Annotated in this window: 104 protein-coding genes, 1 tRNA gene and 2 pseudogenes (1 of these 107 only partly in view); 46 read left to right on the top strand and 61 right to left on the bottom strand. The window is 70.1% G+C overall.

Annotated elements, in window-relative coordinates; all coding sequences use genetic code 11:
• A protein-coding gene (locus R3F55_19435; protein ID MEZ5669567.1) for a GFA family protein crosses the window boundary here: on the top strand, positions 1–198 show its end. Its footprint begins 297 nt before the window's first position; only the last 198 of its 495 coding nucleotides appear in the window; its start codon lies off the left edge, out of view; it ends in the stop codon at positions 196–198.
• 54 nt (positions 199–252) lie between these two features.
• On the opposite strand, the gene R3F55_19430 is transcribed toward R3F55_19435, so the two are convergent.
• From R3F55_19430 to R3F55_19415, 4 genes are all read right to left on the bottom strand, one after another.
• The gene (locus R3F55_19430) at positions 253–561 is read right to left on the bottom strand and encodes a hypothetical protein (protein ID MEZ5669566.1); all 309 of its coding nucleotides are present in this window, start codon (positions 559–561) and stop codon (positions 253–255) included.
• Positions 562–742: 181 nt separating this feature from the next.
• Positions 743–1,459 (bottom strand): HAD family hydrolase, encoded by a 717-nt coding sequence (locus R3F55_19425; protein ID MEZ5669565.1) that lies wholly within the window; start codon positions 1,457–1,459, stop codon positions 743–745.
• A gap of 19 nt (positions 1,460–1,478) precedes the next feature.
• The gene (locus R3F55_19420; GenBank protein MEZ5669564.1) at positions 1,479–2,237 is read right to left on the bottom strand and encodes a hypothetical protein; all 759 of its coding nucleotides are present in this window, start codon (positions 2,235–2,237) and stop codon (positions 1,479–1,481) included.
• Entirely contained in the window at positions 2,234–4,207 is a 1,974-nt protein-coding gene (locus tag R3F55_19415; protein MEZ5669563.1) for an adenylate/guanylate cyclase domain-containing protein, read from the bottom strand. Before R3F55_19415 ends, R3F55_19420 begins: the two co-directional genes overlap by 4 nt.
• Positions 4,208–4,520: 313 nt before the next feature.
• On the opposite strand from R3F55_19415, the gene R3F55_19410 reads away from it, so the two are divergent.
• The 8 genes from R3F55_19410 to R3F55_19375 all read left to right on the top strand — a co-directional run bounded on the left by R3F55_19410 (position 4,521) and on the right by R3F55_19375 (position 11,081).
• Complete coding sequence (locus R3F55_19410; protein MEZ5669562.1) at positions 4,521–4,712, top strand: Flp family type IVb pilin; 192 nt, start codon at positions 4,521–4,523, stop codon at positions 4,710–4,712.
• 328 nt (positions 4,713–5,040) lie between these two features.
• Entirely contained in the window at positions 5,041–5,235 is a 195-nt protein-coding gene (locus tag R3F55_19405; protein ID MEZ5669561.1) for a Flp family type IVb pilin, read from the top strand.
• 334 nt (positions 5,236–5,569) lie between these two features.
• Positions 5,570–5,764: a Flp family type IVb pilin gene (locus R3F55_19400; GenBank protein MEZ5669560.1), complete on the top strand. Its 195-nt coding sequence runs from the start codon at positions 5,570–5,572 to the stop codon at positions 5,762–5,764.
• A 351-nt stretch (positions 5,765–6,115) separates the two neighbouring features.
• Positions 6,116–6,979: a sugar ABC transporter substrate-binding protein gene (locus tag R3F55_19395; GenBank protein MEZ5669559.1), complete on the top strand. Its 864-nt coding sequence runs from the start codon at positions 6,116–6,118 to the stop codon at positions 6,977–6,979.
• A gap of 21 nt (positions 6,980–7,000) precedes the next feature.
• Positions 7,001–8,572: a sugar ABC transporter ATP-binding protein gene (locus R3F55_19390; GenBank protein MEZ5669558.1), complete on the top strand. Its 1,572-nt coding sequence runs from the start codon at positions 7,001–7,003 to the stop codon at positions 8,570–8,572.
• The gene (locus R3F55_19385) at positions 8,569–9,582 is read left to right on the top strand and encodes an ABC transporter permease (GenBank protein ID MEZ5669557.1); all 1,014 of its coding nucleotides are present in this window, start codon (positions 8,569–8,571) and stop codon (positions 9,580–9,582) included. The genes R3F55_19390 and R3F55_19385 overlap by 4 nt, the downstream gene beginning before the upstream one ends.
• Positions 9,583–9,623: 41 nt before the next feature.
• Positions 9,624–10,457: an N-acyl homoserine lactonase family protein gene (locus tag R3F55_19380; GenBank protein ID MEZ5669556.1), complete on the top strand. Its 834-nt coding sequence runs from the start codon at positions 9,624–9,626 to the stop codon at positions 10,455–10,457.
• Positions 10,458–10,901: 444 nt separating this feature from the next.
• A complete protein-coding gene (locus tag R3F55_19375; protein MEZ5669555.1) occupies positions 10,902–11,081 on the top strand; it encodes a hypothetical protein in 180 nt (59 codons plus the stop codon).
• Between the two features lie 12 nt (positions 11,082–11,093).
• Here R3F55_19375 and parC read toward each other — a convergent pair whose 3' ends face one another.
• From parC to rpoZ, 11 genes are all read right to left on the bottom strand, one after another.
• A complete protein-coding gene (parC, locus tag R3F55_19370) occupies positions 11,094–13,316 on the bottom strand; it encodes a DNA topoisomerase IV subunit A (GenBank protein MEZ5669554.1) in 2,223 nt (740 codons plus the stop codon).
• Positions 13,317–13,373: 57 nt separating this feature from the next.
• Positions 13,374–14,615, bottom strand: a complete 1,242-nt coding sequence (locus R3F55_19365) for an FAD-dependent oxidoreductase (GenBank protein ID MEZ5669553.1) — start codon at positions 14,613–14,615, stop codon at positions 13,374–13,376.
• Positions 14,612–15,358 (bottom strand): DNA repair protein RecO, encoded by a 747-nt coding sequence (gene recO / locus R3F55_19360; GenBank protein ID MEZ5669552.1) that lies wholly within the window; start codon positions 15,356–15,358, stop codon positions 14,612–14,614. The genes R3F55_19365 and recO overlap by 4 nt, the downstream gene beginning before the upstream one ends.
• Before the next feature lie 45 nt (positions 15,359–15,403).
• Entirely contained in the window at positions 15,404–16,063 is a 660-nt protein-coding gene (locus tag R3F55_19355; GenBank protein ID MEZ5669551.1) for an ATP-binding cassette domain-containing protein, read from the bottom strand.
• Positions 16,060–16,998 carry an ABC transporter permease subunit gene (locus R3F55_19350; protein ID MEZ5669550.1) on the bottom strand — a complete coding sequence of 313 codons (939 nt, stop codon included), beginning with the start codon at positions 16,996–16,998 and terminating at the stop codon, positions 16,060–16,062. Before R3F55_19350 ends, R3F55_19355 begins: the two co-directional genes overlap by 4 nt.
• Positions 16,953–19,001: an ABC transporter substrate-binding protein gene (locus tag R3F55_19345; GenBank protein ID MEZ5669549.1), complete on the bottom strand. Its 2,049-nt coding sequence runs from the start codon at positions 18,999–19,001 to the stop codon at positions 16,953–16,955. The genes R3F55_19350 and R3F55_19345 overlap by 46 nt, the downstream gene beginning before the upstream one ends.
• A 114-nt stretch (positions 19,002–19,115) precedes the next feature.
• Entirely contained in the window at positions 19,116–20,786 is a 1,671-nt protein-coding gene (era, locus tag R3F55_19340) for a GTPase Era (protein MEZ5669548.1), read from the bottom strand.
• Positions 20,783–21,514 carry a signal peptidase I gene (gene lepB / locus R3F55_19335; protein MEZ5669547.1) on the bottom strand — a complete coding sequence of 244 codons (732 nt, stop codon included), beginning with the start codon at positions 21,512–21,514 and terminating at the stop codon, positions 20,783–20,785. The genes era and lepB overlap by 4 nt, the downstream gene beginning before the upstream one ends.
• Before the next feature lie 113 nt (positions 21,515–21,627).
• A complete protein-coding gene (gene acpS, locus R3F55_19330) occupies positions 21,628–22,056 on the bottom strand; it encodes a holo-ACP synthase (GenBank protein ID MEZ5669546.1) in 429 nt (142 codons plus the stop codon).
• A 22-nt stretch (positions 22,057–22,078) separates the two neighbouring features.
• Positions 22,079–24,229 carry a bifunctional (p)ppGpp synthetase/guanosine-3',5'-bis(diphosphate) 3'-pyrophosphohydrolase gene (locus R3F55_19325; GenBank protein ID MEZ5669545.1) on the bottom strand — a complete coding sequence of 717 codons (2,151 nt, stop codon included), beginning with the start codon at positions 24,227–24,229 and terminating at the stop codon, positions 22,079–22,081.
• 155 nt (positions 24,230–24,384) lie between these two features.
• Positions 24,385–24,774 carry a DNA-directed RNA polymerase subunit omega gene (gene rpoZ, locus R3F55_19320; GenBank protein ID MEZ5669544.1) on the bottom strand — a complete coding sequence of 130 codons (390 nt, stop codon included), beginning with the start codon at positions 24,772–24,774 and terminating at the stop codon, positions 24,385–24,387.
• Positions 24,775–25,025: 251 nt separating this feature from the next.
• On the opposite strand from rpoZ, the gene R3F55_19315 reads away from it, so the two are divergent.
• Together R3F55_19315 and R3F55_19310 are read left to right on the top strand one after the other, a co-directional pair.
• Entirely contained in the window at positions 25,026–25,721 is a 696-nt protein-coding gene (locus tag R3F55_19315) for an NYN domain-containing protein (GenBank protein ID MEZ5669543.1), read from the top strand.
• Positions 25,722–25,832: 111 nt separating this feature from the next.
• Positions 25,833–26,363, top strand: a complete 531-nt coding sequence (locus tag R3F55_19310; GenBank protein MEZ5669542.1) for a uracil-DNA glycosylase — start codon at positions 25,833–25,835, stop codon at positions 26,361–26,363.
• Positions 26,364–26,370: 7 nt separating this feature from the next.
• Here R3F55_19310 and R3F55_19305 read toward each other — a convergent pair whose 3' ends face one another.
• The gene (locus tag R3F55_19305) at positions 26,371–27,102 is read right to left on the bottom strand and encodes a hypothetical protein (GenBank protein MEZ5669541.1); all 732 of its coding nucleotides are present in this window, start codon (positions 27,100–27,102) and stop codon (positions 26,371–26,373) included.
• Between the two features lie 191 nt (positions 27,103–27,293).
• Between R3F55_19305 and R3F55_19300 the strand changes: the two genes are divergently transcribed.
• Entirely contained in the window at positions 27,294–27,662 is a 369-nt protein-coding gene (locus R3F55_19300) for a hypothetical protein (protein MEZ5669540.1), read from the top strand.
• A 13-nt stretch (positions 27,663–27,675) separates the two neighbouring features.
• Here R3F55_19300 and smpB read toward each other — a convergent pair whose 3' ends face one another.
• A complete protein-coding gene (smpB, locus tag R3F55_19295) occupies positions 27,676–28,149 on the bottom strand; it encodes an SsrA-binding protein SmpB (GenBank protein MEZ5669539.1) in 474 nt (157 codons plus the stop codon).
• A gap of 38 nt (positions 28,150–28,187) precedes the next feature.
• Positions 28,188–29,066 carry a 4-hydroxy-tetrahydrodipicolinate synthase gene (dapA, locus tag R3F55_19290; protein ID MEZ5669538.1) on the bottom strand — a complete coding sequence of 293 codons (879 nt, stop codon included), beginning with the start codon at positions 29,064–29,066 and terminating at the stop codon, positions 28,188–28,190.
• A 203-nt stretch (positions 29,067–29,269) separates the two neighbouring features.
• Between dapA and R3F55_19285 the strand changes: the two genes are divergently transcribed.
• From R3F55_19285 to R3F55_19275, 3 genes are read left to right on the top strand one after another with little or no spacing between them, the layout of a single operon-like run.
• On the top strand, positions 29,270–31,243 hold the full coding sequence (locus R3F55_19285) for a transglycosylase SLT domain-containing protein (GenBank protein ID MEZ5669537.1): 1,974 nt from the start codon (positions 29,270–29,272) through the stop codon (positions 31,241–31,243).
• 46 nt (positions 31,244–31,289) lie between these two features.
• Complete coding sequence (locus R3F55_19280) at positions 31,290–32,573, top strand: cysteine desulfurase-like protein (GenBank protein ID MEZ5669536.1); 1,284 nt, start codon at positions 31,290–31,292, stop codon at positions 32,571–32,573.
• Complete coding sequence (locus R3F55_19275; GenBank protein ID MEZ5669535.1) at positions 32,570–33,550, top strand: threonine/serine dehydratase; 981 nt, start codon at positions 32,570–32,572, stop codon at positions 33,548–33,550. Before R3F55_19280 ends, R3F55_19275 begins: the two co-directional genes overlap by 4 nt.
• 6 nt (positions 33,551–33,556) lie before the next feature.
• Here R3F55_19275 and R3F55_19270 read toward each other — a convergent pair whose 3' ends face one another.
• Genes R3F55_19270 through R3F55_19260 form a run of 3 tightly spaced genes read right to left on the bottom strand, consistent with a single transcriptional unit; the run spans position 33,557 to position 36,182 of the window.
• Positions 33,557–34,327, bottom strand: a complete 771-nt coding sequence (locus R3F55_19270) for a L,D-transpeptidase family protein (protein ID MEZ5669534.1) — start codon at positions 34,325–34,327, stop codon at positions 33,557–33,559.
• A gap of 33 nt (positions 34,328–34,360) precedes the next feature.
• Entirely contained in the window at positions 34,361–35,155 is a 795-nt protein-coding gene (locus R3F55_19265; GenBank protein ID MEZ5669533.1) for a fumarylacetoacetate hydrolase family protein, read from the bottom strand.
• A 16-nt stretch (positions 35,156–35,171) separates the two neighbouring features.
• Complete coding sequence (locus R3F55_19260; GenBank protein ID MEZ5669532.1) at positions 35,172–36,182, bottom strand: peptidoglycan DD-metalloendopeptidase family protein; 1,011 nt, start codon at positions 36,180–36,182, stop codon at positions 35,172–35,174.
• 175 nt (positions 36,183–36,357) lie between these two features.
• On the opposite strand from R3F55_19260, the gene R3F55_19255 reads away from it, so the two are divergent.
• Positions 36,358–37,164: a hypothetical protein gene (locus R3F55_19255; GenBank protein MEZ5669531.1), complete on the top strand. Its 807-nt coding sequence runs from the start codon at positions 36,358–36,360 to the stop codon at positions 37,162–37,164.
• 18 nt (positions 37,165–37,182) lie between these two features.
• On the opposite strand, the gene R3F55_19250 is transcribed toward R3F55_19255, so the two are convergent.
• Genes R3F55_19250 through R3F55_19240 form a run of 3 tightly spaced genes read right to left on the bottom strand, consistent with a single transcriptional unit; the run spans position 37,183 to position 40,357 of the window.
• Positions 37,183–37,977, bottom strand: coding sequence for an SDR family NAD(P)-dependent oxidoreductase (locus R3F55_19250; GenBank protein ID MEZ5669530.1), 795 nt, complete (start codon positions 37,975–37,977; stop codon positions 37,183–37,185).
• Positions 37,974–39,170 carry a hypothetical protein gene (locus R3F55_19245; GenBank protein MEZ5669529.1) on the bottom strand — a complete coding sequence of 399 codons (1,197 nt, stop codon included), beginning with the start codon at positions 39,168–39,170 and terminating at the stop codon, positions 37,974–37,976. The genes R3F55_19250 and R3F55_19245 overlap by 4 nt, the downstream gene beginning before the upstream one ends.
• A complete protein-coding gene (locus tag R3F55_19240; GenBank protein ID MEZ5669528.1) occupies positions 39,167–40,357 on the bottom strand; it encodes an amidohydrolase/deacetylase family metallohydrolase in 1,191 nt (396 codons plus the stop codon). Before R3F55_19240 ends, R3F55_19245 begins: the two co-directional genes overlap by 4 nt.
• Positions 40,358–40,444: 87 nt before the next feature.
• Between R3F55_19240 and R3F55_19235 the strand changes: the two genes are divergently transcribed.
• On the top strand, positions 40,445–41,686 hold the full coding sequence (locus tag R3F55_19235) for an extracellular solute-binding protein (GenBank protein MEZ5669527.1): 1,242 nt from the start codon (positions 40,445–40,447) through the stop codon (positions 41,684–41,686).
• A gap of 21 nt (positions 41,687–41,707) precedes the next feature.
• On the opposite strand, the gene R3F55_19230 is transcribed toward R3F55_19235, so the two are convergent.
• Both R3F55_19230 and R3F55_19225 read right to left on the bottom strand, forming a co-directional pair.
• On the bottom strand, positions 41,708–41,950 hold the full coding sequence (locus tag R3F55_19230; protein MEZ5669526.1) for a sulfurtransferase TusA family protein: 243 nt from the start codon (positions 41,948–41,950) through the stop codon (positions 41,708–41,710).
• A 3-nt stretch (positions 41,951–41,953) separates the two neighbouring features.
• On the bottom strand, positions 41,954–42,340 hold the full coding sequence (locus R3F55_19225; GenBank protein ID MEZ5669525.1) for a DUF423 domain-containing protein: 387 nt from the start codon (positions 42,338–42,340) through the stop codon (positions 41,954–41,956).
• A 94-nt stretch (positions 42,341–42,434) separates the two neighbouring features.
• Here R3F55_19225 and R3F55_19220 point away from each other — a divergent pair, with 94 nt between their 5' ends.
• Complete coding sequence (locus tag R3F55_19220; protein ID MEZ5669524.1) at positions 42,435–43,049, top strand: CDP-alcohol phosphatidyltransferase family protein; 615 nt, start codon at positions 42,435–42,437, stop codon at positions 43,047–43,049.
• 14 nt (positions 43,050–43,063) lie between these two features.
• Here R3F55_19220 and R3F55_19215 read toward each other — a convergent pair whose 3' ends face one another.
• Together R3F55_19215 and R3F55_19210 are read right to left on the bottom strand one after the other, a co-directional pair.
• Positions 43,064–44,452 carry a LysM peptidoglycan-binding domain-containing protein gene (locus R3F55_19215; protein MEZ5669523.1) on the bottom strand — a complete coding sequence of 463 codons (1,389 nt, stop codon included), beginning with the start codon at positions 44,450–44,452 and terminating at the stop codon, positions 43,064–43,066.
• Complete coding sequence (locus R3F55_19210) at positions 44,394–46,133, bottom strand: hypothetical protein (protein MEZ5669522.1); 1,740 nt, start codon at positions 46,131–46,133, stop codon at positions 44,394–44,396. The genes R3F55_19215 and R3F55_19210 overlap by 59 nt, the downstream gene beginning before the upstream one ends.
• 238 nt (positions 46,134–46,371) lie before the next feature.
• On the opposite strand from R3F55_19210, the gene R3F55_19205 reads away from it, so the two are divergent.
• A complete protein-coding gene (locus tag R3F55_19205; protein ID MEZ5669521.1) occupies positions 46,372–46,968 on the top strand; it encodes a TIGR00730 family Rossman fold protein in 597 nt (198 codons plus the stop codon).
• Between the two features lie 78 nt (positions 46,969–47,046).
• Positions 47,047–48,261, top strand: coding sequence for an NADP-dependent isocitrate dehydrogenase (locus tag R3F55_19200; GenBank protein MEZ5669520.1), 1,215 nt, complete (start codon positions 47,047–47,049; stop codon positions 48,259–48,261).
• A gap of 6 nt (positions 48,262–48,267) precedes the next feature.
• Here the strand turns inward: R3F55_19200 and R3F55_19195 are convergent, their stop codons facing one another.
• From R3F55_19195 to R3F55_19150, 10 genes are all read right to left on the bottom strand, one after another.
• On the bottom strand, positions 48,268–49,440 hold the full coding sequence (locus tag R3F55_19195) for a glycosyltransferase (GenBank protein MEZ5669519.1): 1,173 nt from the start codon (positions 49,438–49,440) through the stop codon (positions 48,268–48,270).
• Between the two features lie 2 nt (positions 49,441–49,442).
• Positions 49,443–50,990, bottom strand: coding sequence for a TRAP transporter large permease subunit (locus R3F55_19190; GenBank protein MEZ5669518.1), 1,548 nt, complete (start codon positions 50,988–50,990; stop codon positions 49,443–49,445).
• A gap of 35 nt (positions 50,991–51,025) precedes the next feature.
• Positions 51,026–51,589, bottom strand: a complete 564-nt coding sequence (locus R3F55_19185) for a TRAP transporter small permease subunit (GenBank protein ID MEZ5669517.1) — start codon at positions 51,587–51,589, stop codon at positions 51,026–51,028.
• Between the two features lie 93 nt (positions 51,590–51,682).
• On the bottom strand, positions 51,683–52,777 hold the full coding sequence (locus R3F55_19180) for a TRAP transporter substrate-binding protein (GenBank protein ID MEZ5669516.1): 1,095 nt from the start codon (positions 52,775–52,777) through the stop codon (positions 51,683–51,685).
• Positions 52,778–52,951: 174 nt separating this feature from the next.
• On the bottom strand, positions 52,952–53,641 hold the full coding sequence (locus R3F55_19175) for an arginyltransferase (GenBank protein ID MEZ5669515.1): 690 nt from the start codon (positions 53,639–53,641) through the stop codon (positions 52,952–52,954).
• Between the two features lie 119 nt (positions 53,642–53,760).
• Positions 53,761–55,062: an OmpA family protein gene (locus tag R3F55_19170; GenBank protein MEZ5669514.1), complete on the bottom strand. Its 1,302-nt coding sequence runs from the start codon at positions 55,060–55,062 to the stop codon at positions 53,761–53,763.
• 37 nt (positions 55,063–55,099) lie between these two features.
• The gene (motA, locus tag R3F55_19165) at positions 55,100–55,966 is read right to left on the bottom strand and encodes a flagellar motor stator protein MotA (GenBank protein MEZ5669513.1); all 867 of its coding nucleotides are present in this window, start codon (positions 55,964–55,966) and stop codon (positions 55,100–55,102) included.
• Positions 55,967–56,055: 89 nt separating this feature from the next.
• Positions 56,056–57,276: a threonine ammonia-lyase gene (locus tag R3F55_19160; GenBank protein MEZ5669512.1), complete on the bottom strand. Its 1,221-nt coding sequence runs from the start codon at positions 57,274–57,276 to the stop codon at positions 56,056–56,058.
• Entirely contained in the window at positions 57,273–59,714 is a 2,442-nt protein-coding gene (locus R3F55_19155) for a penicillin acylase family protein (GenBank protein ID MEZ5669511.1), read from the bottom strand. The genes R3F55_19160 and R3F55_19155 overlap by 4 nt, the downstream gene beginning before the upstream one ends.
• Positions 59,714–60,916: a CoA transferase gene (locus tag R3F55_19150; GenBank protein MEZ5669510.1), complete on the bottom strand. Its 1,203-nt coding sequence runs from the start codon at positions 60,914–60,916 to the stop codon at positions 59,714–59,716. Before R3F55_19150 ends, R3F55_19155 begins: the two co-directional genes overlap by 1 nt.
• A gap of 69 nt (positions 60,917–60,985) precedes the next feature.
• On the opposite strand from R3F55_19150, the gene R3F55_19145 reads away from it, so the two are divergent.
• The 3 genes from R3F55_19145 to R3F55_19135 all read left to right on the top strand — a co-directional run bounded on the left by R3F55_19145 (position 60,986) and on the right by R3F55_19135 (position 62,905).
• Positions 60,986–61,861 (top strand): alpha/beta hydrolase, encoded by an 876-nt coding sequence (locus tag R3F55_19145; protein ID MEZ5669509.1) that lies wholly within the window; start codon positions 60,986–60,988, stop codon positions 61,859–61,861.
• A 122-nt stretch (positions 61,862–61,983) separates the two neighbouring features.
• Positions 61,984–62,412 carry a hypothetical protein gene (locus tag R3F55_19140; GenBank protein ID MEZ5669508.1) on the top strand — a complete coding sequence of 143 codons (429 nt, stop codon included), beginning with the start codon at positions 61,984–61,986 and terminating at the stop codon, positions 62,410–62,412.
• 13 nt (positions 62,413–62,425) lie between these two features.
• Positions 62,426–62,905 (top strand): response regulator, encoded by a 480-nt coding sequence (locus R3F55_19135; GenBank protein MEZ5669507.1) that lies wholly within the window; start codon positions 62,426–62,428, stop codon positions 62,903–62,905.
• Positions 62,906–62,910: 5 nt separating this feature from the next.
• Here R3F55_19135 and R3F55_19130 read toward each other — a convergent pair whose 3' ends face one another.
• The 4 genes and pseudogenes from R3F55_19130 to hemB all read right to left on the bottom strand — a co-directional run bounded on the left by R3F55_19130 (position 62,911) and on the right by hemB (position 67,083).
• Positions 62,911–63,771: a hypothetical protein gene (locus R3F55_19130; GenBank protein MEZ5669506.1), complete on the bottom strand. Its 861-nt coding sequence runs from the start codon at positions 63,769–63,771 to the stop codon at positions 62,911–62,913.
• Positions 63,768–65,090, bottom strand: coding sequence for a hypothetical protein (locus R3F55_19125; protein MEZ5669505.1), 1,323 nt, complete (start codon positions 65,088–65,090; stop codon positions 63,768–63,770). Before R3F55_19125 ends, R3F55_19130 begins: the two co-directional genes overlap by 4 nt.
• Before the next feature lie 82 nt (positions 65,091–65,172).
• Positions 65,173–66,039 carry a polyphosphate kinase 2 gene (ppk2, locus tag R3F55_19120; GenBank protein ID MEZ5669504.1) on the bottom strand — a complete coding sequence of 289 codons (867 nt, stop codon included), beginning with the start codon at positions 66,037–66,039 and terminating at the stop codon, positions 65,173–65,175.
• A 22-nt stretch (positions 66,040–66,061) separates the two neighbouring features.
• Positions 66,062–67,083 (bottom strand): annotated as a pseudogene (gene hemB / locus R3F55_19115) (porphobilinogen synthase).
• A gap of 134 nt (positions 67,084–67,217) precedes the next feature.
• Here hemB and R3F55_19110 point away from each other — a divergent pair.
• Positions 67,218–68,450, top strand: coding sequence for an MFS transporter (locus tag R3F55_19110; protein ID MEZ5669503.1), 1,233 nt, complete (start codon positions 67,218–67,220; stop codon positions 68,448–68,450).
• Positions 68,451–68,693: 243 nt separating this feature from the next.
• Positions 68,694–69,785: a 3-deoxy-7-phosphoheptulonate synthase gene (locus R3F55_19105; GenBank protein MEZ5669502.1), complete on the top strand. Its 1,092-nt coding sequence runs from the start codon at positions 68,694–68,696 to the stop codon at positions 69,783–69,785.
• Here the strand turns inward: R3F55_19105 and argC are convergent.
• Both argC and R3F55_19095 read right to left on the bottom strand, forming a co-directional pair.
• Positions 69,763–70,749 (bottom strand): N-acetyl-gamma-glutamyl-phosphate reductase, encoded by a 987-nt coding sequence (gene argC, locus R3F55_19100; protein ID MEZ5669501.1) that lies wholly within the window; start codon positions 70,747–70,749, stop codon positions 69,763–69,765. The two genes, R3F55_19105 and argC, sit on opposite strands and share 23 nt — an antisense overlap.
• 240 nt (positions 70,750–70,989) lie before the next feature.
• Positions 70,990–71,778: a peptidoglycan-binding domain-containing protein gene (locus R3F55_19095; protein MEZ5669500.1), complete on the bottom strand. Its 789-nt coding sequence runs from the start codon at positions 71,776–71,778 to the stop codon at positions 70,990–70,992.
• Between the two features lie 303 nt (positions 71,779–72,081).
• On the opposite strand from R3F55_19095, the gene R3F55_19090 reads away from it, so the two are divergent.
• Together R3F55_19090 and R3F55_19085 are read left to right on the top strand one after the other, a co-directional pair.
• Positions 72,082–72,798 (top strand): YARHG domain-containing protein, encoded by a 717-nt coding sequence (locus R3F55_19090; protein ID MEZ5669499.1) that lies wholly within the window; start codon positions 72,082–72,084, stop codon positions 72,796–72,798.
• Between the two features lie 99 nt (positions 72,799–72,897).
• Positions 72,898–73,329, top strand: a complete 432-nt coding sequence (locus tag R3F55_19085) for an EamA family transporter (GenBank protein MEZ5669498.1) — start codon at positions 72,898–72,900, stop codon at positions 73,327–73,329.
• Between the two features lie 21 nt (positions 73,330–73,350).
• Here R3F55_19085 and R3F55_19080 read toward each other — a convergent pair whose 3' ends face one another.
• The 6 genes from R3F55_19080 to R3F55_19055 all read right to left on the bottom strand — a co-directional run bounded on the left by R3F55_19080 (position 73,351) and on the right by R3F55_19055 (position 81,084).
• Entirely contained in the window at positions 73,351–74,154 is an 804-nt protein-coding gene (locus R3F55_19080; GenBank protein ID MEZ5669497.1) for a ferritin-like domain-containing protein, read from the bottom strand.
• 13 nt (positions 74,155–74,167) lie between these two features.
• Positions 74,168–74,923 carry an SDR family oxidoreductase gene (locus R3F55_19075; protein MEZ5669496.1) on the bottom strand — a complete coding sequence of 252 codons (756 nt, stop codon included), beginning with the start codon at positions 74,921–74,923 and terminating at the stop codon, positions 74,168–74,170.
• A 125-nt stretch (positions 74,924–75,048) separates the two neighbouring features.
• On the bottom strand, positions 75,049–75,495 hold the full coding sequence (locus R3F55_19070; GenBank protein MEZ5669495.1) for a response regulator: 447 nt from the start codon (positions 75,493–75,495) through the stop codon (positions 75,049–75,051).
• A complete protein-coding gene (locus R3F55_19065; protein MEZ5669494.1) occupies positions 75,492–77,330 on the bottom strand; it encodes a CHASE domain-containing protein in 1,839 nt (612 codons plus the stop codon). Before R3F55_19065 ends, R3F55_19070 begins: the two co-directional genes overlap by 4 nt.
• A gap of 308 nt (positions 77,331–77,638) precedes the next feature.
• Positions 77,639–78,103 (bottom strand): thioredoxin-dependent thiol peroxidase, encoded by a 465-nt coding sequence (bcp, locus tag R3F55_19060; protein ID MEZ5669493.1) that lies wholly within the window; start codon positions 78,101–78,103, stop codon positions 77,639–77,641.
• Between the two features lie 2 nt (positions 78,104–78,105).
• A complete protein-coding gene (locus tag R3F55_19055; protein MEZ5669492.1) occupies positions 78,106–81,084 on the bottom strand; it encodes a bifunctional [glutamine synthetase] adenylyltransferase/[glutamine synthetase]-adenylyl-L-tyrosine phosphorylase in 2,979 nt (992 codons plus the stop codon).
• A gap of 24 nt (positions 81,085–81,108) precedes the next feature.
• Between R3F55_19055 and R3F55_19050 the strand changes: the two genes are divergently transcribed.
• The gene (locus R3F55_19050; protein ID MEZ5669491.1) at positions 81,109–84,480 is read left to right on the top strand and encodes an AsmA-like C-terminal region-containing protein; all 3,372 of its coding nucleotides are present in this window, start codon (positions 81,109–81,111) and stop codon (positions 84,478–84,480) included.
• A gap of 20 nt (positions 84,481–84,500) precedes the next feature.
• Here the strand turns inward: R3F55_19050 and tyrS are convergent, their stop codons facing one another.
• Positions 84,501–85,772 carry a tyrosine--tRNA ligase gene (gene tyrS / locus R3F55_19045; protein MEZ5669490.1) on the bottom strand — a complete coding sequence of 424 codons (1,272 nt, stop codon included), beginning with the start codon at positions 85,770–85,772 and terminating at the stop codon, positions 84,501–84,503.
• Positions 85,773–85,852: 80 nt separating this feature from the next.
• On the opposite strand from tyrS, the gene R3F55_19040 reads away from it, so the two are divergent.
• Positions 85,853–86,974 (top strand): anhydro-N-acetylmuramic acid kinase, encoded by a 1,122-nt coding sequence (locus R3F55_19040; GenBank protein ID MEZ5669489.1) that lies wholly within the window; start codon positions 85,853–85,855, stop codon positions 86,972–86,974.
• Here the strand turns inward: R3F55_19040 and R3F55_19035 are convergent.
• Positions 86,941–87,588 (bottom strand): alpha/beta hydrolase, encoded by a 648-nt coding sequence (locus R3F55_19035; GenBank protein MEZ5669488.1) that lies wholly within the window; start codon positions 87,586–87,588, stop codon positions 86,941–86,943. The two genes, R3F55_19040 and R3F55_19035, sit on opposite strands and share 34 nt — an antisense overlap.
• A gap of 207 nt (positions 87,589–87,795) precedes the next feature.
• On the opposite strand from R3F55_19035, the gene epsC reads away from it, so the two are divergent.
• The 7 genes from epsC (at position 87,796) to mnmA (ending at position 93,454) form a co-directional block, all read left to right on the top strand.
• Positions 87,796–88,539 (top strand): serine O-acetyltransferase EpsC, encoded by a 744-nt coding sequence (epsC, locus tag R3F55_19030; protein ID MEZ5669487.1) that lies wholly within the window; start codon positions 87,796–87,798, stop codon positions 88,537–88,539.
• A 35-nt stretch (positions 88,540–88,574) separates the two neighbouring features.
• Positions 88,575–89,693, top strand: a complete 1,119-nt coding sequence (locus tag R3F55_19025; GenBank protein ID MEZ5669486.1) for a cysteine desulfurase family protein — start codon at positions 88,575–88,577, stop codon at positions 89,691–89,693.
• A gap of 97 nt (positions 89,694–89,790) precedes the next feature.
• Complete coding sequence (locus R3F55_19020) at positions 89,791–90,120, top strand: ferredoxin family 2Fe-2S iron-sulfur cluster binding protein (protein ID MEZ5669485.1); 330 nt, start codon at positions 89,791–89,793, stop codon at positions 90,118–90,120.
• 11 nt (positions 90,121–90,131) lie between these two features.
• Positions 90,132–90,629, top strand: coding sequence for a TenA family protein (locus tag R3F55_19015; protein MEZ5669484.1), 498 nt, complete (start codon positions 90,132–90,134; stop codon positions 90,627–90,629).
• Positions 90,630–90,824, top strand: coding sequence for a hypothetical protein (locus R3F55_19010; protein MEZ5669483.1), 195 nt, complete (start codon positions 90,630–90,632; stop codon positions 90,822–90,824).
• Positions 90,821–92,224: a hypothetical protein gene (locus tag R3F55_19005; GenBank protein ID MEZ5669482.1), complete on the top strand. Its 1,404-nt coding sequence runs from the start codon at positions 90,821–90,823 to the stop codon at positions 92,222–92,224. The genes R3F55_19010 and R3F55_19005 overlap by 4 nt, the downstream gene beginning before the upstream one ends.
• Before the next feature lie 45 nt (positions 92,225–92,269).
• Positions 92,270–93,454: a tRNA 2-thiouridine(34) synthase MnmA gene (mnmA, locus tag R3F55_19000; GenBank protein MEZ5669481.1), complete on the top strand. Its 1,185-nt coding sequence runs from the start codon at positions 92,270–92,272 to the stop codon at positions 93,452–93,454.
• 158 nt (positions 93,455–93,612) lie between these two features.
• Here mnmA and R3F55_18995 read toward each other — a convergent pair whose 3' ends face one another.
• A complete protein-coding gene (locus R3F55_18995; GenBank protein MEZ5669480.1) occupies positions 93,613–94,302 on the bottom strand; it encodes a PRC-barrel domain-containing protein in 690 nt (229 codons plus the stop codon).
• Positions 94,303–94,583: 281 nt separating this feature from the next.
• Between R3F55_18995 and R3F55_18990 the strand changes: the two genes are divergently transcribed.
• The gene (locus tag R3F55_18990; protein MEZ5669479.1) at positions 94,584–96,101 is read left to right on the top strand and encodes a hypothetical protein; all 1,518 of its coding nucleotides are present in this window, start codon (positions 94,584–94,586) and stop codon (positions 96,099–96,101) included.
• A 14-nt stretch (positions 96,102–96,115) separates the two neighbouring features.
• Here the strand turns inward: R3F55_18990 and R3F55_18985 are convergent, their stop codons facing one another.
• The 3 genes and pseudogenes from R3F55_18985 to R3F55_18975 form a co-directional block, all read right to left on the bottom strand.
• Positions 96,116–96,574 (bottom strand): hypothetical protein, encoded by a 459-nt coding sequence (locus tag R3F55_18985; protein MEZ5669478.1) that lies wholly within the window; start codon positions 96,572–96,574, stop codon positions 96,116–96,118.
• Between the two features lie 108 nt (positions 96,575–96,682).
• Positions 96,683–97,012, bottom strand: coding sequence for a hypothetical protein (locus tag R3F55_18980; GenBank protein ID MEZ5669477.1), 330 nt, complete (start codon positions 97,010–97,012; stop codon positions 96,683–96,685).
• A gap of 173 nt (positions 97,013–97,185) precedes the next feature.
• Positions 97,186–97,875, bottom strand: a pseudogene (locus R3F55_18975) (alkaline phosphatase D family protein).
• A gap of 276 nt (positions 97,876–98,151) precedes the next feature.
• On the opposite strand from R3F55_18975, the gene R3F55_18970 reads away from it, so the two are divergent.
• Positions 98,152–98,228 (top strand) — tRNA-Met (locus R3F55_18970).
• Positions 98,229–98,260: 32 nt separating this feature from the next.
• Here R3F55_18970 and R3F55_18965 read toward each other — a convergent pair.
• A complete protein-coding gene (locus R3F55_18965) occupies positions 98,261–99,685 on the bottom strand; it encodes an FAD-binding oxidoreductase (GenBank protein MEZ5669476.1) in 1,425 nt (474 codons plus the stop codon).
• Between the two features lie 348 nt (positions 99,686–100,033).
• Here R3F55_18965 and R3F55_18960 point away from each other — a divergent pair, with 348 nt between their 5' ends.
• The 5 genes from R3F55_18960 (at position 100,034) to R3F55_18940 (ending at position 106,491) form a co-directional block, all read left to right on the top strand.
• Positions 100,034–100,903: a PAS domain S-box protein gene (locus tag R3F55_18960; protein MEZ5669475.1), complete on the top strand. Its 870-nt coding sequence runs from the start codon at positions 100,034–100,036 to the stop codon at positions 100,901–100,903.
• Entirely contained in the window at positions 100,900–102,450 is a 1,551-nt protein-coding gene (locus R3F55_18955; GenBank protein ID MEZ5669474.1) for an ATP-binding protein, read from the top strand. Before R3F55_18960 ends, R3F55_18955 begins: the two co-directional genes overlap by 4 nt.
• 143 nt (positions 102,451–102,593) lie before the next feature.
• Positions 102,594–103,313, top strand: coding sequence for a PAS domain-containing protein (locus R3F55_18950; protein MEZ5669473.1), 720 nt, complete (start codon positions 102,594–102,596; stop codon positions 103,311–103,313).
• A gap of 8 nt (positions 103,314–103,321) precedes the next feature.
• On the top strand, positions 103,322–105,847 hold the full coding sequence (locus R3F55_18945; GenBank protein ID MEZ5669472.1) for a PAS domain S-box protein: 2,526 nt from the start codon (positions 103,322–103,324) through the stop codon (positions 105,845–105,847).
• Positions 105,848–106,104: 257 nt separating this feature from the next.
• Positions 106,105–106,491, top strand: coding sequence for a response regulator (locus R3F55_18940; protein ID MEZ5669471.1), 387 nt, complete (start codon positions 106,105–106,107; stop codon positions 106,489–106,491).
• A 59-nt stretch (positions 106,492–106,550) separates the two neighbouring features.
• On the opposite strand, the gene R3F55_18935 is transcribed toward R3F55_18940, so the two are convergent.
• The gene (locus R3F55_18935) at positions 106,551–107,315 is read right to left on the bottom strand and encodes an SDR family NAD(P)-dependent oxidoreductase (GenBank protein MEZ5669470.1); all 765 of its coding nucleotides are present in this window, start codon (positions 107,313–107,315) and stop codon (positions 106,551–106,553) included.
• 140 nt (positions 107,316–107,455) lie between these two features.
• On the opposite strand from R3F55_18935, the gene R3F55_18930 reads away from it, so the two are divergent.
• Positions 107,456–108,022 carry a hypothetical protein gene (locus tag R3F55_18930; protein ID MEZ5669469.1) on the top strand — a complete coding sequence of 189 codons (567 nt, stop codon included), beginning with the start codon at positions 107,456–107,458 and terminating at the stop codon, positions 108,020–108,022.
• Here R3F55_18930 and R3F55_18925 read toward each other — a convergent pair.
• Together R3F55_18925 and R3F55_18920 are read right to left on the bottom strand one after the other, a co-directional pair.
• Positions 108,019–108,687 carry a DUF4166 domain-containing protein gene (locus R3F55_18925; GenBank protein ID MEZ5669468.1) on the bottom strand — a complete coding sequence of 223 codons (669 nt, stop codon included), beginning with the start codon at positions 108,685–108,687 and terminating at the stop codon, positions 108,019–108,021. The two genes, R3F55_18930 and R3F55_18925, sit on opposite strands and share 4 nt — an antisense overlap.
• Positions 108,688–108,757: 70 nt before the next feature.
• Positions 108,758–109,282 (bottom strand): MarR family transcriptional regulator, encoded by a 525-nt coding sequence (locus R3F55_18920; protein ID MEZ5669467.1) that lies wholly within the window; start codon positions 109,280–109,282, stop codon positions 108,758–108,760.
• Positions 109,283–109,311: 29 nt separating this feature from the next.
• Between R3F55_18920 and R3F55_18915 the strand changes: the two genes are divergently transcribed.
• Positions 109,312–110,664 carry a helix-turn-helix domain-containing protein gene (locus R3F55_18915; GenBank protein MEZ5669466.1) on the top strand — a complete coding sequence of 451 codons (1,353 nt, stop codon included), beginning with the start codon at positions 109,312–109,314 and terminating at the stop codon, positions 110,662–110,664.
• Between the two features lie 116 nt (positions 110,665–110,780).
• Here the strand turns inward: R3F55_18915 and R3F55_18910 are convergent, their stop codons facing one another.
• Positions 110,781–112,952, bottom strand: coding sequence for a malate synthase G (locus R3F55_18910; protein MEZ5669465.1), 2,172 nt, complete (start codon positions 112,950–112,952; stop codon positions 110,781–110,783).
• Positions 112,953–113,178: 226 nt separating this feature from the next.
• Between R3F55_18910 and R3F55_18905 the strand changes: the two genes are divergently transcribed.
• Positions 113,179–113,667, top strand: a 489-nt coding sequence (locus tag R3F55_18905; GenBank protein ID MEZ5669464.1) for a 3,4-dihydroxy-2-butanone-4-phosphate synthase, incomplete at its 3' end; no start/stop codon positions are given.

Here is a 113,667-nt window from a genome sequence, read left to right as displayed (position 1 = left end):
TGGCCGGAGCTGATCCACCCGTTCGCGTCGGCGGTGGAAACGCCGCTGCCGGTGCCGCCGGAAAGCGTGCACATCATGCTGGCGTTCAAGCCCGACTGGGTGGTGCCCCAGCTCGGGCCGAACGACCGGCAGTTCGACGGCTATCCGGAGGAATCGATCGCCGACTGGCACAAGGCTCGCGGCCTGTGGGTGCCGTAGGCGCGCGGGCGGGATGCGGCGCGCCGGTGACGGCGCGCCGGGCGGGCGGCGGCGTTACTGCTGCGCGCTGCTGCCGCTGACCGCCTCGTTGTCGGTGGCGGCGTCGGCGGACTTCGCCGCCGTCTCGTGCTGGCCCTGGCAGTCGGTCCAGGCGGTATCGCAGGTCACCGCGGCCGCGCCGCCGGCAGGGGCGGCCAGCAGGCTGCGGGTGGCGCTGTCCTCGGCCGTGCGCTGACGCGCGGCGGCCTCGGTGTGGGCGCCGTCCAGCGCGACCGACGGGGCGACGGCATCGTCGGCGAGCGCGATGCCGGCGGAGCCGATGGTGAGCGAAAGGGCGAGGCCGGCGAGGGCGAGGATCTTCATCGTTCAGGTCTCCGAGCGTGGATCGGTCGCTGCCCGCCGGGCGGCGTCCGGGTAAAACCGCTTGATCGTATCGTTCTGCCGCCGGGGTGCGGCAGCGTTGCGTTGACGTGCCTTAGACCATGCAACTGCGACGGAATTATGGTCGTGTCCCTGCCTCAGTCGTCGCGGCGGCGCCATCGGTTCACCCGACCAGGTCGGCGACCAGGCCCGGCAGCTCGCCCAGGTCGCCGGCCTGGCGGAAGCGGGGCGCGTCGGTCGGCGCCTCGGCGTGTTCCAGCGCCCAGGTCAGGTCGTGCGGCACATAGACCGCCCAGCTGCCGGCGTCGATCGCCGGCAGGATGTCGGATTTCAGCGAGTTGCCGACCATCATCGCCTGCGCCGCGCCGGTGCCCTGCTGGCCGAAGATGCGGCGGTAGGTGTCCGCGGTCTTGTCGCTGACGATCTCGACCGCATCGAACAGCTCGCCCAGACCCGACTGGGCCAGCTTGCGTTCCTGGTCGAACAGGTCGCCCTTGGTGATCAGCACGATGCGGTAGCGGCCGACCAGCGCCTCCAGCGCGCTGCGCGCGTGCGGCAGCACCTCGATCGGATGGGCCAGCAGCTCGCGTCCGGCCTCGAGCAGCCGGCCGATCACCGCGGCCGGCACCCGGCCGTCGGTGACCTCGATCGCGGTCTCGATCATCGACAGGGTGAAGCCCTTGATGCCGAAGCCGTAGTGGGCAAGGTTGCGCCGCTCGGCCGCCAGCAGCCGCTCCGACAGGTGGTCGGGGTCGGCGTGGTCGGCCAGCAGCGCGGTGAACCGGCTCTCGGTCAGCTTGTAGAACTGCTCGTTCTGCCAGAGCGTGTCGTCGGCGTCGAAGCCGATCGCGGTCAGCCGGGTGCGGGTGCGGACGCGCAATTGGATCCGGGCCTCCGCTTCAGCCGCCCAGCGCCAGCCGACGCGCCATCGCCTCGGCCTGGCCGGTGCAGCCGTTCCGCGCCAGCCAGACCGCGATGTGCGAATCGGACTGCAGGTCGGCCGGGGTCAGGTGCATGGTCACCTCCGGCGGGCGCGGCGCCGCACCGTAGTCCAGCACATAGGCCTGGCCGTCCACCGCCGGCAGCTCGCTCGGCCAGCGCAGCAGCGTATCGTCGGGGTGCCAGGCCACGTCGACCGCGGCGCTGCCGTCAACGACCGCGAAGCGCACCGCGGTCACGTCCGGCAGGTCCGACTCGGTGCGGGCGAACAAGAGCTGGCCCTCGGGCGACACGCACAGGTCGCCGGCCAGGCTGGCGTCGAAGGCGATCAGCCAGGGGCTGACCCCAAGCGCGGTGTCGGCGGTGCGGCCCATGCCGAGCGCAACGTCGGCGGTGTCGGCCTCCGCGATGATGTTGGCCAGGTCGATCAGGAACGACGGCTCGGCGTCGTCGTCGGCGTCGCTGCGCAGACGGCCGAGGAACGGCCCCTCGATCACCTTTATCTTGCCCACCGCGTCGATCAGCGTCAGCGCGCCGCCCTGCGGGATCTCCAGCCGCATGGCGTCGTCGATCAGCTCGCCGACCCGGAAGGCCGGCACGGTCGAGGCCAGCACCACATAGGATGCGCCCTCGTCGGCGGAGACGCCGCCGGCGGCGAACAGGACGATGGCGCCGGCCGCAGCCAGCCGCCGCAGCACTCGATGGGTCTGATGGGTCATGGCTGTTCCAGCGTCACACCTTTGATGCCCGCCTGCAGGCGCCGGGAATGCAGCCGCACCAACGGGTCGTCCGGATTGTCTGCGGCCAGCGCCGCGAAGGCAGGCGCTGCCGCTTCCGGGTCCGTTTCCAGCAGCCGGTAGGCCTCCATATAGGCGGCACTTTCCGCCTCGCCAGCGAATCCTGCCGGTGAAAATACCGTGATCGGCTCGGTCACGCCGCGCAGCACGATCCGGCCGATCGGCCGGAACGCCAGGTCGCGGCAGCGGTCGACCGTCTGCTGGCTGACCAGAACGGTGGTGCCGAGCTGCTTGTTGGCCGCCTCCAGCCGCGCGCACAGGTTGGTGACCCGGCCGATGGCGGTGTAGTCGAACCGGCTCTCGCCGCCGAAATTGCCGATGACGGCGGCGTCGGTATGCACGCCGATCCGCGTCTCGCCGAAGCCGATGCCGGCGGCGCGCTGCTCGGCGGCATAGCGCTTGGCGAAGGCGTCGATCTCCACCGCACAGCGCACCGCACGCGCGGCATGGTCGGGCTGGTCCAGCGGGGCGCCGAACAGCGCCATCACCGCGTCGCCGATGAATTTGTCGATGGTGCCGTCATGGGCCAGCACGATGCGCGACACGCCGTCGAGATAGCCGTTGAGCACGGCGACGAACCGTTCGGCCGGCATGCTTTCGCCCAGCGCGACCGAACCGGTCAGGTCGGTCAGCAGCACGGTGATCACCCGCTCCTCGCCGCCGAGGCCGAGCCGGCCGGGGTCGCGGCGCAACTGGGCGATGACGGCCGGGCTGACATAGCGGGCGAAGGCGCCGCCCAGCAGGCGGATTTCGCGGCGGTGATACGCTTCCATACCAAGCTCTGTGGCGATGAACGCGACCACATAGCCGATGCTTGGGGCAAGAATGTGGATCATCAGCTTGGCGCCGGCGAACAGGGCAAGGCCGGTGCCGGCGATGGCGACCGGGCCGAGCAGCAGCAGCAGTGCCTTCAGCCACATCTGCGAGGTCAGCCGGCCGGCGAGGGCACCGCCGACCGCGGCCACCGCCGCGACGACGAAGGGCAGCCAGTCCGGCTGGCCCGGCGCGCTGCGGGCGTCGATCAGCTGGGCCAGCGCATGGGCGTGCAACAGCACGCCGGCAGTGCCGTCGCGCTGTTCCGGCAGCAGCGAGAACGGCGTCGGGTGCCGGTCGAACCCGGCGATGTCCAGCCCGATCAGTGCGATGCGCCCCTCGATCAGCGGCCGCACGCGGTCCCACAGCACCGGCACCGCGGCGTTCACGCTTTCGGCCGGCACCTCCAGGAACACGGGCTGGGCGGCGCGGGGGCGGCCGTAATAGTCGAGCGCCACCGGGTCGAGCGCGTCGGGCTGCGCGAAGCCGGCGGCGGCGGCGAGGGCGACAGGGAAGCCGCGGTCGATGCCGCCGGCGGCACCGGCGCGGCCGCGGAACACCTCGCGCACCACCTGGTCGCGCGGGTCGCGCAGCAGCAGGCCGAGGCCGGTGCTGACCGCCGGGTTGTCGATCCGCGCGCGGAACTGCTGCCACAGCGCGTCCTGCCAGGGGGCGATCGCGCCGGGCGCGCTCTTGCTGTCGGCCCAGGCGATCACGGTGGGAACCCGGACCGCGTTGAGCGCGGCGAGCAGCCTGGCGTCGGCCTCGGGCGTGGTGGTCTCGCCGAAGAAGATGTCGATGCCGATGGCGCGGGCGCCGGCCGTCTCCAGCGCGCCGATCAGGTCGGCCAGGAACGCGCGGTCGACCGGGGTGCGCCGCTGCAGGTGGGCGAAGGTCGATTCGGAGATCGCGACGACGACGATGTCGTCGCGCGGCGGCGCCACCGGGTTCAACACCGCGATGCGCATGTCGGCGAGATCGTTCTCCACCGACGCGATCGGGCCGAGCCGCGGCGCGAACAGGCCGATGGCGAAGGCGACCAGGACCGTGAGTGCGATGGTGACGACGCGTCTCGACATGGGCGGCGCAGCCGAATCCCCTGGCGGTAGCGGATCGCGAGGACGGCCCACGACTCCGACACGGCAGGATGTCACCGGTGCCGGGCCATGGCCAGCCTCTCAGCCGCATCCGGCCGGGCCGCCCGACAGCGCCAAGAATTCATCTCAAATTAACCACGAATTCGAAATGGTTTATTTGCAAATTTGGCGGACAATCGTTGTGTTGTTGAGAGAAATTCGGCAGTCTTTCCGCAGCCGGACCGAAGCCGGCGCCAAGTCTTCACGGCCGTCGATCCCGGCGACGGCCGCCCCGATCCAGGTAGGAGGTCCTGCAATGATCCGCTTCGCCCGCTTGCGCGCGTTCCTCGTTCGCGACGATGGCGCGACCGCCATCGAATACGGCCTGATCGCCGCCCTGGTCTCGGTGGCGGCGATCACGGCGCTGACCGCCATGGGCGGCAGCCTGGAAAGCCTGTTCACCACCGTCTCGACCGCGGTCGACGGGGCCCTGCCCGGCGGCGAGTAGGCGCCGCCTTCCACGGCGGCACTGCGGCACGGTTCGTCAGACAACGCCCATGCCCGGCAATCCGGCGGCCCGCGGTTCCCACCGCGGGCCGTTTTCGTTGCGGTCTGTTGGGGGAAGGATTGGAATTGCGAAGAGTTTGATGGGAAGTCGGGACAAATGTTTGAAGTAATTGGCTCGATTTCGAACAATAACTGAGCGTTGTTTGCGCGGTTTCTCTTGCAAATGTCGGCGGGATTTGCGATGTCTTTGGGGCGGGTTCGAGGTACGGACCCTCACTCACCCGGACCGGCCGCAAAGGCCGGCGCAACACCAGGCAGGAGTTGAAACCATGACCGCCTTCGCCAGCTTCAAGCGTTTCCTTTCCAACGAGGACGGCGCCACCGCCATCGAGTATGGCCTGATCGCCGCCCTGGTCTCGGTCGCCGCCATCACCGCGCTGAGCGCGATGGGCGACAGCCTGGACAGCCTGTTCACCACCGTGTCGGACTCGGTCGACGGCGCCCTGCCTGCCGGCGGCGAGTAGACCCGACCGGATGGCGGGGGCGCCCGGCCAGGCGCCTCCGCCGCCTTCCATCGCGCGCTTCACTGCCCTGGAGGGGACGCCGATGCCGGCGTCCCCTTCGCCGTTATGGGGGCAGGCGGGTGCCGGCAGGCGTCGTAAAGAAACATAGTATTAACCACAAACAAATCTCGATATCGAATAGTATTCACAGCGGGTTCTCCGCTTTTGTCTTGCAAACTCCCGCCGCTTTTGCGAAGGTTTTGCCACGGGGACAACACAACCCCCGACGAACCCAAAACCGGGGCCGGACAGGCAGGAACAGGTCCGAAACCCCCTCCAGGCAGGAGATCCACCCATGACCCGCTTCGCCACCGCCTTCCGCCGCTTCATCGCCGACGACTGCGGCGCCACCGCCATCGAATACGGCCTGATCGGCGCCATGGTCTCCGTCGCCGCCATCACCGCACTCGGCGCCATGGGCGACAGCCTCGCCGCCGTCTTCGACACCGCCTCCTCCTCCATCGACGGCGTCCTCCCCGCCGCCGAATAGCGCAGACCGCAACCCGTCAGACAACGCGGCCTCCGCTCGGCAAAACGGCCCCGCAAAAACGGGGGCCGTTGCGATCCTGGCGCCGCGCCGGCGTCAGCGCGGCATGCGGTCCGGCGGGGGCGGCACGCGCCGCGCGGCCCGGGTTACCGGTTGCAGGGTATGAACGTTAATGCATACAGTGCGCCGCGCGACGGCTGCGGCCGTCACCAAGCCGGCCGCGCCGCCGCATCGGGGCGGGACAGGCGCGCAGCCACTCAACGGGAGGAGAGGAAATGCACAGGACTGTGGTCGGACTCATGGCTGCCGGCGTGATGGCGGCGGGAGCCGCGCCCGCCTTGGCCGAGGGGCGTGGTGGTCGGCATCGTCTCGATCGCCGCCACCGAGGCCAACAACGCGCGCTACATCGCCGGCGCCCAGGCGGCCGCCGACGAATTCGGCTGGGACATCTCGGTGATCGATGCGGCCGGCAGCGCCGACCAGGCCAATGCCGGCATGCAGAATTTCGTCGAGCGCGGCGTGACCGCGATCGTCGACATGGTGTTCCCGGTCTCGTCGATCGGCGCAGGCCTGGCCGCGGCCGACGAGGCCGGCATCCCGGTGGTGACCTGGGGCGGCGGCCTGGGCGGCAGCGTGGCCGCCACCAACGGCTCCGGCGGGCCGATGGCCGTTCCGGTGGTCGAACTGATGGTCGAGAAGATGGGCGGCACCGGCAGCGTGCTGGCGCTGACCTATCACACCGGCGAGGTGTGCCGGAACCGCGAGGTGGTGATGGACGAGATCCTCGCCGCCTATCCGGACATCGAGGTGACCAAGAACGAGGTGCGCATCCCCGGCTATTTCGAGGACGGCGCGCAATACGCCAACGCCTGGCTGGCGTCGCACCCGGAGGGCGAGGAGCCGCTGGCGATCTGGGGCTGCTGGGACGATCCGTCGATCGGCGCGGTCGGTGCGCTGCGCCAGCAGGGTCGCGAGGATGTCGAGGTCTACGGCATCAACGGCAACGCCCAGGCACTGGAGAACATCCAGAACGGCCACATGACCGCCACCGCATGGCAGGACAGCTATACCGAGGGCTACAACATGGTCCGCATGCTGGCCGACATCATCGTGGCCGACAGCTGGGAGCCGGTGGCGGCCGAGGTGCCGGCGGTGCTGGTCACGGCGGACACCATCGCCGACTTCCTGGCCGCGCATCCGGAGGCGATCGGCCAGTAGGCCGTCGCGACCGGCCACGACATGACCGATACGCCGGCCCGGACGGGGGCGCAGCACGCGCCCCCGTTCCTGGCCGTTTCCGGCATCCACAAGAGCTTCGGCGGCGTCCACGCGCTGAAGGGCGCCGCGCTGGAGATCGCCGCCGGCGAGGTGCACGGGCTGGTCGGCGCCAACGGTGCCGGCAAGTCGACGCTGATCCGCATCCTGGCCGGGCTTGAACGGCCCGACGCCGGCACCGTCGCGCTGGACGGCGTCCCGGTCGCCATCGAGACGCCGCATGCCGCCACCCGGCTCGGCCTCAGCTTCATCCACCAGGAGCTGGCGCTGGTGCCGACGATGACGGTGCTGGAGAACATCATGCTCGGCGCGCCGAAGAAGCAGCGCCTGGGCCTGGTCGACTGGCGCGCGATCGCCCGCGACGTCGAGCCGGTGGCGCGGCGAGTCGGCATCGCCGTGCCGCTGAGTACCAACGTGTCGGCGCTGTCGACCGCCGAGAACTGGCTGGTCTCGATCTGCCGGGCGCTGGTGCACAACAGCCGCCTGATCGTGATGGACGAGCCGACCGCCTCGCTGTCGGCCAACGAATGCACGCGGCTGTTCGCCATCGTGCGCGACCTGTCGGCCTCCGGCGTGGCGGTGCTCTATGTCTCGCACCGGCTGGACGAGATCCTCGACCTGTGCCATCGCACCACCGTGCTGCGCGACGGCCGGCCGGTCGGCACGCTGGCCGGGCCGGCGATGACCCGCCGCGCGCTGGTCGAGGCCATCGTCGGCGGCGCGGTGCCGGAGCATCTGGAGCATGCCCACGACTTCGCCGGCGACACCGTGGTGCTGTCGGTCCGCGGGCTGGCACGGCAGCCGCATGTGCGCGGCGTCGACTTCGACCTGCATGCGGGCGAGGTGCTGGGCCTGGGCGGCCTGGTCGGCGCCGGCCGCAGCGAGGCGGCGCGGCTGCTGTTCGGCGCCGACCGGCTGCAGGCCGGGACGATGACGCTGGCCGGCCGGCGCTACGAGCCGCATGCGCCGTCCGACGCGGTGGCGGCCGGCATCGGCCTGGTGCCGGAGGAGCGGCGCAGCGACGGGTTGATCCTGGGCAAGAGCCTGGCCTTCAATGTCGGCCTGGCCAACCTCGACAAGATCAGGGTGTCGCGCGGCCTGCCGCTGATCGACTATCGCCGCCGGGCCAGCCTCGCGCTCGACACGATCCGCACCCTGCAGGTCAAGGCGCAGGGCATCGAGGCGCCGGTCGGCCGGCTCAGCGGCGGCAACCAGCAGAAGGTGGTGATCGGCCGCTGGCTGGCGCGCACGCCGCGGGTGCTGATCCTCGACGAGCCGACTCGCGGCGTCGACATCGGCGCGCGCGGCGAGATCCATCGCCTGATCCGCAGGCTTGCGGCCGACGGCATGGCCGTGCTGGTGATATCGTCGGAGCCGGACGAGCTGCCCGACCTGTGCGACCGCGTGCTGATCATGGCCGAGGGGCGGGTGGTGCGCGAGCTGGCCGGCAGTGCGGTCACCCGCAACGCCATCGTCGACGCCAGCTATGCCCACACGGCGGCCCACGCCGCCGCAACCACCGAAGCGCGACCATGACCGACCCGCAGATTTCCAGCCCAGCCCTGCCGGCGACCGGCTTCTGGCGCGCGCCCGGCACCAAGCGGGCGCTGGGGCTGCTGGCGCGCTACGGCACGGTCGGCGGCCTGCTGCTGATGCTGATCGTGTTCTCGGCCCTGTCGCCGAAGGCGTTTCCGACGCTGAGCAACTTCACCAACGTGCTGAACCAGGCGTCGCTGGCGATGATCATCGCCGGCGGGCTGACCATGGCGGTGATCGTCGGCGAGCTCGACCTATCGATCGGCTTCGCCGCCAGCTTCCACGGCGTGCTGGTCACCGGGCTGATCGTGCAGTCCGAGCTGCCGATCTGGCTGGCGATCGTGGCGGTGCTGGCGCTGGGCGGGCTGATCGGGCTGGTCAACGGCTTGATCATCACCAAGGCGCGGGTCAACTCGGTGATCGCGACGCTGGGCGTCGGCACCATCATCGTCGGGCTCAACTTCGCCTATTCCAGCGGCGTGCCGATCGTCGCCGGCGTGCCGGAGGCGTTCAAGGACCTGTCGCTCGGCCGCCTCTACGGCGTGCCGCACAACCTGATCGTGATGGTGCTGGTGCTGCTGCTGCTGTGGGTGCTGGTCGAGCGCACCTCGATCGGCCAGGCGTTCCAGGCGGTCGGCGGCAACCCGGCCGCCGCGCGGCTCAGCGGCATCAACGTCGACAACATCAAGATCCTGGGCCTGGTCATCTCCGGCGTCTGCGCCGCGCTGACCGGGGTGCTGCTGGCCGCGCGGCTGGGCAGCGGCACCACCAGCGCCGCCGACGGCTATCTGCTCACCGCCTTCGCCACCGTGTTCCTCGGCTCGGCGACGCTGCGCGACGGCGAGTTCCACGTGCTCGGCACCTTCATCGGCGGCGTGATCATCGCGGTGGGCTTCAACGGGCTGAACATCTTCGGCGCGCCGACCTACTCACAGTACATCTTCCAGGGCGCAATCCTGGTGGTGGCGGTCGGCCTGTCGAGCCTGGGCCGGGTGCTGGCCGAACGCTGAACCGCCGGCCGGCGGCGCGAGACAACGGGAGGAGAGCGGCGATGTCGGACAGGACCTGGGAGCTGTACGTGATCGAATATGCGCGCGCCCACCAGCAGCCGGTCGACAGCCTGGTGCTGGGCGCGCACGACGACGGCGCGGTCGATCTGCCGTTCACCTTCGTGCTGGCGCGCAACGGCAACCGCAACGTGCTGATCGACAGCGGCCACATGAACGACGGCATGGCGGCGGTGATGAACGAGCGCTTCGGCATCCCGCACTGGATCTCGCCGCTGCGCATGCTGGCCGAGCTCGGCGTGCAGCCCGCGGACGTCTCCGACATCCTAATCAGCCACGCCCACTACGACCACATGGGCACGATCGCGCATTTCCCGAACGCCACCGTCCATATCCAGAAGCGCGAGTGGCTGAGCTGGATGGAGGCGATGGCGATGCCGAAGCAGTTCGGCTTCCTGACGCTGGCGATCAACCCCGACGACCTGCGTGCCGGCTTCGATGCGGCGGTCGAGCACCGGCTGCACCTGCTCGACGGCGACGCCGACGACGTGGTGCCGGGGCTGCACGCGCGCGACGGCAAGGGGCACACGCTCGGCTCGCAGTTCTTCGCGGTCGAGACCGCGCGCGGCCGCCTGGTCGTCTCGGGCGACTGCGTGTATTCGCTGAAGAACCTGCGCGGCCATGCCGACGACGGTGTCTATGCGCCGCTGGCCTTCGGTGTCGGCGCGATCTGGGACCAGCTGATCGCCATGGATCGCATCCAGAAGGAGATCGCCGGCGACACCGGCCGGCTGATCATCCTGCACGACTTCAGGCGCTGGCAGGGGCTGCCGGTGGTCAAGCAGGTCGACGGCTTCGTTATCGTCAAGGCGGCGTGACCCGGCCGGTCGCAGGCACGAGAAAGGCATTGCAAATACAGTTCGCTCTCGTCGCAAATTTCTATTGAATTCGAACAATATTCGCCGGTGGCTTGTGCGGTCTTCCTTGCAAAGTCGGGCGGGTTTTGCGAGTGTTTCCTTGCTGCCGCTGCGGAACTCCCGACAACGGCCGCGGGAATTGGCGGCGCTGCGGCGCCGACCCCGGGCGAACAGCCCGAAACCCGGTGCCCCAGGCCGCGTCAGACAACCCGGCTTCCTCACTTTACGGCCCCCGGCGATCGCCGGGGGCCTTTTGTCTTGCGCGCCGCACCGGTAGCGGGCTTGCGCCACGACAACGCCCGGTTGTATCGTATTTCGCACAAATGCGGCGCATCGCGCGCCGCCGCCCGCGAGGACGCCGCCAGATGCGCCCCGGGGCACGCCAACCAGGCAGGGGGCAGGACCATGAAGGCACGCGACCACATCCGGCGTTTCGGCGCCGCGGAGGACGGGTCGGTCGTCGTCGAATACACGGTGCTGGTCGGCGCGATGGCCGCCGTGGTCATCGTCGCGATGGCCGAATTCGGACAGGTCGTCAGCGGGCTCTACGAAGGCGTCACCGCGGCGATCCGGACCGCAAGCTGAGGCGGCGGCCGGTCAGCCGAACCGGTTGCTGCGCGGGAAGCCGTTCGGCGGCAGCCGGCCGGCCTGGGCGCGCTTGCCGAGCCAGGGCGCCAGGTCGGTCTCGCGCCGCTCGCGGTCGCCCAGCCGCCAGCTCAGGCCTTCGGCCAGCGCGAACACCTTGAGGTCGGCCAGGCCGCCGTCCTTGTACTTCTGCAGCATGACGCCGCGGCCGCGTGCCAGTTCCGGCACCTCGTCCAGCGGGAACACCAGCAGCTTGCGATTCTCGCCCAGGGTGGCGACATGGTCGCCGTCGGCGACGACGCAGATCGACGCCTCGGTGTCGCCGGCCACGTTCAGCACCTGCCGCCCGGTGCGGGTCTGGGCGACGACGTCGCTCTCCGGCACCAGGAAGCCGCGGCCGTCGCTGGCCGCGACCAGCAGCCGGCGGCGCGGCCGGTGCACCATCATGGTGACGATGTCGTGGTCGTTGGCCAGGTCGATCATCAGCCGCACCGGCTCGCCGAAGCCGCGCCCGCCCGGCAGCTTGTCGGCCGACAGGGTGTAGAACCGGCCGTTGGTGGCGAACAGCAGCAGCTTGTCGGTGGTCTCGGCCGGCACGCGCAGGAACTCGCCGTCGCCATCCTTGTAGCGCTGTTCGGAATCGGCCGGCAGGTGGCCCTTGGCGGCGCGGATCCAGCCCTTCTTCGACAGCAGCACGGTGATCGGCTCGCGCTCGACCATCGCCTCGATCGGCACGTCGGCGGCGATCGGCGCGGCGACCGGTGTGGTGCGGCGGCGCCCGATGGCGTCGTCGGCGCCGAACTTCTTGCGGATCTCGCCGATCTGCGCCGCGATCCGGGCCGCGCGCAGGGCCGGGTCGCGGACCAGGGTCTTCAGCTCCTTCTGCTCGCGCTCCAGCCCCTTGACCTCCTTGCGGATTTCCATCTCTTCCAGTCGGCGCAGGCTGCGCAGCCGCATGTTGAGGATCGCCTCGGCCTGCACGTCGCTGAGATCGAAGGCCGCGATCAGTGCCGGCTTCGGCTCGTCCTCCTCGCGGATGATGCGGATCACCTCGTCGAGGTTGAGATAGGCGACCATGTAGCCGCCGAGCACCTCCAGCCGGTGGGCGATCCGGTCGAGCCGGTGCTGGCTGCGCCGGACCAGCACCTCGTCGCGGTGCTCCAGGAAGGCGACCAGCACCTCCTTCAGCGACATCACCCGCGGCGTGCGATGCTTGTCGAGCACGTTCATGTTGAGGCCGATCCGCGCCTCCAGTTCGGTCTGGCGGAACAGTGCCTCCATCAGCATCTCGGGCTCGACGTTGCGGCTGCGCGGCTCCAGCACCAGCCGGATGTCCTCGGCGGACTCGTCGCGCACGTCGCCCAGCATCGCCACCTTGCGGTTGACGATCAGGTCGGCGATGCGCTCGACCAGCTTCGACTTCTGCACCTGGTAGGGGATCTCGGTGACGACGATCTGCCAGGTGCCGCCCTTCTGCCGTTCCACCTCCCAGCGAGCACGGATGCGGAAGTTGCCGCGGCCGGTCTCGTAGGCGGCGAGGATCGCCTCCGGGTCCTCGGCCAGGAGCCCGCCGGTGGGCAGGTCCGGTCCCTTGATGTGCTGCAGCAGGTCGGCGACCGTTGCCTCCGGCCGTTCGATCAGGTGCAAGAGCGCGCCGCATAGCTCGCCCGCGTTGTGCGGCGGGATCGAGGTGGCCATGCCGACCGCGATGCCGGCCGCGCCATTGGCCAGCAGGTTGGGGAACGCCGCCGGCAGGACCACCGGCTCCCTGTCGTCGCCGTCGTAGGTCTCGCGGAAATCGACGGCGTCCTCGTCGATCCCGTCCAGCATCGCCTCGGCGATCGCGGTCAGCCGCGCCTCGGTGTAGCGCATCGCCGCGGCGTTATCGCCGTCGACGTTGCCGAAGTTGCCCTGGCCGTCGACCAGGGGGTAGCGCTGCGAGAATTCCTGCGCCAGCCGCACCATGGCGTCGTAGATCGCGGCGTCGCCGTGCGGGTGGTACTTGCCCATCACGTCGCCGACGATGCGGGCGCATTTCTTGAAGCCGGAGTTCGGGTCCAGCTTCAGCTCGCGCATCCCGTACAGGATGCGCCGGTGCACCGGCTTCAGGCCGTCGCGCACGTCCGGCAGCGAGCGGGCGGTGATGGTGCTGAGCGCGTAGGACAGGTAGCGTTCGCCCAGCGCCTCGGACAGGGCGACGTCGCGGATCTCGGCGGGGCGGTCGTCGGGGGTCAAGACGGCTCGCTTTCCGGCTGCGGGCGAATCACAGGCGTCATCATTCCCCTAGATGCATCAAAACCGGTCGATGCGGTAAGGCTTCGCGTCCACCGGCGACGGCCGGCCGCCGATCATGGCGGCGACCATCCGGCCGGTGATCGCCGCCAGGGTCAGGCCGAGATGCTGGTGGCCGAAGGCGAACCACGTGTTCGGCAGCCGTGGCGACGGGCCGATCGCCGGCAGCGAATCCGGAAATGTCGGCCGGAACCCCATCCAGCGCGCCGCCCCCGCCTCGCCGAGGCCGGGCAGCAGGTCGCGGGCGTGGCGCAGCAACATCTCGGCCCGGCGCCAGTCGGGCGGCGCTTTCAGCCCGCCCAGCTCCACCGTGCCGGCCAGCCTGAGCCCTGTCGCCATCGGGGTCAGGAAGAACTTGCGGTCGCCGTCGAGCAAGGGTCGGCGCAGCGCAATGCCCGGATCGGGCAGGTGGACGTGATAGCCGCGCTCGGTGTCGAGCGGCACCCGGTGGCCGAGCGCGGCGGCCAGCGGCTTCGACCAGGCGCCGCCGCACAGCAGCAGGCGTTCGACCGGGATCGGGCCGCTGTCGGTGGCGAGGCTGCGCGGCCCGGACTCGCCGACATCGATCGCGCCGACGTCTGCGCGGACCAGCGTTCCGCCGTTGCGCCGGAAGGCCTCGGCCAGCCGCTGGACGACCAGCAGCGGCTCCAGCGCCTGGGCCGACTCCGGATAGAGCACTCCGCGGGCGAGGCCGGGTGCCAGCGCCGGCTCCTGCTGACGCAGCTCCTCCGCCGCGAGCTCATCGACCGCGACGCCCAGCGCCCGTTGGCGCTGGCGCTCGCCGGCATCGGCGCGGAAGCCGGACTCGCTGCGATAGGCGGCGAGCCAGCCGCGGCGCTCGATCAGTTCCGGCGCCTCGATGGCGTCGAGCAGGTCGCGCCAGGCGTCGAGCGCCGGCGCGGTCAAGGCCGCGATGGCGGCGCCGAGCCGGTCGACGCGGGCCGGCGCGGCGTTGGCCAGGAAGCGGAGCAGCCAGGGCGTCAGCGTCGGCAGGTAGCCCCAGCGGATCGCCAGCGGCCCGGTCGGGTCGAGCAGCATGCGCGGCACTCGGCGCAGGATGCCCGGGGTGGCCACCGGCAGCACATGGTCGACGGCGATGATGCCGGCGTTGCCGCGCGAGCAGCCTTCGCCGGGCGGGCCGCGGTCGACCACCTGCACGCGATGGCCGTCGCGCTGCAGCTGCACGGCACAGGCCATGCCGACCACGCCGGCGCCGACGATGGTGACGGTGGCGTCGCTCACGATGCCCGCCGCGGCGCCGGCCGGCGGCTCAGCCGGTCGACCAGCCGTGCGCGCGCCTCCGGCATCCGCCGCTCCGGCGGCTGGAAGATGTGGGCGTCGAGGAAGTGCCCGGTCAGCCGCAGGCCGTCGGCGATCGCCTCGGCATCGGCCGCGGCCCCGGGCGTGTGCAGGAAGGCGGGCAGGGGCAGCAGCCGGTCGGCGAAGCGGCCGGCGCCGGCGCCGCTGACCGCCCGTCCGGTCCGTGGCGACACGAAGACCAGGCCATCCGTCTCGCCGGTGACGGCGCATTCGGACAGGTCGAGCCCGAAGCCGAGCTCGGCGAGATAGTCGACCTCCCATGCCACATAGGCGGCCCGCCAGTCCGGCGTGCCGGCGGCGATGCGGTCCAACAGCCCGGCCAGGCGCTGGTACAGCGACGGCATCGGCAGCCGCTCGGGCAGGCCCACCTCGCACAGGGCGCAGGCGCTGGCCAGCGCGGCCAGCGCATCGGCATCGGCCAGGCAGCGAGCGGCGCGCGCGCCGGTCAGCTCGCAGGTGAAGCTGCCGAGATGGTCTGCCAGCCGTGCGCGCCAGTGAGCGGCCAGCTGGTTGCCGGGCTGGAAATCGCCGCGCCGCCGCGGGCCGGCGCCGCCGCGGGCGAGGCCGGCATGCCGGCCGTGCACCTGGCTGAACAGGCTGACCAGCAGCGAGGATTCGCCGTGCGGCCGCGCCGCGATCACGATTGCCTCGTCATGCCATTCCATGGCCGCCGTTGTAGGCCCGGCGTCACGGCGGGTCCAGCGGGTCGGTCAGCCCGCGGCCGCCGTGACCGGCCGCAGGTTCACCACCGGCCCGCCCGCCGCAGCGGCGTCGTCGCGGTCGTGGGTGGCGAGCAGCGCGGGAATCGCCCGGGCGCTGATGTGATCGACGACAAAGGCGCGAAAGCGCTGGCGCAGGTCGATGTCGAGGCGCGCGAACGGCTCGTCGAGCAGCACGGCCCGCGGCTCGGCCAGCAGGGTGCGCATCAGCGCCACGCGGGCGCGCTGGCCGCCGGACAGGGTGGCCGGATCGCGCCCCGCGAAGCCGGCCAGGCCGGCCTCGGCCAGCGCGGCGTCCACGCGGCTGCGGCGGGTGGCCCGGTCAAGCCCGCCGGACAGGCCGAAGGCGAGGTTCTCGCCCACCGACATGTGCGGGAACAGCAGGTCGTCCTGGAACAGGATGCCGATCCGGCGGCGCTCGGGCGGAAGGCCGGTAACGTCGTCGCCGCCGAGCCCGATGCGCCCGCGGCCGTGCAGCCCCGGCGGCAGCGCGCCGCTGACCCAGGCGATCAGGCTGGACTTGCCGCTGCCGCTCGGCCCCATCACGCTGACGACCTCGCCCGCCGCGACGGCAAGATCGAGCGGCGCGAACAGCGGGCCGGCCGCGGTCGCGACCGTCACGCCGGCCAGGTGCAAGGCCGCGGCCGTCACCAGCCTGCCCGCATGCCCAGGCGGTTGCGGAACAGCAGCGCCGGCACCGCCGCCGCCAGCGCGAAGCCGGCAAAGGGCAGGGCGGACTGCAGCACGGCATGGATGCCGATCAGGCGGCGGTCGCCGCCCGCCGACAGGGTCACAGCCTCGGTGGTCAGCGTGACGATGCGGCCCGCGCCGGCGAACACCGTCGGCAGGTACTGGGCGACGCTGACCGAGAAGCCGACGGCGGCAGCGACCAGCGTTGCGCGCAACAGCAACGGCAGGCGGACCCGCGCGAACTGGCGCCAGGGCGAGGCGCCGAGGCCGACGGCGGCGCGGCGATAGCGCGGGTCGAGGGCGCGGGCCGGCTCCGCCATCGACAGATAGACATAGGGCAGGACGAACAGCAGGTGGCTCCACAGCACCGCCAGCCAGTGGCCGTCGAGCTGCAGCCGGACCAGCAACTGCTGCACCCCGAACAGGAAGCAGACCTGCGGCACCAGCAGCGGGGCGTAGAGCAGCCACAGCGCGCGCCGGGGTGCGGCGCCATGGGCCCGGTCTTCGTTCTCCAGGCAGGCCAGCACCGCGACAAGGGCGACCGCGACTGCGCCGGCTCCGATCGCGAGCGTCGCCAGGAACGGCCGCGCGACGCCGTTGCCGGCCTCGGCCCAGCGCGCGATCGACCACTGCGCCGGCAGGCTGTCCGGGAAGCGCCACTGGCCGGCGACCGACCACAGCAGCATGCCCGCGCTGGCCAGCATGGCCAGCAGCACCAGCGTCACCATCGCGGTTCCCGCCGCCGGCCGCAGGCCCGGCGGATCGGCGCGGCGGCCGCGGCCTCGCCACGCCCGTGCGGCGGCGGCGCACGCCCGCTCCAGGCCAAGCCAGACGGCCATCGCCGCCAGGGTCAGCGCCAGCAGCAGGCAGGCGCCGGCGGCGGCCTGCGCCCGCATGCCAGCCTCTGCGTCCTGGGCCCAGCGCAGCACCAGCACACCCAGGGTGGGCGGCGTGGTCGGCCCCAGCACCAGCGCCATGTCGACGACCGACAGCGAAAGGCGAGCACGGCGAAGACCGGCAGCCGCAGTTGGCGATAGACCGCGGGCCAGACCGTCGCCAGCCAGGCCGTGGCCGGCGGGTGCCCAGGCTGCGCGCCACCGCCACCCGGCGGGCGGCGTCGACCTGGCCAAGTGCGGCCAACGTCATCAGGAACAGGTAGGGCACTTCCTTGACCACCAGACCGACGATCAGCGCCAGGCCGAGCGGATCCTGGACCAGGGTCAGGTCGGGCGGGCGGTCGAGGCCGGTGGCCCAGGGCGAGGCCAGGCGCATCAGCAGGCCGCTCGGCGCCAGCAGGAAGGCGAGGCCGACTGCGACGGCGGCGTGCGGCACCGCCAGGATCGGGCCGAGCAGGCGGCGCAGGGCCCGGAACGACGGCCGGTCGTGGAAGGCGGCACAGGCCGCCATCACCAGCAGCAGCGACAGCGCGGTCGCGACCAGTCCGACCGCGAACGCCAGCGACGCGGTGGACCAGGCCCGGCGCGTCCAGCAGCGCCCGCCGCCTGCAGCCCGAAGCCGCCGTCGGGTCCGGTGAAGGCGGGGATGGCCATGGCGGCGAGGCCGGCCGCGACCGGCGCCAGCACCAGCGCCAGCGTGAGAGCAGCGGCGCCGCTCGGCATGGCGAGCGTCCGGCCGGCGGCAGGCCGGCCGTCAGCGGGCGTAGCGCCGCTGCCACTCCGCCTCGAGCGCGGTGGTCCAGTCCGGGTGCGGTTCCACCAGCACCGGGCCCATCGCGGCCGGCGGGATGTCGGCGACGCCCAGCGGCAGGGCGTCGAACAGGGCGCGGTCGGCGGGCGACAGGCGGTCGAGGTCGAGCACGTGGGTCGCCCCAGACCGAGGGTCGCCTGGCCGCTCGCGCCGCGGGCGACAGCAGGAAGTCCGCCACCACCATCGCGCCGGCCGGGCTGCTGACGTTGTAGGGGATCGCGACGAAATGGGTGTTGCCGATGCTGCCGCCGTCGAACTCGTAGCTGCGCGCACTTTCGGGCAGCAGGCCCTGGGCGATCGCCGCCGACGCCTCGCCGGGATTGAACGCCATTGCGATGTCGGTCTCGCCGTCGTTCATCAGCTGGCGCGCGGCGGGATAGCTCGCCGGGAACGCCGCGCCGCCGCGCCACAGATTCGGGTGCAGCTCGTCCAGGCAGGCCCACAGCCGCTCGGTCGCCGCGGCAAAGGCCGCGTCATCGACCGGCGGGGCCGCGAACAGGCTGCGCTCGGTGGTCATCGACAGAAGCAGCTGCTTGACGAAGGCGGTGCCGACGAAATCCGGCGGCGCCGGATAGGTGAACCGGCCGGGATTGGCCGCGGCCCAGGCCAGCAGGTCGCGCGGCGTGCGCGGCGGCTCCGGCACCGTCGCGCTGTCGGCGATGAACACGAACCGGGCCATGCCCCAGGGCGACTCCATGCCGTCCACCGGCAGGCTGAAGTCGACCTGGGTGGTCGGCTTGTCGGCGATGTCGACCAGCGCCGCGTGGGGCAGCATGGGGACGAACGGGCCGAACAGCAGACCGCCAAGCCGCATGGCGGCGTAGTTCTCGCCGTTGATCCAGACCAGATCGACGCTGCCGCCCGCATCGCGGCCGACGCTCTGCTCGGCGCGCACGCGCGCGACCGCCTCGGCGGTATCGCTCAGCTTCACATGCACCAGAGTCACGCCGTAGCGCGCCGCCACTTCCGCGCCGACCCAGGCGATGTAGTCGTTGATCTTGGCGTCGCCGCCCCAGGCGTTGAAATAGACGGTGCTGCCGCGCGCCGCAGCCTCGACCGCGGTCCAGTCGGCAAAGTCGGCCGGGTTCGGCCGCTCGTCCGCCGATGCCGCGTTGCCGGCCATCGCCAGGCCCGCGGTCAGGGCGAAACCGGCCCCGCGCATCGCGCTGCGCCAACCGTTTGCTGCCTGCATCGTGCAATTCCGTGTCCAGGGTGCGCCGACGGCCCCGCGCCGGCATTTCCGGCGGCGACACTAGCACGGCGGCGGCCGGCCCGCCGCACACAGTGGCTGACGCCGGCGTGTACGTCAGGCGTTGTAGTCCAGGCCCCAGGCGGCGAAACGCTCCGGGTCGTCGAGCCAGCGCTCGCGGACCTTGACGAACAGGAACAGGTGGACCTTGCGCTCGAGCTCGCGCGCGATCTCGGCCTGCGCGGCCAGCCTGACGGCCTGGATTTCCGCGCCGCGCTTGCCGAGCACGATGCCCTTGTGGCCCGGCCGGGTGACGTAGATGGTCTGGTCGATGCGCACGCTGCCGTCGTCGAACTCCTGCCAGCCGTCGGTCTCCACGGTCAGCGCATAGGGCAGTTCCTGGCGCAGGCGCAGGAACAGCTTCTCGCGCGTGATCTCGGCGGCCATCAGCCGCTCCGACAGGTCGGACAGCTGATCCTCCGGATAGTGCCACGGGCCTTCCGGCATCCGCGCGGCCAGGTGCGCGGCGAGGTCGGCAACGCCGTCGCCGGTCTCGGCCGAGATCATGAAGGTGGCGTCGAAGCGGCCGCGCGCGTTCAAGGCGGCGGCGCGGGCCAGCAGGTCCTGCGGCTTGACCAGGTCGATCTTGTTGAGCACCAGGATGGCGGACCGGTCGGCGGCGACCAGCCGGTCGACGATCGCCAGGTCCTCGTCGGTGATGCGCCGGCAGTCGACCAGCAGTGCCACCACATCGGCGTCCTGGGCGCCGGTCCAGGCCGCCGCCACCATCGCCCGGTCCAGGCGCCGGCGCGGCGCGAAGATGCCCGGCGTGTCGATGAACACGATCTGGGTGTCGCCCAGGGTGGCGACGCCGCGCACTTGGGTGCGGGTGGTCTGCACCTTCGGCGTGACGATGGAGACCTTGGCGCCGACCAGGCGGTTGATCAGGGTCGACTTGCCGGCGTTGGGCGCCCCGATCAGGGCGACGAAGCCGCAGCGGGTGGCGCCGGCACCGTCGCTCATGCGTCGCGGTCGGCCGCCGCGTCGTCGCCGTTGGCGTCCGGCTTGCCGCGCTCCTGCTCGGCCAGGCCGAGCATGCGCTCGGCAGCGATGCGGGTGGCCACGCGCTTGGACGGACCTTCGCCGCGCCGGGCGGGCAGCCCTCGACCCGGACCTCGACCACGAAGGTCGGCGCGTGGTCGGGCCGCTGCGCTCGATCTCCAGATATTCCGGCAGCGGACGGCCGCGGGCCTGCGCCCATTCCTGCAATGCGGTCTTCGGGTCGCGCGGCGGCGCCGGATCGGCCTCCAGCAGCGGTTCCCAGTAGCGGGAAACGAAGACGCCGGCCGCGTCCAGGCCGCCGTCGAGGTACAGCGCACCGATCACCGCCTCGCAGCAGTCGGCGAGCACGCCCGGGTTGGCCAGCAGGTCCTGGTTGGCGTCCGGGCCGGCCACGCGGATATGGGCACCGAGGTCGATCAGCGCGGCGACGTCGGCCAGGGCCTCGCGGCGCACCAGCGCGGCGTGGCGCTTGGCCAGCGCGCCCTCGGCCTCGTCCGGAAAGCGGTGGTACAGCATGTCGGCGACCACGACGCCGAGCACCCGGTCGCCGAGGAACTCCAGCCGCTGATAGGGGGACGCCTCGCCGCTGGCGCGCAGGCTGACATGGGTCAGCGCGTCGGCCAGCAGCTGCGCGTTGTCGAATTCATGGCCGAGGGCAGGGTAGAGCGCAGAGAGCCCGTCCGGGGCCGGCGCCTTGGCCGCGCACGGCCCGCCGGTGGCCGTCACCCGATTCCGTTGAACAGCCGGACCCAGCGTGTTGCGGCTGGCCACTTCCAGATCTCCCACAGCTCGGCCGACCCGTCGGTCGAGTAGAAGATGAACTCCGCCCGCCCGACCAGGTTCTCGAACGGCACGAAGCCGACATTGGCACGGCTGTCGAGCGAGTTGTCGCGGTTGTCGCCCATCGCGAAGAAGTGCCCCTCGGGCACGACGAACTCGCGCGTGGTGTCCAGCGGGCGGTTGTCGCCTTCCTCGTAGATCGGGTGCTGCACGCCGTTGGGCAGGGTCTCGATGTATTCGGTGACGGAGCGGTCGACGCCGTTGCCGTCCTCCGCGGCGACCGGGCCGACCTCCTCGCGCTGCACCGGCACGCCGTTGATGTGGAGGATTCCGCCGATCATCTGGATGCGGTCGCCGGGCAGGCCGATCACGCGCTTGATGTAGTCCTGCGAGGTGTCGCTCGGCAGCTTGAACACGACGACGTCGCCCTGCTCCGGCGTCGATTCGAGGATGCGGCCATCGAACAGGTCCGGCGAGAACGGCAGCGAATAGCGGCTGTAGCCATAGCTGTACTTGGAGACGAACAGGTAGTCGCCGACCAGCAGCGTCGGCTTCATCGACCCGCTGGGGATGTTGAACGGCTCGAACGCCACGGTGCGGACCACCAGCGCAATCAGCACGGCGTAGATGATCGTGTGGATCGTCTCGCCAAGGCCCGAGCGCTTGGCCTTCACCTTCTTGGTCGCGATTGAGATGGCAAATCCCCTGTGGCTGCCGGCGGCCGGTCTCGGGGCGGCGGCGTCAATGCGCCTTGCACATATACATCCGACCCGCCCGGCGCAAGGTGTTATCCGGGCTGCGCCGCGGCCCCCGCGTCGGGTTCGGGAACGGCGGAAATGATGACCATGGCCTGGGCCAGCGGGTATTCGTCGGTGATGGTCAGCGCGATCTCGGCCCGGTGGCCGGCGGGCAACAACCGGGCCAGCCGGTCGGCCGCGCCGCCGGTCAGCGTCATGGTCGGTTGCCCCGACGGCAGGTTGATCACGCCCATGTCGCGCCAGTAGACGCCCTGGCGCAGGCCGGTGCCCAGGGCCTTGGAACAGGCCTCCTTGGCGGCATAGCGCTTGGCATAGCTGTCGGCCCGCCGCGCCCGCCGGTCCGACTTGGCCTGCTCGACCTCGGTATAGCAGCGCTGGGTGAAGCGGTCGCCGAAGCGCTCCAGCGTGCGCTCGACCCGGCGGATGTCGATGATGTCGATGCCGATGCCGATGATCATGGCCTGGTCCGTTCCCCCGGCATCAGCCCTGCTGCCGCTCGACCGTGCCGATCGCCTTGTTCGACCGCAGGTCGGCGATGACGTCGTTGAGGTGGGCGGTGTCCTTCACCTCGATGTCGACCAGCATGTCGAAGAAGTCGATCGACCGGTTGGTGATCTTCAGGTTGGTGATGTTGCCGTTGTTCTTGGCAATGATGGTGGTCAGCGTGCCCAGGCTGCCCGGCCGGTTGTCGATGACCACGTGCAGCCGGCCGACGAACGGGTTGTGGCCGTCGCCGTTCGGCGTCCAGTAGACGTCGAGGAAGCGCTCCGGCGTATCCATGAACCGCTCCAGGGTGGCGCAGTCCTCGGTATGGATGGTGACGCCCTTGCCGGTGGTGACGATGCCGCGGATGCGGTCGCCGGGCAGCGGGTGGCAGCAGCGCGCGAAATGCAGCGCCAGGCCGGGGATCAGGCCGCCGATCGGCACGCCCTTGTCGACGACGTCGTTACGATGCTCGGCCTCGTGCGGCGCGCCCGGCTGCGGCCGCGGCTTCTGCGGGTGGGCGGCGTCGGGGAACACCGCGTGCAGCACCTCGTTCGCGGTGCGCAGGCCCTCGCCGACGACGGCGTAGAGGTCGTCCACCGTCTCGACATGGCAGTGCTCGAACGCGCGTGCCAGCAGCTTGTCCGACAGCGCGTGGCCCTCCTGGCGGAAGGTGCGCTGCAGCATGGTGCGGCCGAGGTCGATGTATTCCTCGCGCTTCTGGGTGCGGATGAACCGGCGGATGCGGGCCCGCGCCTTGCCGGTGACGACGAACCGCTCCCAGGTCGGCGACGGCGTCTGCGCGCGGTTGGTGGTGATCTCGACCTGGTCGCCGTTGGCCAGCGCGGTGCGCAGCGGCATCAGCCGGCCGTTGATCTTCGCGCCGGTGCAGTGGTCGCCGACCTCGGAGTGCACGGCATAGGCGAAATCCACGGGCGTCGAGCCGCGCGGCAGGTCGATCAGGTCACCCTTCGGGGTGAAGCAGAACACCCGGTCGGAGAACATCTCCAGCTTGGTATGCTCGAGGAAATCCTCGGGGCTGGCGGCCTGTTCCAGGATCTCCAGGAAATCCTGCAGCCAGCGATAGCGCCTGCCGTCCGGCACCGCGCCGCCCTGCTTGTACTCCCAGTGCGCCGCGACGCCGCGCTCCGCCTGGTCGTGCATCTGCACGGTGCGGATCTGCATCTCGATCCGCTGCTTCTGCGGGCCGATGACGCCGGTGTGGATCGACTGGTAGCCGTTGGCCTTCGGCGTGGAGATGTAGTCCTTGAACCGCCCCGGCACCACGGGGTACTGGCTGTGGATCACGCCCAGCACCTGATAGCAGTCGGGCACGCTGTGCGTGACGACGCGGAACGCCATGATGTCGGACAGCTGCTCGAAGCCGACATTCTTGTGCTGCATCTTGCGCCAGATCGAGTAGGGCGACTTCTCGCGGCCGGACACCTCGCACACGATCCTGGCCTCGCCGAGCACGCGGCCGAGCTCGCCGATGATCGCCTGCACCGTCGACACGCCGGACTCGTCGTGCAGGTAGTTCAGCCGCGCCACCACCGATTCCCGGCCGTCCGGGTTCAGCTCGGCGAACGCCAGGTCCTCGAGCTCCGCCTTGATCGAGTTGAGCCCGATGCGCTCGGCCAGCGGCACGAAGATGTCCATCGTCTCGCGCGCCACCCGGCGCCGCTTCTCCTCCGAGCCGACATAATGCAGCGTGCGCATGTTGTGCAGCCGGTCGGCCAGTTTGACCAGCAGCACGCGGATGTCCTCCGACATCGCGATCACCAGCTTGCGGAAATTCTCCGCCTGCTTGGTGTGGTCGGACTGCAGCTCGATGCGCGACAGCTTGGTGACGCCGTCGACCAGGCGCCGGATCTCCGGCCCGAACAGCGCCTCGATGTCGTGCAGGGTGTAGTCGGTGTCCTCGACCACGTCGTGCAGCAGCGCGGTCACGATCGAGGCGGTGTCGAGCTTGAGGCCGGTCAGGATGCCGGCCACTTCGAGCGGATGCGAGAAATAGGGGTCGCCGCTGGCCCGCTTCTGGCTGCCGTGCGCCTGCATCGCGAACACATAGGCCTTGTTGAGCGCGGCCTCGTCGGCCGACGGGTCGTAGGCCCGCACCCGCTCCACCAGTTCGTACTGGCGCATCATGCGCGGGCCGGCCGGGCGGGCAGGCGCCGAGGCGTTCGGCGCTGCGGCCCGGTCGGCCACCGTTCTGTCGTCTACTGCCTGCGCCTGCTCCAAATGCGCATCAGCCTTCACATCTGCGCCGTCGGCCCCCGCCGGCGCGGGCCGGGCGGCGGCGGTCAGTCGTCCATCGCGGCCGGGTCGTCCTCGAACGACGCCATGCCGGCGCCGATGGTCTCGTCCTCGTCTTCGTCGTCCGCCGGCGAAGCCTCGACGTCCGGCACCATCTCCATGTCGGCATTGGGCAGCAAGGTTAGCTCATCGTCGTCCGGTTCATCAACGTCGGGCTGGCGCTGCAGCGAATGGACCAGTGCGTCGCGCAGCCGTTCGGACTCGACGTCGATGTCCGCGATCTCGCGCAGGGCGACCACCGGGTTCTTGTCGTTGTCGCGATCGACCTTGGTGCCGGCGCCCGCGGCGATTTCGCGCGCGCGGTGGGCGGCAAGCATGACCAGCTCGAACCGGTTGGGAATCCGCTCGACGCAATCTTCGACGGTCACGCGGGCCATGAGGCAAACCCCTTGTCTGTTGGAAAGCCGGACTGTATATCCTCCTTCCATTCGGAACTCAAGGTCGACCCGGCATCAATTGATTCGGTGCCGACTGTTGGCCTTGTTCATTGCCTGCCGCCCGGATGGGTGGTGACGGTGCAGGTATTCGTAACGGCGCGGCAGAGTCCGTCCGTGTGCGCTGCGACGGTTAGGGATACACCGACGCAGCCGCTTCAATATCTGTTCTGTCGAACACAATAGGAATGCTGATGGCTAGGTCTATCCCTGGTGGGAAGTTCTATGAGGACGAACGCGTCGCTATCTTCATCGATGGGGCAAATCTCTACGCAGCGGCACGATCGTTAGGTTTCGACATTGACTACAAAAAGCTGCTGGAACTGTTCAGGCTGAATACAAGGCTTGTTCGTGCGTTCTATTATACGGCGCTGGTCGAGGACCAGGAGTATTCACCGATCCGCCCGCTGGTCGACTGGCTCGACTACAACGGTTACACCATGGTCACCAAGCCGACCAAGGAGTTCACCGACGCCACCGGCCGGCGCAAGATCAAGGGCAACATGGACATCGAGCTGGCGACCGACGTGATGGAGATCGCCGAGCGGGTCGACCATGTCGTGATCTTCTCGGGCGACGGCGACTTTCGCCGCCTGGTCGAGGCGGTGCAGCGCAAGGGCGTGCGGGTGTCGATCGTCTCCACCATCCGCTCGCAGCCGCCGATGGTGGCCGACGAGTTGCGCCGCCAGGCGGACGTGTTTGTCGAGTTGGAGCAGCTGGCGGATTCGATCCGCCGGTCGCATGCCGGCCGCCCGGACAACCGCGAGGACCGGCGCACGGCGGCGCGGCCAGCGGTCGAGGAAGACGAGTACGACGAGGACGACGAGGACCTCGAGGACGACGAGTATTACGACGACGAGGACGACCTCGACGACGAGCCCGTGCGCTGAGCGGTGGCGGCGTCCGCGGCGGAACCGGGCCGCGATTGCATACTTTGTCCGCGGCTGGCCGGCTTCCGGCGTGACAACCGGGCCCGGTTTCCCGGCTATCATAACGCGCCGGTGCCGAGCTTCGGGCCGGCCGACGCGCGGCTGCTGATCGTCGGCCTGGCGCCGGGCCTGCACGGCGCCAACCGCACCGGCCGGCCGTTCACTGGCGACTATGCCGGCGACCTGCTCTATGCGACCTTGCTCGAATTCGGCTTCGCATGCGGCAGGTACGACCGCGATCCTGCCGACGGACTGACCCTGGTCGACTGCATGATCACCAATGCGGTGCGCTGCGTGCCGCCGGAGAACAAGCCGGTGGGCGCGGAGTTCGGCGCATGCCGGCCGTTCCTGGCCGCCACGATTGCCGGCCTGCCACGGCTGCGGGTCATTGTCGCCCTGGGCACCGGTTCGCACGGGTCGGTACTGCGCGCGCTGGGCCGGCGGCAGGCGGACTGCAAGTTCGGCCACGCGGCAATTCACGACCTCGGCGACGGTCTGACGCTGGCCGACAGCTATCACTGCTCGCGCTACAACACCAACACCGGCCGGCTGACCGAGGCGATGTTCCACGACGTGTTCCGCGCCGTGCGCGGCCTGATCTAGCCGGCGTCTATTCGCGGGCGGCGTCGTTCTCGCACAGCCCGGCTCCCAGCCGGGTCGTTGCCCGTCGCCACGAGCCGATGGTGCCGTCGGCGTCGATCACCAGCGTCCACTCGCAGCTTTGCGTCTTGTCGTCCACCGTCTCCGACCAGCGATAGGTGAGCTCCTTGCGGCCGTCGCCATAGCCGTAGGTGCTGGACGGCGGGCCCCAGGCGGCGACCGCGTCGCGGGCGCTACGCCCGATGAAACCGTTCAGGGTCTCGGCGTCGCGGCTTTCCGCCCAGCGGGTCCCGTCGGCACAGCCGCTCAGCGCCAGCGCCAGTACGGCCGCCACGGCGCATTGCGCCGACGTTGCCGGCGACGTCTCAGCTGAGCCCGTCCATGATGTCATGGCAGGGTTGGCCGCGTCGTTGATGAAGGACATGTGCCAGTCGACCACCGTGCCGGCGGAATTGAGGTCGAGCGTGATCTCGCAATGCCATTCCTCCTGCCAGCTCTCCTGCCAGTAGCCGTATTCCCAGGTGACGGCGCGCGTTCCGTCGGCATATTCGTAGACGTCGTCCGGCCGGCCCCAGCGTCCGATGATGTCGCGCTCGTTCTGTCCGATCGCCTGGTCCAGCCGCTCCGACGCGGTCGGTCCCTGCGGGCCGACGCCCGGAACGCAGGCGGACAGGGCGAACGTCGCGGCGGCAAGCAAAGGCAAAGCGGGACGAAGTGGCGAATGGCTGCGCCGATCTGACATGGGACCTCCGATTTGGGCAAGAATAACGAGGCGGGATGAGCCGAGACGAACGAGTGTGCCGTCGTGCGGCAGTCCAGTGCAATAGCCGGTCCGTTCGGCGGCACTGTGTCGATGGCGGCCACCTTTGTGCCATCTTCGCCGCATAGGGCTGTCGGCAAGGGCGGTGACGCTTCCAGCGGAAGGAATGGACGATGCGGCGATCCTTGCTGTGGGCGGCCGTTGCGCTGCTGCCCCTTGGCTGGTCTGGCGAGGGCGCGGCGCAGCAGCCTGGCCACCTGTGTGTCGGGGTCGGGCTGACCGCACGCGAGCAGGCGGCCAACACGCCCTATACCCTGAAGCTGATCTACGCCGAGCCGGACGGCCACTTCCTGGCCGACGTGCTGACCCGGATCAGCGATGCGGCCGGCAATGTCGTGCTGGAAACCGGTTGCGACGGGCCGTGGCTGCTGGTCGACCTGGCGCCGGGCCGTTATCGCGTGACCGCGACGTTCGCCGGCGAGACCAGGACGGTCGACGTCAGCGTCGGCACGCAGAAGCGCGACCAGCTGATCACGTTCTGAACGGCGGCCGCCTTCAGCCGCGGTCGCGCATCACCCGCGCCTTCTCGCGCTGCCAGTCGCGTTCCTTCTCGCTCTGCCGCTTGTCGGCCTTGCGCTTGCCGCGCGCGACGCCCAGTTCGACCTTGGCGATGCCGCGGTCGTTGAAATAGATCGACAGCGGCACCAGGGTCACGCCCTCGCGCTGGATCGCGCCGATCAGCCGCGCGATCTCGCGGGCGTGCAGCAGTAGCTTGCGCGGCCGGCGCTCCTCGTGGCGCAGGAAGCCGACCGCCTTGCCGTACTCGGGGATGTAGGCCCCGAACAGCCACAGTGCGCCGTCGCGGTCGCCGGCATAGGAATCGCGCAGGTTGCCGCGGCCCTCGCGCAGCGACTTGACCTCGGTGCCGGTCAGCACGATGCCCGCCTCGAGCGTCTCGTCGATGAAATAGTCGTGGCGGGCCTTGCGGTTCTCGCAGGCCGTGCGGTGGGTGTGTCGCTGCTGGGCCATGGTGCCGCCGGCCTCCTGCCGAGGCCCGGATGCCGCTTTCAGGCGTTGCTGAGGCCGGCGAAGGCCATCGCGTCGCGCACGGCGGCCCGCGTCGTGTCGCGCACCGGCACCAGCGGCAGCCGCAGCTCCTCGGCGATCCTGCCCATCGTCGACAGCGCGTATTTCGCCGGCGCCGGGTTGCTTTCGATGAACAGGGCCTTGCTCAGCGGATAGAGCCGCTTGTTGATGGCGACCGCCGCCTTGATGTCGCCGCCGTCCCAGGCGTTGTACATTTCCGCGCACAGCCGCGGCGCCACGTTGGCGGTGACCGAGATGCAGCCGTGGCCGCCGCCGGCGTAGAAGGCCAGCGCGGTCGCGTCCTCGCCGGAAAGCTGGCAGAAATCCCAGCCGATCGCGGTGCCGGTTGCCAGCGGCCGGGCCAGGTCGGCGGTCGCATCCTTGACGCCGACGATGTTCGGGTGCCTGGCCAGCCGCGCCATCGTCTCCACCGACATGTCGACCACGCTGCGGCCGGGGATGTTGTAGATCAGGATCGGCAGGTCGACCGCGTCGGCGATCGCGGTGAAATGCGCGAACATCCCGTCCTGGGTCGGCTTGTTGTAGTAGGGCGTGACCACCAGCGCGGCATCGGCGCCCGCGGCCTTGGCATGGCGGGCCAGCGAGACCGCCTCGTCGGTCGCGTTCGAGCCGGCGCCCGCGATCACCGGCACCCGTTTCGCCGCGGCCTCGATGCACAGGTCGACCACCCGGTGGTGCTCGGCGTGGGACAGGGTCGGCGATTCGCCGGTGGTGCCGACGGGAACGATCCCGTGGGTCCCCTCGGCGATGTGCCATTCGACCAGTTGCTGGATCGCGGCCTCGTCGATCGCGCCGTTGCGGAACGGCGTGACCAGCGCCACGATGGACCCCTTGAACATTTTCTCGTGCTTCTCGATTGCGCTGCGAAACGGCCGGGCACCATAGCGACCGCGGCGCGGCCACGCAACGCACGCTTCGCGCCTCGGGGGTGGTGCAGCCGGGCGGGCTGCCGGTAGACTGGTGCGCGAGTCGGGTGCGTGCGCCGGCCCCCAGCGTCGCGCGTCGCGCCACGGCCTTTGCCAGCTGAGAGATGGAGACGGCGATGTCGCGTCGCGAGGGACCGGGCCGCCGCTGGCTCGTAGCCGCAATTCTGGCATTGATGCCGGCCTGCGCCGCCGCGCAGCAGCTGAGCGACACCGACCGCGCGACCTATGCTGCCGCCTTCCAGGCGCTGCGCCAGGCCGACCCGGCCGGTGCCGTGGCGCTCGCGGCCGGCGGCAGCGATCCGCTGCCGCGCAAGGTGATCGGCTGGCTGGCGCTGGGCGAGCGCGGCTATGGCGCCGCGCCCCGCGACCTGGTCGCCTTCGTCCAGGCCAACCCGGACTGGCCGCGGCTGAACAGCCTGCAGCGCCTGGCCGAGCGCGGGCTGGACGGATCGCTGCAGCCGGCCGAACTGATCGCCTTCTTCGACGCCCATCCGCCGCTGACCGGCGAGGGCTGGGCCGCCTATGTGTCCGCGCTGCTGGCCACCGGCCAGGCCGGCCGCGCCACCGGCGTGGCGCGCGACGGCTGGCGCGACGGCGAATTCGACGCCGCGGGTCAGACCGTGTTCCTTTCGGCCCACGCCAACCTGCTGCAGGCGCCGGACCATTACGCCCGCGCCGACCGACTGATGTGGGACGGCGAGGACGATGCGGCCGAACGCATGCTGCCGCTGCTCGACGCCGGCCATGCCGCGCTGGTCAATGCCCGGCTGCGGCTGATGCGCGGCCAGGGCGGCGTCGACGACGCGATCGCGGCCGTGCCGGCGGCGCTGCAGACGGACCCCGGGCTGGTCTACGAGCGGCTGCGCTGGCGTCGCCGCGCCGACCTGGACGACGGCGCGCGCGAGATGCTGCAGGTGCAGCCGTTCGACGCGCCGGCGCCGGAGAAGTGGTGGACCGAGCGCAGCATCCAGATTCGTCGGCTGATGCGCGACGCGCGCTTCGCCGAGGCCTACAACCTGGCCGCCGACCACCGCCAGGCCACCGGCGTCGATCTGATGGACGCGGAGATGACCGCGGGCTGGATCGCGCTGCGGCGGCTGGGCGACCCGCGCACGGCGCTGACCCACTTCATGCGGCTCTATTCGGAAGCCGAGTCGCCGATCTCGTCCGCCCGCGGTGCCTACTGGGCGGCCCGGGCGATGGCTGAACTGGGCGAAAGCACGTCGGCGGCACAGTGGTACGGCATCGCCGCCCAGTTCACCCAGACCTTCTACGGCCAGGTCGCCGCGGCGGCGCTCGACCCCAACGCGCCGCTGGTGCTGCCGCTCGGCCCCGCGCCGCTGTCGCCGGCCGAGGTCGAGACCTTCCAGAACGGCGAGCTTGCGCGGGCGGCGATCCTGATGAGCGAGCTCGGCGAGGACGAGTATGTCGTCTCGTTCTTCTGGGCGCTGATGAACCATTCCGACGAGCCGCGTCACTATCAGCTGGTCGCCGACCTGGCCACCGGCCTGGGCCGGATCGATTTCGCGGTCTGGGCGGCCCGTCGGGCCGGCCGCGGCGGCACGGTACTCTACGACGGCTATCCGCTCGTGGCGCTGCCGGCCGGGCTGCCGGCGGTGGAGCCGGCGCTGATCCATGGCATCATCCGGCAGGAGAGCGGCTTCGACGCGCGGGCGGTCAGCAGCGCCGGCGCGCGCGGCCTGATGCAGCTGATGCCACAGACCGCCGAAACCGTGGCCCGGGTGCTCGGCGTCGCCCACTCCACCAACATGCTGACCAGCGACACCGGCCACAATCTGCTGCTCGGCAGCACCTATCTGGGCAACCGGGTCAACCAGTTCGCCGGGTCCTACATCATGGCGATCGCCGGCTACAACGCCGGCCCGAACCGCGTCGACAGCTGGATCGAGACCTATGGCGACCCGCGCGGCGGCACGGTCGACCCGATCGACTGGATCGAGCTGATCCCGTTCAACGAGACGCGCAATTACGTGCAGAGGGTGCTTGAAGGCACCGAGATCTATCGGGTACGCCTCGGCCAGGCGCCCCTCAACGGCCAGATCATGCTCGACCTGGCCCGCGGCGGGTGAACCCGGCGGCGGCCGTTCCGGCCCCGCCCGTCATGCCGGAGCCCCGATGGACGATTTCCCGATTGCGGCGATCCGCGATCAGTTTCCCGCCCTTGCGCTGACCGACGGCGGGCGTGCGCGCGTCTATGCCGACAATCCGGCCGGCACCCAGGTGCCGCAGCGCGTGGTCGACCGCGTCGCGGAGACCCTGGTCCATGCCAACGCCAATCTCGGCGGCGCATTCGCCACCAGCCGGGCGGCCGGGGCGTTGCTCGACACCGCCCACCAGGCGATGGCCGACATGCTGCATGCAGCCTCGGCCGGCGAGATCGTGTTCGGCGCCAACATGACCACGCTGACGCTGCACATCGCGCGCTGCTTGGCCGATCGCTTCGCGCCCGGCGACGAGATCGTGCTCAGCCGGATGGACCACGACGCCAACGTGGCGCCCTGGCTGCTGATGGCGGAGGATCGCGGTCTTGCGGTGCGCTGGGTCGACTTCGACCCGGAGACGTTCGAGTTCGCCGACGACGCGCTCGACCGGGCGTTGACGGAGCGCACCCGCCTGGTGGCCGTCGGTTATGCCAGCAACTGCCTGGGCACCATCAACGACGTCGCCCGCATTGCCGCGAAGGCCCGGGCGGCCGGGGCGCTGTGCTTCGTCGATGCCGTCCAGCTCGCCCCGCATCGGCCGGTCGACGTGCAGGCGATCGGCTGCGACCTGCTGGTCTGTTCGGCCTACAAGTTCTTCGGCACCCATGTCGGCGTGCTGTGGGGGCGCAGCGATTTGCTGTCGACGGTCAAGGCCTACAAGGTGCGCCCCGCCGGCGACGGCCTTCCGGACCGGTTCGAGACCGGCACGCTGAACCACGAGGGCATCGCCGGCGTGCTGGGCGCGGTCGAGTATTTCAAGGCGATCGGCGCCGGCATGGTGCCGGCCGAGATCCGCGCCGCCCATGCCGGCAAGCGCCACGGCACGGCGCTGGTCCATGCCGCACTCGACTGGCTGGCCCGCTACGAGGACGGTCTGACCGCACGGCTGATCGACGGCCTGGCACGGCTGCCGGGCGTGCGGGTGCAGGGGATCACCGGCGCGAACGCGCTGCACCGCCGTGTGCCGACGGTCTCGATCACGGTCGACGGCCATGCGCCGGCCGGCCTGGCCGCCGGCCTGGCCGATGCCGGCATCTTCACCTGGGCCGGCCACAACTATGCGGTGGAGCCGATCCGCCGCCTCGGCCTGCACGACGCCGGCGGCGTGCTGCGCATCGGGCTCGCCCACTACAACACCGCCGGGGAGGTCGACCGCATCGTGACGGAACTGGGCAGGCTGATCGGATCGCGGCCATGAGCGCGGCAGTGACGCTGGAGGATGTCCGCGCGGCCGCCGGCCGCCTCGCGGGGCTGGCGGTGCGGACGCCGCTGCTGGAATCGACGCTGCTGAACCGGCGCGCCGGCTGCCGGCTGCTGGTCAAGCCGGAACCGCTGCAGCGCACCGGCTCGTTCAAGTTCCGCGGCGCCTACAACGCCGTCAGCCAGATCCCGCCGGCCGATCGGCCGAAGGGCGTGGTCGCGGTCTCGTCCGGCAACCACGCCCAAGGCGTCGCGGCGGCCGCCCAGCTGCTCGGCGTCCCGGCCACCATCGTGATGCCGGCGGATGCCCCGGCGATCAAGCGCGCCAACACCGAAGCCTATGGGGCCACGGTGGTGCCCTATGAACGCTTCGGCGAGAGCCGGGAAGACATCGCCGCCCGCATCCAGGCGGAGACCGGGGCCGAGATGGTATCGCCGTTCGACGACCTGCGGGTGATCGCCGGCCAGGGCACAGTCGGGCTGGAGATCGCCGAGGACGCGGCCCGGCTCGGCATCGCCCTGGACGCCGTGCTGACGCCGGTCGGCGGCGGCGGGCTGATCGCCGGCACCGCCACGGCAGTCGCCGCGCTCGCCCCCGACACGAAGATCTACGGCGTCGAACCGGCCGGCTTCGACGACACCCGCCGCTCCCTGGCGGCAGGCGAGAGGCTGTCGGTCGATCCGGATGCGCGGTCGTTCTGCGACGCGCTGCTGCGGCCGACGCCGGGCGAAATCACCTTTCCGATCAATCGCCGGTTGCTGGCCGGCGGCGTCGCCGTGTCCGATGCGGAGACAGCCGAGGCGATGCGGGTCGCCTTCGACACGCTGAAGCTGGTAGTGGAGCCCGGCGGGGCGGTCGCGCTGGCCGCCGTGCTCACCGGCAAGCTGGACGTCGCCGGCCGGACCGTGGTCGTGGTGCTGTCCGGCGGCAACGTCGACGCTGCCCTGTTCGCGCGGGTGCTGGACCGGCGCTGACCGGGCTCAGCCGGTGCAGCCTGCGGTAACCGCGACTTGCGAAACTTCGCCGGCCAGTTCGCGTCCGTAGACGTCGGCGAAGACCTGCAGGGTGCCGTCGTCGGCCGGGAACTGCGTGAAATAGCCGATGGTCACCGGCACCGGCGGGGTCGGCTCGTCGAAGGTGCGCCCGCCCTCGGCCCAGCCGTGCACGGTGGCGAGATCGGTGTCGAGCAGCCAGGCGATCAGCTCGTCCCAGCGCTGCACCCTAATGCAGCCGTGCGACAGCGCCCGCGCATCCTCGGCGAACAGCTCGCGGCGGTTGGTGTCGTGCATGTAGACCAGCAGGCCCGGTTCCATCCGCACCGCGGCGAGACCCAGCGGGTTGTTCGGGCCGGGCGGCACGATGCGGTCGGGATATTCGCCGCTGGCCACCATCGCCGGCGTCGGCCGCCAGCTGGGCCGGAAGCGGACGACGGTAGTGCGGGTGGACAGCAGCGGCGTCGGGTTCCATGGCGTGCCGACGATGACCCGGCTGCGGAACGCCGGCTCACCGTCGTCGAACGCAATCAACTCGAACGCCGGCACGTTGACCAGGATCGCCTTGCCGGCCTCCGGCGGCGCGAAGGCGATGCCGGCATCGCTCAATGCGCGGCGGAAGGCGCTTTGCGCCGGTGCCTCCGTCGCCGGAGCCAACGATGCCGGCCCGGGGTTGTGCGAGGCCGGCGTGGCACCGGCACAGCCGGCCAGCATGGCGACGGCCAGCAGGAGTGCGCAGGAGCGAATTGCGGGACGCATGACGTCTTACTATGCCGGCTCGAGCCCGCCGCGTCAGCGTGCGGCGATGCGCGCCGACACCTTGCCGAGGGTGCCGAAGTCGGCGACGACCAGATCCGCCGGCTCGATCGGCAGCGGCACGACGCAGGTGCCGGTGGTGACCACCTGGCCCGCGCCCAGCGTCAGGCCGAGCCCGGACAGCTCGTTGGCCAGCCAGGTCAAGGCCAGCCGCGGGTCACCCAGCACGTTGGCGCCGGTGCCTTCCCGCTCCAGCATGCCCTCGATCCGGCCCACCACCCTGTGCGCGGCAAGGTCGAGCGCGCGCCAGTCGCCGGCGGCCGCCGGGCCGAGGACGAAGTCGTGGGCGCAGGCGTTGTCGGCGATCAGTTGCGGCGCGCCGGCGGTGACGAAGTCCGCGTAGCGCGAATCCGGAATCTCGATGGCCAGATGCAGGTCGGCGACCGCCGCCATCACCTCGTCCTGCGCATAGGGGGTGTCGCGCGGCGGCAGGTCACGGCCGATGCGGAAGGCGAACTCCGCTTCCGCCACCCGCATGGCGTTGGCGCCGAACGGCACGGTGTCGCCGTCGCCATAGACCCGCTCCGCCAGCAGGCGGCCGGCGAGCGGTCCGTCGACTCCGATGTGGCGCTGGCCCGCGGCGCTGGTGGCGGCGATCTTCCAGCCGAACAGCGGCGCACTGCTGCGTGCCTCCAGGCAGGCCTGGATCGCATAGCCTTCGGCCCGGCTGCAGGGGCGCAGGTCGGCGGGCAGGGCCGGGATCTTGTGGCCCTCGGTCCAGCTCCGCCAGAGCAGGTCGGATGCGGCTGCGGCGACGTCCGCGGCGATCATCGCGTCGTGCGTCAGGTCAGTTGCCCGCCTTGAACACGTAACGACCCGCCTCGACGAACGGCGCCGGGTCGATCGCGTCGCCGTCCAGCCGCACCTCGTAGTGCAGGTGCGGGCCGGTGCTGCGGCCGGAGCTGCCGAGCAGGCCGACCGGCGTGCGGTAGGACACCTCGTCGCCGACCTCGACCAGGATCGTGTCCAGATGGGCATAGCGGGTGGTGATGCCGAGGCCGTGGTCGACCTCGACCATGCGGCCATAGCCGCCCTTGAGCCCGGCGAAGACCACGACGCCCGGCGCGGTGACGCGCACCGTCGAGCGCATCGGGCCGGCGAAATCGAGGCCGGCATGGAAGGCGCGGCGGCCGTTGATCGGGTCGACCCGCTCGCCGAAATGGCTGGTCATGCGGAACTCGTCCATCGGCTCAGCCAGCGGCAACTGCAGCAGCAGCTGCCGCAGGCCGTCCCAGCGGCCGACGTGGGTGTCGAGCGCGAGCAGCGCGGCGTCGTCGGAGGCGCCGACAGCGTCGTCGATCGGCACATACGGTCCGCCCTGGGCGAGCGCAGCGTTGTCGTCGGCCAGCCGCAGCAGCAACAGGTCCGCGTCCAGGCCGGTGCGCGCGATCACGTTCTCGGCCGAGGCGATGTCGGTCATGGTCCACAGGCTCAGCCGGTAGGTCAGCGAATCCTTCTGGCGCTCCGCCTCGGCCAGCTGCGCCTCCAGGCTCGCGACCTGGGCGCGCAGGGCGGCAATCTGCTGCTCCGGGGTCTGCGGTTCTGTGGCGGCGGCGGTGTCGAGGCCCTCGTCGAGCACGCCACGGCGGAAGTCGTCGATCGCATAGGCGATGGAGAAGAACAGCTCGTCCTCGACGTCCGGCAACACGGAGTCTTTCGTTCCCGCGACCGGCTCGTCGCCGTTCAGCCCGAACAGTGTGCCGTCTTGCGCCACGGCGGTGGCACCGCCGACGAGCAGGCCGAAACCGGCGGTCGCGGCAAACAAACGAAGCACGCCGGCCCCACTGATGTTACCCATCAGGTCCATCCCCTCTGCACACCCGGTCGCGACGTTAAGGACTCGCCGCGGGGTTGGCAACGGCCGGCAAGGCGCCGACCGCCGCATGAAAGGCGCAATTGCCTGCCAAGTTCGTTAATCTTCGGTTAACCATGCTGGATCACCGCGATTCACCGCCGTCTGGGAGCTCCCGGCCATGACCAAGTCTCTTCATATCCGCGCCGGCCTCGCAGCCGTCCTGACCACCTGCGCCGGCGTCGCCGGGGCGTCCGAAAGCGTCTGGGATCACAACGGGTCGGAGATGCTGTGGGAGGCCTATGGCGACCAGCGGGTCGTCAGCTACCTGGCCCCGCGTTCGGGCCTGTCGGTCGAGCCCGGTACCATCCTGTTCGAGGGCCGGCGGGTCGACGACGGCGTGCCCGGCACGCCGGACGTGCTGGAGGGCTATGCCCGCACCTTCCGCCAGGGCTGCCCGCCGGCGGAATACTGGGTTTCCGGCCCGATCCTGGAGGAGACGCATGTGGTGCTGACCGGCCCGGCGCCGGTACGTGCGGGCTCGGGCTGCGCGATCACCGGCTACAGCAACACCTCGTCGAATGCGACGCTGGTGTTCTCCTACCTGCGCAACCTGGATTCGGCGGGCGGCGAGCCGGCGCGCGACGACGACTGGGTGGTGGTCCGTCCGGGGACGGACACGGACGACATGGTCGGCTATCGCATCGTCCCGATTCCGCTGCCGGGCGGCGGGCAGGTCGACGTGCGCGTCGACACCGGGGTCGGCAGCCACGTCATGCCGGACATCGTGTCGGCGACGCTGTCCTGCGCACCGGGCCAGAGCCAGCCGCTGCTGCCGGCCTCCGGCCTGAACGTCTGCACGATGACCGACGCTTCCGTCGACATGATCGGCGGCAACCTGGTCATCGACGCGCTGCGCTACAACAGCGACACCGGCGGCTGCGAGCCGCAGCGGTTCGAGTACAACGTCGCCGGCCTGTGCAACTGAGCCGCGGCCGGCGCGGCCTCAGTCCTCGCCCTGCAGCGTCAGTTCGTCGGCCATCGGCTTCAGGCCGGCGGTCAGCCCGCCGTCGACCACCAGCGTGGTTCCGGTGACGAACGAAGCCTCGTCGGACGCCAGGAAGGCGACCGCGGCGGCCACCTCCTCGGCCCGGCCGACGCGGCCGAGCGGGTACCACTTGCTCAGCCGTGTCATGAAGTCGGGCCGCTGCTTCATCCGCTTCTCGTGGGCGTGGCTGAAGATGGTGCCGGGCAGCACCGCGTTGGCGCGGATGCCGCGGCCGCCATATTCGCAGGCCAGCGCCTGGGTGTAGTTGATCAGGCCGGCCTTGGCCGCGCTATAGGCGACGTTGCCGAAATACTTGATGCCATTGACCGAACTGATGTTGACGATGGCGCCGGCCTCCGCCGCCAGCATGTGCGGCAGGCAGGCACGGGTCATCAGCATCGGGCCGGTCAGGTTGACCGCGACGTTCTGGTCCCACACCTCAGGCGTGTTCTGGTCGAAGGTCTCGCCGAAGGCCGCCCCGGCGCAGTTGACCAGCACGTCGACGCCGCCGGCGGTCTCGACGAAGCGGTCGACCGCGTGGGTCACCTGGCTCTCGTAGGTGACGTCGACGCGGAACGGATAGGCGGTGCCGTCATGCTGCAGGATGCGCTGGGCGACCTCGCGCGCGCCGTCCTCGTTACGGTCGAACAGGCCGATGGCCGCGCCTTCGGCCGCCAGCCGGCTGGCGATGGCGCTGCCGATGCCCGACCCTGCGCCGGTGACGATCGCTCTCTTGCCTTCGAATCGGTTCATGCGCTGAATGCCTCGAATCCGGCCCGTACCCGTTCCAGCGCCGGGCGCCGGACATGGCCGTAGTTGTAGAAGGAAAGACCGGCGGCGCCGTGCCGGCGCGCGGCCGTGGCGGCCGAGCGCACCGCGCCCTCGGTGCGCAGGTCCGGCACGTCCGGCCGCAGGATCGCGTGCAGCCGGGCATCCGCGCCGATGCGGCGGCGGACGTCGGCCAGGTCCTCGTCGACCTCCTCCGCGGTGGCGTGATAGGCCGGCACCTCGAGCACGTCGCAGACCCGCGCGAGACCGCCCAGGTCTGAGCCCTCGATCCACGCGCCGGCGGTCGGGCGCTGCACGGTCGGGATCACGCCGACCCACACTTCGTCGGGCACCACCGTGCGCACCTCGTTGACCAGGCCGGTGACCAGCCGGCAGCGCCAGTGCAGGAACGCGGCGAGGTCGGGTTCGCAGATCACGTCGGCCAGCCACCATTCCGCCGCGGTGCGGTCGCCCGGGCCCAGGTCGGAGGCGAAATAGCCGTTGATGCGGGCGGCGACGTGGTCGCGCAGCTGCAGCGCCGGGATGCCGGCGGCCTCCGCCCCGGCGATGGCGCCCTCCGAGAAGCTCAGCGCCAGCAGCCGCTCGATCCAGGGGTTCAGCGGCAGCAGTGCGAACTCATGATGGCGGCCGTGGGTGTAGGGCAGGTAGCCCGGCGTTTCCAGCAGGATGCCGACCACCCCGGTCTGTGCGATGTCGCGGCACAGCGCGCGCACATAGGCGCGGACCTCGGGATAGGCGGGGTCCAGGCTGTGAGAGTAGGGGTCGCCGAACGCGTTGCGGCTGACGAACTCCGGATGCCGCTCGCCAAGCGCGGTGTTGTGCAGGCAGACCGTCCAGGCCGCGACCGGCGTTTCCGACTGGCGGGTCAGCTCGGCGAACGGGTCCTGGCTGTCGACCAGCGGGTTCACGATCGGCTCGATGGCGCCGTAGACGTTGGGGTCGGGCCGGAAATAGACCGTGCCGTCGGTCAGCTCGGCCACGCGCGGGCCGCTGCCGTGCGGGCGCAGGAACCGGCCGGCATGATAGCTGGCGGCCAGCGTCAGGGTGTTGGCGCCGCAGGCGCGCACGTCCTCCAGCACGCGGTCGGCGCCGTCGTGGACAACGTCCCAGAGATAGGCGTAGAGCCCGCGATAGTCGGGCCAGGTCCAGCCGCTCATGAGGCGGCGGCGTGGCGCGCGGCGTCCCAGACGCGGCCGCCGACGACCATGTTGCGCACGGCCAGCCGCGTGCTGCCGTGCAGGGTCTTGCCCAGGATGTCGGTGAACTCGAAGCTGCCGCTCTCCTCGGCCAGGATCGCCACGTCCGCGGTCGCGCCGGCGGACAGCCGGCCGAGGTCGGGCCGCCGCAGCACGTCGGCGGGCGCCACGGTGACCGTGCGGATCACGTCGGGCAGCGCCATGCCCAGGTTGACGAACTTCGACATCGTCGTGGTCAGGTCGAAGGCCGGCCCGTCGACCGAAAGGCAGTGCACGTCGCTGGAGATGATGTCGGGCGGGAAATCATCGGCCAGGGCCGCCTCGCCGACATAGAAGGCGAACGAGCCGGCGCCGTGGCCGATGTCCATCAGCACGCCGCGCTGGCGCGCTTCCCAGATCTCGTCGCGGATCCGCCGGTCGCGCCTGACCGGCGCGTTGGGGAAGGGCCGGAAGCAGTGGGTCAGCACGTCGCCGGGGCGCAGCCGCGACAGCACGTCGCGCCGGCTGGGCGGCGGGAAGTCCAGATGCGCCATCACCGGCAGGTCCAGCTCCTCGGCCACCTCGATGGCGATGTCGAGCGGTGCGACACCGCTCTCGCCGCCGCCGAAGCGGCCGACGCGGACCTTGATGCCGCGGACCAGATCCGGCTCCGCGCGCGCCGCCTCCAACGCCTCGCCGGCATGGACCAGCGCCATGTTCCCGCACTCGCCGACCATTACGTTCTTCGAGAAGGCGAAGATGCCGGGGAACGACACGTTGAGGAAGGCGAGCACGCGCACCGGGCAAGGCTCGACCACATGGGCCTTGAAGCCGGCCAGGTTGCCGGCGCCGGCGCTGCCGGCGTCGACCATGGTGGTGCAGCCGCTGCGCGCGGCGATCGCCGCCGGGTCGACGCCCAGCGAGGTGCCGCCCCAGTAGACGTGCGTGTGCAGGTCGATCAGCCCCGGCGTCACGATCTGACCGCCCGCGTCGATCACGGTGGCGCCCGGCTGGCGGGCGAGATCGCGGCCGACGGCGACGATGCGGCCGGCGTCGATGGCGACGTCGGCGATGTCGTCGAAGTCGCTGGCCGGGTCGATCACCCGTCCACCGGCGATAAGGACGGGCCCGGGCGTGTCGCCGGGAACAGAAGTCGTGTTGCCAGTCATGGAACTCTAGCCTTAGGGTCGCAACCGTTGCCGCCGCCCGCGCCAGGCCGCGGCGAGGATCAAATCTATAAGGGACAACCGACTGTCATGACCAGTTCCGTCATGCGGCCGCTCATGGCCGCGTCGCTGGCGGGAGCGCTGATCGCGGGCGGGCCCGTTGTCGCGCAGGAGGCGAGCCCGCTGCGCGTCGCGGTGCCGGCCTATGGGCCGGACACGGCGATTCTGTTCGGCGAGATCGCGGAGGCGTTCGAGGCGGAGCACCCGGACATCGACGTGCGGATCGAACCGCACCCGTGGGACGATCTGTTCCAGGCGCTGAGCGGCGACCTGTCGGCCGGCACGCCGCCGGATCTCGCCATCGTCGGCTTCGACTGGCTGTCCGAGCTGGTCGAGGAAGGGGCGCTGGCCCCGTTGGAGGCGCGGGTCGGCGAACCCTTTGCGGCACTTTTCGTCTCACCCCTGCTGGACGCGGCCTCGTTCGACGGACATCTTTGGGCGTTGCCGGCGGCAACCTCGGCGCGCGCGCTGTTCGTCAACCGCGACCTGCTGGCGCGTGCCGGCGTCGGCGAGGCGCCGGCGAGCTGGGCGGCACTGGAAGAGGCAGCGGCCAAGGTTGCCGCGCTGGGCGACGGTACCGCCGGCTTCGCGCTGCAGGGCAGCGAGATCGAGACCGACGTCTACTTCTACCACGCGCTGTGGTCGCTCGGCGGCAGCGTGATCGCAGCGGACGGCAGTTCGGGCCTCGACGGCCCGGCGGCGCTGGAGGCGGCGCGGACCTATCGCCGGATGATCGAGAACGGGCTGACCCAAGCCGAGCCGACCCGCGACAACCGCAGCGACGTCGAGGCGCTGTTCGTCGAGGGACGTGCAGCGATGGCGTTCGGCGGCCCGTGGCTGATCCATGCGCTCGACCGCGCCGGTCCCGGTTTCGTCTGGGATGCGGTGCCGGTGCCGGCGGGCAGCACGCGCGCCACCTATGCGGTCACCGATTCGATGGTGCTGTTCGCCGATGCGGCGGCACCCGACGCTGCGCTGCGGTTCATGGAATTCGCCTTCCAGCCGGTCTGGCGCATCGCCTTCTTGGACCGGCACGGGTTTCTGCCTGCCACGCGGGCTGAGCTGGAGAACGCGCGCGAGGTCGGCGATCCGCGGCTGGCGGCCTTTTTCGACAGCCTGCCCGACGCCCGCTTCACGCCGGCGCTGGAAAGCTGGGCGGAGGTAGCTGACCTCACCACCAATGCGCTGCGCCGCATCTATGCCGGCGATGCGACGCCGGAGGACGCCCTGGCCGCCACAGCGGCCGAGATCGACCGGGTGCTGGCGCGCTGAGCGTTCCCGCGCCGGTGCCGGCTATTGCCGCTTGGCGATGCGGGTGACGCTGGAGCCGTCGTCGGCCCGGCTCTGGTCGATCAGGCGATGGCCGGCGGCGTCGCAGAAATGGCGCAGATCCTCGGGCGCGCCGGGATCCGTCGCGATCACCCGGATCACCGCGCCGCCGGCCATGTCGGCCAGCGTCTTGCGCGCCTTCAGAACCGGCAGCGGGCATTTCAGCCCGCTCGTATCGAGGATGTGATCGGCCGTGTCGTCGCTCATCGCTCAACCTGGTCCAGATTTGCGCAGGCAGGATAGAGCATATAGGGCCAGCAAGGCCCATCCGGCCATCAGCAGGATGCCGCCGGCCGGCGCGGCGAAGGGGATCGGACCGATGGACAGCAGGGCGTGAAGATGGATGCTGCCACTGAACAGCAGCACGCCGAGTGCGATCGCCGCCCCGGCCAGCCGCGGCAGTCTGGCTGCGGGCGCCCGTGCGGCCAGCAGCGCGATGCCGATCAGGGCCACGCCGTGCACCAGCTGGTGGCGGACCGCCGAGGCGAAGGCATCGCGCAGCGGCTCCGCCGCGGCCGGCAGGGCGTGCGCGCCGAGCGCGTCGAGGGCGACCCCGCTCAGGCCGTAGAGCGCGGCGATCAGCAGCAGCGGTGCCATGGCGTCGGTTCCGGTCCGGTTGTCGTCGTGGCTGGATATGGCCCAATGCACGCCTGCGGTCACGCCGCCTGCGCCAACCTGTCCGGCACCGCCCGTGTTTGATGTCGAACTGCGCCGGCTGGTCGATCCGCCGCTCGACCGTGCCGGCCGCGCCCTGGCCCGGGCCGGGCTGCGGCCGAACGCGGTCACGATCGCCGGCTTTGCGGTCGGCCTCGGCTGCGTGCCGGCCATCGCCTTGCAGCTGTGGTGGCTGGCGCTGGTCTGCCTGGCGGTCAACCGGCTGTGCGACGGGCTCGACGGCGCCATCGCGCGCCACGGCCTGGCGACCGACTTCGGCGGCTATCTCGACATCGTCTGCGACTTCGTGTTCTACGCCGCCTTCGCGTTCAGCTTCGCTTTGGCCCGGCCGGACTTCGCCATCCCGGCCGGCGTGCTGGTGCTCAGCTTTGTCGGCACCGGGTCCAGTTTCCTGGCCCATGCCATCATTGCGGAGAAGCGCGGCATCAACATCGGCCGGCCGGCGGGCAAGTCGTTCTTCTATGCGCGCGGGCTGGCCGAGGGTGGCGAGACCATCGGCTTCTTCACGCTGTGCCTGCTGTGGCCGTCGGCCTTTGTCTGGCTGGCCTACGGCTTTTCGCTGCTGTGCTGGGCGACGACCGGCATGCGCGTGGCCCAGGCCTGGCGGACGTTCAACCCCCGGGGCCGCTGAGCGCCGGCGGCGGCTCAGCCGCGCGGGATCATGAACACCTGGCCCGGATAGATCAGGTTCGGATCGGCGATCTGCGCGCGGTTCGCGGCCAGGATCTCGGTATAACGGATGCCCTCGCCATAGACCCGGCGTGCGATGCGCCACAGGCTGTTGCCGGGCTCGACCACCACGAACACGTCCTGCGGCATCTCGTTGACCGGCTCGGCGCGCACGAAGGGCAGGGCGATCCGCGCGATCACGTCGCCGGACGGCGCGATCTGGTCGACCCGGATCTCGTGCGGGCCGGGCGGCACCGCCTGCTGCGGCGTCAGCTGCCACGAGCCGCTGGGCGAGGCCTCGGTGACGCCGAGCACCGCGTTGTCCAGATAGACCTGCACGGTGGCGCCGGGCTGGGCGTCGCCCGATAGGGTGACGTCGCCGCCCTGGTCGTAGTCGATCACGCCGACCGAGACATCGCTGTCGGCGGCCGTGTCCGTCGGCGCGTCGCCGATGGTCGGGCGCGAGAAGGCGACCGGCCCCTGGTCCTCCTCGGTGGCGGCGGCATCCTGGTCGCCGCCGGTGTTGCCCTCGGCGGCGAAGGGATCGGTCGCGTCGCCAGGCTCGGCCAGCGCGACGTCGCCGACCGCATCCGCGTCCGGCGTGGCCGCATCCGGCGTCTCGCCCGCCGCGTCCGCGGTCTCGCCGGTGCGCGTCGTCGCCGTGTCGCCGGTGTCGCTGCCGGGCATGGCGGGCCGCGAGAACAGCACGCTGCCGCCTTCCTGCGCCTCCGGCTGCTCCTCGGCGGCGGCGACCGCGGTGCCTTCGAGCGAGCCCTCGGCCGGGGCGTCCGGTGCGGGTGCCTGCACGATCACCGTGGCCGGGCCGCCGTCGCGCGGCACCAGCATGACCAGCGGCTGGTCGGCGCGGTCGGTCTCGCGGCCGGCGATGTCGGTGCCGCGCAGCGGCACCACCACCAGCACCAGGTCGGACGACGGGACCAGCGATCCGTTCGGCTGGCGCTCCATCGCGCCGATCTGGTGGTTGCCGGCGCTCAACGGATCGATGGGCATGAAGATCCAGTCGCCGCGCAGGTCGGCGATCTCCTCGCCCAGCACCGTGTCGCCGTCCATGATCACCACGGTGGCCAGCGGCTCGGCCTTGCCGGCCAGGATCATGCCGCCGTCGCCGGCGACGCGGATCACGTCGAACGACGGCCCGCCGGTCTCGTTGGGACGGTCTGGCCCGATGCTGCGTTCCGGCGTCACCCGGTCCGCCTCCGGGCGGGCGGTGGCCGAGTCCGGGCTCTCGTTCACGGTGTTGCTGGGCGCATCGAAGCCCTCGGCGGTCGCAAGCTCGGTGCCGGCGCTATCGCCGGCCGCGGTCTCGTCGGGCTTGCCGGCGTCGGCGTCGGCCACGTCGGCCACGTCGGCTTCGGTGGCGGCCGGTTCCGTCCCGCTCGGCTCTGCGACGGCCTGGCCGTCTTCGCCGGCGACGCCATTGTCGGACGTCGCGTCGGCATCGGCAGGAGTCGGCGTCTCGGGAGCCTGCGCATCCGTCTGTGCGTCGGCGGCCTGATCGCCGGCAGCGCCGTCCGCCGGCTGGTCGGCGCTCGCCCCATCCGCGGCTTGCGTATCGGCGTCCGGGCTGGCCGCTTCGTCGGGCTGTACGACAGTCTGCGTCGTCGGCTGGGTGCGGCCGTCGACGGGCGCGCGCCGCTGCGGCGCGGTGGCGGCGGGGCCGGGAACGGTAACCACGGCCTCGGGCGCCGTGCTGGACGTCGCCGGTGCGGTGCGGCCGTCGACCGGCGAATAGCTCGATCGACGGCGCGATCGGCGTCGCATCCGGCTGGTCGGCCGGCGTCTCGGTGGCAGCGGTTTCGTCCGGCCGGGTCGCAGGCTGGCCGGCCGTGTCGCCATCCTCGGCGAGCGCGACCTGATCGCCGGCCGGCGTCGTGGCGTCGGCGGTCGCGTCGGCCGGCAGCTCCGGCGTGGTCTCGACGACGGCAGTCTGCTCGGGCTGGTCCGCAGCCTGGTCGGTCGCGGCCGTCTCTTCCGGCGTTGCGGTCGCGTCGCCGGTGGGCGTCTGGGCGTCGGCCGTCGCGTCGGCCGGCTGTTCCGGCGCCGTCTCGACGACGGCGGTCTCTTCAAGCTGGTCCGCAGCCTGGTCGGTCGCGGCCGTCTCTTCCGGCGTTGCGGTCGCGTCGCCGACCGGCGCCTGGGCGTCGGCCGTCGCGTCGGCCGGCTGATCCGGCGCGGCCTCGACGACGGCAGTCTCCTCGGGCTGGTCCGCGGGTTGCTCGGTCGCGGCCGCCTCCTCCGGCATTGCGGTCGCGTCGCCGACCGGCGCCTGGGCGTCGGCCGTCGCGTCGGCCGGCTGATCCGGCGCCGTCTCGACGACGGCTCTCTCTTCAGGCTGGTCCGCAGCCTGGTCGGTCGCGGCCGTCTCTTCCGGCGTTGTCGTTGCATCGCCGGAGGGCGTCTGGGCGTCGGCCGTCGCGTCGGCTGGCTGGTCCGGCGCCGTCTCGACGACGGCGGTCTCTTCAAGCTGGTCCGCGGGCTGCTCGGTCGCGGCCGCCTCCTCCGGCGTTGCGGTCGCGTCGCCGGTGGGCGTCTGGGCGTCGGCCGTCGTATCGGCCGGCTGCTCCGGCGCGGTCTCGACGACGGCAGTCTCTTCGGGCTGGTCCGTAGCCTGGTCGATCGCGGCCGTCTCCGCCGGCGTTGCGGTCGCGTCGCCGGTGGGCGTCTGGGCGTCGGCCGTCGCGTCGGCCGGCTGCTCCGGCGCGGTCTCGACGACGGCGGTCTCTTCGGGTTGGTCCGTAGCCTGGTCGGTCGCGGCCGTCTCCTCCGGCGTTGCGGTCGCGTCGCCGGAGGGCGTCTGGGCGTCGGCCGTCGCGTCGGCCGGCTGCTCCGGCGCGGTCTCGACGACGGCAGTCTGCTCGGGCTGGTCCGCGGGCTGCTCGGTCGCGGCGGTGGCCTCCGGCGTGGTCGCATCGTCGCCGGTCGGCGACGCCGGGTCCGCCGTCGTGGTGGTCTCGCCGGTCTGGACTGTGTCCTCGTCGTCCCCCTTCCACGGCTGGACCACGAGCACGGCCGCGACGATCGCCACGACCACTGCGATGAAGGCGAGGAAACCCTTGTTCAACTGACCCGTCCCTTGTGGTCGCAAACCGCCCGGCACACTAGGAGTTCGAGCATTGCAGCGCAACAATATGGCGGTTGCGTGGCGCCTGGCGCGCGCGCCGCGGCCGTGGCCGGCCGGCGCGGAGCGGGCGCGACGGCCTTGCACTGCGGCGGCGGCTCTGGCATAGGCGGTGCACCAGATGTTCAGCGCATAAAGGAAGTGGATGGACGCGCGCGCCAGGGGCCCGCGAACGCTTTGCGTTTATTGCGGTTCGTCTAACCGTGTACCCGACAGCCACAAGCAGGCCGCAGCACGCCTGGGCCGGTCGCTGGCCGAGGCCGGCTGCGGCCTGGTCTATGGCGGCGGCCGGGTCGGCCTCATGGGCATCGTCGCCGACGCGATGATCGCCGCCAAGGCCGATGTGATCGGCATCATCCCGGAGTTCCTGCACGACTACGAGGTCGGGCACACCGGCGTGACCCGGCTGGAGGTGGTCGATTCCATGCACACGCGCAAGCGGCGGATGGCAGAGCTGGCCGACGGCTTCGTGGTGCTGCCCGGCGGCCTCGGCACGCTCGACGAGATGTTCGAGATCACCACGTGGCGCCAGCTCGGCCTGCACCGCAAGCCGATCGTCGTGGTCAACCAGGACGGTTACTGGAGCCCTCTGCTCAGCATGATCGAACAGATGAGCGGCAGCGGCTACCTGCGGCCGGAGCATCTGGGGCTGTTGCGCGTGGTCGACGATGTCGACGACGTGCTGCCGGCGCTGGCCGAAATTCCCGAGGCGGACCTGGATGTCCGCGACAAGTGGCTGTAACGCCGCGGAAACCCTTTCGATGCAACTGTCTGCCGCCCGCCGGGCGGTGGGCCAACGGTCCCAGGCAATGAGGTCGCGATGAGCAAGATCACCGTCAAGACTCCCGTCGTCGAGCTCGACGGCGACGAGATGACCCGGATCATCTGGCAGTGGATCAAGGAACGCCTGATCCAGCCCTATCTCGACATCGACCTCGTCTACTACGACCTCGGCGTCGAGCATCGCGACGCCACCGACGACCAGGTGACGATCGACGCGGCCAACGCGATCAAGAAGTACGGCGTCGGCGTCAAGTGCGCCACCATCACGCCCGACGAGGCGCGGGTGAAGGAATTCGACCTGAAGAAGATGTGGCGGTCGCCCAACGGCACCATCCGCAACATCCTCGGCGGCACCGTGTTCCGCGAGCCCATCATCTGCTCGAACGTGCCGCGCTATGTTCCCGGCTGGACCAAGCCGATCGTGATCGGCCGCCACGCCTTCGGCGACCAGTATCGCGCCACCGACTTCAAGGTGCCGGGCGCCGGCAAGCTGACGGTCACCTTCACCCCGTCCGACGGCAGCGCGCCGATCACCCACGAGGTGTTCGACTTCCCGGGCTCGGGCGTGTCGCTGACCATGTACAACCTGGACGAATCGATCGCCGGTTTCGCCCGCGCCTGCTTCAACTACGGCCTGCAGCGGAACTACCCGGTCTACCTGTCGACCAAGAACACGATCCTCAAGGCCTATGACGGCCGCTTCAAGGACCTGTTCCAGGAGATCTTCGACAGCGAGTTCAAGGACAGGTTCGCCGCGCAGAAGCTGACCTACGAGCACCGGCTGATCGACGACATGGTCGCGGCCGCGCTGAAGTGGGAGGGCGGCTATGTCTGGGCCTGCAAGAACTACGACGGCGACGTCCAGTCCGACACGGTGGCCCAGGGCTTCGGCTCGCTCGGCCTGATGACCTCGGTGCTGCTGACCCCGGACGGCAACACGGTCGAGGCCGAGGCGGCGCACGGCACGGTGACCCGCCACTATCGCCAGTGGCAGAAGGGCGAGGAGACCTCGACCAACCCGATCGCCTCGATCTTCGCCTGGACCCAGGGCCTGAAGTACCGCGGCCGTTTCGACGGCACGCCGGACGTGACCGCCTTCGCCGACACGCTGGAGCAGGTCTGCGTGCAGACGGTGGAGAGCGGCCAGATGACCAAGGACCTGGCCATCCTGATCGGCCCCGACCAGCCCTGGCTCAGCAGCCGCGATTTCTTCGACGCGGTCGACGCCAACCTGCAGAAGGCGCTGGCCTAGCTCCGCTCAGCCCCTGGCCCGCTCCGGCCAGTAGTTGTCCACCAGCGCCGCGATGGCGCCGGCGCGGTGGGCCCAGCTTTCCCCGCGGGCGGTGATCCGCCGTCCCTCCGCCGCGACCGCGGCGAGGTCGTTGCCGGCCAGCCGCGCCACCAGCGCCTCGGCCCAGTCCGCCTGCGCCGGCCGGATCCGGATCGCCGCCGTTCCGTCCGGGAACAGCCGGTCGATCTCCGCATTGCCGTCGGTGATCACCGCACAGCCCGCGACGGCGGCGCTGAGCAGGCGCTCGTGCAGGCCGGCGGTGAACAGCGGGTTGAGGTGCAGCGCGCAGCGATAGGTCTGCAGCGCGGCGCACATCTCCGGGAAGTCGAGCGGAGCGTGGGTGCGGTGATGGCGAAAGCCGAAGCGCTCCCAGCCGCGGCCGTACAGGTCCAGCGCGACGCCGGCCTCGTCCAGTTCGCGCACGATGCGGTTGCGCCGCCGCCGCCGGATCAGGCGGTCGGCCTCGTTGAGGAAGATGATCAGGCTGCCGTCATAGCCTGCGGTCCAGCCAAGCCCTGCTGCACGCGGGTGGGCGCGGACCGCCGCCTCCACGGCGGACAGCGTGTCGATCGCCGGATCCTCGGCGATCGATGCCATCAGGTCGCGCTGCGCGGGGTCCAGTTCGCTGATCACATGTTCGCGCAGCGCAGCGTCGTCGCTGGTCGAGGCGGCGAAGGCGATACCGCCGCTGCGCTCGTCCCAGGGGCGGCAACGGTCCGGCAATGCGGCGCCGTGCGGCACATAGGCGGCGCGCGCGATGCCGATGGCGTTGAGGAAGTCGACATGGGCGCGGTCGATGCAGGTGACCAGCGCGTTCTGCGCCTTGGCCAGCCGCATCAGCAGGTAGGTCGGGTGGTCGACCAGATAGGCGACATAGGGCACGTTGAAACGGCCATAGAGGTTCTGTCCGCCGACGGCGGCGTCGGCCAGGATGCCACCGGGACCGAGGATGAAGGCGATCCGTTCCGGCCGGGTCAGCAGCTCGCCGAGCCGGGCGCGCGCGCCGGGTTCGTCGTTCTTGGTGTCGAGCACCACGGTCTGGAAGCCGAGCGCATCGAAGCCCTCGGCCAGCGCCTGGGCGAAGGCGTTGACCGCGTCGTACTGGAAGATGCCCTGATAGATGACGGCGATGCGCGGCATGCTCAGCCGAACAGCTGGTCGGGCAGCCAGGTCGCCAGGCCGGGGAACAGCGCCATGATGCCCAGGGCCAAGATCTGCATCAGGATGAACGGCAGCACGCCGCGATAGATCTGCATCGTCTTCACCTGCGGCGGTGCCACCCCGCGCAAGTAGAACAGCGCGAAGCCGAACGGCGGCGTCAGGAACGAGGTCTGCAGGTTCACCGCCATCAGCACGCCGAGCCAGACCGGGTCGATGAAGTCGTTGGCCAGCAGGGCGGGCGCGACCACGGGGACCACGACGAACACGATCTCGATGAAGTCGAGGAAGAAGCCGAGCACGAACATCACGACCATGACCACCACGATCGCGCCGACCGGCCCGCCGAGCAGGTCCTCGTCGGTCAGCAGCCGGGTGACGGCGTGGTCGCCGCCATAGCCGCGGAACACCAGGCTGAACAGCCCGGCGCCGATCAGGATCACGAACACCATGGCGGTAATTTCCATGGTGCTGAGGCAGACCCGCTTCAGGATGTCGGTGCGCGCGGTGGTCCACAGTGCGGCGAGCAGGCCGACGACCAGCATCACCGACAGCACGGCGGCGACCACGATGCCGATCAGGTCGCCGGTGGGGATCTCCTCGCGGGTGACGCGAAGGTCGACGAACGAGGTCAGCACCAGCAGCGCGATCAGCGAGAAGCCGGCCATCAGCACCAGCCAGCGCGCGCCGTTGGCCTGGCGATGCGCGGCCAGCATCAGCGCGCCGACCGCGCCGACGCCGGCCGCCTCGGTCGGAGTGGCGACGCCGCCCAGGATGGAGCCGAGCACGGCGACGATCAGCAGCAGCGGCGGCACCAGCGCGCGCATCACCTTGGCGCCGAAGTTGGCGTCGTGCACGGCGTCGCGCGGCATCGCCGGCGATGTCTTCGGCGCGACGATCGCCATCAGCACCTGGTAGCCGAGATAGAGGCCGACCAGCACCAGGCCGGGCAGCAGGGCGCCGGCGAAAAGGTCGCCGACGGAAACCGGCTCCGGCGACCAGTTGCCGATCTCGCGCTGCGCCTCCTGGTAGGCGTTCGAGATCTGGTCGCCGAGCAGCACCAGCACGATCGACGGCGGGATGATCTGACCCAGCGTGCCGGCGGCGGCGATGGACCCGCAGGCCAGCGTCGGCGAATAGCCGCGCTTGAGCATGGTCGGCAGGGCGAGCAGGCCCATGGTCACCACGGTCGCGCCGACGATGCCGGTGGACGCGGCGAGCAGCGCGCCGACGATGGTGACCGAGAAGCCGAGGCCGCCGCGCATCCGCCCGAACGCCTTGCCCATGGTGTCGAGCAGCTCTTCGGCGATGCGCGAGCGCTCCAGCATTACGCCCATGAACACGAACAGCGGCACCGCGAACAGCACCTGGTTCGTCATCGTGCCGAACACCCGCGACGGCAGGTTGGCGACGAAGGCCATGTCGAACAGGCCGACGATCCAGCCGAACAGGCCGAAGGCCAGCGATACGCCGCCCAGGGTGAAGGCCACCGGGAAGCCGGCCATCAGCACGCCGCAGGTGACGAGGAACATCACGCCGGCGATGATTTCCTTCCAGTCCTCCGGCGTCACGGCTCGGCCTCGGCCTGCGCGCGGGCGGCCTTCTCCTGGGCGATGCCGTGGCCCTCGTCCTCGAAGCCGGCCAGCGCCAGCAGCGAGCGTGCGATCACGGCGAGGCCCTGGACGATCATCAGGGCCGCGAACAACGGGATGATCGTCCGCAGCAGGAAGACGGCCTGGATGCCGCTGGTTTCGGTCGAGCCTTCCAGCTTGTCCCACGACCCGATCACCTGCGCCCAGGAAGCCCAGATCACCAGGATGCAGACCGGGAAGAGCAGCAGCAGGGTACCGCAGAGGTCGACCCAGGCCTTGGTGCGTCCGGACGCCTCGCGATAGAAGATGTCGACGCGGACGTGGCCGTTGACCATCAGCGTGTAGGCGGCGCCGAGCAGGTACATGAAGCCGTGCAGGTAGCTGAGCGATTCCTGCATGAAGATGAAGCCGATGCCGAACACGTACCGCATCATCACGATCGTGAACTGCATCAGCACCATGACGAGCGCGAACCACGCCACCGTGCGGCCGATCCCGGCGGATACGGCCTCGCAGATCCCGACGACGAATCGCAGCACGGGCGTCATGGCGCTTGTACGGCGCGCGGCCGGCCGGGCCGGCCCCGCCTCAGGGCGAGGCAAGGACCGGCGCGTCCAGCTGCAGACCCTGGCTCAGTAGGGGAACGGCAACAGCCGGGCGTCGGAGAACGCGCTGGACGAAAGCTTGGTCCAGGCGATGCCGGTCCCGCGGGCCGCCATGAAGCTGTCGTAGATCCGCTTGGTCAGCTCGTCGCCGCCCTCACCGACCTCCTTCACCACAGCGCCCGAAGCCTCGCCGATCGCGTTCAGCACGTCATTGGAGAATTTCTTCAGCTCGACGCCGTGCTCGTCGAGCAGCGTCTTCAGCGCATCGGCGTTGCGGGCGTCGAACTCCGCCAGCATCTCGACGTTCTCGGCCGCGGCGGCGGCGCGCACGATGGCCTGGTCGGTCTCCGACAGGCTGTTCCAGAAATCGACGTTGATGCCGAGGTCGAGCGCGGTGCCCGGCTCGTGGAAGCCCGGATAATAGTAGTACTGCGTGACCTTGTAGAAGCCGAAGGCCAGGTCGTTCCACGGGCCGACCCATTCGGTGGCGTCGATCGCGCCGGACTCGAGGGCCGGATAGATCTCGCCGCCGGGCAGGGCGACTGCGTTGGCGCCGATCCGCCGCAGCACCTCGCCGCCCAGGCCGGGCATGCGGATGGTCAGGCCCTGCAGATCGTCCAGGCTGTTGATTTCCTTGTTGAACCAGCCGCCCATCTGCACGCCGGTGTTGCCGCACATCATGCACTTGACGTTGAATTGGCCGGCCAGTTCGTCCCACAACTCCTGGCCGCCGAGGTGGTAGATCCAGGCGTTCATCTCGTTGGCGAGCAGGCCGAACGGCACCGCGGCGAAGAAGTTGAACGCCGGCGCTTTGCCCTGCCAGTAGTAGGCGGCGCCGTGATACATGTCGGCATTGCCGGCCGAAACCGCGTCGAAGGACTCGAATGGCGGCACCAGCTCGCCGGCCGCGAACAGCTGCACCGTAAGCCGGCCTTCGGTCATCGCCGTGACCCGGTCGGCGAAGCGCTGGGCGCCGGTGCCGAGTCCCGGGAAGTTCTTCGGCCAGGTGGTGACCAGCTTGACGTCGCGCCGTTCCTGGGCGATCGCGGGTTTCGGCAGGCTGGATGCCGCAGCGGCAACGCCGGCTACGGCGCCGGCCGCGATGAAATCACGCCTTTTCACGTTGGTCTCCCATGGTTCGCCTCCTCCGCCCGCACGCGACCGACGCCGCAACGGCCCGGATGTGAGGGGTTCGGCCTCACACGGCCCGTTCGGCACGCCGTCTCGTTGCGACGCTGCGGCCGGGCCTTGTGCTTTCGTTATACGGGCGGGTCGGAATCGGCGCAACGACGCCGCTTACGGCACCAACGGGGCCCAGCCGCCGGGCCCCAGGCCCTCCAGCGGCTGGAACCGCGCCTTGTAGGCCATCTTGCGGCTGTGGCGGATCCAGTAGCCCAGATAGACATAGCGCAGCCGCTCGCGGCGGGCGGTGTCGATCAGCCACAGAATTACCTGGTTGCCCAGGCTGCGGCGGGCATCGGCCGGGTCGAAGAAGCTGTAGACGGCGGACAGGCCGTCGTCGAGCTGGTCGGCGAGGCAGGTGGCGACCAGGCGATAGTCGGGGTCGCGGAACTCGATCACATGGCTGTCCACCATGGTGTTCTCGATCATCGCCCGGTAGTCGTCGAAGTCCATCAGCGCCATTTCGCCGTCGCCGTGGCGTTCCTGCTGATAGGCCTGGAACAGGTCGAACTGCTCCCGAGTCGCCACCGGCGGGCGCAGGCGGCAATGAAGGTCCTGGTTGCGCTTCCAGATGCGGGCCAGGCTGCGCTGCGGCGCGAAGGCGTCGACCAGCACCCGCACCGAGACGCAGGACTGGCAGCCGGGGCAGTCGGGCCGGTAGACGACGTTGTGGCTGCGGCGGAAGCCGAGGTGGGCGAGCCGCTGGTGCAGCCGGTCAGCGTTCGGCGGCGCCAGCTCCACGAACATGTCGCGTTCGATCCGCCCCGGCAGATACGGACAGGGCCGCGGCGGCGTCACGAACATGAACTTGGGTAGTGGGTGCCCGCTCTCGTGCATGCAAGAATATTAGCGGAACGGGCCGTCCGGCGCCATGAAATCGCGAGACTGTGACTGCCGGCGCCGGCGGGCCGGCGCTCGTGCGCTCACTGTTCCTGGTCGATCGTGATCGCGCCGCCGATTGCCGCGTCGCCGGTGTCCGGCATGCCGTCCACCGTCGGTACCTGGCTGAGCACCACGAAGCTGATGCGCCGGTTGACCGCCGCGAACGGGTCGTCGGCATCCAGCGGGTCGCGGTCGGCACGGCCGACCACGCGGGCGATCCGGTCCTCCGGAATCCCGGCGGCGATCAGCGCGCGGCGGGCGGCGTTGGCGCGGTCGGACGACAGCTCCCAGTTGCCGTAGCCGCCGTCGGTCTGGAACGGACGCGCGTCGGTGTGGCCGGTGATCATGATGTCGTTGGGCAGTTCCCGGATCACCTGGGCGATCACGTCGACCAACGTCGCGGTCTGGTCGTGCAGGGTCGCGCTGCCGCTGGGGAACATCGCGTCGGTCTCGCCGTCGACGATCTGGATGCGCAGGCCTTCCGGCGTCTGTTCGATGCGCAGGTTGTCGCGATAGGGCTCGAGTTCCGGGATGCTGTCGATCGCCTGGCGGATGGCCTGCTCGGTCTGCTCGAACTGCTGCTGCTCCGCCGCCGCCATCGCCTCGGCGGCCTGGCCGCGCGCGATCTGCGTCGCCAACGCCTCGGTCATTTCCTGGATTTCCTCGGCGGTCATGCCGGAAAGATCCTGCTCGCTCAGCGCGCCGACCGCCTGGTCCATGGCGCTCTGCATGGCCTGCTCGGTCAGGTCGCCCAGGGTCTCGGTGCCTTCGCTGTGCGTCGGGCTGGCCGGCAGCGGCGAGGCGACGTCGAAGATCTCGTCGAGGATCTCCGGATGGGTGAAGACGTCGACGCCCTCGGCCTCCAGCGCGCGCAGCACCTGGCGGGCGTCGGTCTGGCGGGCGAGATCGGCGAGGATCTCCGGATAGTTCAGCACGTCGACGCCGTCCTCCTTCAACTGGTCGAGGATCTCGGTGACGTTGGTGCCGGAGTATTTGCCGTCCGACGGCCCGCCCATGCTGTCCGCGTTGGTTGACGGCAGCGAAATCACGACCTGTGCCGGCGTGCCGGCGGCCCGCGCCATGCCGTCGGCCATGATGCTGGTGCCGCCCAGGATGCCGCCGGCACCGCTGCCCGACGGGCGCGCGTTCGACGGGGTGAAGAAGTTGGCGATGCCGGTCTTCTGGTCGGGGCTGGTGGCGTTGATCAGCCACATCAGCAGGAAGAACGCCATCATCGCGGTCACGAAGTCGGCATAGGCGATCTTCCAGGCGCCGCCGTGATGGCCGCCGCCGGCGACGATCTTCTTCTTGACGATAATGGGGGCGATCGCATCGTCCGCCATGACGATCTCCTACCTGAGACTCATCCCGGCCGCGGGGTCACACCGCGGGCAGGCTGCCGGTCGCCTCCTCGAGCTCGGCAAAGGTGGGGCGCACACCCGACAACAGGGTCTTGCGCGCGAACTCGATCGAGACCTGCGGGGCATAGCCCTGCATGTGGGCGAGCAGCCCGGCCTTGATGCATTCCAGGTACTTGGAATCGGCTTCCTGCGCCTGCTTGCAGGCGTTCGCCATCGGGCCGACGATGCCATAGGAAAGGAAAATCCCGAGGAAGGTACCGACCAGTGCGCCGGCGATCAGACCGCCGAGGACGGACGGCGGCTGGTCGATCGACGACATGGTCTTGATCACGCCCAGCACCGCGGCGACGATGCCCAGCGCCGGAAGACCGTCCGAGATGTTGGTCATCGCATGGCTGACCGCGTGGTCCTCGTGGTGGTGGGTCTCCAGCTCCTCGTCGATGATCGCTTCGAGCTCGTGGGGGTTGTCCGTGCCCAGCGTCAGCATCCGCAGATAGTCGCAGACGAAATCGAGCGCGTGGTGGTCCTTCTGGATCTTGGGAAACTGCGAGAACAGCGCGCTCTCGTGCGGGTTCTCGATGTGCGCTTCCAGCGCCAGCATGCCCTTGGTCTTGGCCAGCCGGAAGATCTGGTACTGCAGGCTCAGCAGCTCGATATAGTCGGCCTTCTTGAACCGCGGGCCCTTCATGGCGCGGCCGAAGCCCTTCAGCGCGCCTTTCAGCACCCAGCCGGGATTGGAGATGATGGTCGCGCCGGCGGCCGCCCCGCCGATGATGATCATCTCGAACGGCAGGGCCTCGATGATGACCTCCAGATGGCCGCCGGCGGCGATGAAGCCGCCGAACACCATGGCGAAAACGACAACGATGCCGATGATGACGAGCATGGGAGCGGGCTGCCCGGTTCCTGATTACGGTTAACCGCGCCCAATGAACCGAATTTGGGTTAATAGCCGGTGAAGCCGGCCGGCTTCGCTCAGTCGATCTCGTCCAGCCGGGTGCAGGCCGCGCCGATGCGCTGCAGCGCGTCGATCACCTTCTGGCCGTGGGCCGGGCCGCGGGTCTCGATCTCGATGTCGATCTCGACCGACTTGACCGGCACGTCGAGGTGCAATCGCCGGTGTGCGACCTCGACGATGTTGCCGCCGACGTCGGCAACCGTGCCGACCAGCGAGGCCAGCGCGCCCGGCCGATCCTCGATCCGCAGCCGCAGCCCCATCATGCGCCCGTCGGTGATCAGGCTGCGCAGCAGCACGGACGACAGCAGGCGGTTGTCGATATTGCCGCCGCAGACGACAAGACCGACGCGCACGCCGGCGAAGCGTTCCGGCTCGGCCATGATCGCGGCCAGCCCGGCCGCCCCGGCGCCTTCGGCGACCACGTTGGCGCGTTCGGCCATCAGCGCGATCGCCTGTTCGATGCGGCTGTCGTCGACCACCAGGATGTCGTCGACCAGCGCGCCGATCACCGGCCGGGTCAGGCTGCCCGGCGTGCGCACGGCGATGCCCTCGGCCAGGGTGGTCCCGCCCGGCAGCGGCCGCCCGTCGCGCGCCAGCGTGGGATAGGCGGCCGACTGCACGCCGATCAGCGCGATGTCGGGGCGCACCGCACGCGCGGCGATGGCGATGCCGGCCATCAGCCCGCCGCCGCCGATCGGCACCACCAGCGCCTGCAGGTCCGGCACGGCGGCCAGCATCTCCAGCGCGACGCTGCCCTGGCCGGCGATGATCGCCGGGTCGTCATAGGGGTGGATCAGGGTCAGGCCGCGCTCGTCGGCGAGCTTGCGCGCATGGGCGCGGCAGGCGTCGATCTCGTGGCCGAACAGGTCGACGGTCGCCCCATAGCCTTCGGTCGACGCGATCTTGGTGAACGGCGTGCCCAGCGGCATGACGATGGTCGCCGGGATGCCGAGCCGGCCGGCGTGATAGGCCACGCCCTGTGCGTGGTTGCCGGCCGACATCGCGATCACGCCGCGGCGGCGCGCGTCCTCGGGCAGGCTCAGCAGTTTGTTCAGGGCGCCCCGCGGCTTGAACGAGCCGGTAACCTGCAGGGTTTCCAGCTTCAGGAACAGGTCGCAGCCCAGCCGTGCCGACAACGCCGGCGCCGGCACGGTCGGCGTGGCGATGGTGGCGTCGGCGATCCGCGCCGCCGCGGCGCGGATGTCGTCGACGCCGACGGCGAAGTCCTCGGCGCTCATCCGCCGGGCCGCAGGATCAGGGTGGCGACCGCGTTGTCCTCCGCCTGGGCCCAGGACGTCGGAATCGGCCAATACTCGCCGTCGGCCCAGGGCTGGGCCAGGTTCGACCAGTAGGGCGAATAGGGATTGTCGGACTGGCCGGGCGCCATCGAGAACACCGACTGGTCGAGGTCGCCGAGGTCGTAGACCGCGCGCAGCCCGGCCCCGTGGACGTTCAGGAACGGGTCGTCGTCGTTGCCGAACGGGGTGCCGCCGCGCATCACGGTCGCCCAGCTGCCGCCGGTCGGCACCGAGGCGTCGAGCCAGTCGCCGAGCAGCGGGATGCGGCCGATCGCCTGGTGGCGGAAGTTCGCGCGGTGGGCCTCGCCCCAGGCCCATTGTGCGGGGTCGTCGCCATAGCGCGCGGCCAGGAAATCGAGCGCGGCCAGCAGCGAGCGCTCGCGCATGGCGTCGCAGTCCTCGACCGAGTCGGTGGTGACGTCGTCGCACCAGTGCGGCATCTCGGTCAGCACCGCGGCGACGAAATCCGGCTTGCGCGAGAATACGTCGGGAAAGATCGCGCCCAGTTCGTCGGCGGGGATGGTGCGGTTCAGCTCACGTGCCCACGCCTCGTAAATCAGTGGCTCGGCCGCGTCGGCCGTCATCCGGCCGTCCCAGGCGGCGAGCCGGGCGGCGGCGGCCTGGGCACGCGGATCGCGGAACTCGCCGTCCAGCATCAGCGGCAGCAGCTGACGGGCCTCCAACGACAGCACGTCGTGCTGCATGGCGCGGAAATCGGCGGCGGTCAGCGCGTCGGCCCCGTCCAGCATCTGGTGGATGCGGTCGCTGCGATAGGGGAAGTCGTAGGTGCTGCCGAGGAAATAGGGGTAGTCGTCGCCGACAACCCGGTTGTTGGCGTTGACGATGCTGTGGGCGGGCGGGTTGAACGCCTGCGGCAGGTCGTCGAACGGGATCCAGCCGACCCAGTCGAACGCGCCGCTCCACCCGGGCGCCGGGGCGCGGCCGTCGCCGCCGGCCCGGATCGGAACGCGGGCCGGCGCGATGAAGCCGATGTTCCCGGCGGTGTCGCCATAGTGCATGTTCTGCTGCGGCGCGACGAACAGCCGCGCCGCCTCGCGGAAGCTCGCCCAGTCGGTCGCCCGGTTCAGCCGCAGCATACCCTCGGCCGTGGTGTCGTCGGGTAGCAGATAGGGCGCGGACAGCGCCAGGATTTCGCCCTCCGCCAGAACATCGGCCGCATCGTCGGGGCGCAGATCGGAGATGACCGGGCCGTGGCGGGTCTGGCGGACCGTGAAGGTCAGGCTGTCGCCGCCGGCGATGGCCAGCGTCTCCGCGCGGGTTTCGACGGCTGCCCAGCCGTTCGGCGTCTGGTACTGGGCCGTGTCGTCCGGGTTCAGCCGCTCGATGAACGTGTCGGCCATGTCGGAATGGGTGGTGGTGAAGCCCCAGGCGATGTGGCCGTTGTGGCCGAGGATGTGGAACGGCACCCCCGGCGTGGTACCGCCGACCAGGTCCATCGTCGGCGTCTTGATGTGGACCATGTACCATGTGCCGGGCAGGCCGTGGCGCAGGTGCGGGTCGTTGGCGAGCAGCGGCATGCCGCTGGCGGTCATGCTGCCGTCGACCACCCAGGCGTTGGACGCGTCCCAGGGTGTGCGGAACAGCGGCGGAATGTCGGCGGCGGCCGCCTGCCAGTCGGCATCGGCATCCAGCGCCGCCTGGTCCCAGACGGGTAGGGTGGGGCCGTATTCCGATTCCGGCAGGTCGGGGTAGTATTCCGATGTCAGCGCCGGGCCGAGGACGCGCTCGACCCGCATCCGCTCGATCTCGTACGAGAAATTCCAGCCGGCCAGGAAGATGGCCATCAGCTTGCCCCACACCAGCGAGTCCGCCGGCCGCCACGGCTCGGGGCGATAGCTGTCGAGGTCGAAGCTGGGCGGCAGCCGCATGTACATCGCCGGCGACCAGGCGCCCTCGTGGGTCGCGAGGTAGCCGTTGACGCCGGCAGCATAGGCATCGAGCGTCGCCTTCAGCTCCGGGCTCGCGGTTTCGTAGGTCTGTTCCGCCAGCCGATAGAGACCGAGGGTGCGGGCGAACCTGTCGAGGTCGACGACCGAATCGATCGCCACGATCTCCGACAGCCGGCCGGCACCGAGGCGCCGCATCTGCTCCATCTGCGGGAAGCGGTCCTGGGCATGGACGAAGCCGAGCGCATAGTAGGCGTCCGCCTCGTTGTCGGCGCGGATGTGGACGATGCCGCGGGCGTCGCGCAGCACGGTGACCGGCGCCTGCGGGCTGGCCAGCACGATCTCGCCGTCGATCTGCGGCTCGGACGAGCTCAGCCAGATCAGCGCGCCGCCGACCAGCAGCATCGCCAGCATGACGATGCTGCCGGTCAGCCAGATCAGGATGCGGAACGTGCGGCGCAGGAAGCGCATCAGTGCGGATCCCCCGGGTCATGGGAATTGTTCAGCCAGGCCAGGATCGTCGGGCGGTCGGCGTCGAGCACCGGCGCGCCGGGCCGCGAGGCCGTATCCGCATGGCCCGACAGCTTGATGGGGTTCCCGGCGACCACGAAGCCGGCATTGGGGCCGTCGGCCAGCGTCGCGATCATGTTGCGTCCCCGGATATGGGGATCGGCCAGCACCGTCGCCACGTCGTTGATCGGGCCGCAGGGCACGCCGGCGGCCTGCAGCACGGCAAGCCAATGCGCGACGCTGCCGCCCGCCAGCGCGGCCTCGATCTCGGTCTTCACCGCATCGACATGGGCGGTGCGGGCGTCGTTGGTGGCGAAACGGGGGTCCGCGGCCAGCTCAGGGCGGCCGAGCGCCGACGCCAGCCGGGCGAACAGCGAGTCGTTGCCGGCCGCGATGATGATGTGGCCGTCGTCGGCGTGGAAGGCCTCGAATGGCGTGATCGACGGGTGACGGGCACCCATCGGGCCTGGCACGCGGCCGGTGGCGACGTAGCGGGCGATCGCGTTCTCCAGGATGGCGACCTGGCAGTCGAGCATGGCGACGTCGACCAGCTGGCCGGTACCGGTGCGGGCGCGCTCGATCAGCGCGGCCTGGATGCCGATCGCGGTGAACAGGCCGGCGGTGATGTCGCCGACCGAAGTGCCGACCCGCGTCGGCGGCGCGCCGGGCTGGCCGGTGATGCTCATGATGCCGCCCATGGCCTGCACCACCATGTCATAGGCCGGCCGGTCGGCATAGGGACCGGTCTGGCCGAAGCCGGAGCAGGCGGCGTAGACCAGCCGCGGGTGACGGGCGTGCACCGCCTCCCAGCCATAGCCGAGCCGGTCCAGCGTGCCGGGACGGAAGTTCTCGACCAGCACGTCGGCGCGCGCGAGCAGCCGGTCGAACACGGCCCGATCCTCGGCCAGCTTCAGGTCCAGCGCCAGGCTCTGCTTGCCATGGTTGAGCGACAGGAAATAGGCCGACACGCCATTGACATAGGGCCCGAAGGCGCGGCTGTCCTCCCCGGTGCCCGGCCGCTCGATCTTGATCACTCGCGCGCCCAGGTTGGCCAGCACCATGGTGCAGTAGGGGCCCGCCAGCACGCGGGTCAGGTCCAGCACGACGATGCCGGCCAGCGGGCCGGCGCCGTCCGGCGTAGTGCTCGGCGATTGAGCCGTCATCGTGTTGCGTCTATCTCCGTCCATGGTGGTGCCGCGGCTGCCGCGGCCGGACGATAGGCGGGAAAGACCATGCAGCAGAAGCATTTTCTCGGGCTGACGGCAGCGGGATTCCACAAGGTCGCCTATACGGAATGGGGTCCGGCCGACGACCCCTGTCCGGTGGTGTGCGTGCACGGGTTGACCCGGAACGGGCGGGATTTCGATGCCCTGGCCGGTCGGCTGGCGGCGGCCGGACGGCGCGTGGTCTGTCCCGACGTCGTCGGGCGCGGCCGCAGCATGTGGCTGACCGATCCGGCCGGCTACGGCTATCCGCAATATTGCGCCGACATGGCTGCGCTGATTGCCCGCCTCGATGTGGAGGCGGTGGACTGGGTCGGCACATCAATGGGCGGGCTGATCGGCATGTTCCTCGCCGCCGGGCTGCGCTCGCCGATCCGCCGGCTGGTCATGAACGACATCGGCCCGTTGATTCCCGGCGCGTTCCTCGGCCGTCTCGCCGCCTATGTGGGCAAGCCGGTCCGCTTCGATACGCTGGAGCAGGGCGAGGCCTATCTGCGCGAGATCCATGCGCCGTTCGGAACGCTCACCGACGCGCAGTGGCGCCATCTTGCCGATCACAGCCTGCAGCACATGCGCGGCGGCTACTACATCCTCGGCTACGATCCGAAGATCGGCGACGCCTTTCGTGCGCAAGGCGATCCGCAGGACGTCGCGCTTTGGGAGGCCTGGGCCCGCGTCGACGCGCCGGTGCTGGCGGTCCGCGGCGCCCGCTCCGACCTGCTTTCGGCGGAAACGGTGGCGCAGATGAAGCGGACCCACCGCAGCGGACGCGTCGCGGAGTTCGTCGTCGCCGATGCGGGGCACGCGCCGGCACTGATGGACGACGGCCAGATCGCTGCGGTCGAGGCATGGCTGGCCGGGCGTGAGGTCGGCGTCGCGCGGTGAAGGTACAATAAAGCTATAATTTGAGCGAAAACCAAACCGATATTGTATTGCGGTTGTCCAAACATCCTCATATATTCACAAAACGAATACGGTGAACATCAATAAATACCGTGGGGGTTGTGATGTCGTCGGACAAAGTTCAAGTCAATGCAGTTGAATTTTTCGGGGATGCCTGTGTGGGCTTTGACGAGCTTCCTGAAATCGACCAGGTGATCGTCGACGATTGGCGCTCGTTCTTCACGGAGCCCGATTTCGCCCGTTTCCTGTCCGGCCAGTGCCATGCGGCGCGCCGGTCGGCGGGTGCGTTGGCGGAGGCCGGTTCCCACGGACCGTCGGCCCGGGTGGCCGCACTGGCGCACGACCTGGCGTCGACCTGTGGCGGGCTGGGCATGGCAAGGGCGCACCGGCTGGCGGCCGAACTAGAACTGGCGAGCGACGGCAGATGCGACGCGCGGATCGAGGCGCTGCTGCCGCGGTTGCTCGGCGCTATCGAAGCCGCCGCGTCGCGGCTGGAGACGCGGTACCCGGCGGCCCAGACGGAATCGCACTGAAATGGCAAAAGAGATGGCCGACCTCTGTGTCCTGATTGTCGACGACAACGTCGGCGCAATCAACCTGCTGAAGATGGTGCTGAACCGGATCGGGGTCGGCAAGGTACTGGACGCGACCGATGCCAAGCAGGCCTTCGCCACGCTGGAGCGCGGCGTCGAGCCGGTCGACATCGTGATGTGCGACTGGCGGATGCCGGAAGTGAGCGGGCTGCACTTCCTGCGCCGCGTGCGCGAGCGCCACGCGCAGCTGCCCTTCGTCATGGTGACGGCCAAGTCCGACGTGGACTCGATTTTGCGGGCGAAGGAATTCGGCGTCACCGACTTCATCGCCAAGCCGTACAACGCGAAGACGATCCTGACCAAGGTGACCAAGCTGGCGAAGACGATCGAAACGGCCCGGCCGGCGGTGCGGGCCAGCATGCCGGCCAGTCCGGCGGACTATGCATCGGAGCTGATCGAGCTGACCGTGGCGCCGCGCCCGGCGGCCGCGTAGGCCGGTCAGCGGATCTCGGTCGCGAAGGCGAAGGTGGTCAGCTGGTCGGCCGTGAAGAAATAGATGTCGTCCCAGGACGTCGACAGGGCGGGAATCCAGGCCCGCGGGTCCACGCCGAGCTGTTCCAGGTGGCGCATGCAGGCCGCGGCGACCTGCTGGCCCTGGCGCAGGCCGCTCTGGGTGTCGCCGCCGCCCTCGGTGATGAAGGCGCGGTGGACGCCGATCCAGCTGCCGGCAAAGGCGATGCGCCGGACCCCGCCGGCGAAGGCCAGCGGGCAGGACGAGGCGCATAGCCCGTCGTCGACCACCATGGTGTCGAGGCCGCGGGCACGGATGACCGCGCCCATCTGCATAGCCTCGGTTACCGATCCGCCCGGGCTGTCGAACACGACCAGCGTCGCCTTGCGGTCGTGGTCGATGTCGAAGCCCAGCAGGTCCTGCGCGCTGCCGGGGGCGATCCGACCGGCCGCCAGGATGTAGGTCACGCCACCGGCCTGGTGCAGGCTGAACTGCATCGCCGCCTGGCTGACCGGCAGCGGCTCGCCGCCGAACGGCAGCTGCGGCTGGCCGCGCTCGGGTGCCAGCGGCCGCACCGACGGCGAATAGGGGCGCACGTTGTCGCCGGGTGCGGGCGGACTGACGAACGGGTCGAGGATCGACGGTGCGCCGGAGCCCGGCGCGGTGACCAGCGTCTCCGGCAGCGGCAGACCGGGCCGATCCTCGACGGCGGTTCCCACGGCGGCGGACAGGTCGAAAACCACCAGTGCGGCAGCACCCAGCATCGCGGCAAGTGCCACCAGCCAGATCGGCGCGGTCAGCACCTGGACCAGGGCCGGCGGCGCCTTGGCCAGTACCGGCGCGGTCATGCCGCCGGCCCGCCCGGCTGGCGCGGCCGGTGGATCGCGGTCACCGAGGCCGACGGCTCGGCGGCGCCGTCACGGCCGGCTGCGCTCGCGTCGTCGGACGCGGCTTCGGTTGCGGCCGCGGCCGGGCGCAGCGCGTGCGAACCCTGGATGCGCTCCAGCGCGGCCAGCGCGCCGGTCAGCTCCGCCACGGTCAGGGTGCGGCCGTCGAGGTCGCTGCCGCTCTCGCGCTGGCGGATGACGCCATGGACCACCATCAGCACGAGCACCAGCACCGCCGGCATCATGTCGATCGCGATGGCGCCAGCCCATGACGGCACGAAGTCGTCGGCATAGAGCAGCACCGCTTCGGCGCTGCTGACCGGAGTGAAGCGGAACGGCAGCACCGCCGGCCGGTCGAGGATCTCGCCGGCCGCGCGCGACAGGGCGACGCTGGTCTGCTCCACCGAATCGGCGACGGATTCGATCACCGCCTCCTGGCGCTGGCCGAGGTCGCTGGCCCCGCCGGAGGGCGCCGGCCGTACGAAGGTCTCGGCCAGGTCGTCTGCCGCCCGCTTGACCGCGGGCGCGACCGAGCTCTGCTGCAGGGCGGTGATCACCCCGACCAGCGCGACCGCCTCGTCGGCGAAGGCCACGGCGCGCTCGTCGATCGGCCGCTGGCCGACATTGCCGGTCAGCCGCCGCATCGCCACCAGATGCTGGCTGCCGCGCTCGTACAGGTCCTCGACCTGGTCGCGGGAGTCGCGGATGCGCTCGGCGAGGTCGGCCAGCTGGCGCGACGTCTGGGTCAGCAGCGCGACAATGGTGCCGTGCCCGGCCGAGCCGGTCAGCGAGCCGCTGGTCTCCTCCGACGCGGCCAGGTCGGCGAAGCGCGCGGCAGCCAGTTCCAGGTCGGGCAGCAGGGTCTGCGCGGCCAGCGCATTCTCGTTCGCCGCTTCCAGCCGAGACTGGTATTCCTCCGTCGCCTCGGCCAGGTGCTGCTCGATCGCGGCGGAGCCGGCGAGCGCGGCGGCATTGAGCCAGCTCGACATCGCCACGATGCCTATGCAGCCAAGGCCCATGGCCAGGAACAGGGCGAGCCGGCTGCCGCCGCCGGTCATCGCCGGCAGGAAGCGCATCAGGTAGGTCCAGAAGGCATAGATCGCGACCGAGACGGCGACGGAATAGATCACCGCGCCGCCCAGAGACGTCAGGCCGTTGTCGTCCAGCAGACCCTTGACGCCGAGATAGGTCCAGTAGCCGCTGCCTGTCGCCATGATCGCCAGCGTCGCGCTGGTGGTCGTCTCCAGCGCCCGCAGGTTCCGCCTCAGCTCTTGCGCCATCGCTCGTCGTGCCCCCCGGTCGCCGCCCGCTCCGCAGAGCCGACCGTGCGATTGCGGCAGCTTTGCGGCAGGGCGGGCGCTCTCAGACGTCCATCGCCGACCGGGCGCGCAGGATGGCCGGGTCGGGCGCGACCACCACCTTGTCGTCGCGGTCCTTGTAGTCCAGCGAACCCAGGAAGTGGCGCAGGCAGGCGATCCGCGCCCGCTTCTTGTCGTCGGACTTGATCACCGTCCAGGGCGCATGCTCGGTGTCGGTGTGATCGAACATGGCGTCGCGCGCCTCGCTGTACTCCGCCCACTTGTCGCGCGAGGCGATGTCGATCGGCGACAGCTTCCATTGCTTCAGCGGGTCGTTCTGGCGGTCGTCGAACCGCTTCGCCTGCTCGTCCTTGGTCACGGTCAGCCAGTATTTGATCAGGTGCAGGCCGGAGCGGACCAGCATCCGCTCGAACTCCGGGCACTGGTGCAGGAACTCGCGATACTGGTCGTCGGTGCAGAAGCCCATCACCTTCTCGACGCCGGCGCGGTTGTACCAGGAGCGGTCGAACAGCGCGATCTCGCCTGCAGCCGGCAGGTGCTCGACATAGCGGTGGAAGTACCACTGGCTGCGCTCGCGCTCGGTCGGCTTGAGCAGCGCGACGACGCGGGCGCCGCGCGGATTCATGTGCTCCATGAAGCGCTTGATGGTGCCGCCCTTGCCGGCGGCATCGCGGCCCTCGAATACGGCGACGACCTTCTGCTCTGCCTCGGCCACCCAGCGCTGGACCTTGAGCAGCTCGATCTGCAGCAGACGGAGCTGCTCCTCGTAGTCCTTCGTGTCCATGCGGTCGCGATAGGGGTATTCGCCGAACTCGAAGTCGCGCAGTGCCGCGCCCTTGGGGTCGCGCCGGCGCGCGCCGTCCCTGTCGTCCTTCGTCTTCTTTTTCTTGTCGTCGTCCTTGTTGCCCATCGCAGTGTCCAGCGTCGGTGGCTCAGCGGTTCAACGTCTCGGCGGCCTCGACCGCGAAATAGGTCAGCACGCCGTCGGCGCCGGCCCGCTTGAAACCGGAGAGGGCCTCGATCACGACCCGGTCGCGGTCCAGCCAGCCCTGGGCGGCGGCGGCGCACAGCATGGCATATTCGCCGCTGACCTGATAGGCGAAGGTCGGCGCGCCGAATCGCTCCTTGGCGCGGCGCACGATGTCGAGATAGGGCATGCCCGGCTTGACCATCACCATGTCGGCGCCCTCGGCCAGGTCGAGCGCGATCTCGTACATCGCTTCGTCGCCATTGCCGTAGTCGAGCTGGTAGGTGCGCTTGTCGCCCTTCAGCGCGCCGGTGGAACGGACTGCATCGCGGAACGGGCCGTAGAACGCCGAGGCATATTTGGCGGCATAGGCCATGATCATCCGGTCCTGGAACCCGCCGCGGTCAAGCGCATCGCGAATGGCGCCGATGCGGCCGTCCATCATGTCGGACGGCGCGATCACCTCGAAGCCGGCCGCGGCCAGCGTCAGCGACTGGCTGCACAGTATCGACACGGTGGCGTCGTTGACGATGCGCCCGTGCTCCATGACGCCGTCGTGGCCATGGGTAGTGTAGGATCGAGCGCGACGTCGCCCATCAGCCCGATCTCCGGCACCGCGTCCTTGATCGCCCGGGCGGCACGGCAGACCAGGTTGTCCGGATTCATCGCCTCGCGCGCATCGAGGCTACGCAGCGCCGGGTCCAGCGCCGGGAACAGCGCCAGCATCGGGATGCCGAGACCGGCGGCACGCGTGGCCGCCTTGACCGCGCGATCGACCGACAGCCGCTCGACGCCGGGCATCGACGGCACCGGCTCGGCCACGTTGCGGCCCTCGATCACGAACAGCGGCCAGATCAGGTCGGCCGGACGCAGCTCGGTCTCGCGGACCAGGGCGCGGATCCACGGCGCCTGGCGCAGACGGCGCGGCCGGCTGCGCGGAAATCCGGCCAGGGGACGGCCGCCGTCTTCGCTGCGGTGGGCGGGCATGGGCGTGCTCCGTTTGTCGTTGCCGACAGGCCTACACACCGCCCGCGCGCCGTTCAAGCGGTGCAATCGATGCAATATCGCGCTTTTCTTGCCTCGCGCGCGGCTCTAAGTGAGGCGGCAGGAGCATCCGAGCCATGTCCATCGCCCGTGCCGCCGCGCCCGCCGTGGCCCCCGTCGTGGTCCTCGTCTGCGGCGGCCTGATCCTGTCGCTCAATCTGGGCGTGCGGCAGAGCTTCGGCCTGTTCATCGAGCCGTGGAACGACAGCCTGGGCTGGGGCGTCGCCTCGTTCTCGCTGGCGATCGCGCTGCAGAACCTGCTGTGGGGTGTGTTCCAGCCGGTGTTCGGCGCGCTGGCCGACCGCTATGGCACCGCGCGCACGGTGATCTTGGGCGCGCTGCTGTATTTTGCCGGCCTGCTGATCATGGCAATGCCGGGATGGGAGATCGTGTTCCACGTCGGCGCCGGCCTGATCATCGGCATGGGCCTCAGCGGCACCGCCTTCGCCGTGGTGCTGGGCGCGATCGGCCGGGCCTATCCGCCGGAGAAGCGCAGCATGGCGCTGGGCCTCGGCAGCGCGATGGGGTCGTTCGGTCAGTTCGCCATCGCGCCGACCGGCCAGGCGCTGATCGACGCGCTGGGCTGGTCGAATGCCCTGCTGATCTATGCCGCCGCGGTGCTGGTGATGATCCCGTGCGCGCTGGCGCTGATCGGCAAGCCGCAGCACGACGGCGCGGCCGACGCGCCGCAACAGACGCTGCGTGCCGCCCTGCGCGAGGCCAGCGGCCATTCCGGCTACTGGCTGCTCACCGCCGGCTTCTTCGTCTGCGGCTTCCATGTCGCGTTCATCGCCACCCACCTGCCGGGCTATGTCGAGGTGTCGGGTCTCGACCCGCAGGTGGCTGCGTGGGCGCTGGGCCTGGTCGGGCTGTTCAACATCCTCGGCACGTTGACCGCCGGGGCGCTCGGCGGACGCTACCGCAAGAAATACCTGCTCAGCCTGCTCTACGGCACCCGGGCGGTGGTGATCCTGGGCTTCCTGCTGGTGCCGCCGTCGACCGTCAGCGTGCTGGTCTTCGCCGCGGCGATCGGCTTCCTCTGGCTCAGCACCGTCCCGCTGACCACCGGGCTGGTCGCACAGCTGTTCGGCCCGCGCTACATATCGACCCTTTTCGGCATCGTCTTCCTCAGCCATCAGGTCGGCGCCTTCATCGGCGTCTGGCTGGGCGGGTTGCTGTTCGAGCGGACCGGCTCCTACGATACGGTCTGGTGGATCGCTGTCGCGCTCGGCGTTGCCGCCGCGCTGATCCACCTGCCGATGGGCGACGCACCGGTGGAGCGCCTGCGCCGCCAGCCGGCCGCGGCCTGACGTCCGGAGCGGGCACGGCGCCCGGCGGCCGATTCGGGCGGTGACTCGGCGGCCGAAGCGCGCTATGATCCGGCCATGATCAACGCGTCCGTCAGCTATTATTACTTTAGCTATCCGCTGCCTCTGGCGGGGGATGGGTTGCGCGCGGACTGATCAGACAGCGACGAGGAACCCAAGCAACCGCCAGATCCCCCTGGCGGTTTTTTTGTGCCGCCGGCCGGGACCCCTGAGAGGAGCAAGACCGTGCCGGACAATACCGACGATATCCGCATCCGTGCGATCAAGGCGCTGAGCACGCCGGCCGAGGTGATGGCCGAGCATCCGCGCAGCGATGCCGCAACTGCGACCGTGACCGCGACGCGACGCGCGCTGCACGGCATCCTGACCGGGTCAGACGACCGGCTGGCCGTGGTGATTGGGCCGTGCTCGATCCACGACCCGGCGGCGGCGATGGATTATGCCGCGCGGCTGGCCGAACAGCGCCGCCGTCTGGCCGGCGACCTGGAGATCGTCATGCGGGTCTATTTCGAGAAGCCGCGGACGACCGTCGGCTGGAAGGGCCTGATCAACGATCCCGACCTCGATGGCAGCTTCCACATCGACAAGGGACTGCGGCTGGCGCGCGGCCTGCTCGCCGACATCAACCACCTCGGCCTGCCGGCCGGCTGCGAATATCTCGACACCACCACGCCGCAGTACATCGCCGACCTGGTCGGCTGGGGCGCGATCGGCGCGCGCACGACCGAAAGCCAGATCCATCGCGAGATGGCGTCGGGGCTTTCCTGCCCGGTCGGGTTCAAGAACGGCACCGACGGCAACGTGCGCATCGCCATCGACGCGATCCGTGCCGCCTCGCAGCCTCACCATTTCCTGGCGGTGACCAAGGCGGGCCAGTGCGCCATCGCCGAGACGGCCGGCAATGCGGACTGCCACGTCATCCTGCGCGGCGGCAAGGCGCCGAACTACGATGCCGCCAGCGTCGACGAGGCCTGCGCGGCGCTGGAAGGCGCCGGGCTGCGGCCGCAGGTGATGATCGACGCCAGCCACGCCAACAGCGCCAAGAAGCCGGAGAACCAGCCGAAGGTGGTGGACGACGTCGCGGCGCAGCTCGCCGCCGGCGACGGCCGTATCATCGGCGTGATGGTGGAGAGCAACCTGGTTGCGGGGCGCCAGGAACTGGAGGCGGGCAAGCCGCTGGTCTACGGCCAGAGCGTCACCGACGGCTGCATCGGCTGGGACGACACCGTGGCGGTGCTGGACCGCCTCGCCGGCGCGGTCGCCGCGCGGCGGCGGGCGGCGGCCGGCAGCCGGGTCAGCAGTCGAGCATCAGCCTGACGTTTTGGGCGGCAGCGCCGGAGGCACCCTTGCCCAGGTTGTCGAGGCGGGCGATCAGCACCGCCTGGCGATGGGTCGGGTTGTCGTAGACCCGAAGTTCCATGCGGTCGGTGTCGTTCAGGCCTTCCGGCTCCAGCCGCACCGGCATGTCCGGGCCGTCCAGCGGCATGACCTGCACCAGCGCCGAGCCGGCGTAGCGCTCGGCAAGGGCGGCGTGCAGGTCGCCCGCGCCGGGTGTGCCGGGCAGCGTGTCGAGGTGCAGCGGCACCGACACCAGCATGCCTTTGTAGAAGTTGCCGACCGAGGGCACGAAGATCGGCCGCCGCCGCAGGCCGGAGTATTTGTGCAGCTCCGGCAGGTGCTTGTGTTCCAGCGCCAGACCGTAGAGCTCGAACGCCGGCGCGGTGCCGGCCTCGTAGCTTGCGATCATCGCCTTGCCGCCGCCGGAATAGCCGCTGACGGCGTTGACCGAGATCGGATGTTCGACCGGGACCAGGCCGGCATCGACCAGCGGCCGCAGCAGCGCGATGCCGCCGGTGGGATAGCAGCCGGGGCTGGTCACCTTGCGCGCGGCGCGAATGGCGTCGGCCTGGCCGGCCACCATCTCGGGAAAGCCGTAGACCCAGCCGGGCGCCACCCGGTGCGCGCTGGAACCGTCGATCACCTTCGGGGCTGCCGCGCCCAGGCCCTCGATCGCATGCGCCGCTTCCTTCGCCGCCTCGTCGGGCAGGCACAGCACGACCAGGTCGACCTGGCGCATCAGCGCCAGCTTCGCGGCGGGGTCCTTGCGCTTGTCCTCGTCGATGCTGACCAGCTCGACGCCGCCAACCTCGGCCAGCCGTGCGCGGATGCCCAGGCCTACGGTGCCGGCCTCGCCGTCGATGAAGACCGCGCGTGCCGCCGAACCGCCCGTGCGCGGGGTCGTCCCGGCCTCGGCATGCAGGCTTTCGGTGGAGTCGGTCATCAAAACCTCCATCGGCTCGGGTCGGCTGCCTGCGAGCCGTTGCGGCGGGCAGGCGGTGGGCAACAAAAAAGCCGCGCTGGCGGCGCGGCTTGCGTGTCGGCGCGCGAGGCGCGCGTCATCGCAGCCGCGAGGCGCGGATGCGCGGACGTCGGGCGCTGGTTGCTGCGTTCGGCATGCCGCCTATATCGGCGCGCGCATGGCCGATGTCAATGTTCGCCGCCGACGCGATCCAGCGCACGCTCAACCGTCGCCGCCGGTCTCCGCGGTCGCGTCGGGCAGGACCCCCGGCTCGCCGGCAACCGGCGTCAGCGTCAGGAACTCGGTTCCGTCGAAGACGAACCATCGGGTCGCCGCCCACAGCGGGATGTCGTCGCCGAAGGCCGCGGTGACCGCGTCGGTCGGGTTGGCGACCAGCAGGCGGCTGTCGTCCCGGTAGTCGAAGCCGAACTCCGCCGTAGGCCCCGGCACGACGCGCCCGCTTGTCGCGTCGACCGCGATCACCGCCTGGCAGGTGGTGCCGCAGCCGACCTGGGCGATGCGATAGCGCGCCGCGAAGTCGGCGGGCTTGCCGATCGCCTGGCGCAGCGCCGCCTCGAACAGCGCGGCATCTGGATGGCTGGTGAAATCCACACTTTCGACCAGCGCGTCGGGCGCCTCCACCGCCGGATAATCGGCGAAGGCCGGGATGGCCTCGGCCGGCGGTGGCATCCATACGGTCGGCCCCGACGGTTCCGCCGTTTCGTCCCAGCGCGCACCGATGATGTCGACCAGCCGTGCCTGCACGTCGGCCAGCGGCTGCGGCGCGTTCGGGTTGGCGCCGAGGACGTTCAGCAGCGTCAGCGTGATCTTGCCGGTCTCCTCCAGCCCCACGTCGCGTTGGAACTCGGCGATGGCGTTGCGCGTCATGCTGCCGGCCAGGCCGTCCGCCGGCCCCGGGTCGTAGCCCAATTCGATCAGGCGCTCCTGCACGGCCAGGATCTCTGGCACGCTTTGGGCGGCGGCGGGGGCGTGGACGGCAAGCCAGGCCACCAGTGCAGCCGACCCGAGAACGCCCCCATACCATCTGCAGACCGGTATCGTTCTCATCGCCGCGCAGCTAAGCCGAGCCGGCAGCGCTCGGCAAGCGGCATGTGCGGGCGCCGCGCCGCCGCGGCGCCGGTGGCGGCTTTGGAAGGCGGTTGGCGATGGCGCCGCCGAACCCGTTCCGCGAGGAGGCTCCGGCTGCGTCGCGGTGCATGACCTTCGCAAGGTCTGGCGGGTTTGACGGCGGTCAAGCAGCCTCGGACGCGGGCGCGGCATGGTGGCGTTTGCCACTGCCATGGGAGAACTGCCTTGCGCACCGTCGACGCGCTTCGCCTCATCGCTGCCGCCGTCCTCGGCGCGGGCGCCGCACCGGCCTTGTCCGGCGCGGAGACCGCCGACTTCGAGCGCTGTCTCGACGCCGCCACCGGCACCGCCGCTGCCGACCAGTGCTACTATGCCGAGGCACCGCGACAGCAGGCCCGACTGCAGGCGGCCTTCGATGCGCTGATGGCGGGCCAGCCGACCGATGTCGACCGGCAGCGGCTGGCGGCGGCGCAGGACGCTTGGCTCGACTATCGCGATGCGCATTGCGCCTGGGCATGGGTGCTGCCGTGGGGCGACATGACCGAGGCGCTGATCCCGATCGTCTGCGCCATGCACGAGAACGAGCGGCGGGCCGACCGGTTCGGCGAGCTGCAGGCATTTTTCGGTACGGGCCAGACCCAGGGCGGAACGGCACCGACCGCGCCGTCGACGACGGCGCCGGCAGCGACGGGCGGCTTCGTGATCGCCGATTCCGATGTGCGCCTGCTGACGCACGCCGAACTGGCGGCGCTGTCGCCATCGCAGCTGCGCCTCGCCCGCAACGAGATCTATGCCCGCCACGGCTTCGTCTTTCAGAGCGCCGACCTGCAGGCCTGGTTCGCCGGCCAGCCCTGGTACCGCCCGGCCGGCCGGCAGGTGACCCTCAGCCGCACGGAGCAGGCCAATGTCGACCTGATCCAAGCGGTCGAAGAGGGCCGCTGACCGCCGCGCCGTCGGCCAAGGCCGTCGATGTGCCATAGTGCCCGGGTCGCGGCCCTTTGAGCGAGACCGGGGGGCGCATCTCGATGCGGGAGTTCGCACATGCTGGTGCAGAACTGGTTGTTCTGGGCGCTGTTGTCGGCCGGCTTTGCGGCGCTGACCGCCATCTTCGCCAAGATCGGCGTCGCCGAGGTCGACCCCGACCTCGCAACGCTGCTGCGCACGCTGGTCGTGGTCGCATTGCTGGCGGTGCTTGTGACCGCGCGCGGCGCATGGCGCGGCCTCGATGCGATGCCGCCGCGCAGCCAGCTGTTCCTGCTGCTCTCCGGCCTGGCCACCGGCGCGTCCTGGCTCTGCTATTTCCGTGCGCTGAAGCTGGGCGATGCCGCCCGCGTCGCCCCGATCGACAAGCTCAGCGTGGTGCTGGTCGCGGCCTTCGGCGTGTCGTTCCTGGGCGAGCGCCTCGCCCCGGCGAATTGGGCCGGCATCGCGCTGATCGCCGGCGGCGCGATGCTGGTGAGCTACCGGGGCTAGGCGCGGCCACGCCAGGCGGCCTCAGGCGATAGCCGCGCTGTCGCCGGCGTACCACGCGGCGGGCAGGCCGGCCCGCGACCGGGCCGCCTCGTTGAACGGCGGTTTCAGCTGGCCGCGGAAACGCGCGCGCACCAATGCCTGCCAGCGTGCCTGCGGCTCGTGGCCGTCCTGACGGCACAGCGTATCGAACCAGCGCTTGCCTACCGCGACATGGCCGATCTCGTCGTCATAGATGCGCTGCAGCACGGCGGCGCTGGTTTCGTCGCCCACCGCCTGCAGCCGTGCGATCATCGCCGGAGTCACATCCAGGCCGCGGGCCTCCAGCACCAGCGGCACCACCGCCAGCCTGCCGGCGAGATCGTCCGCCGTCGCCTGCGCCGCTTCCCACAGGCCGTCATGGGCCGGGAGGTCGCCATAGGCCGCGCCGAGCGCACCCAGCCGGTCGGCGATCAACGCAAAGTGCAGCGCTTCCTCCGCGGCGACCGTCACCCAGTCGTCGCAAAAGGCGCGCGGCTGGCCCGGTCCGAAACGCGCTACCATGTCCCAGGCCAGGTCGATGGCGTTGAGCTCGATATGGGCCAGCGCATGCAACAGCGCGACGCGTCCGGGCACCCCCGACGTGACCCGCCGCCGTGGTACGCCGCCGGGCGCAACCAGCGGCGGGCGGGCCGGACGTCCGGGACGGTCGGGCGGCTCGGCGCGGCCGAGCGGCCGGTCCGGCCGCACGCGCCACCAGGCCGCCGCCGCGCGGGTCAGCGCGACCTTCTCGGCCGGCTGCTGCGCCCGCAGGCAGCCGACGGCCCGATCGCTCAGCGTCACGGTCATGCCGGACCGCGGCCTACAGCGATTCCGGCAGGATCTGGCCGCCGTCGACGACGACGGTCTGGCCGGTGATGTAGCCTGACGCCGCAGAAGCCAGGAAGGCGACGGCATTGGCCACGTCCTCCGGCGTGCCCAGCCGCCCGATCGGAATCGTGCGCTCCTGCGCCTCGATGAATTCCTTGGGCCGGTGCTGCATCAGTGCCGGTGTGGTGATGTTGCCCGGCTCGACCCCGTTGACGGTGATGCCTTCCGTGGCCAGCTCCAGTGCGGCGCTCTTGATGAACGCGTTGATGCCGCCCTTGCTGGTGGCGTAGTGGCCGTGCTGGGCGTGGGCGACGTGCGGGCCGGTGATCGACGAGGTCACAACGACGCGTCCGTAGCGTGCCTTGCGCATTGCCGGCAGGCAGGCCTGGGTGGCCAGGAACACGCCCTTCAGATTGACGTCGAGCACCCGGTCCCACTCCTCCTCTGCCATGTCGGCGATCCACGACATTGGGTAGATGCCGGCATTCGGGCACAGGATGTCGATGCGGCCCCAGGCGGCAAGCGCCCGTTCGGCCATCGCGACCATGTCGGCGCGGCGGGAGACGTCGCCCTGCATCGCGATGCAGCGGCCGGCTATTGCCGGGTCGGCCATCGCCTCGACCTCGGCCGAAGTGTCGAGGACCAGGACGCGGGCGCCGCGCGCGGCCAGATGGGCGACGATTCCTGCGCCGATGCCGCGCGCCCCGCCCGTGACGATCGCCACCCGTCCTTCGAATTGATTGTCCATGCGCTGCTGCTCCCCCTGTCCCGGCCGGACCGTCGGCCGCGCCATTGATAGGCATCGGGGCGCGAAGGCGCAAATGCCGCCGCAGGGCCGCGGCGGACGCTGCCGCCGCTATGGGCGTCGACGCGTCAGGCGTCCGCCTCGGGGAATTCCGCGGCGGTCTGGAACGCCGACATCAGCTCGACGATGCTGCGCAGCGACTGGTCGTAGTCCGACTTCACGAAATAGCCGGAGATACCGCAGCGGTATGCCGCCTGGATGTCGGAACGCGACTGCGATGTCGTCAGCACGAAGACGATGGCGTCGCGTGCCGGCCCGGCGGTGCCCTCGCCGCGCAGGCAGTGAAGGAAGTCGATGCCGTTGACGCGCGGCATGTTGAGGTCGAGCAGGATGAAATAGGGTGCCGGCGGCGGCGCGGTTTCCGAGTTGCCGGATATGATGTCCAGCGCCTCCTGCCCGTCGCGGGCCTCGACCAGCTGCGCGTCGATGCCGTGCTCGCGCAGGGCACGGCGCACCGCCATGCGGTCGACCTCGTCGTCCTCGACCAGCAGCACGCTGAGCTGCTCCATCCTCATCGGGCGGATTCCGTCGCCGGCTTCGGCCATATGATACGGAACACCGCGCCCCTGGGTCCGGGCGTATCGACCATCTCGATCGAGCCGCCCTGGCGCTCGACGATCTTGCGAACGATGGCCAGCCCCATGCCGCTGCCTTCGACCTGGTCGCGCGGCTGCAGGGTCTGGAACATCTGGAACGCGCGGGTGCGGAGGTTCTTCGGAATGCCGGGGCCGTCGTCGGACACGACGATATCGAAGCCTGTGGCGCGATCGTGCACCTCGACGGCGATCTGGCCCGCACCCTTGTCGTGATGCTTCATCGTGTTGGAGAACAGGTTGGACAGCACCTGCTCGAGTGCGGTCCGGCCAAGGCACACGGTTGCCACATCGGTGTTGACGGCAAGCGTGTATGGGCGGTTGGCGCGCACCGTCTCAAATACCTCGGCCACGAACTCGGCGATGTCGAAGCTTTCGACCTGCGTGCTTGTGCGGCCGGCCCGGGAGTAATCCAGGATATCGTTGAGCAGCGTCTCCAGCCGCTTGATGCGGCCACGCAGCAGGCTCATGTTCCGCTTCGGCTCGCCTTCCAGCTTGTCGCCCAGGTCCTTCTCGATCCAGATCGCAAGGTGGTCGATGCCGCGCAGCGGCGCCTTCAGGTCGTGCGAGGCGACATAGGCGAACTGCTCGAGCTCGGCGTTGGAGCGCCCGAGTTCCGCATTGCGCTGCTCCAGCGCCACCGTCATCTCGGCGGCGAGCGCTTCGGCCCGCGCGCGCAGATTGGCCGACGAGCGCAGGACGCCGAAGAACAACAGGCTGGCGGCCAGGCCGCCGATCAGCACGAAGCTGGACTTCTGCGGGTCGAGCAAGGCCTCGAATGCCGGCAGGCTCGACATCTTCAACGTCCACGTGCGCTGCCCCAGGTTGATCCGGCTGGTGGCGACGAAGGCGGACTGCGACGTATCGCGGCCCGGCTCGCTGTCGAACATCAGTTCGTCGTCCAGCGGGTCCGGCCCGTCGAACACTTGCAGGCGCACGTCCGGCAGGCCGGGGCCGAGGATGCCCTCCATCAGGTCGCCCATCCGGAACGCGCTGTAGACGAAACCGACGCTCGCGGCCTGCCGTTCAGCGACCGTCTGCGGCACGTCGTTGCGGCCATAGTAGGGCACATAGAGCAGGAAGCCGGCCTGGACGTCGCTGCCGATCTCCTGGACCAGACGGACGTCGCCGGACACGGCGAATTCGCCGGTGTCGCGCGCCAGTTCCATCGCCGCTCGGCGCGTCGCCTCGGCGTACATGTCGAAGCCGAAAGCCTGGCGGTTGCGCTCGTCGAACGGTTCCAGATAGGTGATCGACGAGTAGAGGGGGCGCGGCTCGGGCGGCCGGATGGTGAAGTCCGGGAAGCCCTCGGCACGGATTGCGGCCTCATAGGCGGCGCGCCGCTCGGGCGTCACCCACTCGGTGAAGCCGATGCCCTGGATGCCGGGGTAGCGATTGTCGAGATCGAGGCTGTCGACATAGATGCGCCATTCGTCGCGGGCGACGTCGTCGGAGGCCCTGAGCAGCCCCAGCGCACCGAACAGCGTCTGGGTGTATGCGGCCATGCGCCGTTCGACTGCCTGCACGATCTCGTGCTGGCGGAAATCGAAGCGTGCCTGTGCCGCCGCCTCGCTGTCGGCCTCGACGGAGAAGTAGGCGAAGGCGGTGAGCAAGATACCCAACGCAAGCACCGCCCAGGTCCACAGTCCGCCCGGACCGACCGCGCCGGCGACCGGCTTGCGCCGGTCCCGGGCGCTGTCGGCGTCCGGGCGGGTCGGCGGCAACAGCGCCGCCTGGCCGGCAGACTGCAATGTCATGGGTCGGGGCTCCGGGAGGTGCAACAAATCGTGTTTAGGATGAATTGCTTAACATCCTCTGCACGATTTCCGGGTGCCGCATGTGGAAAGCAACCGTGGGGCGGTGCGACTGCGGCAGCAAGAGACCGCATGGTCTGCCGCGGCGCAGGTTCGGGAGAGGCGGCCTTGCCGGGTCCCGGTCCGAAGTTCCGCTCCTCCGGCGATCCGACCGCAGGCGGGCGCCCTGGCTTCCGCTTCAAAGCCGGCAAAGGTGTGGCCGGCGCTCGGCCGCCTGATTGTCCGGCGGAAACGAGCGCAGCGTGGGGCCGCTACAGCGCCTTTGCGGCGGCCAGCACTTCCTCGACGTGGCCCGGCACCTTGACCTTGCGCCATACGTTGCGCACGACGCCACTCTTGTCGATCAGGAAGGTGGCCCGGTCGATTCCCATGTACTTGCGGCCGTACATGCTCTTCTCGACCCAGGTACCGAAGGCCTCGCAGACCGTGCCGTCCTGGTCGGAGCCGAGCGCGAAGTTCAGGTCGAACTTGGCCTTGAACTTGTCGTGGCTGCCGGGGCTGTCCTTCGACACGCCGATCACGACCGCATCGACGGCCGAAAAGTCGGGCATCGCGTCGCGGAACCCGCAGGCCTCCTTGGTGCAGCCGGGGGTGTCGTCTTTCGGGTAGAAGTACAGCACGATCGTGCGGCCCTTCAGATCGGCCAGCGATACCGCGCCGCCGTCGTCGGTCGGCATGCTGAAGTCCGGCGCCTTGTCGCCCACGTCAACGGCCATGGTCATCCCTCTTCGTTGCTCTTGCGCTCCGCCTCGCGTCCCGCCGTGGCCGGCGCACCGACCAACTCCCGGTACAGTGCCTCGACCCGCGACGCGACCCGAGCCATCTGGGCGACCAGCGCGTCGAAGTCAACCGCGCCGGTGGCGCGGGCAAGCGCGTCCTTCTGGTCCGCCGAAGCATTCGCCGGATCGAACCGGCCCTGCACGGTGAGGCGCAGGATCGCCTGGATCGAATGCCACAGATGCTGGGCCTCGGTCAGCACGCCCGCCTGCGCTTCGGTCAGGGCCCCGATGGCGGCGAGGCGGCCGACTGCCTCGCCGATCGCCGGGGCCAGGCATTCCGGGTTCTCCTCGGCGTGGGCCAGCATCAGGAACTGGCAGATGAACTCCACGTCGACAAGCCCGCCGTCGCGCTGCTTCACATCCCACGGGTCGTCGCTGCCGAACTCCTTGCGCACGCGCCCGCGCATGTCGTCGACCTCGACGGCCAGCCGGTCGCGCTCGCGCGATCGCTGCAGCACCTCCCGCACGACCTTCTCCAGCCGCGGCGCGAGGTCGCCCGTGCTTGCGACCACCCGGCCGCGGGTCAGCGCCATGTGCTCCCAGGTCCAGGCATTGCGATGCTGGTATTCGGCAAAGCCGGCCAGCGACACGGCGACCGGCCCGGCGTTGCCGGACGGGCGCAGGCGCATGTCGACCTCGTAGAGACGGCCCGACGCGGTCGGAGCGCTGAGCGCCGTGACCAGCCGCTGGCTGAGCTGGGCGTAATAGGCGCTGACCGCCACCTCCTTCGGACCGGTCGAGTGGCTCGCCTCCGGCGGTGCGTCGTAGATGAAGACGAGGTCGAGGTCCGATTGCGCGGTCATCTCGCGGCTGCCGAGCCGGCCGAGGGCGAGCACGGCGAAGGCGCCGCCGGGCACATCGCCGTAGCGCGGCGCGAATTGGCGCACGACGCGCGGCAACAGGGCGGCGATCGCGGCCGCAGCCAGGTCCGACAGCGCGTCGCTGACCTGCTCGACCGTCTGGGTGCCGCGCAGCAGCTGCAGATTGGCCTGGAACTTGATCTCGTTGGTGGCCGCCCGGGCGGCGTCGAGCTCGCCTTCGAAGTCGGCCGCCATTGCCAACCGGGACTCCAGGGTGGCGGCAATCGCGTCCGGTCCGGGCAGCTCGGTGAAGAACCCTGGGGCCAGCATCGCGTCCATCAGCCCGGCATGCTGGGCGAGGTAGTCGGCCAGGCGCGGCGCGCTGCCCATCATCTCCGCCAGCACCGACAGCAGTTCCGGGTTGGCGGTGAACAGCGAGAACAACTGCACGCCGGAGGGCAGGCCCTGCAGGAAGCGGTCGAAGCGCAGCAGCGCCGCATCCGGGTCGGCGGTGCGGCCGACCGCCTGCAGCAGCACCGGCACCAGCCGGTTCATCAGCGCCTGCGCCCGCTTGCTGCGCGTGGCGCGATAGCGCCCGGCGAACCAGGCCCGCACCAGTTCTGTCGCCTTCTCGGTGTCGCGGTAGCCGAAGCCGGTCAGCGTCTCGGCGGTGCCGGGATCGAGGTCGGTGCCGGTGAACACGAGGTTGCCGCCCACCGCAGGCAGCTCGGTCTCCTCGAACAGGTCGGCATAGTGGCTGTTGACGGCGCGCATGTGGCCGGTCAATGCGGCGGTGAAGGCGTCGACGTCGGGCTCGCCCATCAGGCAGGCGATGCGGCGCAGCTCGTCCGGCGTGTCCGGCAGGCTGTGGGTCTGCTGGTCGTCGACCATCTGCAGCCGGTGCTCGACCTTGCGCAGGTAGCGATAGGCGGCCGCCAGCACGTCGGCGACGGTACGCGACACGTGGCCGCCGGCAACCAGCGCGTCCAGCGCCTGCACCGTCGGCGCCACCCTGAGCGCCGGCTCGCGGCCGGCCCAGATCAGCTGCTGGGTCTGGGCGAAGAACTCGATCTCGCGGATGCCGCCGCGGCCCAGCTTGATGTTGTGGCCGGCGACGGTGATGGTGCCGCCGCCCTTGTGGGCATGGATCTGCTGCTTGATCGCGTGCACGTCCTCGATCGCCCAGAAATCCAGGTGCCGCCGCCAGACGAACGGATCGATGATGGCGCGGACCGCGGCGATCGAGTCCGGTGCGCCGGTGATCGCACGCGCCTTGATCATCGCCGCCCGCTCCCATGTCTGGCCGACCGAGTGGTAGTAGTTCTCGGCCGCCGCCAGCGAGATCACCGGCGGCGTCGCACCCGGGTCCGGCCGCAGCCGCAGGTCGGTGCGGAACACATAGCCATCGGCGGTCCGGGCCTCAAGAATCGCATTAAGGTCATGCGAAAACTTATTGAAGTGACGCGGTAATTCTCCGATATCATCGCAGGCGACCCGGTCGGGGTCGTATAGCAGCACCAGATCGATGTCGGATGAGTAGTTCAGTTCGCCCGCGCCGAGCTTGCCCATGGCCAGGGTGACGAGGCCGAACCAGGCGTGTGCGGGCGCGGCCGCCGGCGCTTGCCAGGCGCCGCGGCCGGCATATTTTGCGATGAGATGGTCGACACTCAGCCGCACGCAGGTGTCGGCGAAGGCGGTCAGGGCCGCGGTGACCCGCTCCAGCGGCCAGGCGCCGGCCAGGTCGGCGAGCGCGGTGATCAGTGCGACATCCTGCTTCGCTAACCGCAGCAGGCGCATCAGGCTCGGTTCGTCCACGCCATCCGCCTGTGCGGCAAGACCGCCGGTTGCGGCAGCCAGCGCCGCCTCCGGCCCGTCGGCAAGAAGCTGCAGCACTGTCCGGGGCCGCTTGGCGATCAGCCCGGAGAGGAACGGGCTGGACGAGAACACCGCGTCGAGCAGGCGCACGGCGTCCGGCCGGTCTGCCGCCGCCGTCGCCGGTGCGCTTGCGTCGCAGCCCTGCAGGGCGGCCACCCAGGCCTCGCGACCGCGCGCGGCCTGTCCGGCGTCGTAGAGGGCGGGCAGAGCCTTGCTATCGATGTCAAACCGCTTTTGCTGCATAGTGCCGCTATGAAAGACGATGGCATGGCGACAGACGAGTCCCAGCAGGCCCCGCCGCCATCCGTGCCGCCGGCGAAGGCCCGGCGCCGCCTGAGGCGCATCGCCATCATTGGGCTGGAAGTGCTGGCCGGCGCAACCCTGGGCTTCATGGTTCTGATGGGCGTGACGATCTGGCGCCTGTCGGAAGGCCCGATCGAGATCGACTTCATGTCGGACACGATCGAGCAGGCGCTGTCGGACCCCGACCGCGGCGTCAACGTCGCAGTCGGCTCCACGCTGCTGACCTGGGAAGGCTGGGCGCGCGGCCTCGACATCCACCTGATCGACGTGACCGTGCGCAACGGTGCGGGCGACGAGATCGCCGAAGTCGGCGACATGTCGGTCGCCTTCGGGCTGCGCGCCTTGATGCGGGGCGAGCTGGCGCCAACCCGGCTCGAGGTGATTGCCCCCAGCATCCGCCTGACCTACGGCGCCGACGGCAGCCTGACGGTCGGCCATGGCGAGGCCACGCTCGCACCGGTCGACGGCGCGCCGTCGCCGCCGCCGAACGAGGAGCCCGTGCTGGCCCTGATCGTGCAGGAGTTGATGCTGCCGCCGAACGGCGAACGCCGGCTCGGCAGCCTGCGCAGCTTCCAGGTCCGCGACGCGAGCCTGATCGTGCACGACGAGGCGCATGGCGCGGTCTGGGAAACGCCCGGCGCCAACCTGATCCTGCGCCGCGACGACAGCGGCCTCAACCTGGAGGCGGCGCTGGCGGTCAGGCTGGACAACGACGTCACCTTCTTCGACATCAGCGCCTTTTTCGACCGGGCGGCGCGCGGCGTTCGGCTGGATGTCGATTTCGACCGGATCCGCCCGTCGCTGTTGGCCGCCCAGCTGCCCTACCTCGCCGACCTGGGCGATTTCGACCTGCCGGTCAGCGGCCGGGTCAGCGCCAACCTGGGCGGGGAAGCGGCCGACATCGGCCTTCGGCTGGACGTGGAATTCGCCGACACGGTCGGATCGATCGCGGCCAACGGCCGCTTCGACCTGGACGGAAAGACGGTCACGGTCGACGCGGTGGTGACCAACATGGCTTTGGCCGACCTGGCGACGCGCCTGCCGTGGCTGACGCCGCTGGCGGGCTTTCATGTCGTGGCCGACGGCCAGGCCCAGCTGGTCGTGGCCGAGAACGGCGTGCAATCGGCCGGCTTCGAGTTCCGGTCTGGTGCCGGCACCGTAGTGATGCCCGACCGGCCCGACATGCCGCTGGCCGTGGATTCGATCGCTCTGCAGGGCGCAATGGCCGGCGCAGGCGACGCGCTCGACATCGGCAACGTCGACATCGCCTTCGGCACCACGCACTTCACCGGCTCGGCGTCGGCCTTCGCCGACGGCACCGGCAGCTACGACATCGCGGTTCAGGGCGCGCTGTCGGACGTTGCCGTGGCGGATATCGGCCGCTACTGGCCCGACACCATCGCGGCCAACGCCCGGCGCTGGATCGAGCGCCGTGTTCTGGGTGGCACGCTCGATCGCGTCGACATGGCGCTGTACGGCAAGCTCGACGCGGAGCACTACGCGTTCACGCCCCAGTCGACCGACTTCGACCTGGCGTTCCGCGACGTGGCGCTGGTCTATGTCGAGGGGATGCCTCCGCTGACCGGTTTGAACGGCCACGGCCGCTACGACGGCACCGCGATGCGGGTCGAGGTCGAACCCGGCGCCAGCACCTTCGACCTGGCTACCGGGCCGGGCACGATGGTGATCGACGGCTTCGACCGGCCGTTGCCGCGGGCCACGCTGGTCGCGAGCCTGAACGGCGACATGCGCAACCATTTCCGCATGCTCGACCACGAGCCGCTGGGCTTCCTTGCCGGCTATGGCATGACGCCGGCCGACGTGCGCGGCAATGCCGCAGTCGAGCTGAACGTGGGCTTCGACGTCGATGCGGTGGTGCCGCTGGAGGCGATCGACATCGACGTGACCGCGCGGCTGAGCGGCGCCACGCTGCCGCGCATGGTCGGGGACAAGGCGCTGACCGGCGCGACCCTGGCGGTGCGTGCCGACAACGACGCCATGCTGATCGAAGGCAGCGGTACCGTCGACGGCACGGCGGTCGATGTCAGCCGCACCGAACGCTTCGCCGGCGGCGACTACGCCTCGGAATCGACGCTGCGGGGCGTGTTCGACGCCGAGCGGCTGGCCGACATGGGCCTGGACGTGCGCCAGTGGGTCGCTGGGCCGGTCGGCTTTGCCGCGCGCTATACCGAGTATCGCGATTCCACGTCGCGGGCCGACGTGGCCCTCGACCTCGGCGGTGCGGCGATGCAGTTGCCGGCGCTGGTCTGGGGGAAGGCGGCGGGCGCGCCGGCCAGCGCGTCGTTCGGTCTTGCCCTGCGCGACGGCAACCCGTTCGCGATCGACCGGTTCGACGTCGACGCGGGCGACCTTGCCGCCTCCGGCCGGGTGGACTTCAACGCCGACGGCACATTGCGCGCGGTCGAATTGCAGGATCTGCGCCTGGGTCGCACGCAGGTCGCCGGCCGCGTCGAGCCGACCGCCAACGACGGCCTGGCGATCACGCTCAACTCCGGAACCTTCGACCTGCAGCCGCTGCTCGAGGCCGACGACGACGGCCCGGACGAGAGCACGCGCCCGATCGCGATCGCGGCGACGCTGGACAAGGTGTGGCTGACCGGCGACGGCTTCGTCTCCGGGGTGACCGGCACCATGCAACTCGTCGGTTCGACCTGGGTCAACGGCCGGATCGCGGCCAGCTCGACGTCCGGTGCGCCGGTGGAGGTCACGCTCGATCCGACCGAGAACGGTCGCTTCCTCAGGGTCACCACCAACGACGCGGGCAGCCTGCTGAACGACCTCGACCTGGTGCGTTCGGTGCGCGACGGGCGCCTGGTCGTCGCGGCCCGCTTCCGCGACCACGAGCCGGGGCAGCCGCTGGTCGGCGACATCGACCTGACCGACTTCCGGCTGGTCGACGCGCCGCTGCTGGCGCGCATCGTCAGCATCGCCGGGGTGACCGGCATCCTCGACGCGCTGCAGGGCGAGGGCATCGGGTTCGGGCGCATGCTGACCACATTCCGGCTGGCCGACGGCCGGATCGAATTCCGCGAAGGCCGGATGGTCGGGCCGTCGCTCGGCATCACCTTCGACGGTGCCGTCGACATCGATCGCGACCAGGTCGACCTGCGCGGCGCGGTGGCGCCGGCCTATGCGGTCAACGGCATTCTCGGCGAGATCCCGCTGATCGGCGACGTGCTGGTCGGCGGCGAGGGCGAAGGAATCTTCGCCGTCACCTACCAGGCGTCCGGCGCGGCCGGCGACCCGCAGGTTGCCGTCAATCCGCTGTCGGCGCTGACCCCCGGCGTGCTGCGCAACATCTTCCCTGGCGGCTGAAGCCTGCCGTCGCCGCGCGGTCAGGCGGCGCGGACGAGCACATGCTTCTTCTTGCCGGCCGACAGCTTCAGCGTGCCTTCCGCCGACAGATCTGCGCTGGTGACCAGGCGGTTCTCGTCGTCGAGCCGCTGGTCGTTAAGCCGCCCGCCACCGCCCTGGATCAGGCGCCGGCCTGCGCTGTTGCTCTCGGCCAGACCGGCGCGGGCCATCAACGCGAAGGCGGCGATGCCGGCGGCAAGCTCCGCAGCGGGCACCTCCACCGTCGGCAGGCCCTCGGCGGCCGCGCCCTGCTCGAACGTCCGGCGCGCCGTCTCGGCGGCCTCCTCGGCGGCGGCGTCGCCATGCGCCATGCGCGTGGCCTCGGTCGCCAGAACCTTCTTGGCTTCGTTCAGCGCGGCGCCCTCCACCGCGGTCAGCGCCGCGATCGCGTCCAGCGGCAGTTCGGTGAAATAGCGCAGGCACTTGGCGACATCGGCATCGTCGACGTTGCGCCAGTATTGCCAGTAGTCATAGGGGCTGAGCTTCTCGGGGTTGAGCCAGACCGCGCCGGCGGCGGTCTTGCCCATCTTGGCGCCCGAGGCGGTGGTCAGCAGCGGGCAGGTCAGCGCGAACAGCTCCTGCTCAGGCAGGCCCTGCGCCGCGCGCATGCGCCGGTTCAGCTCGACGCCGTTGACGATGTTGCCCCACTGGTCGGAGCCGCCCATCTGCAGCCGGCAGCCGTGCTGACGGGCCAGTTCGGTGAAGTCGTAGGCCTGCAGGATCATGTAGTTGAATTCGATGAAGCTCAGCGGCTGCTCGCGCTCCAGCCGCAGCTTGACGGAATCGAACGCCAGCATCCGATTGACCGAGAAATGCGGCCCGACATCGCGCAGGAAGGCGATGTAGTTGAGGGTGCGCAGCCAGTCGTCGTTGTTGACCATCACCGCGCCGGTCGGGCCGTCGCCGAAGGTCAGGAAGCGGTCGAACACCTTGCGGATGCCCGCCATGTTGCGCGCGATGTCGTCGTCGGTCAGCAGCTTGCGCATCTCGTCCTTGCCGGACGGATCGCCGACCTTGGTGGTACCGCCGCCCATCAGCACGATAGGCCGGTGGCCCGTGCGCTGCAGCCAGCGCAACATCATGATGCCCATCAGGCTGCCGGCGTGCAGGCTGTCCGCAGTGCAGTCGAAGCCGATATAGGCGGTGACCGGGCCGGCGCACAGCAGGGCGTCCAGCCCTTCCATATCGCTGCACTGGTGGATGAAGCCGCGCTCGGACATCGCGCGGAGAAAGTCGGACTTGAAGGCGCTCATCGGTGCTAGAATCCGTTTCCGGCCAAGGGCCCGCGTCGCCGCGCCGGCCAAGGGGCCGGACCATTAGCACGGGGAGACCGGTGAGCAAAGCCAGGCTTTGGCGCGCGATCGGGCTGATGAGCGGCACGTCGGCCGACGGCATCGACGCGGCGCTGATCGAGACCGATGGCGAGGGGCAGGTGGTGACCGGCCCCGCGCTGTCCATCGGCTACGACGCCGACTTCTCGGGCCGTATCAAGGCGCTGTACGGGCAGTGGCAGCGCAGCGCGGCGCTGGATGCGATCGAGGATGCGTTGACCCGGCTGCACGCGGCGGCGGTCGAGCGGCTGCTGGCCGATTCCTGCATTGACCCGGCGTCGGTCGACGTGATCGGATTCCACGGGCAGACCGTTGCCCACGACCCGGCCCGCGGCCGCACCTGGCAGATCGGCGACGGTCCGCTGCTCGCCGATCTGCTCGGCATCGATGTGGTCCATGACCTGCGCAGCGCCGACGTCGCCGCCGGCGGCGAGGGCGCCCCGCTGGTGCCGGTCTATCATGCCGCGCTGGCTGCCGGGCTGGAGCGCCCGCTGGCGGTGGTCAACATCGGCGGCGTCGCCAACGTGACCTGGCTGCCGGCCGACGGCAACCCGATCGCGTTCGACACCGGCCCGGGCAACGGGCCGATCGACGACTGGGTCGGCGCGACGGCGGGGCTGCCCTGCGACCGCGACGGCCGGCTGGCGGCATCGGGCCGCATCGACGAGGACAGGCTGGCGCGCTGGCTGGCCGATCCCTATTTCGCGCGCCCGGCGCCGAAGTCGCTGGACCGCAAGGACTTCGCCGATGTCGATGCAGGCGGGCTGTCGCTGGAGGACGGTGCCGCGACGCTGACGGCGTTCACCGCCTGTGCGATCGGGCGCGCGGCCGAGAGGCTGCCGGCGGCGCCGCTGCGCTGGCTGGTCACCGGCGGCGGCCGGCACAACCCGACGCTGATGCGGATGCTGGCCGACGCCGTCGCTGCGCCGGTGGCGCCGGTCGAGGCTGTGGGCTGGGACGGCGACGCGTTGGAGGCGCAGGCCTTTGCCTATCTCGCCGTTCGTTCGCTGCGCGGGCTGCCGCTGACATATCCCGGCACGACGGGTGCGCCGGAACCCCTCACCGGCGGCCGGCTCGCCGCTGCCCGGCTTCAGGCCGCCTCGGCCAGCCGCTCGTCCAGATAGGCGTCGACCAGCCCCATCATCTCGTCCATGTGGCGGGCGAAGAAGTGGTCGGCGTCGGGGACCGACGAATAGGTGATCGTGATCCCCTTCTGCATGTTGAGCTTGTCGACCAGCTTCTCGACGTCGGCCTTGGGCACGATGTCGTCGCGGCCGCCGTGCACGATGATGCCGGAGGCCGGGCAGGGCGCCAGAAAGGTGAAGTCGTACATGTTGGCCGGCGGCGCGATCGAGATGAAGCCGCTGATCTCCGGCCGGCGCATCAGCAATTGCATACCGATCCAGGCGCCGAAGGAAAAGCCGCCGACCCAGCAGTTGCGGGCGTTCGGGTTCTGTGTCTGCAGCCAGTCAAGCGCCGACGCCGCGTCCGAAAGCTCGCCCTCGCCGCGCGCGAACGAGCCCTGGCTGCGACCGACGCCGCGGAAGTTGAAGCGCAGGGTGGAGTAGCCGCGCGACACGAAGCTCTGGTACAGCGCGTAGACCACCTTGTTGTGCATGGTGCCGCCATGCTGGGGGTGCGGATGCAGCAAAAGGGCGATCGGCGCGTTCGGCTCCTTGCTGCGGGTATAGCGACCCTCCAGCCGGCCTTCCGGCCCATTGAATATCACGTCGGGCATGTCGACTTCGATCCCCCACCCCTGATGGTCTGCCACGCACACCCCGGCCGCGAATGGCTGCCATCAGGCCCGTCCGAGGTGCGGCGGAGGGCTGTTGATCCGCCGTGACGAGACCTTATATGGTGCGTATCGAGCGGCGTGTCCTACTCGATTTCGCAAACGAAATGCAAGTGTGACGCGCGCCGCGGTGGCCGGAGGAGGCCGGAAATGTTCAGACGCCTGCGCGAAGACATCCGTGCCATCCGCAGCCGCGATCCCGCGGCCCGCTCCACGTTAACCATCCTGTTCTGCTATCCCAGCCTGCATGCGCTTGCGTTCTATCGCATGGCCAATGCCTGCTGGCGCGCGCGCTTCTTCTTTCTCGGCCGGTACATTTCTGCGCTCGGCCGCTGGTTGACCGGCATCGAGATACACCCTGGCGCCACCATCGGCCGCGGCCTGTTCATCGACCACGGTATGGGCGTGGTGATCGGCGAGACAGCGGAAATCGGCGAGGACGTCACCCTCTACCACGGCGTGACGCTCGGCGGCGTGGCGCCGTCGGTCGACAGTGCCAGCCAGCGCGGCGTCAAGCGCCACCCGACGCTGGGCGACGGCGTGATCGTCGGCTCCGGCGCCCAGATCTTGGGGCCGATCGTCGTCGGCGAGAATGCGCGGATCGGGGCCAACGCGGTCGTCACCAAGGACGTCGCGCCGGGCACCACCATGGTCGGGATCCCGGCGCGGGCGGTGGTGCGCGAAAAGGCCTGCAAGGACAGCTTCGCGCCCTACGGCACTCCGCTCGGCGACCTGCCCGACCCGGCGGCGCGGGCGATCCAGGGCCTGATGGACCAGGTGACGGCCCTGTCGGCGCGGGTGCAGGAACTGGAACATGCGGCGCGCGACCGGGTGCCGATGTCCGGCGCGTCCGGCCAGGACGGCGAGGCGGCCGCGAAGGTGCCGCCCTGTTGAGCCCGGCCGGGCCGCCGAACGGATGACGCGGCCGGATGACGACGAGCCGGACCTATCTCGACTACAACGCATCGGCGCCGCTGCGGCCCGAGGCTGAGGCCGCCATGGCCGAGGCGATGGCCATGGCCGGCAACGCCTCGTCGGTTCATGCGGAAGGGCGGCGGCTGCGGGCTCTGGTCGACCGGGCGCGCGACAGCGTTGCGGACGCGGTCGGCGCCCGTCCCGGCGGGGTGGTCTTCACTGCCGGTGCGACCGAGGCCAACAACCTCGCCCTCGGCTTCGGCCGGGAGCGACGGGCGATCGTCTCGGCGATCGAGCATGATTCCGTGCTCCAGCCGGCATCGGAGTCGGCTGGCGTGTCGGTGGCGGCAGACCCCGACGGGGTCGTCGACCTGGCGGCGCTGGAACGGGCGCTGGCTGCCGCGGACGGGCCGGCGCTGGTCTCGCTGATGCTGGTCAACAACGAGACCGGGGTGATCCAGCCGGTGGCCGAGGCGGCCGCGATCTGCCGGGCGTACGGCGCGCTGCTGCACTGCGATGCCGTCCAGGCGCTTGGCCGGATGCCGGTCGACATGGCCGCGCTGGGGGCGGACATGGTCTCGCTGTCCGCGCACAAGATCGGCGGCCCGCAGGGCGTCGGTGCGCTGGTGCTGGCCGAGGGCGTGGCGCCGCCGCCGCACACGCTCGGCGGCGGGCAGGAGGGCGGGCGCCGGGCTGGCACCCTGAATGCCGCGGGCATCGCCGGCTTCGCCGCGGCGATCGAGGCTGCGCTGCGCGACGCTGCCCAGCAAGAGCGGCTGGCGGCCTGGCGCGATGCGATGGAGGGCGCGCTCGTCGCGGCCGAACCGCAGGTGCGGGTAATCGGCGCCGGGTCCGCACGGGTTGCCGGCGTCAGCTGCCTGGCGATGCCCGGCTTCGCGGCGGAAACCGCCATCATGGCGCTGGACCTGGCGGGTTTCGCCGTGGGCGCGGGGTCCGCCTGCTCGTCCGGCAAGATCGGCCGCAGCCATGTGTTGCAGGCCATGGGACTGCCGGCCGACGTCGCGCGCTGCGCGATCCGGGTCAGCGGCGGCTGGGCGACCGGGCCGGACGACATGGCGCGGTTCGCCGACGCATGGCTGGCCGCCGCGCGGCGTGCGCGGCGGGCGGCATGACTTGACAGGACGCCGGGCGCTCTCCCATACACCGCCTTTCTGAAACGCAATGCCGGACCACGCCGGCCTTCTCCACCTCGGACCCGGACCCTCAGCCATGCCCAGGATGACGTTCATCGAACCGGACGGCACGCGGCGCGAAGTCGATGCCCCGCTGGGCCTGTCCGTGTTGGAGATCGCGCACCGCCACGGCATCGACATCGAGGGCGCCTGCGAAGGTTCGCTCGCCTGCTCGACCTGCCACGTGATCGTCGACCCGGCCTGGTACGGCAAGCTCAACGAGGCGTCGGAGGACGAGGAGGACATGCTCGACCTCGCCTTTGGCCTGACCGCCACCTCGCGCCTCGGCTGCCAGTTGATCATGACCGAGGCGCTCGACGGGCTCACCGTCCGGCTGCCGGACGCCGTGCGCAACCTGCTCGACTGACCGGCCGGGTCGTGACCGGCAGCCTGTTCGCGCGACTGAAGGCGGACTGCGCGGCCGACTGGAAAGCCTATGTCGAACACGCCTTCGTCCGTGGCCTGGCCGACGGTTCGCTGCCCGAGCGGGTGTTCCGCGCCTATCTGGTCCAGGACTACCTGTTCCTGATCCAGTTCGCCCGCGCCTATGCGCTCGCCGCCTACAAGGCGGACCGGCTCGCCGATATGCGCCAGGCGGCGGCCGGCCTCGACGCCATCCTCAACACCGAGATGGCGCTGCACGTCGCCTTCTGCGCCGGCTGGGGCATCGACGAGGCGGCGATGGCGTCGGCGCCCGAGCACCCGCACACGGTCGCCTATACCCGCTATGTCCTCGACACCGGCCTCGCCGGCGATCTGCTCGACATGCATGTGGCGTTGGCACCGTGCATGCTGGGCTATGCCGAGATCGGGGCGCGGTTGCTGGCCGACCCGGCGACCCGGCGCGACGGCAATCCCTACCGCCCATGGATCTAGATGTATGGCGGCGCCGAGTTCCAGGCGGTCGCCGCGGCCGAGAGCGCGCTGATCGACGACCTGGCCGTGCGCCGCGGCGCCGAGGCGCGCCATGCCGGCCTGAGGACGATTTTCGGCACGGCGACCCGGCTGGAGGCCGCCTTCTGGCAGATGGGCTTTGACATCGGCGCGATGGCGCCGGACCGTGAGCCATGACGGACGAAGCGCTGGGGGATGACGGTTCGCAGCGGCCGGCCGGCCGCTGGGCGGGCATGCGAGGGCTGCAGGGCTCGCTCGGTTGGCTCGCGACCGGGTGGTGGATCGACCGGCCGGCCCTGGCCGGCGTGGTCCGCTTCCTGTTCCCGCTGTCGCGCGTCTGGGCCGCGGCCGACCTTGCCGACGGCGACGTCGCCAGGCTTGCGCATGCCGTGCCGATGCCGATTCCCGGCTGGCTGCGCGGGCGCACCGAGCAGGCGCTGGCCAAGGTGCGCGAGGCACGCGCGGCCGCCCAGGCGGCGATCGAGGCCCGCAACGCACTGTTCTGGAGCTGCGATGCACCGGCGGCGGAGCGGCTGCAGGCGGAGGAGTCCCGGCGCATCGCGGCGACCGATCGCTACATGAACAGCCGGGTGTCGTTCTGGCACCTGCGCGCCTTCGGCAAGCCGCCGCCGCTGCGTCTGCACGTCAAGACGCCGGACGAGGTGCACGGCGAGATCGGCGATGCGGCGCGCGAAACGGCCGCCTGGTTCGCACCGCCGGACGGCGATGCGATCGAGGCGTCGCACACGATCCGGGTCAGCGCGACGCGCGAGGACTGCTGGCTGCGCCTGCGCTCGCCGGTGCTCGGCGACAGCTACACCGTGCGGGTCCGCGCGCCGGTGGGCGTGACCGATCCGCCGACGGTGATCTACGGCTCCGGCGTCGGCATGGAGACCGACCTGTGGTGCGACCCGCTGGACGACTTCGCGGCTTTTCTCGACCGCGGCATGCGGGTCGTCGAGCTGTGCTCGCCCTGGCACGGGGTGCGCCGGCTGCCCGGCTGGTGGTCGGGCGAGCCGTTCTTCGGCACCGCTCCGCTGGGACCGATCACGCTGTTCCGCGCCCAGGCGCTGGAGATCGCGGCGCTGACGGCATGGGCGCGACGAACCAGCGCCGGTCCGGTGGCGCTCGCCGGAGTCAGCCTCGGCGCGCTCGCCGCCCAGGTCGCCGCCAGCGCCAGCGCCGACTGGCCGAAGGCGCAGCAGGCCGACGCCATGCTGCTGCTGACCACGGCCGAGCGTCTCGACCGGCTGACGTTCGACAGTGCGCTCGCCCGCGGGCTGGGGCTCGACCGTGCGCTGACGGCGGCCGGCTGGACCCTGCCGCTGCTGGCGCCGCTGCGGCCGCTGACCGATCCCGTGCGCACCCCGCCGATGGGCGGCGGCAACATCGTCATGGTCCTCGGCACCGAGGATGCGGTGACGCCCTATGCCAGCGGCGCCGCGACGGCGGAGCGCTGGTGCGTGCCCGAGGCCAACATGTTCGTCGGCAAGCGCGGCCATTTCAGCACGCCGATCAACGCCCTGCGCGACCAGCGCCCGCTGGACCGGCTGGCGGCGCTGCTGCGGGGCGCCTAGCTGGCGGATTTCCCGTTTCGGTGCGATGGCCTATATCTCCGAGCCATGGAGGCAGCGGCACAGATCCTAGCCCCGGTCATCGGCCACAAGGCGCCAGCGGAGACGCGCGTGGTGGTGGCGATGTCGGGCGGCGTCGACAGCTCCGTCACCGCCGCGCTGCTGGCCGAGGCCGGCTATGACGTGGTCGGCGTCACCCTGCAGCTTTACGACCACGGCGCGGCGACCGCATCGCGCAAGGGCGCCTGCTGCGCCGGCCAGGACATCCACGACGCGCGCCGGGTCGCCGACCGCCTCGGCATTCCGCATTATGTGCTGGACTATGAAAGCCGGTTCCGCTCCGCGGTGATCGACGAGTTCGCCGACGCCTATCTGCGCGGCGAGACGCCGATTCCGTGCGTGCGCTGCAACCAGACCGTCAAGTTCGCCGACCTGCTGTCGACCGCCCGCGATCTCGGCGCCGACGCCATGGCCACCGGCCACTATGTGCGCAGGGTCGTAGGCCGCGACGGTGCCGAGCTGCACCGCGCGGCCGACATGGATCGCGACCAGAGCTATTTCCTGTTCGCGACCACGCGCCGGCAGCTCGACTTCCTTCGCTTCCCGCTTGGCGACCTGCCGAAGCGCGAGACCCGCTCGCTGGCCGCGCGCTTCGCCCTGCCGGTCGCGGCCAAGCCGGACAGCCAGGACATCTGTTTCGTGCCGAACGGGCGCTATGCCGACGTGGTGCGCAAGCTGCGGCCGCAGGCATCCGGCGGCGGCGAGATCGTCCATGTCGACGGTCGCGTGCTCGGGCGCCACGACGGCATCGTCGGCTACACCATCGGCCAGCGCCGCGGCATCGGCGTCGGCGGCGTCGACGGCGATGCCAGCGCACCGCTCTATGTGGTCCGGCTGGAGCCGCAGACCCGGCGCGTCGTGGTCGGTCCGCGCGCGGCACTGGCGCGCGACCGCGTCACGCTGGCCGCGATCAACTGGCTGGGAGACGGCGACGGGCCGGTCGATGGCCAGCGTGTCCGGGTCAGGCTGCGCTCGACCACGCCGCCGGTCCCGGCACGAATGGACTGCGCGGAGGGTGCGCCGGTCCGCGTCCGTCTCGATGCGCCGCAATTCGGCGTCTCGCCCGGGCAGGCCTGCGTCTTCTATGACGCTGAAGACGGGGGGCGCGTGCTTGGCGGCGGCTGGATCGTCGGCGCGGACTGCGTTGCCGCAACCGGCATGCCGGTCGACTAGCGGTTTCGGCGACACGCACCGCCCGCGTTTGCCGGGTGCCGTGCTTTGGGTCGGGGCTGCAGAGCAGCCAGGGGCCCGGACTATGTGTCCGGGCCCCGTCGCTGGACAATCCGGCGGAGCCAGTTCGTTGCCGGATTGACCAAACCGATGTGCGGGCGTCAGCCCTCGATGTTGGCCTCCCACCATGCGTCGACATCGGCGGTCCAGCCGTCGGAGTCCTCCAGGTCGATTTCGCTGTCGGTCGGCGCGCCGTCCAGGCGCTCCGGGTCGACAGCGATGACGAAGGTCTCGCCGTCCTCGGTCACGCGCACGCGCTCCATCGAGACCGGGACCCAGTCCTCGCCGATGCCGAGCACACCGCCACGCGAGATCAGCAGATAGCGGGCACCGTTCTGGGCGACGACGATGTCCTCGACCGTGCCCAGGTCCTCGCCCTGCGGGTTGACCACCTCGGCGCCGATCATGTCGCTGGCGCGCAAGTTGACGCGGGTGGATGCCACCGGCACCGCTGCCTGCAGCCGCGCCTCCGGCGCATCGGCGTCGGTTTCCTCTGCCGCCTCCGCCATCTGCTCCTGCCGCTCCTCGGCGAGCTCGCGCATGCCTTCCACAACGTCGGTGCAGCCCTCTTCGTTGCCGGCGCGTGCGAACACCAGCGCGGCCTCGCGCAGCAGCCGCATGTCGCCGCGGGCCAGCGGCGCCGGCGCCATGCCATCGGCCGCCAGCTCGGACTGGTAGTCGTTGAGGGCGGCGCGACAGGTTTCCAAAGCCTCGTCCGCGTCTTCGGCGTGGGCGGCGGCCATGCCCACGGTCAGCGCCATCGCTGAAATGCCAAGATATCGCAGCAGCATCGTGAATCTCCATCTGCGGTTTCGATGGAGTCAGCAACGGAGAGGCGCGCTGTTTGTTCCGCGTTGATTGCAAGATTGGCCATAAATATTTTCCTGAACATGAATTGCCGAGTAATGTTCCGGTCTGTCTCTAACCTAGGTTAGGCGTGGGTCGGATTTCGTTTACTCTTCGCATGGTGACCCCGGTGGGACGGACCAAGTGTGCGCCGCAGGTTGTGGACAGCAGGCGGCCGGCCGGCCAAGATCGGCGGGATGCTGAGGCAAAGGGACGGAGACGGGCGATGCGCGCATGGCTGAGGATGGCGCTGGCGGTTCTGGCGCTCGGCTCAGCCGTGCCGGCGGCTGCGCGGGCGGATGAGGCCGAAGCGAACCGCCTGCTGGTTCAGGCCATCGCATTGGCCGCGCAGGCCCGGCAGGTGCCGGCGGGCGAAGCGGGCGTGCTTTACGCCCGCGCGGTGGCGGAGCTCGACCGAATCGTCGCCGAGCATCCGGACTCGAGCGTGGCGGTGCTGCTGGCGACCGGCCAGCCGATCGGCTCGTTCCGGCCCTGGGAGGTGCGACACGAGCTGGCACGGCTGTCCGGGGCGTCGGCCGGCGCCTCGACCGCCGCGGCTGAAACGCCTGCGCTCGACTGCGCGGCGCCGTGCACATGGCGGCTTCACTTCGCGTCGGACGGCAGAGTCCTGCGCGGCGGATCGGCGCGCATCCTGAGCAGCGCGCTGAACTTGCGCGACCACGACATCGTCATCGTCGGCACCGACTGGATCGCCGGCGAAAAGAGCATCTGGCTGGGGCGCTATGCGGCGGATGGCGCGACAGTGGTCGAGGGCAGCGCGCCGGGTACGGCCTGCGATGCGGCTGCCATGGACGGTGGCATTGCCGTGCTGGCCGACGGCCTCGGCGCGAACGGCGACCCGGGCGTGCAGGTCTTCGGCGACGACGGCGGGGCGTTGCGCACATCGGCGCTCGGTTTCGAGCCGCGCGCGATCGAACCGGACGGCCGGGGCGGCTATTTCGTGGGTGGCCAGCGCGACGACCTGCCCGTGGTCGCCGCATTCGACGCCGACGGCACGCAACGTTGGGTCTGGACCGGGGCCGACGAGCAGTTCCGTGAGGGCGCAACGGTCTTCGTGGGCGCCATGACGGCGCTGCCGGACGGGGGCGTCAGGCTGCTCGGCGTGGAGGACATGTCGGGCACTGCACCGCAGAATGACCTGCTATGGACCCTGGCCATCGATGGCGATGGCAACGGCCAGCGGCTGGTGGGCCTGCAGCGGCTCACGGTCGGAGGCGGGCCGCTGTGCAACCTGGTCGAGCGCACCTACGCGATCCATCCGCTGGGCGACGGTTTCGTTTTGCACTTCTTGCACTTCCCGCAGCCCGGGACGCCGCAGTGGACCGTCGCCTGGCTCGACGCCGCGGCGGCCGAGCTTTGGCGTCGCGACGCCCCGGTCCGGCCCGCACCCGAGGCGATGACCGACGAGATCAGGAACGCCGGCTTCGATCAGTACAGCGCGATCGCCCCCGACGGCGAGGACGGCCTGTTCGTCGCCGGCTTCACAACCAGGCCGATGCGGCGCGGCAGCGGCTTCGTGGCGCATTGGGACGACGACGGCAACGAGGTCTGGCGCACCGAGCTGCGGATGGTCGCGGACGACGAGCCGGCAGAGCTGGCGCATTTCGCCGAGGTTGCGGCGACCGCGGACGGCGGTGTCGTCGCTGCGATGACCGATGGGCTGGAGAGCCTGCGGATCAACGCCTATGTGTTCCGGCTGGGCGCAAACGGCGAAACACGCTGACCGCCGCGGACGGGTCAGCGGCGCGGACGGAAGACCGTGACGCCTGCTGCCTGGTTGCTGGCGTTGCCGCCGCCGACCACCACCGGCAATGCCGGCGTGCCGCCGGCCCGGGCAGCCGGCTGGTCGGCTGCCGGACAGGTCGTTGCGCCGTCAAGGTCGCCGACGCATTCGGCCACACGCACCATCTCCGCTGCCGCCGCCGGCTGACGCTGGGGCGCTGCGGCCGACTGGTCCAGCATCGACGCGACCCGGTCCAGCATGGCGGAAAGGTCGACCTGACCCTGTTGCGGCACCGCGCCGAACGGGCCGAAGCCGGCGCCGGCTGCGTCGCCATCCGACGCTGCGCCCGCGGTGGCGATGGTCCAGCCGTCGCCGGGCTCCGGTCCGAAGGGCAGCTGGATGTAACCGGTGCGCCACGCCACCAGCACCAGCGAGATGGCCAGGCCGATCAGCTTGAAGTGCCAGCGTCGCATCGGGCTCGCTCCGGTCGCGGTTGGTAACGGCACCAGGATAGGGGCGGGCCCGTTAACAAATTGGCGCCGGCGGCCGCCGCCCCGCGACGGGTGAAGCGGCCGGCGGGGCTATTGCCCGCGCCTGACCGTGGCGCGGCCGATCATGGATTCCGTGTCGGCCGGCAGGGCCTGCTGGCCCGCGCGCACCACGCCCACGCCGTCGCCCCGCCCGGCGGCGTCCGCTTCTGCCCGGTCGACATGGTGGATGGCGGGCCCGGTACGGGTGTCGTGGTTGGCCTGCACGGCCGCCGCCGCGTTCTCCAGCTCCTGGCCGATGAAGCCGGCCGAACCGAGCCCGCCTGCCTCGCCGCCGCTCAGCCCCGGCATGCCGGCAATCCGCCAGAGCAGGAACCCGGCGAGCAGGACCAGGCCAAGCAGGCGCGATGTGCGACTTCTCACGATGTCCGTCCCCCTGTGTGCACCGCTACGGCCATGCATCGATGCCAACCCGCGACGGCCGCGCGACCATCGGAGTGCGCGGGGGAGACTAGGCGAGAAGCGTTAAGCAATCGGAAGGGTGGGGGCGAAACCGCGGCCCGGGCCGCACCCGGGCCCCGGCCCCGGCGCCGATGTCAGAGGCTGGCCTGGCGCCAGACCGGTCCGGGCCGGCCGCGCTGCGGTTCCAGCTCGACGGCATAGAGATTGGGGCCCTCGATGTCGTTCAGCGTCACCGTCATCGTCTGGCTGGCGCCGTCGATGCGGACATGGCCGAAGAATTGCAGCCCGGCCGACGGCGGCAGGTTGACCCCCTGTTCCTCGCTCGGGTGTTTCGAGAACATCACCTGCGGCCCGAAGGTGTTGTCCATGTCGTTCGGGCCGAAGGTGCCGGCATTGAGCGGGCCCGTCACGAACTCCCAGAACGGCGTGAAGTCACGGAACCGGGCCTGGTTCGGGTCGTAGTAGTGCGCCGCGGTGTAGTGGACGTCGGCGGTCAGCCAGACCACGTTCTCGATCGCGCTGTCCTAGATGAACTTCAGCAGCTCGACGATGTCGAACTCGCTGCGCGGGGCGCCGTCGCCGTTGGCCAGGCTCTTCAGGCTGACGCGATAGAACATGCGTTGGCCGGCCGGCAGGTCGCCCAGATCCATCTTGGCTGTGTCGTCGCTGTCGGGCAGCATCGCCGGGGCGCGCAGGCGCTGGGCCTCGGCGAGGCTCTCGGTGGTCGACAGCTCCACCAGCATGCGGGCCTCGCGGTCGGCGCGGACCCAGCTCACCGCGCTGTCGGTGCCGACATCGCCCGACTGCAGCCCGTGGCTGAGCATCGCGATCGAGGCCTGGGCACGCACGATCGCCGGCGAGGCGACAAGGCAGGCGCCGATGCCGGCCAGCGCGCCGGAAGCCGCGGCGGGTCAGTCTGTGGCGGGGATGGAATGGTTGCATTGCCGCCATTCCACTGCTCGAGCCGAGAGGCCCGCACGCTGCCGATGCTGTCTTGCGGTCGGATGACGCCGCGATGATGATTCGGTTGCGGCGCGCGCACCGCGCCGCGGCCTTGACAGCGCCATGATCGGCGCATTATCTCATCGGCCCTCGCATGGGGCGGATTAGCTCAGTCGGTTAGAGCAGTGGAATCATAATCCATGTGTCCGGGGTTCGAGTCCCTGATCCGCCACCATCCCCCTTCCAGCCCGCAGGACTGACCGGCGGCTACCCGGCCGGCCTGATGTTGTGATTGGCCCGGAAAAAGTTGTCCGGGTCCCAGCGGCGCTTGATCGCGGCCAGGCGGGCCATGTTGGCGCCATAGGCGCCGGCGACCCGCGCCTCGTCGTCCTCCGGCATGAAGTTGACGTAGACGCTGCCGATGGCGTGCGGCGCGGTTCTGGCGAACAGGTCGCGGGTCCAGCCGACGAAGCGGGCGTCGTCCGCCGGATCGCGCCAGCGGGTATGGAAGTTGACCATGTAGTGCGCATCGCGTTGCGGATAGGCGGTGTCCTCGGCAGGAACCCGCGCCATCGCGCCGCCGACCTGGGCGATGTAGATGTCGCACTCCGGCCCCGGCATCGCCTGTGCCGCCGCGACCAGGCTGTCGATCAGCTCGTCGGACAGGCTGGCGAAATCGTTGCTTTTCCAGTAGTTGCGAGCACCGGCCGCCGCCATCGGGTCGAACAACGACTGCCAGGCGACATAGGGCTGCGGACCGAGCGCGCTGCCGAGCGGCGTGCCCAGCGCGCGCAGGGCCGCCAGTTCGCGTTCCGCCTCGGCCGGGTCGCCGCAGTGGCAGACCGCGAAGGCCAGCATCGGCAGGCCGTGCGCCGCCTCCGGGATGAACGGCAGCGGCGGGGCGGCGCGCAGCACTGCCCAGACGGTCAACGCATCCGAAGCCTGCGCCGCCAGCGCGCGATAGGCGCGCAACAGCGCCGGCGCATCCGCGATCGGGTGGATGATCAGGCCCGCGACCACCTGCGGGCCGACCGGCTGCAGCGCGAACTCGAAAGAGGTGACCACGCCGAAGTTGCCGCCGCCGCCGCGGATCGCCCAGAACAGGTCGGCATTCTGCGCCGCGCTCGCCTGGACGAACGCGCCGTCGGCGGTCACCAGGTCGGCCGCGGTCAGGTTGTCGATGGTCATGCCGTGCCTGCGCGTCAGCCAGCCGTAGCCGCCGCCGAGGGTCAGCCCGGCGATGCCGGTCGTCGAGTTGATGCCGGTCGAGGCGGCCAGCCCGAACGCCTGGGTCTCGCGGTCCAGATCGCCGAGTGTCACCCCGGGCTCCGCGCGCGCACGGTGCACGATCGGATCGACGCGGACAGAGCGCATCGGCGACAGGTCCAGCAGCATGGCGTCGTCGGCGACGGCGTGGCCGGCGATCTGGTGTCCGCCGCCGCGGATCGTCAGCAGCAGGTCATGGCGTCGGGCGAAGGCGACCGCCGCGATCACGTCGCCGACACCGCTGGCGCGGACGGCGAAGGCCGGGCGGCGGTCGAACATGCCGTTCCACAGCGTGCGGGCCTCGTCATAGGCGCCAGCGCCGGGCAGCGCGACGCTTCCGCGCAGCGCTGCCGCCAGCGCCGCAAGCGCATCGTCTGCGATGGCGATCGCGCCGCCATTGCGTAACCGGGCCGAAATCGCCGCCATCGACACCCTCCCTTGCGCCGTCGCCGCGTCGGGCCTGCTCCGGACCCGGGCCGCCAGCCGCAGATGGCATCCCGTGCGGGCCCTGCCGTTTGCGCCGGCAGCGGGATGTTAGTCGAATGCGACGCGCCCGAAAGCGGATTCTGACGGGGTGCATCACGCGGCGGACGGTCTTCCGTGACGCGAGTGCATACGACCGTGTGGCCGGCCGGTTCCGGTGCGTCATGGCCGCCCCCGATACAACTTAAAGTATCGATTAACGCTCTGTGACTATTCTGGGTGTCGGCACCCGCTCGTCCCCAGGTGCGCCCCTGTCCCGTTAGCACGAATAGGCCCAGTCGGCTGATGTCTATGGATCTGGAAGAGGACGGCGACGTCATCGCGTTTCTCGATGAGCCGGAAGAGGTGCAACCCGGCTATGCCATGTCGGACGAGGCGGCCAGTTCGCCGTTTCGTCGCATGCTCGATTTCAGTCTCGATGCGGCCTACGTCCATGTCGACGACATCATCGTCTACGCCAACGATGCGACCGTGCGCATGGCCGGCGCGCGGCGCGTGGAGGACATTGTCGGGCGTCGTGCCTCGGCGTTTCTGACGCCGGAGGCACGCGGCCGCCTGGTCGAGGCGCGGCGTCAGATCCGCGCCGACGGCCGCACCGCTTCGCTGTTCCAGTTCCGTCTGCAGCGCCTGGACGGCGGCGAGACCGACGTCGAATCGACCGGCGTCGAGATCGAATGGGAAGGTTATCGCGCCGTCCTCGTTTTCGTGCGCGACGTCAGCGAGCGCATGCGCGCCGAGAACCGGCTGCGCGAGAGCGAGGCCAATCTGCGCGGGTTGCTGGAGGGCTTTCCCGACGCCTTCTATGTGCATGCAAACGACCGGCTGCTGTTCGCCAACCCGGCGATGGCCCAGATGTTCGGCTTCGACCGGCCGCAAGACATGATCGGCCACTCGGTGCTGGCGCTTTATCATCCCAGCACGCGTGCGACGATCCTCGAGGCGCGGAAGTCGATGCCGACGCGCACGGACACCGGCAAGTTCACCTCGCGGATCGAAGCCCTGTGCCTGCACCGCGACGGCACCATGTTCACCGCCCAGGCGGCTGCTCGCAACGTGCGCTGGGAGGGCCGCGAGGCGATCGTGGTCAACCTGCGCGACATCAGCGAGCGCATCGAACATGAGCGCCAGCTGCGCAGAGCGAGGCACGGCTGCGCCATGTGATCGACCACTCGCCGGACGGGATCTATATCCACGTCGACGACACCATCATGTTCGCCAATCCGACCGTCGCGCGCTGGTTCGGCTTCCAGAATCCGGACGACATGGTCGGCCGCTCCGACCTGTCGCTCTACATCCAGGAGGATCAGGAGCGCATCGTCGAGTTGCGGCGCCAATACGACGACGAGACCCGTCCGATCTGGCACAAGCTGCGCTGCCTTCGGGCCGACGGCTCGCAATTCGTCGTCGAGACCCTGGGTCTGCATCTGCTCTGGAACAACTCGGCGGCCCGGCTGATCGTGGTGCGCGACCTGACCGAGCGGCTGGCGACCGAGCAGCAACTCTATCATGCCCAGCGCATGGACGCCCTCGGCAAGATGACCGGCGGCATCGCCCACGAGTTCAACAACTTCCTGACCGTCATCTCCGGCTTTGCACACATGGCGCAACGCGATCCGAGCGATGCGAAGCGCGTCGCCAGCTGTCTGGCCGAGGTGATGAAGGCGACGAAGGTGGCGTCGGCCCTGACCCAGCGGATGCTGGCGTTCGGGCGGAAGAACGAGGCCGCATTCGAGATCGTGAGCATCGGCGGGCAACTGGCCGACGTGCGCTCGATGCTGACGCCGATGCTGGGCGACAAGGTGCGTCTGCGCGTCGAGGCGAACGACGACGGCGCCCAGGTGCAGATCGACCGCCACCAGTTCACCCAGGCCGTCTTGAACATGGCGATCAACGCGATGCACGCGATGCCGGACGGCGGCGACCTGTCGATCGTCTGTGCCGTGACGGAGCTGGACCAGGCGGCGGCCCGGCGCAACCCGGACGCCAAGCCGGGTCGCTATGTGGTCACGTCGGTGAGCGATACCGGCACCGGAATCGAGCCCGACGTGCTCGGCCACATCTTCGAGCCCTTCTTCACCACGAAGAAGTCGGCCGAAGGCACCGGGCTCGGCCTTTCGGTGGTCTATGGCCTGGTCAAGGCCGCCGGCGGCTTCATCGACGTCGAAAGCACCATGGGCGAGGGGACCTGCTTCCGCATCTTCCTGCCGGAGGTCGAGAGCGCCCGCAGGGAGCCCGCGGTGCCGGAAGCGGTGCGCCGGCGCGGTGTCGGTTGCGGCACCATCCTGGTCGCGGAGGACAAGCCCTCGGTGCTGGCGCTGGCGCAGATGGCGCTGGAAGAAGCCGGCTACGACGTGGTGCCCGCCGCGAACGGCCGCGATGCGCTCGCGGCGTTCGAGGCAGCCCCGGACCGGATCGATCTGCTGCTGACCGACGTGGCCATGCCGGAGATGAACGGGCCGGAGCTGGCCGATCGTCTGCGCGCGCGACACGCCGACCTGAAGGTGGTGTTCATGTCGGGCCACGCCGAGTTCGACGACGCCGGCGACCTTGCCTCGACGGCCGGGCCGTGTTCATGCCCAAGCCGTTCGATCCCGACGATCTGTGCGCCACGATCGGCACCCTGCTCATACGCAGGTGACGGGCGGCAGGTCCGCTGCGCCCTGGCTGCTCAGCCAGGCGAGCCGCGTCGCAGGGGCGACACCTTGTGAAGTACGGTTCGCAGCCGGGGCCATCGGCGTTCATGTAACACTCATTAAGATTGTAAAATGCGCAATTCTTGCAATTAACCAACGATTCACTGGGATGGTCCAATTGTAATCCGTGTATTACACGTCCCTGGATCAATTTACAAATGCCGGTGTCGAAAAAGGCGATGCTGCTTCCGGAGCCGGGGTCGGGTTCCGGCGCGCCTGAGTTGACGAGCAAGAATCGGTCGCGCCTTGTTGCACATCCGGCCGCTCCGGTACGGGCGCGTCGGCATCAGAATGCGCCGGGCAAAGATGAGGGTCTCGACGGCGCAGGTCTGGCCGACGCCGGACACCTGCTCGACGCGAACCCGGACGCCGCATTTGTGATCGTTGGCGACACAATCGCGTTTGCCAATTCGACAATGCTGCGCCTCGCCGGAGCGACCGAAGCCGGGCATCTGGTCGGGAAGGACATATCGCCGATGCTGGATGTGGCCAGTCGCCGGCGGCTGGCGGCTCTGCGTACCAGGGTCAGGCGAGGCATTTCGCGCTTGCGTGCGTTCGAGGTCCGGCTTGTCCGCCCGAATGGCGCGTCGATGGACCTGGAGTGCACGGGCCACCCGGTCTTGTGGAAGGGCGCGGCTGCAATCCTTGTCATCGCCAAGGACGTGACCGAGCAGAGGGCGGCGCGGCGTTTGCTGCGTGAGAGCGAGCTGCGCTTCCGCAGCGTGTTCGATGCGTCGCCGGAGCCGATCTATGTCCGAGTTCGTGACAGGATCGTCTGCGCCAACAAGGCGATGGCCAAGCTGTTCGGCTATGCGACGGCGAAGGCGATGGCGGGCTTTCCACCTCGAACCTCTTTCACCCGCGCGATCGCGAGCTGATGTGTGGCGTGCGCGAGCGCATGGACAGTGGGCCGCCCGACGAGACCGGCCAGAGCTGTTGCGAGGTGACCGCGTTGCGGGCCGACGGGTCCGAGTTGCGCGTCTACGTCGTCGGCCGCCCCGTGACGTGGGACGGCATGCAGGCCGCCATCGTGAACATGCATGACCTCACACGACGGTTGGCTGCCGAGACGCAACTGCGCGAAAGCGAGATGCGGTTCCGCAGCCTGTTCGAGCTTTCGCCGGAGCCGATCTACGTGCGCGTCGGCGATACGGTCTGCTACGCGAACGCGGCAATGGCGGATATGTTCGGTTTCGAAAACCCACAGGCGCTGGTCGGCAGTTCCGCGCTTGGTCTCTACCATCCCGACGACCACCAGACCTTGCTCGGCCTGCGTCACAAGCTGGACAGCCAAGCGGTCAGCGATGACAACATGGCGCAATGCGAGATCACATGCGTTCGTGTCGATGGCACGCCGCTGCGCGTGCGGATGGTCGGCCGGCCGGCAATGTGGGACGGCGTGCAGGGCGCGATCGTCAACCTGCACGACATCACGCAGCGCGTCGACGTCGAAGCACGCCTGCGCGAGAGCGAGGCGCGGTTCCGGGCACTGGTCGAGTTGTCGCCGGATCCGATCTACGTCCAGCTTGGGGGAAGGATCGTGTACGCCAATCCCGAGATGGCGCGCATGTTCGGCTATCGCGGCCCGGACGATCTTGCCGGCCGCGATGCTCTCGATCTGTTCACGCCGCCGGGCAGGGCGGTGGTTCTCGAAATCAGGCAGCGGATGCTTGCCGACGGCCCTGACGCGGAGAAGGTTTACAACTGCGAAGTCGAGTGCCTGCGCGCGGACGGTAGCGCATTCACGGTGCTTGGCGCCGGACGCCTGATACCGTGGCACAACGACCAGGCGATCATCGTCCAGCTGCGCGACGTCAGCGAGCGGGTCGCCGCCGAGACCAAGCTGAAACAGAGCGAAGCGCTGTTCCGCAGTCTGTTCGAGCTTTCACCCGACGCCGTCTACGTGCACGTCGACGACGAGATCCGGTTCGTCAATCGCGCGGCGTGCGCCTTGTTCGGCTTCGACCACCCGCAGGCGATGGTGGGGCATTCCAGCCTCTCGCTCTACGCGGCCGAGTTCCACGACATGATTCGGGCTCTGCGTGCGCGCAACAAGGGCGAGCCGGTGGATTCCCGCTATCGCATGACCTGCCTCCGCCGAGACGGCTCCAGCTTTCAAGCGGAGGCAACGGCAGGGTCGGCCTTCTGGAACGGCGTGCCGGCACGCGTCGTCGCGATACGCGACCTGACGGAACAGCTGGAGACGCAGAAGCGGCTGATGCACTCGGAGAAGATGGACGCGCTGGGCAAGATGACCAGCGGCGTTGCGCATGAATTCAACAACTTCCTGACCGTCATTGCCGGCTTCAATCAGATGGCATTGCGCCACATAGACAATCGCGATCGTGTCGTCGACAGCCTGAACGAAGTCGCGAAGGCCGCATCGATAGCGACCGAACTGGTCCAGCGGATGCTTGCCTTCGGACGAAAGGGCGAGATCAAGGCCGAGAACGTCGCCATCGGCCGGCTCATCGTCGAGATGGAGTCGATGTTGTCGCAGATGGTCGGTCCTGGGGTAAGGCTGGATGTCGATATCGAGGCCCCTGAGGCGAGTGCATGGATCGATCCCACCCAGTTGGCACAGGCGATCGTCAATCTGATTCGCAATGCGGCGCAGGCAATGGGCGGTGACGGCGTCATCGCCGTGACCAACAGGGTTGTCGACGTCGAGCCGGCGCTGGCGGCGCGTCACGACGGAGCCCGGGAGGGGCCACACATTGCGATCGACATTGTCGACACCGGACCCGGCATGAACGACGAAACCCTGAAGCGTGTCTTCGAGCCGTTCTTCACGACGAAGGAAATGGGGAGCGGCACGGGACTGGGTCTCGCCATCGTCTATGGAACGGCCAAGGTGGCCGGCGGCTTCATCGAAGTGGAGAGCGAAGTGGGTCGCGGCACCCGATTCACGCTCTACCTGCCGGTCAACTTTGCGCCTCGGAGGGACAGCAGGGCGGAAGCCACCGCCGAAGAGTGTGCTGCCTTTGCTGCAGCGTCCAAGATCCTCGTTGTCGAGGACGACCCCGCGGTCATGGCGTTGACCCGGATGACGCTGGAGGAGGCCGGGCTGACCGTCATTGAAGCCCAAGACGGCAGTGCGGGGCTTGAGCTGTTCGAGCGCGAACGGGACAGCATCGACCTTGTGCTGACGGATGTTCGCATGCCACGCCTGAGCGGGCCCGAGATGGTTCGCAGCATTTCCGCGGCTTGCCCGTCGCTGCCGATCATATTCATGTCGGGCCATGCCGCATTCGACGCCGAGGATTCTTTGCTGATCAGCGGCGCCAACGGACTGCTGCAGAAGCCGTTCGACCCGGACCAGCTGTGCCGAGTCGTGATGCGCGCCGTCGGCAAGACGGACCGCTGCGCCCCCTCATGCCCGCGGACGAACTGCACGTACGCGAGATGCTGAGGCGCTGTGGCAGAGGCCTGCACCGGCGGTTTCCGGCCGGAAGCGGCTTTCATACCCTGGCCCATGGAATTGCTTTTCATCCTGAATGCCATTATATGCAGTCGCAAGCAGCCGGGGCGTGCAGAGAACGCTCGCAAAAAATATCAATCACTGCAATTCCCTTCGCTCAACGCGCCAAGGTTGATCGCAGGAATGAAATTTGAGCTGTGCGAGCTGTGTTTTTTGAGGCCACCTATTCCCGAAAGGCGTTCGTTCTAATGGATCTTGAACATCTGAGTTGCCTCGTCGTCGAGGACGATGAGCAGGCCCGCAAACTGATCGTCCTGATGCTCGAAGACATGGGAGTGCGCGCCGTATGCGCCGCCGGCGATGCAGACGCAGCGAAGCGGCTGCTCGCGGAAGCGGAAGAGCCCGTGCACCTCGTGATCTGCGATTGGATGATGCCGGGGATGCCCGGCACCGACCTTGTTCGGGAACTGCGCCGCACGCACCCCGACCTGTGGGTGTTCATGGTCACGGGGCGTAGCGACGCCAGTTCGATTTCAGAGGCGAAAGGCCTCGGCATCAATGGATTCCTGGCCAAACCGTTCCGGGCCAGCGCGCTCGAAGAGAAGATCCGGGCTCTGCTGGCGCAAATGGCATAGGACGGCGACTTCGCGTCTGACGCCCTGCGGCCGATGCGCCGCCAGGCGAGCGCCCAACGCTACGGCATGTACTGGCCGCCGTTGACCTCGATCACCTGGCCGGTGACATAGCCGCTCATGGCATCGCTGGCGAGGTAGAGGAACGTGCCGGCGCAGTCCTCCGCCACGCCCAGCCGGTCCATCGGGATCGTTGCCTTGGCCGCGGCCAGCTGCTGTTCGTTGGAGTACATCTCGTGGAACGGGGTCAGGATGACGCCCGGCGAGACGGCATTGACCCGGATGTTCAACGGCGCGAATTCGCGGGCCATGCCGTGGGTCATCGTGCTGACGAAGCCCTTGGTCGCCGCGTAGAAGCCGGCACCCCCGCTGCCGCCGTTGCGCGCGGCGATCGAGCTGACATGGATGATGTTGCCGCGGCCGTTCTTCTTGAACTGCGGCAGCGCCGCCGCGCTGGCAGCCACGGCGGAACGCGCGTTCAGGTTGACCACATGGGCGAAGGCCGCGTCGGTGTAGTCGGCGAACGGCCGGCGCTCGACCATGTGGCCGGCGTTGTTGACCAGGATATGCAGATCGCCGGCCTTGGCGATCGCGTCGCGCACCACCGCCTCGGCGCCGCCGTCGACCGCCATGTCGCCGCCGATCACGGTCGCCTGCGCGCCCATCGCCCGGATCTTCTCGGCGACGGCCTCGGCCTTGTCGGCGCTGCGGGCATAGTGGACCACCACATGCGCGCCGTAGCGGCCGAAGGCCAGCGCGGCCGCCGCACCGATGCCGGTGCTGGAGCCGGTGATCAGCACGACCTTGTTCTTGAACTCCTCAAACATGAACGCGTTTCCTCGTTTTTTCGGATGCGGAGTGTGATACCCAAGATGGCGCGGGGAGGCTACTGCGGCGCGCCGAAGCGACCCTGAATGTCGGGTGCACTGGCGCTGCCGCAGACCGGACCGCAGCGAGGAGAGGGGACATGACGACACATGCGCGCCTGCCGCGGGTCGGCGGCAGGGCCAACCTGCAGGCGTTCGGCCGCGGCTGTGCGGCAATTCTGCTGATCGCCGGCACGGCCGCCTGCGGTGCCGGCACGCCGCCCGGCATCGATGAGGATCCGCAGCTGGTCCGCGAGAGTCTGGCCGCGGCGTTCCGGCAGTGCACGATCGAAACCGGTTACAACCCCGACGCCTCGGCAGGCATTCCGCCCAACCAGCTCGGGCCCGGCGAGGAGGACTGGCGGGACTGCGCCCATGACGCGATGGAGCGCGTGGTCCAGCCGAACATGAAGGATCCGGCCGCGCTCGACGCGCTGATCGACGAGGACGAGGCGCTGACCGAGGCGATCGCCGACGGTGTCGGCAGCCGCGACGCCAGACGGGCCGCTCTTTCCGCCCGGCTGCAGGCGATCCAGGCGAACGAAGCCGCGCTCTACCAGCAGGCGGTGGCCAACATGTCGGCGGCACAGCTGCTGCAGGCCACCACCTTCGACACCGAGAACGAGCGCTTTCGCGGTGACCTCGCGGTGATGTCGCGGCTGCTCTAGCTGCGCCGGCCCGGCGCAGCGCCCGGTCGGTCGTCGGGGTCCTCGAACAGGCCGGTCTGGTCGAAGGTGGCGCCCCACAGCGGGTGGCGCATCGACAGGGTGAAGCGGAAGCGGCCGCCGCCCTCGTCGCGGTGCGTCACCTCGCAGCGCCCCGGCGTCAGCAGGTGCGGCAGGGGCAGCCGTAGCGGGCCGAGCGCGAGGAAGTAGCGGCGGCTGGCGAAGACCAGCGCGCCGTCGCGCTCGCACACCGTCAGCACCATGCCGAGCCCGCCGCGCACGCATTCCAGCAGGCGCCCACGGGAATCGACGCGCTTGACCGAGCGGATCGTGCGGACCGGGCCGTCGTCGGGCCGGATCGACCGATCCCAGATCACGCCGCCGGCGCCGTCGTCGGCGACCGTGACCACGGCCGGCCATTCCCGGTCGCACGCGGTCGGCAGCGGTCCGCCGCACAGCTTCGACAGCAGGGCGAAGACGAGGCCGGCGCCGTTGCGCTCGAAGCGCAACCGGCCGGGATAGCGGACCGGGCTGGCCGCGTGGCCGACCCGAAACCGTCGGCGGATCGCCGGGTGCAGCCGGTGCCACGCCGCATGGCCGATCAGCGCCGCGAAGTCGACCGCGTCGGTGGAACGGCTCGTGCCTGCCATGTCGATCGAGGCGCGCATCGTTTGGCTTCCTATATTTCCGATGTTTCTGTCTTGACAGAAAGTTTTGGCCAAAAAAAAGTGGTGCCGCTCAGCTCTTGAGAAGCCCGATGATCCGGTCGCCCAGCTTGAGCAGACGCCGCAGGCGGCCGGACGGCACCCGCCGGATCCGGTCGTAGAACCCGTCCAGCTCCTCGAGGAAATGCTGCATGTCGGCCAGGCGCCGGCGCGCGACCGCGCTGATCGCGGCATCGGCCTCCGCTTCGGCCGCGCAGGTGCGGATGATCGCGATCGCCGGATCCAGTTCGCGCCGCTTGCGCTCGTCGACGATCGCCAGCAGCATGTCCCAGGGATCGTGACGCGCGGTGAAATGGTCGCGGCGGTCGCCGGGAACGTGGGTGAGGTCGACCAACCGATAGGCTTGCAGTTCCTTCAGGCTGTTCGATGCATTGGACCGCGCGATGCCGAGCGCCGCGACGATCTCGTCCGCGGCCAGCGGGCGCTCCGCCAGGTAGAGCAGGGCATGGATCTGGGCGACCGAGCGGTTGACCCCCCAGCGCGTTCCCATCTCGCCCCAATGCAGCACGAAGGTGCGGATCGGTACGGGCAGGTCCATTTCGGTCTCCTGTTTCTGTAATGACAGAAATGGGAGGCCGGGGCCAACGAGTCAATGGCCTGCGTTCAGAGAAAGGCTTGCACCGCATGCGCCGCACGGCTAAATCGATTCCGAGCCAGCAATGCAAGCGGCGCGAAGGCGCCATAAGTCCCCACATCTGGCGCATCGCGGGTCGAGAACCCATCCGACCGGGTTTGCGGCCGACGGCGACCGAAGTGATGGTGCGCACGCACCTCCTGGCCCGGTCGGCTTATGTATCGGGCGCCAGGTTCGAACGGGGACGGCAAGGGAATGACATCGCTTTTCGCAGCGGCCGAAAGCCGGCTTCCGTCATGACCAAGGCGGCGGAGGGGCGGGCGGTCGCGTTGCGCCTGCTGGCGGTACCGCAGACGACCGCCTCGGTCCTCTACGGCCTGTATGATCTGCTGGGTGCTGCCGGGGTGATCTGGCCGGCGCTGACCGGGCGCGAGGCGTCGGCGGTGCGTTTCGACGTGCGGATTGCCGCACGCACCACGATGCCGATGGCCTGCGTCGGCGGCATTCGCATCGATCCGCACTGCGCCCTGGACGACGATCGCGGCGCCGAGGTCGTGGTCGTGCCCGACCTGATCATCCGTCCGGACGGAGACCCGCGCGGCCGCTGGCCGGCGGAGACGGCATGGCTGCGCCGGAAATACCAGGAAGGCGCGATGATCTGCTCGGTCTGTTCCGGGTCGATCCTGCTGGCGGAGGCGGGCCTGCTCGACGGCCGGCCGGCGACAACGCATTGGGCGTTCCAGCGGACGATCGCGACCTATTATCCGCATGTGCAGCTGGACAGCGAGCGCGTGCTGGTGGCGGCGGGCTCGGACCTGCAGGTGGTGACCAGCGGCGGCGTCAGCTGCTGGGAGGACCTGGTCCTGTACCTGACCGCACGCTACTGCGGCCAGCAGGAGGCGATCCGGCTCGCCAAGGTCTACCTGCTCGGCGACCGCGCCTGCGGGCAGCTGCCCTACGCCGCGATGGTCCGGCCAGGCGCCCATGGCGACGAGCCGGTCGCCGAGGCCGAACAGTGGGTGCAGCAGAACTTTGCGAGGCCGAATGCCGTGGCCGGGATGGTCAGCGCGTCGGGGCTGGCCGAGCGCACGTTCAAGCGCCGGTTCCGCAAGGCAACGGGTGCGGCACCGATCACCTATGTCCAGACCCTCCGCGTCGAACGCGCCAAGGAGATGCTGGAAACGTCGCTGACGCCGACCGATGCGATCAGCGTTGCCGTTGGCTATGACGATCCGGCCTCGTTCCGGCGCCTGTTCAAGCGCGAAACCGGGCTGACGCCCGGCGAGTACCGCCGCCGCTTCCGCGCCATCGGCCGCATCGAGGCCGCACCGATGGCGGCGGCCTGATTGCGCGCGCCGCGGTGAACCGCTGACCCTTCGACGTCCGGCATGGGCACGGTCCGGCTTTCCGACCTGTCGCCCGTCGTCATTGCGGCAGCGGTCGCCCCGCAGCCCCGCTCGGTTCAGCCGCGCGCCTTCACCTCCAGCCGGCGGGCGTGCAGGATCGGCTCGGTATAGCCGGACGGCTGGGCCCGGCCCTTGAACACCAGGTCGCAGGCGGCCTGGAAAGCGATCGAGCCGTCGAAGTCGGCGGCCATCGGCCGATAGGCCGGGTCGCCGGCATTCTGCTGGTCGACCACCGCCGCCATCCGCCGCATCGTCTCCATCACCTCGTCCTGCGAACACACGCCGTGATGCAGCCAGTTGGCGATGTGCTGGCTGGAAATGCGCAGGGTCGCGCGGTCCTCCATCAGGCCGATGTCGTTGATGTCCGGTACCTTTGAGCAGCCGACGCCCTGGTCGACCCAGCGCACCACATAGCCAAGGATGCCCTGGGCGTTGTTGTCGAGCTCCGCCCGGATCTCTTCCGGTTGCCAGTTCGGCCGGTCGGCGAGCGGGATGGTCAGGATGTCGTCCAGCTTCGCCGGCGTGCGTGCGGCCAGCTCCGCCTGTCGCGCCGCCACGTCGACGGCGTGATAGTGGGTGGCGTGCAGGGTGGCGGCGGTCGGCGACGGCACCCAGGCGGTGTTGGCGCCGGCTTTCGGGTGGGCGACCTTCTGGTCCAGCATCGCCGCCATCAGGTCGGGCATCGCCCACATGCCCTTGCCGATCTGCGCCTTGCCGCGCAGGCCGCAGCGCAACCCGACGTCGACGTTGTTGTTCTCGTAGGCGCCGATCCAGACCGCGCCCTTGATATCGCCCTTGCGGATGAACGGGCCGGCCTCCATCGAAGTGTGGATCTCGTCGCCGGTGCGGTCGAGGAAACCGGTGTTGATGAAGCAGACCCGGTGCCTGGCGGCCCGGATGCATTCCTTCAGGTTTACCGTGGTCCGCCGTTCCTCGTCCATGATGCCGACCTTCAGCGTATGGCGCGGCAGGCCCAGCACATCCTCGACCCGGCCGAAGATCTCGTCGGTGAAGGCCACCTCTTCCGGCCCGTGCATCTTCGGCTTGACGATGTAGATCGAGCCGGTGCGCGAGTTCCGGAGCTTGCCGGTGCCTTTCAGGTCGTGCAGCGCGATCATCGACGTGAACAGCGCGTCCATCAGGCCTTCCGGCACTTCGTTGCCGTCGCGGTCCAGGATCGCCGGGTTGGTCATCAGGTGGCCGACATTGCGGATCAGCAGCAGGCTGCGCCCGTGCAGTGAGACGCTGCCCTTGCCGTCGGGTGCGGTGTATTCGCGGTCCGGGTTCAGCGCGCGGGTGATCGTCCTGCCGCCCTTCTCGAAGCGCTCGACCAGGTCGCCGCGCATCAGGCCCAGCCAGTTGCGATAGACGTGGACCTTGTCTGCGGCGTCGACCGCGGCGACCGAATCCTCGCAGTCGATGATGGTCGACACCGCCGATTCGATCGTCAGGTCGGCGACGCCCGCCTTGTCGTCCTTGCCGATCGGGTGGCTGCGGTCGACCACGATCTCGACATGCAGGTTGTTGTTGGCGAGCAGCACGGCGCTCGGCGCCTCGGCATCGCCGCGATAGCCCGCCAGCTTGCCCGGCTCCGCCAGCCCGGTCTCGTGGCCGCCCAGCGCCACCGCCAGGCTGCCGCCGACGACGCGATAGCCGGTGGCATCGGCGTGACTGCCGTCCGCCAGCGGCGCGACCCGGTCCAGGAAGGCGCGCGCCCAGGCGATCACCTTCTCGCCGCGCGCCGGGTTATAGGCCGCCGTGATCTCGGCCCCGTCCTCCTGCGGGATCGCGTCGGTGCCGTACAGCGCATCGTAGAGGCTGCCCCAACGGGCGTTGGCGGCATTCAGCGCATAGCGGGCGTTGCTGACCGGCACCACCAGCTGCGGGCCGGCGATGCGGGCGAACTCCGCATCGGTGTTCGTGGTCTCGATGGCGAAATCCGGGCCCTCCGGCACCAGATAGCCGAGGCCGGTCAGGAAGGCCTTGTAGGCCGCCATGTCGATCGGCCTGCCGCGCCGTTCCCGGTGCCAGGCATCGATCTCGGCCTGGATCGTATCGCGCTTCGCCAGCAGGGCGCGGTTCTTCGGGGCGAGATCGTGGACCAAGGCATCGAGCCCCGCCCAGAACACGTCGGCCGACACGCCCGTGCCCGGCAGGGCCTCCTCGTTGGCGAAGGCGACAAGGTCCGCCGCGACCTCCAGGCTGCCGATCCGCTTCCGATCCGTCATCGTTTCCTCTTCCCCCGGTCCTGTCGTTGCGGGCCGCTTGCCGCGGCCCGAGCTTCGCCTGCGTTATAGACGCATGGTCCGCCCCGCGCGACCCGCTATCGCGGGGCGTCGCGGCCGGCTTCCGCCATGCGGCGAATGGCATCGCGGAATCGACGGCGCCGGGGTCGACGGGGGCCGGCGGCAGCGCCATATTGGCGCCGAGAACCGCGAAGCAGGGACCGCCATCATGCAGCGACCGGGCGACAGGCAGACATCCGGCGGCATCGTCGACGACATCGGCGGCTACATTTCCAGCACCGAGGAGATCGTTGCCGAGGCCCGCGCCGGCCGGATGTTCATCCTGGTCGACGAGGAGGATCGCGAGAACGAAGGCGACCTGGTCATACCGGCGTCGATGGCGACCGCCGAGGTGGTCAACTTCATGGCCAAGCACGGCCGCGGGCTGATCTGTCTGGCGATGGAGCGCGCGCAGGTCGACCGGCTGGGCCTGCCGCTGATGCAGCGCAGCAACAGCGAGAGGCTGAGCACCGCCTTCACCGTGTCGATCGAGGCGCGGCACGGCGTCACCACCGGCATTTCCGCCGCCGACCGCGCCCGCACGATCGCCGCCGCAATCGATCCGCACAGCGGACCGGCGCACATCGTCACCCCCGGCCACATCTTTCCGCTGCTCGCCCGCGACGGCGGGGTGCTGGAGCGGGCCGGCCACACCGAG

This window comes from Alphaproteobacteria bacterium, from assembly GCA_041396705.1.
Taxonomy (GTDB): Bacteria; Pseudomonadota; Alphaproteobacteria; order CALKHQ01; family CALKHQ01; genus CALKHQ01.
This window is presented reverse-complemented; position numbering and strand designations above follow the sequence as displayed.

Coding starts and splice junctions, on each gene's coding strand:
- R3F55_19430 (MEZ5669566.1), bottom strand. CDS start 561: ATGAAGATCCTCGCCCTCGCCGGCCTCGCCCTTTCGCTCACCATCGGC.
- R3F55_19420 (MEZ5669564.1), bottom strand. CDS start 2,237: ATGACCCATCAGACCCATCGAGTGCTGCGGCGGCTGGCTGCGGCCGGC.
- R3F55_19415 (MEZ5669563.1), bottom strand. CDS start 4,207: ATGTCGAGACGCGTCGTCACCATCGCACTCACGGTCCTGGTCGCCTTC.
- R3F55_19410 (MEZ5669562.1), top strand. CDS start 4,521: ATGATCCGCTTCGCCCGCTTGCGCGCGTTCCTCGTTCGCGACGATGGC.
- R3F55_19405 (MEZ5669561.1), top strand. CDS start 5,041: ATGACCGCCTTCGCCAGCTTCAAGCGTTTCCTTTCCAACGAGGACGGC.
- R3F55_19400 (MEZ5669560.1), top strand. CDS start 5,570: ATGACCCGCTTCGCCACCGCCTTCCGCCGCTTCATCGCCGACGACTGC.
- R3F55_19390 (MEZ5669558.1), top strand. CDS start 7,001: ATGACCGATACGCCGGCCCGGACGGGGGCGCAGCACGCGCCCCCGTTC.
- R3F55_19385 (MEZ5669557.1), top strand. CDS start 8,569: ATGACCGACCCGCAGATTTCCAGCCCAGCCCTGCCGGCGACCGGCTTC.
- R3F55_19380 (MEZ5669556.1), top strand. CDS start 9,624: ATGTCGGACAGGACCTGGGAGCTGTACGTGATCGAATATGCGCGCGCC.
- R3F55_19375 (MEZ5669555.1), top strand. CDS start 10,902: ATGAAGGCACGCGACCACATCCGGCGTTTCGGCGCCGCGGAGGACGGG.
- recO (MEZ5669552.1), bottom strand. CDS start 15,358: ATGGAATGGCATGACGAGGCAATCGTGATCGCGGCGCGGCCGCACGGC.
- R3F55_19350 (MEZ5669550.1), bottom strand. CDS start 16,998: ATGCGGGCGCAGGCCGCCGCCGGCGCCTGCCTGCTGCTGGCGCTGACC.
- R3F55_19345 (MEZ5669549.1), bottom strand. CDS start 19,001: ATGCAGGCAGCAAACGGTTGGCGCAGCGCGATGCGCGGGGCCGGTTTC.
- acpS (MEZ5669546.1), bottom strand. CDS start 22,056: ATGATCATCGGCATCGGCATCGACATCATCGACATCCGCCGGGTCGAG.
- R3F55_19325 (MEZ5669545.1), bottom strand. CDS start 24,229: ATGATGCGCCAGTACGAACTGGTGGAGCGGGTGCGGGCCTACGACCCG.
- rpoZ (MEZ5669544.1), bottom strand. CDS start 24,774: ATGGCCCGCGTGACCGTCGAAGATTGCGTCGAGCGGATTCCCAACCGG.
- R3F55_19315 (MEZ5669543.1), top strand. CDS start 25,026: ATGGCTAGGTCTATCCCTGGTGGGAAGTTCTATGAGGACGAACGCGTC.
- R3F55_19305 (MEZ5669541.1), bottom strand. CDS start 27,102: ATGTCAGATCGGCGCAGCCATTCGCCACTTCGTCCCGCTTTGCCTTTG.
- R3F55_19300 (MEZ5669540.1), top strand. CDS start 27,294: ATGCGGCGATCCTTGCTGTGGGCGGCCGTTGCGCTGCTGCCCCTTGGC.
- smpB (MEZ5669539.1), bottom strand. CDS start 28,149: ATGGCCCAGCAGCGACACACCCACCGCACGGCCTGCGAGAACCGCAAG.
- dapA (MEZ5669538.1), bottom strand. CDS start 29,066: ATGTTCAAGGGGTCCATCGTGGCGCTGGTCACGCCGTTCCGCAACGGC.
- R3F55_19285 (MEZ5669537.1), top strand. CDS start 29,270: ATGTCGCGTCGCGAGGGACCGGGCCGCCGCTGGCTCGTAGCCGCAATT.
- R3F55_19280 (MEZ5669536.1), top strand. CDS start 31,290: ATGGACGATTTCCCGATTGCGGCGATCCGCGATCAGTTTCCCGCCCTT.
- R3F55_19275 (MEZ5669535.1), top strand. CDS start 32,570: ATGAGCGCGGCAGTGACGCTGGAGGATGTCCGCGCGGCCGCCGGCCGC.
- R3F55_19270 (MEZ5669534.1), bottom strand. CDS start 34,327: ATGCGTCCCGCAATTCGCTCCTGCGCACTCCTGCTGGCCGTCGCCATG.
- R3F55_19265 (MEZ5669533.1), bottom strand. CDS start 35,155: ATGATCGCCGCGGACGTCGCCGCAGCCGCATCCGACCTGCTCTGGCGG.
- R3F55_19260 (MEZ5669532.1), bottom strand. CDS start 36,182: ATGGGTAACATCAGTGGGGCCGGCGTGCTTCGTTTGTTTGCCGCGACC.
- R3F55_19255 (MEZ5669531.1), top strand. CDS start 36,358: ATGACCAAGTCTCTTCATATCCGCGCCGGCCTCGCAGCCGTCCTGACC.
- R3F55_19250 (MEZ5669530.1), bottom strand. CDS start 37,977: ATGAACCGATTCGAAGGCAAGAGAGCGATCGTCACCGGCGCAGGGTCG.
- R3F55_19245 (MEZ5669529.1), bottom strand. CDS start 39,170: ATGAGCGGCTGGACCTGGCCCGACTATCGCGGGCTCTACGCCTATCTC.
- R3F55_19240 (MEZ5669528.1), bottom strand. CDS start 40,357: ATGACTGGCAACACGACTTCTGTTCCCGGCGACACGCCCGGGCCCGTC.
- R3F55_19235 (MEZ5669527.1), top strand. CDS start 40,445: ATGACCAGTTCCGTCATGCGGCCGCTCATGGCCGCGTCGCTGGCGGGA.
- R3F55_19230 (MEZ5669526.1), bottom strand. CDS start 41,950: ATGAGCGACGACACGGCCGATCACATCCTCGATACGAGCGGGCTGAAA.
- R3F55_19225 (MEZ5669525.1), bottom strand. CDS start 42,340: ATGGCACCGCTGCTGCTGATCGCCGCGCTCTACGGCCTGAGCGGGGTC.
- R3F55_19205 (MEZ5669521.1), top strand. CDS start 46,372: ATGGACGCGCGCGCCAGGGGCCCGCGAACGCTTTGCGTTTATTGCGGT.
- R3F55_19200 (MEZ5669520.1), top strand. CDS start 47,047: ATGAGCAAGATCACCGTCAAGACTCCCGTCGTCGAGCTCGACGGCGAC.
- R3F55_19195 (MEZ5669519.1), bottom strand. CDS start 49,440: ATGCCGCGCATCGCCGTCATCTATCAGGGCATCTTCCAGTACGACGCG.
- R3F55_19190 (MEZ5669518.1), bottom strand. CDS start 50,990: ATGTTCCTCGTCACCTGCGGCGTGCTGATGGCCGGCTTCCCGGTGGCC.
- R3F55_19175 (MEZ5669515.1), bottom strand. CDS start 53,641: ATGTTCGTGACGCCGCCGCGGCCCTGTCCGTATCTGCCGGGGCGGATC.
- R3F55_19170 (MEZ5669514.1), bottom strand. CDS start 55,062: ATGGCGGACGATGCGATCGCCCCCATTATCGTCAAGAAGAAGATCGTC.
- motA (MEZ5669513.1), bottom strand. CDS start 55,966: ATGCTCGTCATCATCGGCATCGTTGTCGTTTTCGCCATGGTGTTCGGC.
- R3F55_19160 (MEZ5669512.1), bottom strand. CDS start 57,276: ATGAGCGCCGAGGACTTCGCCGTCGGCGTCGACGACATCCGCGCCGCG.
- R3F55_19155 (MEZ5669511.1), bottom strand. CDS start 59,714: ATGCGCTTCCTGCGCCGCACGTTCCGCATCCTGATCTGGCTGACCGGC.
- R3F55_19150 (MEZ5669510.1), bottom strand. CDS start 60,916: ATGACGGCTCAATCGCCGAGCACTACGCCGGACGGCGCCGGCCCGCTG.
- R3F55_19145 (MEZ5669509.1), top strand. CDS start 60,986: ATGCAGCAGAAGCATTTTCTCGGGCTGACGGCAGCGGGATTCCACAAG.
- R3F55_19140 (MEZ5669508.1), top strand. CDS start 61,984: ATGTCGTCGGACAAAGTTCAAGTCAATGCAGTTGAATTTTTCGGGGAT.
- R3F55_19135 (MEZ5669507.1), top strand. CDS start 62,426: ATGGCCGACCTCTGTGTCCTGATTGTCGACGACAACGTCGGCGCAATC.
- R3F55_19130 (MEZ5669506.1), bottom strand. CDS start 63,771: ATGACCGCGCCGGTACTGGCCAAGGCGCCGCCGGCCCTGGTCCAGGTG.
- R3F55_19125 (MEZ5669505.1), bottom strand. CDS start 65,090: ATGGCGCAAGAGCTGAGGCGGAACCTGCGGGCGCTGGAGACGACCACC.
- ppk2 (MEZ5669504.1), bottom strand. CDS start 66,039: ATGGGCAACAAGGACGACGACAAGAAAAAGAAGACGAAGGACGACAGG.
- R3F55_19110 (MEZ5669503.1), top strand. CDS start 67,218: ATGTCCATCGCCCGTGCCGCCGCGCCCGCCGTGGCCCCCGTCGTGGTC.
- argC (MEZ5669501.1), bottom strand. CDS start 70,749: ATGACCGACTCCACCGAAAGCCTGCATGCCGAGGCCGGGACGACCCCG.
- R3F55_19085 (MEZ5669498.1), top strand. CDS start 72,898: ATGCTGGTGCAGAACTGGTTGTTCTGGGCGCTGTTGTCGGCCGGCTTT.
- R3F55_19080 (MEZ5669497.1), bottom strand. CDS start 74,154: ATGACCGTGACGCTGAGCGATCGGGCCGTCGGCTGCCTGCGGGCGCAG.
- R3F55_19075 (MEZ5669496.1), bottom strand. CDS start 74,923: ATGGACAATCAATTCGAAGGACGGGTGGCGATCGTCACGGGCGGGGCG.
- R3F55_19070 (MEZ5669495.1), bottom strand. CDS start 75,495: ATGAGGATGGAGCAGCTCAGCGTGCTGCTGGTCGAGGACGACGAGGTC.
- R3F55_19065 (MEZ5669494.1), bottom strand. CDS start 77,330: ATGACATTGCAGTCTGCCGGCCAGGCGGCGCTGTTGCCGCCGACCCGC.
- bcp (MEZ5669493.1), bottom strand. CDS start 78,103: ATGGCCGTTGACGTGGGCGACAAGGCGCCGGACTTCAGCATGCCGACC.
- R3F55_19055 (MEZ5669492.1), bottom strand. CDS start 81,084: ATGCAGCAAAAGCGGTTTGACATCGATAGCAAGGCTCTGCCCGCCCTC.
- R3F55_19050 (MEZ5669491.1), top strand. CDS start 81,109: ATGGCGACAGACGAGTCCCAGCAGGCCCCGCCGCCATCCGTGCCGCCG.
- tyrS (MEZ5669490.1), bottom strand. CDS start 85,772: ATGAGCGCCTTCAAGTCCGACTTTCTCCGCGCGATGTCCGAGCGCGGC.
- R3F55_19035 (MEZ5669488.1), bottom strand. CDS start 87,588: ATGCCCGACGTGATATTCAATGGGCCGGAAGGCCGGCTGGAGGGTCGC.
- epsC (MEZ5669487.1), top strand. CDS start 87,796: ATGTTCAGACGCCTGCGCGAAGACATCCGTGCCATCCGCAGCCGCGAT.
- R3F55_19025 (MEZ5669486.1), top strand. CDS start 88,575: ATGACGACGAGCCGGACCTATCTCGACTACAACGCATCGGCGCCGCTG.
- R3F55_19020 (MEZ5669485.1), top strand. CDS start 89,791: ATGCCCAGGATGACGTTCATCGAACCGGACGGCACGCGGCGCGAAGTC.
- R3F55_19010 (MEZ5669483.1), top strand. CDS start 90,630: ATGTATGGCGGCGCCGAGTTCCAGGCGGTCGCCGCGGCCGAGAGCGCG.
- R3F55_19005 (MEZ5669482.1), top strand. CDS start 90,821: ATGACGGACGAAGCGCTGGGGGATGACGGTTCGCAGCGGCCGGCCGGC.
- mnmA (MEZ5669481.1), top strand. CDS start 92,270: ATGGAGGCAGCGGCACAGATCCTAGCCCCGGTCATCGGCCACAAGGCG.
- R3F55_18995 (MEZ5669480.1), bottom strand. CDS start 94,302: ATGCTGCTGCGATATCTTGGCATTTCAGCGATGGCGCTGACCGTGGGC.
- R3F55_18990 (MEZ5669479.1), top strand. CDS start 94,584: ATGCGCGCATGGCTGAGGATGGCGCTGGCGGTTCTGGCGCTCGGCTCA.
- R3F55_18985 (MEZ5669478.1), bottom strand. CDS start 96,574: ATGCGACGCTGGCACTTCAAGCTGATCGGCCTGGCCATCTCGCTGGTG.
- R3F55_18965 (MEZ5669476.1), bottom strand. CDS start 99,685: ATGGCGGCGATTTCGGCCCGGTTACGCAATGGCGGCGCGATCGCCATC.
- R3F55_18960 (MEZ5669475.1), top strand. CDS start 100,034: ATGGATCTGGAAGAGGACGGCGACGTCATCGCGTTTCTCGATGAGCCG.
- R3F55_18950 (MEZ5669473.1), top strand. CDS start 102,594: ATGCCGGTGTCGAAAAAGGCGATGCTGCTTCCGGAGCCGGGGTCGGGT.
- R3F55_18940 (MEZ5669471.1), top strand. CDS start 106,105: ATGGATCTTGAACATCTGAGTTGCCTCGTCGTCGAGGACGATGAGCAG.
- R3F55_18935 (MEZ5669470.1), bottom strand. CDS start 107,315: ATGTTTGAGGAGTTCAAGAACAAGGTCGTGCTGATCACCGGCTCCAGC.
- R3F55_18930 (MEZ5669469.1), top strand. CDS start 107,456: ATGACGACACATGCGCGCCTGCCGCGGGTCGGCGGCAGGGCCAACCTG.
- R3F55_18925 (MEZ5669468.1), bottom strand. CDS start 108,687: ATGCGCGCCTCGATCGACATGGCAGGCACGAGCCGTTCCACCGACGCG.
- R3F55_18920 (MEZ5669467.1), bottom strand. CDS start 109,282: ATGGACCTGCCCGTACCGATCCGCACCTTCGTGCTGCATTGGGGCGAG.
- R3F55_18915 (MEZ5669466.1), top strand. CDS start 109,312: ATGGGAGGCCGGGGCCAACGAGTCAATGGCCTGCGTTCAGAGAAAGGC.
- R3F55_18910 (MEZ5669465.1), bottom strand. CDS start 112,952: ATGACGGATCGGAAGCGGATCGGCAGCCTGGAGGTCGCGGCGGACCTT.